The sequence below is a fragment of the Pseudoalteromonas rubra genome (assembly GCF_001482385.1).
Classification (GTDB): Bacteria; Pseudomonadota; Gammaproteobacteria; order Enterobacterales; family Alteromonadaceae; genus Pseudoalteromonas; species Pseudoalteromonas ardens.
The window spans coordinates 3,626,011-3,741,353 of sequence record NZ_CP013611.1; the positions used below are offsets into that span (position 1 = coordinate 3,626,011).

A 115,343-nucleotide genomic window follows, 5' to 3' on the forward strand; every position below is an offset into this window, starting at 1 on the left:
TTTTAATTTGTCCTGGTGGATTTATCTGGGCAATATGATTGAGCGTCGCCTGGGTAATTGGGTGCTCTGGACTGTCTTTGTGGCCGGTGCATTGCTGAGCAATTGGATGCAGTATCTGTTAGCCGACGCAAACTTTGGTGGCCTCAGTGGTGTGGTTTATGCCCTGCTTGGTTTTTGCTGGATCCACTCTGTTAAGCATCCACAGTCACCGCCTCTGATAGGAACCCCTGTCGTTGGTTTTATGTTGATCTGGATGGTGTTAGGCTTTACAGACGTACTATTTGTTAATATGGCGAACTGGGCGCACTTGTTTGGCTTATTGGCTGGTATGAGTGTCGCTATGCTGCTGCGTGTAGGCGGTTCGGAACAGGTTTAACGCGAGGCGATTGACCTTCGCGACATTAATGGTACAAATACTTGGTGAACAGCACTTCTCGGATGATTTCTTGTCCGGTTTCTTCTTTGAGGAGTGTTTTTAACTTTTCTGCACAGCGTTGGCGTATTTCTTCACGCCCTGTTAAAGATTTGATGGCTTCTTCTGGTTCTTTACTCAGGATTTGCACGATGGCATCCCGTAATAGGGGAGTGTGGTGCTCAACAACGGCGATGTTGCTGACATCATCAAGCATTAAATCTACCGTTACCCGGACGTAGCCGAGTTTTTTATTAGACTGCCCTATATAGTTGGTAATGATGTCAGGCTCAAATCCAAAGTAGCCGACGGTTGATTCAGCGCGTGAGTTTGTACTCACACAAACCAACAAAAACGCCATCAACGCGATACAGATCCGATTCATAATAGCCTGAAAATACTTAACTAAATACCAACAATAGGATTAGTTTATACGTAAAATCAGATTATGAACAGCAGTGAGTAAGGGAAAGGTAAACTTTTTTGCCGGAGTAAGCTTTGCTATTATGGCGCGGTTATTTCCTGAATTGAATTACTGACTTGTTTAATCTGCCAAATTTATTGCAATCAAGCTGGGAACCGCTTACCCGGCATAAGGACATCCCGGACGACCTGCGCACATTGTTATGCGAAACTGGCTCTCTGACAGCCTTACTGCGTTCACAGTGTCGTATACTACATGTCGAGGTACTCAGTGAGCAGATGCGTCAGCTTGATGGGGAAGTACAAGCGATTCTAAATTGCGATAGCGCCTTGTGTCGCGAAGTCGTGCTATATTGTGATGATATTCCCGTGGTTTACGGCCAGAGTTGGATACCTGATAGTGCCAATGCGCTGGGCTTAGATAACATTGGCAATACCCCGTTAGGTGAGCGTTTGTTTGACCAACAAGCATGGCAAAGAGGCAACATTGAGGTTGCGACAATGGAGCAACAGATGCTCCCCTCATTTTTCCCGGCCAAAGAGAAATTATACAGTGAGCCTTGTTTTGCAAGACGGAGCGTTTTTACGCGCCAAACTTGCAAGGTACTGGTGTGCGAAATCTTCCTGAATGGAGTTAAGGTATGAAGCTATCGCGGCTGCGAGCAGACCACATAAACGAATATAAGCAGCTAATGCGTGTCGAAAAGCCCATTGGTACTTTACTGCTGATGTGGCCGACACTTTGGAGTTTGTGGATAGCGTCGGGCGGTATACCTCAGTGGCATTTGTTGCTCATATTTGCACTGGGCACCTTTATGATGCGCAGTGCCGGTTGTGTGATTAATGATTTTGCTGATCGCAAGGTTGATGGTGCAGTAAAAAGAACGGCGCAACGGCCACTTGCCAGAGGCGCTGTCAGTGAAGGTGAAGCACTTTCTTTGTTCTTATTGTTGGTCGGTGCCTCTTTTGTGCTGGTATTGATGCTCAACTGGCAAACCATCTTATTGTCATTTGGCGCGCTTGCGCTGGCCAGTGTTTACCCCTTTATGAAGCGCTACACCAATTTGCCCCAGGTGGTTCTTGGGGCTGCGTTTAGCTGGGGAATACCCATGGCGTTTATGGCTGTTCAGGAAACGGTTCCAGCCATTGCCTGGGTGTTATTTATTGCTAACTTGCTCTGGACGGTTGCTTACGACACTAAATACGCCATGGTTGATAAGGACGATGACCTTGTCGTGGGTATTAAGTCCACCGCTATCTTATTCGGGCGTTGGGACCGACATGTCATTGCTGTCCTCAATCTGGCATTTTTAGGTTGTATGGCCTGGGTTGCAACGCAGGTTACCCTGTCTGTGTGGTTCTGGTGTGGTTTTGTGGTCGCCGGGATGTGGCTGGCTAAGCTGCAATGGCAGATCAATGACAGAAGCAGAGAGAAGTGTTTTCAGGCATTTTTGAGCAATAATTATGTTGGGCTAGCGATGTTTGTCGGAGTGGTTGTTGGTATCTGACGGGCATTCTCACTTACATTAACTCAGAGGCTTGTACGCTATTCGCCGTGGCTTTTTGACGGGAAAAGTGAGGGTGAGCGAATTTTTTTGACTCTATTACCGCGGGTTTATACTTAAAAAACCCGAACAGAATACCTAAAACTCGCTCTAAACTCCCATTTAAGCAAACAGGATAAAAACCTAGTTAGCTAACCATTAACTATTTACCGCTGTGGCAACGGCGTTTTTCTGTGCTGTTTGTTCAATTAATGACAACAAGTTACTGACGTGTGAACCGCTGCCTAGTTGGTGGCTGGTCTGCACGACAATTTGCTCATGACTAGCGTCCTTGTTAGTCTTCAGTAAGATCAGTTCCGGGTCTTGTGCGATAACCTTAGAATGTTCAATGCTTGCAATGGCAAAGCTCTGGCTATTCTTCAGTCCGTCAATCACCTGGCTGATATTACCTATTTTGACATTGGTTGATTTGTTAAGCCCTTCAACCGCCTCATTTAGCATGTTCTGTACCTGCTTAGACTGAGAGAAACAGCCGTACATTGGGTACTGAGCAAGCTCACTGCGACGAATACTGTCTTGTGTTGCCAGTGGGTGTTGTTTAGCAACAAACAAAACAAGTTGGTCGGGCAGATGGATATCACTCACTAAGCTGGTTGCAGACTCAAGATAAACACTGATATCTATTTCACCAAGCTGTAGCTTGCGAAGCAGATCGTGTTCATTCAAAAGTTGCATCTCAACTTTGACGTTAGGGAAATCCGCCAAAAACTGTCCACATGACGTTGGCACTATGCTACTGGCTTGCGCAGTGTAACCAACAACAACACGCTGTTGATCACGACCAAACAGGCTTTGTTTGATAGTGTTTCTGGTTATGTCTAATTCCGATAAGGTCGACTTACAATAATTCAGAAAAAGTTCGCCCTGTTCGGTCAGTTTGACGGAGCGGGTAGATCGTTTGACAAGTTCACAGCCAATTTCATCTTCCAGTGTCTGAATGCTTCTGGTGAGTGCGGAAGTACTGATATTGGTTTGTTCTGCGGCTTGCCTAAAGTGGCGTAAATTGCCTAAAGCAACGAATTGCTCGAGTTGTTCAAATCTCATGTGAAATTCCTTTTATTTCAACAAAAATGCAATGACAACGTTGATTCCCTAATACTAATACAGTTTAGAGAAACATCCAAGTGATTTTTTTACATTTCGCTTACAAAAATTAGTCTGGGTACTGATCGCGTATTGCGAGGAATTGTTCCAGATTTTCTACAAACAGATCAACCAGTTTGGGATCAAATTGTTGGCCACGCTGGGATTTTATCTCTGTCAGAATTTTTTCAAGTTTCCAAACCGGCTTGTAACAACGAACACTCCCCAATGCATCGAACACATCAGCAAGCGCTGTAATTCTTCCGGCTACGTCTATTTGTTCACCTTTGAGCCCTTGCGGGTATCCGCTACCGTCCCACTTTTCGTGGTGTTGGTGTGCGATAATTGCGCCGCATTGCAAAATATCATTTGTTGAGTTTTTTAGTATTTCATAACCCTGTTGGGCATGAGTCTTCATTATTGCCCATTCATCGTCATTCAGTTTTCCTGGTTTATTGAGAATGACATCTGGGATGCTAATTTTGCCAATGTCGTGCAATGGTGACGCCAGTTTAATAATTTCGGCTCTATAATCGTTCAATCCGTACAATTTAGCCAGTAATAAACTGTAATGTGCCACACGCTTAACATGTGATCCTGTTTCCTTAGAGCGTTTCTCTACGGCTTCGCCGAGTATATAAGACAGCTCTTTTTGTGACTCTTTCATTGTTTCTCTGAGATTCAGATTATCGTATGCCAGCGCGATGTTGTTAGCGAAGAAGGCGAGCAGCTGACAATCTGTGGGCTGTAACAGACCTTTTTTACTCACGTATAACATCGTTTCCAGACCAGCCTGGCTAGTAAAGTAACCGACGTACTCGTGGTCGGACTTACTGGATGTTTTACGATTGTGTGTTTCTATAAAGCGACTTTTCACTTTATCCGGTAAGGCGGTTTGTTCTGGCTCAATGCCAGCACCAGACGCGGCAAGCAATTGAAACTCGGCTCCTGCGCCATTTTGTTTATTCACCGCTGCTGCACAGTAGATATCGGAATCCGTGAGACCCATCACATCGGCAACATGCGATAGGATAGTCGAGGCAAAGTCCTGAACGTTATTACATTTTAGAAAACTTGAAGAGGCATCAATAATTCGCTCAAGTCCTCGTTTGTGGCGTTCGATTGTCTGAATATCTCGGTGGGAACGCAGAGCCGAGTAGAGTAAGGTTTTTAATTTGACTGCGGTGAGCTCGGTTTTATTTTTGTAATCATTGATATCATAATCACGAATAACCGATTCTTCGGGCGCTTCTCCGGGCTGCCCGGTGCGCAAGATCAGACGAATATCATGATTGGCCATATCGTTGCGAATGAACTTAATGAGATCGAGCCCTGCGTGGTTGCTTTCCATAACAACGTCAATTAGTCCAACAGATATGGATTCTTCGGAGTTTAGGATATCCATTGCTTGCTTTGCAGAGTAGGCATGATGAAAACGCAAAGGTTTTTGTTCAAACCTAAAATCAGATAACACCAATTTGGTTACCTGATGGATATCTTCCTCATCATCAACCACCAGGATATCCCAGTGGGCTTTATCTACTGTAATTTGCTCATCACCCTTAAGTGGCTCATTTGTAAAGAGAAAACCGCTCACATAGAACCTCTGCTTAATGCCTGTTCTCTGTTAGTATAGCCAGCAAAAAAGTGAGTTGCTTAATCTTGTATTGGCTTTTTTTCAATATTGTTGAGCTCAATCTCTATGGCATCACAAGAAATGTGTATCTCATAGAGTGAGAGCAGCAAAGAAAGTGTGAGGCAGCAGAGGCTGGCACCAAACAAAATGACCCCCAAAAGTGCTACTTCAATGAACAGAGCGAACATGGACATGGTACAGAGTAAAAAGGCGATGACGCCCCATACCTGCATCAGGCGGATGAGTTTGATACGCTTTTTGAGGTTATCGATTTGTGCAACCACCAGAGGTCTGAGTTGATCGCCTTCTCTGGCGTTTAACTCTCTGATCAGCTGTGCCAAAACTAAGAATCGATTGGTATAGGCCAGTAATAACAAAGAGATTGCGGGGAATAGTAGCCCGGGTGTGGTGAGCGTCATTTTTGTACTCCGTCTAAGCACGCTACAATAGTGATTATCATAGCAAAATTTTGGAGTCCAGCGATGAGTAATGCAATGTTTGACTGGACGTGCGTATATCGCACGGATAACCCGTTGGAAGCCCATATTGTACTTGGGTTATTGGCACAGGCGCGACTTAAAACGCATGTCGAAGGAGAGGCACTGGCAGCTGCCTTGGGAGAGATGCCGTTTGCGCACAATACAATAAAAATATTTGTCTGTGCGATAAAAGTACCCGAGGCAGAAGAAATCTTGGTAAACTATCAGCAAACTAATTTATCGGAAAACTGGCAGTGCAGCAGCTGCTCTGAACACAATGGTTCGGGGTTTCAATATTGCTGGCACTGTGGAAAAAGCTATGACGAAGGCAAATAACTTTCAGCGCATCAGAGAGCTAAATTATTTACAAAAAGCGGTGCTTGCGGCTGCGATTTTAGAACGTATGCTGCCAAATTATGGTTTGTTCAGTGAAGCGACCGGGTTTGGAGATGAGACCACCCTGCGCAGTGCATTGAATGTTTGCTGGGAAAAAGTGTTGCTGCCGAAAAGCAAAATCAGCTTAGAAAAACAAATTGAGAAAATTGAGCCTAATGTTCCGGAGCTAAAAGACTTCGACATGTTCGGCACCTATGCGGCAATTGACGTGGCTACGGCGTTACTCGGCTTTATCCAGGGTGTGATGAGCAAAGAGGAAAGTGAGTTTGTCAATGTGGCCAAAATCTCTCAGGCAACTGTGGCCAGGTACATTGAATTCTTACTGATGGCAGAAGACATTGAGCCCGATAATCAACATGTAAGAGAGCATCCATTGATGCAATACGAAATTGAGGTGCTTGGCGAGCTCATCGATTGTGTTGCACAAATGCCGAGGATTGATAACCAGTCGGTTAAAACGCTTAAGGCACTGGCATTGAGTGACGGCCAGACAAACATTGGTCTGGCAATCGACGCCTGAACTTTTTGTCCAAATTTTTAAGTAGTGGAGAAGCAACATTGCGAATTTTAGGTATCGAATCTTCTTGCGATGAGACGGGGATTGCCATCTATGATGACGAGCAGGGACTTTTGGCGCACCAGCTGTATAGTCAGGTAAAAGTTCATGCGGATTATGGGGGAGTAGTACCGGAGCTGGCGTCGAGAGATCACGTTCGCAAAACCATTCCTTTAATTGAAGCCGCTTTTAAACAGGCCGGTTGCGGCCCTGAGTCGCTCGATGGCATAGCTTACACCGCCGGCCCGGGCTTAGTGGGAGCCTTGCTTGTAGGGACTTCTATCGGTCGCTCTTTGGCATTTGGGTGGAATATTCCCGCAGTGGCTGTCCATCACATGGAAGGGCACTTGTTAGCACCTATGCTGGAAGATGAGATGCCTGAGTTCCCATTTGTCGCCTTACTGGTGTCTGGTGGTCATACTATGATGGTGAAAGTGGCTGGCATTGGGGAGTATGAGGTGCTCGGTGAGTCGGTGGATGATGCTGCCGGTGAGGCCTTTGATAAAACGGCGAAACTTCTTGGCTTAGATTATCCGGGTGGCCCAATGCTGGCTAAGTTAGCGACGCAAGGCGTGGCTGGCCGGTTTGTATTCCCAAGGCCTATGACAGATCGTCCTGGCCTGGATTTCAGCTTCAGTGGCTTGAAAACCGCTGCGGCAAATACCATCAAGTCAGCTGGGGATGATGAGCAAACCAAAGCGGACATTGCTCATGCATTTCAGACAGCCGTAGTAGATACGCTGGCGATTAAGTGTAAACGCGCCCTGAAAGAGGCAGGCATCAATCGCTTGATCATTGCCGGTGGTGTCAGTGCGAATACTGAGCTGCGTACTAAGCTGGAGCGCATGATGCAGGGGATGAAAGGCAAAGTGTACTATCCTCGCACAGAGTTTTGTACTGACAACGGGGCGATGATCGCTTATGCCGGTATGCAGCGTCTTAAAGCGGGTCAAACCGCCGAGTTAAGCATGAAAACCCAGCCACGCTGGCCACTGGATAGCTTACCACCTCTTTGATGGCCCGACGTTAGTCGACGTTTTTCTTACCGAGCTTAGGCTCGGTGCCACTCAGGAGCCGACGAATGTTGGCTCTGTGGCGAAATATGATCAGTAAAGTCAGAAAGCACACGGGCAATGTGTACATAGGTTTGATGAGCCAGGTGTAGGCCGGGGCGGCTAATACGGTGACGATCGCTGCGAGTGACGAGTAACGTGTCAGTGCCAACACGAGCAGCCAGGTGCCAATCAACATCCCACCAAGCGATAGTCCGATTGGCAACAGTGCCCCAAAGGCTGTTGCAACCGCTTTACCACCGTTAAAATGGAAAAATACCGGGTAAATATGGCCCAGGCAGGCGCACACTGCGACAACGCCCAGCCAGATGGGTTCAATGCCCAGAAAATAAGCTCCCCACACCGGGATTGTCCCTTTGAGAATATCAAAGACCAGGACCAGGGCTGCAGGGAGTTTACCGCCAAGCCGTAACACATTGGTTGCGCCAGGATTATTTGAACCGGAAAAGCGGGGATCAGGCAACGAAAATAGTCTGGAAATCAAAATCGCGGAAGAGATTGAACCAAATAAATAAGCACAAATACATATTAAACTGACTATCACAAGCTTCCTTATTTTTTCTTGCCGTTATTTGGGCTATCATCGTCGCTTTATTCTAAGGCGGCTGAGTACGTGAAAAAGCCGATCCGAATCAGTCATGTCAGGAGTTTACATGGACACGGTCTATATCTCGCAATTACACGTCGAGACCATAATAGGAGTTTACGACTTTGAAAAAGAAAGTAAACAAAGCCTTTTCTTTGATATAGCGATGAAGACTGATATCTCGGCTGCTGCGCGACAGGATGACATTACGCTGGCTGTGGATTATGCCAAAGTCAGTGAGCGGGTGATTGCCCATACTGAGGCCAGCCGGGTTGAGTTACTTGAGACACTGGTTGAACAACTAGCTGCCATTATTCTAGAAGAGTTTGCTATTGAGGCTGTCACGATTCGAGTCAGTAAGCCGGCTGCCGTTCCTCAGGCACAAACTGTTGGCCTGGAAATCACGCGGAATCGATAGTATGGCGCATGTGTTTATCAGTATAGGGTCCAATGTCGATCGCGACCGTCATTTCCGCCAGGGGCTGACAACGCTTATTCAGTATTTTCCTGATTATGTTCATTCGGACGTTTACGAAAGTGAGCCGGTGGGGTTCAACGGTAAGAACTTTTATAACTCTGTGTTTGCAACGCACACAGATATGTCGTTGCCTGATTTGTGCGTGTTGCTTAAGCAAATAGAGCACGATAATGGCAGGACACCCCAGGATAAGAAGTTCAGTCCCAGAACTCTGGATCTCGATATCCTGTTCTACGACGATGTGATCTGTGACTCCCCGGCGCAGCTACCGCGTGATGAGGTTACAAAGAACGCCTTTGTGCTCAGGCCTTTGGCTGAAATTGCCCCAGAATTTATTCATCCCGTGCAGGGCTGTAGCATGGCAGAGATCTGGCAAGCTTATGACAACCAAACCCAAAAACTATGGAAAGTGGAGTTTTCTTTACCATGAGTATCATTGAAATCATTGTCCTGGCATTGATCCAGGGGTTAACCGAGTTTCTGCCTATTTCCAGTTCAGCGCATCTGATTTTGCCGTCTCAGATCTTAGGCTGGCAAGATCAGGGGTTGGCATTTGATGTTGCTGTGCACGTAGGCTCATTGGCTGCTGTATTGATTTATTTTCGCAAGGAAGTCGCCGACATACTGGGTGCCTGGTTTAAATCCTTCGGCAAACAAGGTTCAACGGATGACAGCCGCCTTGGCTGGTGGATTATCGTGGCAACGATCCCGGGCTTGGTGATTGGGTTTTTAGCCAAAGATCTGGTTGAGGACTTTTCCCGCAGCGCTTGGGTTATTGCGGCAACGACGGTCATTTTTGGCTTATTGCTTTGGTATGCCGATGCCACTGCAAAACAAACCAAAACCATATATCAATTGAACTGGCGCAGCGCGCTGATCATTGGTTTTGCCCAGGTCGTAGCGGCTTTACTTCCTGGCACGTCGCGTTCAGGGATCACCATGACGGCAGGTATGATGTTGGGGCTAAACAAGCAAAGTGCGGCCCGGTTTTCTTTTTTAATGTCTATTCCAATCATTGCTGCTGCGGGTGGATATTACACATTGAAGCTGGCCACGGGAGATGAGCTGATCGACTGGAGCGCCATAATCACCGGGGCTGTGTTGTCGTTTATCTCCGCCTACACGTGTATTCATTTCTTTTTGAAAGTGATAGAGCGGATGGGGATGTTGCCATTTGTGATCTACCGTTTGCTGTTAGGTCTGTTCCTGGTGATTTTCCTGATGGTGTAAGCTGACATAAAGCGGGTATGTTTACCCGCTTTATCGTTATACCGCTTTTCGATAATACACCACATCCATTGGTCCCGCAGGGCCTTCATGAATACCATCTCGTAAGAAGGTCATGGAGAGCTTTTTCATGATATTAATTGAACCCTGGTTCTCTTTGAGTGCTTCTGCGCTGAGATAATCCATTTTATCCTGCTCAGCTAGGTGCGTGGCAATGTGTCTGGCGGCTTCGGTTGCATAGCCTTTGCCCCAGGCGATTTGTTTGAAGCGCCAGCCGATTTCCAGATCCCGCTCGTCCATTTCACCATTAAAGAAACCCATGGGACGGATCAACACCCAGCCCAGAAAAGTCTCGTCATCAATCAAGCTGCAATGCCACAGGCCCCAGCCCTGTTGTGGGTTCGTAAACTTAGCCAGGCGTGGCAGATAGAACTGCTCAATTTGTTCACGAGAAGTCGGTTTGCCATTGGTTAAGTAGCGCATTACCGCCGGGTCACTGTCCAGTTCGGTGAGTAAATCACCATCATTCTGAGTCATGAGGCGGTATTTCAAACGTGCTGAATGGGAAATGATCATGCTATTTCTCTTTATTGACACCACATGGTATCGCACAGGTAAACCTGCGTAACTTTCGGGTATTTGCTATCCGCATTTTGGCTGAAACAGCCGCGCAGTTCCAGGAACATTTTTTGTTTAGCAAGCTTGGCAGCAAGTAAAGAAGAATAGATATGCTGCGCACCGTCAGTACGCAGATCTAAATGGTACCATTTAGCACTGGTTGGTGATGATGAACACTCAGTCAGTTTGTTCATTGTAGATAGTTTAATACGCACGGTGTTATGACTAACGGTCATATCTTTAATTGTTGCAATTTGTGTGTAAGCTGTCGCATTTGCGAATACAGGTAATAATAAAAGCGCGGTTGCAATGAGTTTTTTCATATTGTTTTCGATTCCATTTCGAGATTATTGAGGCGCTAAATTATAGTTAAGTCTGTCACTAAAAAATAGACTAAGGCTATGAGTAGTTCTATTGAGATGTACTTTTTGCTAAAATTGGCATTTTTATGCAAAATGGGAGCTGCGTGGGCGTGGAAAACTGCGTGGAAAACTCGGTACTGGCATTACGAGCCCAACAAATCGCATCTGCGCGGCGGGAATTTAAGGCCCGGGGGTCAAAGCTGCCTCGTTGTGAGCGGTGTTTACTGGCACAGCCGCTGTGTATTTGTGCTGGGATTCAGGTTGCTGAGTGCGATAGTGCTGTGTGCCTGCTTATGTACCATAACGAGAGCTTTAAGCCGTCTAATACGGGGCGACTCATTGCTGATATTGTGCCGGATAACTATGCATTTCGCTGGGACCGCACTGATCCTGAGCCCGGCTTGCTGACTTTACTCGAAGATCCGGCTTATCAACCTGTCGTAGTCTTTCCAGCCGAAAATGTGGAGCCGGAACGCGTAATGCAACGTGTCACTCGGCAAAGTGGTAAAAAACCGCTCTTTATTTTCCTTGATGGCACCTGGCGTGAAGCGAAAAAGATGTTTCGTAAAAGCCCTTATCTGGATCAATTTCCGGTGTTGTCGGTAACGCCAGAAAGTTTGTCTGATTACAAACTGAGAGTGGCTCCGCACGCCCATCAACTCGGCACCGCAGAAGTCGCTTGTGTGGTGTTGGCTGAAAATGGCGAGACGCAGGCAGCAGAGTATCTGACTCAGCATTTCGTAGATTTTCGGGATGCCTATCTGAAAGGGAAAAAAAGTAAGCTTTCTTGAGAGAATAAAGCGCGCGAAGTGACGGCCCGCCAAAATAAGAAGAGCGCGACCCTTGCGGGCCGCGCTTGACGGAATCTTCTAAATAGCATCCTGCTATGTTGATGAGATCAACTCCTTACATGCTCGTCCATGTCTCGCCTTGCGTTGTCATTCTGCGAGATGTACATCCTGTACTGTCCTTAAAGCAATCAGCAGTCCCAGTTGCTGAATGAGTCCATGCTAACCATCCTTTGTGTCGTCATCCTGACTTGTTCCTATCTCCCTGTATTCCAATACACCATCCACCTGTGTATCAACATCCTTACTTAATCGGCATTTCCTGTTGTCCGAAGCCTAATCCTAGTTCCTGACACTCCTACCGCACAAACTCCCTGATAAGCAACTCAATCCATTTCCATGTTGCTTTGTGCTCTCCCCTTGAGATGACTAAAGTATATGGGAGTCTGGGTGAGATAACAGCACGAAAAAACGCTTTGAATTTCGATTAAATAAATTGGCTGTAAAAAAACTTGTTATCTAACAAAGACCTTTTTATATTTTGCTGATAAAGTCAGCATTATCTTCATAGATTGCGACAGGCTTAGTGAGAGATCTCTCACAACTAAATGTCCGGATGTCGCTATTTAATAAAATTGCAATATGTTGAACTATCGGCTGTATTTTGTCGGGATCCGGGTTACCATAGCCTGAGAATAGTTATTGTTATTATTTGGAGCTTATATGAAAAGTGCAATCGCAACATTGCTTGCTGCTGTAACCAGTTTATCTGCTGTCGCTGCGGATGAAGTGAACATCTATTCCTATCGTCAGCCTTTCCTGATCCAACCGATCCTGGATGACTTTACTAAACAGACCGGCATTAAGACCAATGTTGTGTTTGCGAAAAAAGGTTTGATTGAGCGGGTTAAACGCGAAGGTAAACACGGTCGCGCCGATCTGGTTTTGACTTCAAACTTCAGTGCTATGATCCAGCTAGAAGAAATGGGGCTGACTAACCCCATCGACAGCGATAAAGTCGATAAAAATATCCCGGCCAGCTTTCGTGATCCGGATGGTCATTGGGTCGCACTGACTAAACGCGTGCGCAATGTATACTCTTCAAAAGACAGAGCAGGCAAGTTAACCAGTCTGAGCTATGAAGAGCTGGCTAGCCCTAAATACAAAGGCAAGATCTGCACACGTTCGGGCAAACACCCATACAATTTAGGCCTGGTCGCTTCTATGATTGCGCACCATGGCGAGGCCGAAACCAAAACCTGGCTGCAAGGGGTGAAAGCAAACCTGGCACGTAAGCCACAAGGTAATGATCGCGCTCAGGTCAAAGCCGTAAAAGAAGGCTTGTGCGACTTGGCGCTGGGCAACAGCTATTACTTTGGCAAAATGCTTGAAGACAATAAGCAAAGAGCCTGGGCTGATGCCGTCTATATTAACTTTCCAAACCAGAGTGATCGGGGTTCACATTTGAACGTTTCGGGTGTCGTGATGACCAAGTACTCGAAAAACAAAGAAAATGCCTTGAAACTGATCGAGTTTATGACCGACAATAAAGCACAGAACATGTACGCCTCGATGAATATGGAATATCCGGTTAAACCGGGCGTCGAATTGTCGAAATTAGTGGCATCTTGGGGCACTTTTAAGGAAGATAGCCTACCATTGTCCGAGATCAGTAAATACCGTCCGATGGCGCTTAAGCTCATCGATGAGGTAAAATTTGACCTTTAAATGCAATTAAAACAAAGTCTGTCCTCGTGGCAGAGCATAGCGTGGTTGATAGGCATTGCACTGTCAATCCCGCTGGCATTTTTGATTTTCGAGGCGCTGCAAGGCGAATCGGAAGTATTCAGCCATCTGTGGCAGAGCGTGTTATGGGACTACACTCGTAACACCCTGGTGCTGATCGCCGGTGTTGTGGCGCTCAGCGCGTTAATTGCCCTGCCTCTGGGGTGGTTAACGGCCTATTGTCGCTTTCCCGGTAAGCGAGTGTTTGAATGGGCGTTGATGTTACCCCTGGCACTGCCTGCTTATATTATTGCGTACGTCTATACTGACCTGTTGGATTATGCGGGCCCGGTTCAAATCTGGTTACGGCAGCAATTTGGCTGGCAGGGACCGGATGATTACTGGTTCATCGATCTGCGCACTTTGCCTGGCGCGATTGTGATGATAGCACTGGTGCTTTACCCCTATCTCTATTTGATTTTTAAAACCGCATTGCGAGAACAGTCTTTTAAATTGGTTCAGGCAAGCCAGCTCATGGGCATGAGCCCGGCGCAAAGTTTCTTTAAAGTCAGCCTGCCTCTGTCTCGTGGCGCGATTGTCGCGGCACTTGCGTTGATCAGTATGGAAACCATGGCAGACTTTGCCACAGTCCATTATTTTGCGGTCAGTACCCTGACGACGGCAGTGTATGACACCTGGCTGGGGTATTACTCCCTGACTGCGGCAGCCAAAATCTCGGGTATTATGCTGCTGTTTTTATTTGTTGCCCTGTTACTTGAACGAATGAGCCGTAAAACTCAGGTGGTTCACGAGCGTCAATCCGGGGTTAATGACACCCACTTATATGACTTAACGGGTTATCAGGGGTGGCTGGCCTGGGGGTTTTGCATGTTGATCCTTGGCGTTGCGTTTTTTGTTCCGGTCGGCATATTACTCAATTATGCATTTCATTATTTCGAACAAGCCTGGAATGCCGAGTTCTTTACCTATGCGCTGCAAAGCTTACAGATCAGTCTGTATGTGAGCGTGATTGCCATGTTTATCAGTTTACTGGTGGTGTACTATCAGCGCATCGAGCCAGGTAAGTTCACCAATCTGCCAGGGCGCTTTGCCAGTACAGGTTATGCCCTGCCAGGTACTGTATTGGCTATTGCGGTCTTGCTGCCGCTGACGTTAATGGATAGCAAGCTTAATGACTGGCTGGATGGCAGTGGTTTTGAGCCAGGGCTGTTATTAAGCGGTACCTTGTTCGCGATGATTTTTGCTTATGTGGTGCGCTTTTATGCCATCGCACATGGCGCGGTTGAGTCCAGCTTTGTACGGATAAGCCCAAGTATCGACATGGCCAGTCTGTCACTCGGTAAAGGGCGCTTTCAGACCCTGACTCAGGTTCATATGCCCCTGCTCAAGCGAGGCTTGCTGACGGCTGGCTTACTGGTTTTTATCGAATGCATGAAAGAACTGCCCGCGGCGCTGTTATTGCGTCCCTTTAATTTTGAGACCCTGGCCACTCATGTTTATCAGTACGTCAGTGATGAGCAGTTGGAGCTGGCTTCGATTTCAGCGCTGTTTATCGTCCTGGTCGGACTTATCCCGTTATATTGGGTCAACCGCTCAATGGAGCAACACAACTAATGCCAAGTTTAGAAATTCAATCGTTAAACTATCACTATGACGGCCATCCTGTGATCCAGCAGCTTGATTTAACCGTGGCTGAAAATGAAATAGTGTGTTTGCTTGGCGCCAGTGGCTGCGGCAAAACCACGACCCTAAAAGCGATTGCTGGCCTGTTGCACCCTCAACAGGGTGAAATCCGCATTAATGGTAAAAGTGTCAGCAGTGAGCGGCACTTTGTTGCTCCTCAACATCGAAATATCGGTATGATGTTTCAGGACTATGCATTATTTCCTCACCTGACAGTGGCACAGAATATTGCCTTTGGCCTGAATAAATTGAGTAAGGCAGAACGCCAGAAGCGTGTGGCTCACATGTTAGAGCTGGTGCACCTTGAAGGCTATGCAGAGCGTTTTCCTCATGAGTTGTCTGGTGGTCAGCAGCAGCGTGTGGCCATTGCCAGAGCGCTGGCATATCACCCTAACTTGTTACTGCTGGATGAACCCTTTTCTAATATTGACGCCCAGGTGCGCTTTCAGCTGATCAAAGATATTCGCGATATTATTAAGGACCAGCAGGTATCCGCTATCTTCGTCAGCCACTCTAAAGATGAAGCGTTTGCTTTTGCCGATCGGCTTGCCATCATGCACCAGGGGCAGATCGCCCAGTTGGGCACACCTAAAGAACTCTTTCAGCATCCGAGCAGTCGCCAGGTTGCTGAGTTTTTAGGGCAGGGAGCATACGTTTCGGCACAGCGTCACAACGGTGCGCAGGTCGAAACCGCGTTTGGTTCGGTAGAGTCTCTGATTGATATTGAGAGCCCGGCCCGGGAGGGGCAGATTTACCTGAGGCCTAGCCATATTGAGTTGTTTAATACCGAGCAGGGACAAGTTGATGTGGCGCAACACCGCTTTGTCGGCACCGAGTATTTATATGCCATCGAGCTGGAAGGTCAGATGCTGGAGGTCGCTATGCCGTCAGATAAACCGCTGGATCTGAGCCGGCCGGTAAGTTTGAAAATTAAGCCCCATGCGATAAACTTCTTTTCTTAATGCATAACAATTCGTTACATTAGCTTATAGCAATTTAGGTAAGTGCGAAGGGTTGGGCGGTGAAAGGAAGTGGCCAAGAAGCTACGGATACAACCGCACCGTTCAGGTTCAGTATGGTTGGCGAACATAGCAATCAGCACTTATACACAACCACTATGAGGGGTTAAATCAGCCGCGGACTATGTAAAAAATTTCTCATTCAGAGCAATAATGACAATTTTTTGCCTGGTTATCACCGAGGTTTTTCCGTCTCAAGACGAGCTACTTAACTATGCGGATTGATATTATGTCAGATTTTCGCGTGTTGATATAATGATAGGATGGGGTGATGGCGCAAGCACAATCAGGGGTATGTGCTGAGGCAAACCTGCATGGTTTGCACTTATTTTTTAATGTACTGGATGGTCAGGATGAGGTCGTGCGCTCGGCACTCAGTCAGGCAGGCAGACTACAGGACGAACTCAGCGACCGCTTTTCAGAGGCCATGCTCAGCAGCTTTGTGGCTGTGGGGGCGCAATATTGGCCACATATTTATCCCGAGTTCATTCCCCCTCAATTGAAAGGTTTTCCTCTGATAAAAAGCAGTGAGCATTTGTGCCACAGCCAGCCTTTTGATTTGCTTTATGTGATCCGCTCAGATCGGGAAGATGTGAATCATCTGTTTGCCCAGAGTGTGTTGCACATGCTGTCCGGGTGCGTTGAACTGGTTGCACAGGTACGCGCTTTTCGTTTTCTCGATGGACGTGACTTCAATGGATTTGTTTATGGCGCCGATATACCTCATGGTCGTTTTAAACGTCAGGTGGCCTTAGTCAGCAACTCTGGGGGGCTGGATGATCAGGGCAGTTATATCCATATTCTGCGGACTCAGTTCGACCTGGCACGCTGGCAGGCGTTACCTTTGTTAGATCAGGAACAACTGATGGGGCGCACCCGGCTGGACAACGAGTTGATTGACGATGCACCGCCCTACAATCACGCTCGCCTCAATGAGATTAAAGACAACGAAGGAAAGCCTTTGTTGTTGAATCAGAGTATGCCCTATGGGGATGTTTATGAGCAGGGGAGCCTGTGGCTCAGTTGCGCTGCGAAAGGTAATGCGTTTGAGCAGCTGTTACATAGTCGCTTTGGCTTGTCTGGTGATGGGGATTATGATCCGTTACTGGACTATTCACAAGGCGATATGGGGGCTGCATTTTTTGCGCCATCGCTGCAGTTCTTGCAACAAATGGCGCAGTCGTAATCGCTATCAGACGTTATCAAACAGCGTTTTGACCCGTTCCAGTGTCGCGTCGATCTCAGACACTTTGGCGGGGGCAATAAAAATGGTGTCATCACCGGCGATGGTCCCTAACACACCATCCGCAGATCCTAAAGAATCCAGTAAGCGCGCAATCAGCTGAGCGGCGCCCGGGCTGGTGCGTATGATGATCATCATCTCGTTGTGCACTATGTCAATGACCAGCTGACGTAACGGGCTTTTTGCTGTTGGTACACCCATCTCAGCAGGCAAACAATATACCATTTCCTGTTTGGCATTACGGGTCCGGACGGCACCGAACTTACTAAGCATACGAGAGACTTTACTTTGGCTGATATTGTCAAACCCCTGATCTTTTAGGGCATCGACGATTTCACCTTGAGAACCAAAATTTTCTTCTTTTAACAGGGCCTTAAAGGCTTTAACGAGGGCTTCTTGTTTTTCCTGCGGCTGCATATTCAATACTTCTTTGTGACTCGACTGTTAGGATTTTACACAAAACCAGTCTGTTACCCAAATTTCAGGACAAGAAGATTCTTCAAGCGGTGAAGATTATCTTTATTAGAAACGCATGGCATGCGTAAACCATTAGTAGCAGAATTTGTCGCGAACTTTACAACTATAGTCGAAAAAAAGACGAAAATTGCGCGTATAAATTTGTTTTTGGCGGCGCTTTTCATTATCTTTACAGCACATTTAATTCCACCTTCAAATTATGGAGAATTCCAATGAAAGTTGCTGTATTAGGTGCCGCTGGCGGTATCGGTCAAGCATTGTCTCTTTTGCTTAAAAACGGTTTGCCTGCTGGTTCTGAGCTTGCGCTATACGACGTAGCGCCAGTAGTACCTGGCGTAGCGGTTGATCTGTCTCACATCCCAACAGCGGTAAAAGTCGCTGGTTTTGGTAAAGACGACCTGGATGCAGCGCTGGTTGATGCAGACATCGTATTGATCCCTGCAGGTATGCCACGTAAGCCAGGTATGGATCGTGCTGATCTGTTCAATGTAAACGCGGGCATCATCAAGACTCTGTCTGAAGGCATCGTTAAAAACTGTCCTAAAGCCCTGGTTGGTGTGATCACTAACCCTGTGAATGGCACTGTGCCAATCGTTGCTGAAGTATTCAAAAAAGCGGGTACTTACGATCCAGCTCGCGTTTTCGGTGTAACAACACTGGACGTGATCCGTGCAGAGACTTTCATCGCTGAGCTGAAAGGCCTGAACGTAAACGACGTTAAAGTACCTGTGATCGGTGGTCACTCAGGTACAACTATCTTGCCTCTGCTTTCTCAGGTTGAGGGTGTTGAGTTCTCTGATGAAGAAGTCGCTGCGCTGACTAAACGTATCCAGAATGCGGGTACTGAAGTGGTTGAAGCGAAGGCGGGTGGCGGCTCTGCAACTCTGTCTATGGGCGCAGCGGCAGCGCGTTTCTGCTTCTCACTGGTTAAAGGTCTGCAAGATGAGAACGTGGTTGAATACGCTTACGTTGAAGGCAACACTGGCGATGCGACTTTCTTCGCACAACCAGTTCGTCTTGGTAAAAATGGCGTAGAAGAGCTACTTCCTTACGGCGAGCTGAGCGCGTTTGAGCAACAAGCAAAAGACGACATGCTTGCGACTCTTGAAAAAGACATCAAAGAAGGTGTTGATTTCATGGCATAATTGCCACATTGCAGTGCAATAAATACTAAAAAAGCCTGTCTTGTGACAGGCTTTTTTGTGTCTGCGGTAGTTGCAGTTTATTAGTGCAGGATCCGGGCGCGGATAGTACCTTCTACAGCGCTTAGCTCTTTTAATGCCACTTCAGAGTGGTCGCTGTCAACATCGATGACCACGTAGCCAATGCTGTCATCCGTTTGCAGATATTGCGCAGCAATGTTGATGCCATGTTGTGCAAACGCCTGGTTAATTTGTGTCAGGACGCCAGGGCGGTTCTCATGCACATGGAGCAGACGACTGCGGTTTGATAGCTCAGGCAGTGACACTTCCGGGAAGTTGACTGCGGTGACGGTAGAGCCATTGTCTGAGTACTTAGTGAGTTTACCCGCGACTTCAATACCAATGTTTTCCTGTGCTTCCTGAGTAGAGCCACCGACATGCGGCGTTAAGATCACGTTGTCAAATTGACGCAGTGGAGAGATAAACTCTTCATCATTAGACTTGGGCTCGACCGGGAATACGTCGATAGCAGCACCAGACAGTTTACCGGCGCTGAGTGCTTCGGCCAGAGCATCGATGTCTACCACTGTGCCGCGAGATGCATTGATCAAAATTGCGCCTTGCTTCATCACTTCCAGCTCGGCCATGCCAATCAGGTTTTTAGTTTGTGGCGTTTCAGGGACATGCAGGCTAACTACATCGGCACGTTGAAGTAGCTGAGTTAAGCTCTGCACCTGTTGTGCATTACCTAACGTCAGTTTATCTTCAATGTCATAAAATTCGACCTTCATGCCGATATTCTCAGCCATGATCCCCAACTGAGTACCTATGTGACCATATCCTATGATCCCCAGCGTTTTTCCGCGGGCTTCAAAAGAGCCGATAGCCGACTTGTACCATTCACCTCGGTGTGCCATGGCGTTGCGTTTTGGAATGCCACGTAATAGAAGTAATATCTCACCCAGAACCAGTTCCGCCACTGAACGAGTATTTGAAAATGGGGCATTAAAGACGGCAATGCCACGCTTTTTGGCTGCGCTTAGATCGACCTGATTAGTGCCAATACAAAAGCAGCCAATCGCGACCAGCTTTTCAGCTGCTTCCAGCACCGTCTCATTAAGGTGAGTGCGTGAGCGGATCCCCACAAAGTGGACATTCTTGATCCGCTCAATCAGTTCATTTTCAGGCAGCGATGTCTTCACGTACTCGATATTGCTATAACCGTTGCGTTTGAGCGTTTCAACGGCGCTCTGATGTACGCCTTCCAACAATAAAATGCGAATTTTGTCCTTAGACAGGGATACCTTACTCATGACTCATTCCTGTTACTTAATTTGTGGCCCCTCTGGGGTACCAGTGATGACGATGTTGGCACCGCGCTGAGCAAACAGGCCATTGGTGACAACACCGACGATTTGATTTATTTTCTCTTCTAGTTCAGCAGCTTGTGTGATGGAAAGCCCATGGACATCCAAAATCACATTGCCGTTATCTGTGACCACACCCTGGCGATAGACGGGATCGCCACCGAGCTTAAGTAGTTCGCGGGCAACGTAGCTGCGCGCCATCGGGATCACTTCTACTGGCAAAGGGAACTGTCCCAGTACGTCTACGTGCTTGGTGTTGTCGACGATACAGACAAACTTGCGGGCAACCGCAGCGACAATCTTTTCGCGTGTCAGAGCTGCACCACCACCTTTGATCATCTGATTGAGGGCATTAATTTCATCTGCGCCATCCACATAAATATCCAATTCAGAGACGTCGTTGAGTTCGAACACGTCGATACCCAGTGCTTTGAGCTTTTCTGTAGAGGCTTCTGAACTTGAAACGGCCCCTTTGATGGTGTCTTTAACACTCCCCAGTGCGTCTATAAAGTGGTTAACGGTGGAACCTGTACCTACACCGACAACTGTACCAGCTTCTACATATTGTAATGCCGCCCAGGCAGCTGCTTTTTTCATTTCATCTTGAGTCATAACGCGATCACTGTATTAGTTAATTATTGGTTCGCAATTATACGCTCAAAGCACAAAAAAAATATGTCATATGCCATCAATGACGGAAATTATGATCAGATACTCCAGGCTTATTTTTAGTGGTAACGCGTGATTGCACGCATTACCGTATATGTCACCACTGATAGCAGTGCTGTGGCGTGATTATGGTTGGTAAAGGCACATCCCAGGCTTCGGTTGGTAGTGCTGAAACTTTCTGACATTCATGAGCCAGACCAATCAATTTAGGCTGTTGCCAGTTCTCACGATAATAACGCGCCAGCGTACGATCATAATAGCCACCGCCCATACCAAGGCGGTTTCCTGAATCGTCAAATGCCACCAATGGGAGCAGCAAGTAGTCTAGCTGCACCAGTGGACAAATTTGGCTACAATTCAATTCTGGCTCTAAGATAGCATAGCGATTCTGCTTCATGGGTGAGTTTTTTTCATACTTCTGAAAGAGCAAAGTAACGCCGCTAAAGGGGTGTATTACAGGCAGGTAAAGGTCCACACCTTCGGACCAAAGTGATTGAATTAAAAGGTTAGTTCTTAGTTCGCCATCGTTCTCAAGGTAGACCCCGATACGGGCGTTTTTAGTGGGTTTTATGTATTGAAAAAAATTAATAGTTAGATTTTTCTCTGCCGCTGATTGTTGCTCATCAGTGAGACTGTTGCGCAATTTTCTAATGCTTTTTCTAATATCCTTTCTTGAAGATGCATTTTTTTCATTTTTCGGTGAGGGTGTTTTCATTACATAGGTACCAATTCGGGGAAAGCAAGACTGATCCCTAACACAATCAGTAACAACACTAATAATGACAGGAGAATATACAGCAGCTTCTTAGAGCGTTTGGGTGGCTCATTGTCGAGTTCCAGTTCGCTAAACAAAGCTTCATCTTCCCACTCATCTTCTTCATGTTGCTCATCCTGCGCCTGCTTGCCATCGATGCGTTGTTCCAGTTCATCAAGCTTTTCCTCGATGCGGATGAGGCTGCTGGTGATGTAATCCAGGGCATCAAACACACGTTCATTGGCTGCATTTTGCATGGTTTCTGCGGGGTCAGAGGCCTGTGATTGCAGTTTACTCTGGATCCCATACACGGCGAGTAATTTGGCCTGCTTTAGACATTTTTGCTTATCACCAGGGCCAAATAAGGGTTTGCCAGCGGTGAAGTCGACGACCTTCTGCGTCGGTACTTTTAACTTGGCTGCGAGTTGCTCTGTGGCTGCCTGGCTGTCAGTGTCGGGCTTAAAGCCGGAAAACACGACGCGAAAATGTTCGCTCATGAGGTTTCCTCAAAATTGTTACTTCGGGTCCATTATATACCCCGCGGCCCTGTGAATTGTCGTTAACTTATTGCTGGGTAAGCGGAATAAAAAATATGGACATCGTCAATTGTTGTTTTGAGTATACCTAACTTTTAAGCATAGTGTGTGAAGTAATCACTATGGTCAGTACCAGATAAGAAACGGCGCTGCATTGCAGCGCCGTGAGAGAGGTCAGGGAGATCAGTATTTAGCAGGTTGATTGTACTTTAATGCGTCAGTAATGAACGCTCGCAGATCCTGATTGGCCTGGGTGAGATCCGGGCGACGCAGATACATCATGTGGCCAGAGCGGTAGCCTTTAAAACGCAACCGGTCCTGCATTTTACCACTGGGGTCGAGGTGCCAGAGGTTATACTTGCCATCAAAGTAGTTGGTAGCACCGTCATAGTAACCTGATTGCACCATCACGTTCAGGTAAGGGTTTTTCGCCATCGATAAGCGAAGTTGTTCACCCACCTCGTTTTTGCTGCGATCCCAGGGGCGTACATCGCCAAACATGTTGTATTTGATGTCCGTTTTATAGTTCAGCTCGTGGCGGAAGTAATGATTAATTGCCGGCGTAAAGGCATGCAGCCAGGCATCCAGTTCAGGCCAATAGTCGGGGCCTTCACCGGCGTCTCGTTTATCAATACCCAGATAGCGGGAGTCAAGACGGCCGACGGTATAACCACGCTCGCGTAACAACTCTTTCCAGAAACTGCGGTTGGGAATGTCGAGGTTATTCTGCAGTACGAACTGCTCTGATAGCCCGCTGAAGTGTGCGACTTGCTTTGCTACTGCCAGGCGTTCTTGCTCACTTAACATGGCCCCTTTGGCCAATGCGGGCAGATAATGATCTAAGGTGTAGGCTTCTACCTGCTCAAGTACATTCAGTAGATCTTGATTTTGCAAGGCATCGGGGAGCGCCTTGTGATACCAGGCGGTTGCTGCGAAATACGGTAGGCGATTGGCACTTTTTACCGGCCCCTGGCGTTTAATGCCAATATCTGTCGGAGAAACCAGTACCACGCCATTTAAAAATAACCACTGCTTGTTTTGTAGTTCATGGGCCAGGCCTGAAACACGAGTTGTACCATAGCTTTCACCAATCAAAAACTTCGGTGACAGTGCACGACCATGTCGATTGATAAAGGTATTGAGCCACTCTGCCAGATATTTGATATCTGCATTTACGCCGAAAAAGCGTGATTGCAGGGTTTGTTTGTCAGCCATTGAACCGTCTTGCTCTGGTAGCACACGGGAGTAACCGGTGTTGACTGGGTTGACGAACAGAATGTCGGCGACATCCAGTACCGAATCCGGGTTATCTTTTAAGCCGTAAGGCTGCATCGGATAACCTTCATCGTCAATCTTCAGCACCCGAGGCCCGGTGTACGCAATATGCATCCATACTGACGCGGAGCCCGGGCCACCGTTAAATGAGATCAGCAGCGGACGAGTGGCGGGATCTTTGACTTTATTCTTTTTATAGTAGGTATAGTGAAGAGTCGCTATCGGGTGGCCTGTTTTATCCCATACAGGCTGAGTACCTGTGGTGGCGGTGTAGGCGATCCGCTCCCCGTTAAAGGTTCCTTTGTGTTCGGTGATGACCTGAGCATCAATTTGCTGGGTTAACTGACCTTGAGTATCAGCTTGTGCCGATGCGGTGTGAGAGAGTGTGGTAATAAAAGTCGCAGAAAGAGCGAACAGTAGTGGCTTCAACAACATGTTTTTATTTTTTGGGTGACATCGATCTGCTTATTTAAGACGCATCCAGGTCAGAATTCAAAAAACTTGAGACTAATTGCCAAAAAATAGGCTATGCGCAATGCGTGTTAATTTTTATGGTTTTCTTGGTTTGTTTTTTGTGTCTCAAATTGCCCTAGGCATCCGAGGTAAAGCGGGCTTTTGTTGCGGCCTGTTTACAATTTTATTGGCCGGTGAGTTTTTTTTGTCACGTAAATCGCGTATATTTAATCCTTATGTCTGTAGTATGAAAGTATTTAGCGCTGTTAAATTCTTGTATCTCTTCCCTTTTCTCGTAGTTTTAGTAGAGCATCGTAATGCAAAGAGTATTAGTCGTCGAAGACAGTAAGGTAGTGCAACAGATCCTTCGCCACCTTGCATCACAACACCTGGATGTGGAAATTGATTATGCCTGGTCACTGAAAGAGACCCAGGCATTACTCGAGAGCCAACATTACACTCTGGCTTTGGTTGACCTGACCTTACCAGACGCCCCTGACGGAGAGGTTGTGCAGCTTACACTGAGCCGCAATGTGCCTACTGTGGTATTAACCTCTAAAATTGATGAGTATAGCCGTCAGCAAATGCTCGAGATGGGCGTCGTTGATTATGTGATTAAGGACAATCGGGACTCTTACCTCTATGCCATTAAACTGGTATCACGCTTATTGCGCAACGAAGGGTGCCAGGCACTGATCGCAGATGATTCGATGATCAGCCGGGCTGTGATGAGACAGATGCTGGAAAAGCAGTTGTTTACGGTCTTTGAGGCGCAAGATGGTGAGCAGGCTTTGAATATGCTCAATGCCAAATCGGACATTAAATTATTGCTGACGGATTATGCGATGCCGACCATGGACGGTTTTGAACTGGTAAAAGCGGTGCGTAATAGTCGGGGCCGTGATGATCTCGCTATTATTGGTCTATCTGGTGCTGGCAGTCATGGTTTGTCTGCCAAGTTCATCAAATATGGTGCGAATGACTTTTTGACCAAACCCTTTATGAATGAAGAGTTTCATTGCCGGGTGATGCAAACCATGGAGCAGTTGAATCTGATCGCCGATATTAAAGAGTACGCACACAGAGATTTCCTGACTGGTCTCTATAATCGTCGTTATTTTTGCCAGCACATGGATAAAGTACTCAAGAATAAGCCGGATCAGTTCACGCTGGCGTTACTGGATCTGGATCATTTTAAGGCAATCAATGACCAGTACGGTCATCTGGGGGGGGACAAAGTTTTGTCTCAGGTCGCTGAGCTGCTTAATTGCTCTTTCAACCACTGCCTGGTGGCACGTGTCGGTGGGGAGGAGTTTGCCGTGCTAATGCCGGGTAATGACTTAGTTGTGGCTAAAAATAGCTGCCAGGATTTCAAAGAGCGCTTTGCCAACACGCAGTTTATGATCCAGGAGAAGGCATTACACTGCACACTCAGTGTGGGTATTGCCCGGTGCGACAAAGCGACTCTCAGTGACGTTATGCGTGCGGCAGACAGCGCTTTGTATCGTGCCAAAGAAGCTCAGCGTAATTGCGTAATGGTCAGTGAAAGCTAACCCTCAGTTCACCCCTCTCTGCATTGCACCATTTCAAGTCAGACAATAAACAGGCGCACCAGTACGGTGCGTTTGATGTTCATTCCATATCTGTGATTCAACCTAACCACCTGTAAAATAATTACTTTTATTATTGGCATAAAGGTTGGATTACCTCCCCCGACAGGATCATCTGCCCTGGGGGGGCAAATAATGAAAATGATAAGCGCAATAATTAAACCGTTTAAGCTGGATGAAGTCCGCGAAGCCTTGGCTGAGCTGGGTATCGAGGGCATGACTGTGGTCGATGTGAAGGGTTTTGGTCGTCAGAGGGGCCATACCGAGCTATATCGAGGAGCTGAATATCAGGTCGACTTTATTCCCAAAATTAAGCTTGAAATAGCGACCCGCAGTGAAAATACCCAGCGTGTCGTGGAGGCGATTACTGAGATTGCCAGTACTGGCAAAATTGGCGACGGAAAAATATTTGTCTACGACCTTGAGCAAATTGTCCGGATCCGTACCGGTGAACTCGACGAAGAAGCGATTTAAGGGGTGAAATAATGGAAAACACGGTAATTGAATTACAATTCTCTCTGAACACCTTTTACTTTCTGGTGTCTGGTATTCTGGTGATGTGGATGGCCGCTGGCTTCGCGATGCTTGAAGCCGGGCTGGTACGCTCAAAGAACACCACCGAAATTCTCACTAAAAATGTCGCCCTGTATGCCATCGCCTGTACGATGTTTCTATTGGTTGGGTATAACATCATGTATGTGGATAACGTTGAGGGCGGGGTAGTGCCTAACTTTGGTGCACTCATTGGTAGTGCTGCCGACGATGCCGACCATGCGCTGGAATCGGACTTCTTTTTTCAGGTTGTATTTGTGGCAACTGCAATGTCTATTGTCTCCGGGGCAGTCGCTGAGCGAATGAAACTTTGGGCGTTCTTGTTGTTTACTGTGGTCCTCACTGGGTTGATTTATCCTATTGAAGGATACTGGACTTGGGGGGCTGGATTCTTGTCTGAAATGGGCTTTGTTGACTTTGCAGGCTCTGCGATTGTACATGGTGCGGGTGCCGCAGCCGCTTTGGCAGGCGTTTTGTTACTCGGGGCACGTAAGGGCAAGTATGGAAGAAACGGTGAAATCTATCCTATTCCCGGTTCAAACCTGCCTCTGGCGACACTGGGAACCTTTATTTTGTGGATGGGATGGTTTGGGTTTAACGGTGGCTCTCAGCTATTTCTCGCAGACAAAAGCAATGCTATCGCCGTCAGTCAGATCATGGTAAACACCAATGCTGCGGCGGCAGCAGGTGCGATTGCAGCACTGGTGGTGTGTAAGCTGATGTGGAAAAAAGCCGACCTGACTATGATCCTGAACGGTGCATTGGCTGGTTTGGTGACCATCACCGCTGAGCCTGCGTCACCGACACCTATGCTGGCCTGTATTTTGGGGATGTTGGGTGGTTCTTTGGTGGTATTCAGCATCGTTGCACTGGATAAACTGCGTATTGATGATCCGGTTGGTGCTATTTCCGTGCATGGTGTGTGTGGGGCGCTGGGCATTATGATGGTACCTTTCTCGAACAGTGATGCCAACTTTATGACTCAGGCCATCGGGCTGGTGACCATACTGGGCTTTGTGTTTATCGCGTCTTACATCGTCTGGGGGATCATTAAAACCTTGATGGGGATCCGGGTGGGTGAAGAAGAAGAGCTCAGTGGTATGGACCAGCATGATTGTGGCATAGATGCGTACCCTGAATTTGTGACCATTCGCAATAAGTAAGCAAGAAATCACCAAAAAGCGCGGCTTATCGCGCTTTTTGGTTTAAGCGGCAGTTAATCTGAGATAATCTAGCATCTATTCACTCTCAGTAAGCATTCCACGGTCAATGGCAGACAACAAAAAAGTAGCAGGCAAACCTCGCAAGTCCACCCGTAAATCACCGGCCAAATCAGGCAAGAAAAAGACCGCTAACTCCACTTCCTCATTTAAGCAACGCTTACGGGCATTGCGTAACCGGACACTGAGCACGTTGTGGTCGTTGTGCTGGAAGCTGAGTCTGGCCATGGTATTTGCGGTTGCAGGGTATATGGTTTATCTCGATGCCAAAGTGAGCCGTCAGTTTGAAGGGAACAAGTGGCAGTTACCTGTACAGGTGTATGCCCGCGCTATGTCGTTTTATCCGGATCAATATCTGGCTGAGGAGGAAGTGATCTGGGAACTGGAGCGGCTCAATTACTCCCAGGTAAACCGTATTAAACATACGGGCCAGTTTGTGGTGCAGGGTCGTACGATTACCGTGTATCGGCGCTCCTTTGAGTTTTATGACGGGGTTGAGCAGGCGCGTATCTTTACCCTCAATTTTGCTGGCAAAAAACTGGCCAGTATTGTGAATGATCAGGGCCGGCGAGTTGAGAGTGCCAGACTTGAGCCGGTACAAATTGCCCGGATAGGCAATGAAAGTCGTCAGGATCGGGAATTTGTGCCACTGGACAAAATACCCGATATTCTAAAAAACACCTTGCTAGTGGTTGAAGATCGGGCGTTTTACGAACATCACGGGGTGTCTGTGTGGTCGATTATGCGCGCCTTGTACCACAATATTCGCGCGGGACGCACTGTACAGGGGGGAAGTACCCTGACCCAGCAGCTGGCAAAGAACTTTTATTTAACCCGGGAGCGCTCTTTGCTGCGCAAGATCAATGAAGCCTTTATCGCCCTCATTCTTGATTTCCGTTACAGCAAAGATGAAATTCTTGAAGCTTATATCAACGAAGTTTACCTCGGCCAGGCTTACAACCAGGGCGTCCATGGCATGGGTCTGGCAGCGGAGTTCTACTTTGCTAAGCCCATCGATGAGCTGGAGTTTGATCAGATAGCCATGCTGGTTGCTATGGTGAAAGGTCCGTCTTATTACAACCCGCGGCGATATCCGGAACGAACCATGGAACGACGCGATCTGGTGCTCAGGTTGATGGCGGAAAATGGTCTCATCACCACCAATGAGTATCGCCAGGCGTTGGAGCGGCCTGTTGCAATTCAGCCTCTGAAAGAAAGTCTGATGCAAACTTACCCAGGTTATCTGGAGCTGGTGAATCGTGAACTTCAGCAATTATTGCCAGATGAAAACGTCGTGAATGCGGGGATCAGGATATTTACTTATTTTGACTTGCAAAAGCAATCCGCCATGGAAGAGGCGGTCAGTGAAGGTTTGCCCTATCTGGAACGGCGTTTTTCGACCGCTCAGTTGGAAGTGGGGATGATTTCTGTGAACACCGAAAAAAGCGGCGTATCAGCTTTGGTGGCGGGGCGTCAGCTTCGTTATTCCGGGTTTAATCGGGTGCTGGACACACGTCGTAATGTGGGCTCTCTGGTAAAGCCCGCGATATACTTATCAGCACTTGAGCAGCCAGGCTATAACTTGGGAACCTTGCTGGAGGATGCCCCATTACAAGTGACTAACGCGGCGGGAAAAACCTGGCAACCGGAAAACTTCGATCATCGATTCCGGGGGGCGGTACCTTTGTATCGGGCGTTCAGTGAGAGTATCAATATTCCAGCGGTTAACTTGGGTCTGGATGTCGGCATCGACTCTGTTGCTCAAACCATAGGACAGCTTGGTGTCGACAGTGATATTCCTTTGTATCCCTCTATGCTGTTGGGGGCTGTGGAGTTATCGAGTTTTGATGTGGCTCAGATGTACACCACATTGGCTGCCAATGGCCAATATGCGCCATTGACGAGTATTTCGGCTATTACGAATACCACAGGCAAGCGTCTGTATCAGCACCGTGTAGCAAAGCAACCCAAGTTTTCTCAGGAAGCCATGTACATGACTCGCTATGGGCTGAAGCGAGTCACCAAAAGTGGCACCGCCAAGCGGTTAAATCAGCATTTTCCTTCTATTCAGCTGGCAGGTAAAACGGGCACGAGTAATGAATTGAGAGACAGCTGGTTTGCTGGGTTTGATCATAATACGGTGACGGTTACCTGGATTGGCCGGGACGACAATAAACCTGCCAAATTGACTGGCGGGCGCGGTGCGCTTGAGCTCTATATCCGTTATTTAAAACCTCTGAATCCGCAGGCGATTGCGGATCAGCGACCTGCGGGCGTCCGCTGGGCATTTGTCAACGAAAAAACGGGTGAGCAGGCTGCGCCGCATTGTGGGCCAACTATCCAGCTGCCTGTTCGCATTGAGGAGTTTAACCCCCGGCCGGGATGCGGTTGAGCCACACCCCGGGGGCAGTCAGTTAAGTTCTGAACTTAGCGATGAGTTGCTTTAAGGTTGCAGCCATATCGCTGAGCTGCTGAGCATCGCCCCGTGTGGCCTCTGCTGAACTCAGTGTATGGTCGGCCAAGTGACTGATTTCACTCGATTCTACCAGTGCCTGTTGGGTGGCGACAGCCTGACGTTTTACCTGATCACTGATGACATGACCTTGCTGGTCGATGTCAGCCATACTTTGCTCTGCGGCACTCAGCACCTGGTTAGTCTCAGTGGCTGCACTGACGCCTTGCTCCATTTTTTCAACACTGCTGAGCATTTTCTTCTGGGTGTCGTTGGAGGCTTGTTGCAGTGAGTGGATAATAGAGTGGATCTCTTCGGTTTGTTGCTGCGTTCTTTGTGCCAGTGTACGGACTTCATCCGCGACAACCGCAAAGCCTCGACCCTGCTCTCCTGCCCTGGCAGCTTCAATGGCAGCATTGAGCGCCAGCAAATTGGTTTGTTCGGCAATTTCACTGATCCCCAGACTGACTTTACTGATGTCCTGGCTGTCTTGCGCAAGCTTATCCAGCGCAATGCGACTTTCTTCGAATTCACGTTGTAACACCATCATGTGTTCGGCCAGTCGGGTGGTATTTTCACTCCCTTGTTTGACTTGTTGTGCTGCGGTTGCTGCAAGTTCAGTAGCATGGAGTGCCGAGGTTTCAACGGCATCGGCGGCATTGGCCATTTCACTGAGTGCCTGATGCACGGTCTGGATCTTGGCTTGCTGTTGTGCCACATCTTCTCGGGTGTCCTGGCTTATCTGGCGCAGTTTATCGGTGGCGCCATATAAATCAGTTGAAGTAGTTCTGACATTGCCTAGTAAATGGACGAAGGCGTCCAGCACGGCGTTGTACTGGCGCAGAATGTCGCTGAGCTCATCTTTGCCACGCGGCTGTGCCCGTGCCGTTAAATCACCACCAGATGCCTGCTGCGCTGAAGTCGAAAATTCCGCAATGGTGTCTACAACTGCAAAATAGAAACCTAACATCAGATACAAGGCGAGCAGCAAGCTGAGTATGGATGCCAGTGCGACCAAATTTCGGATTCGACGCTCATTGGTGAGCTTTTCATCGAGCAAGGTTTTCAGAGTGGGTGTAGCTGCATTGATCAGGCCAGTCAGCTGGGTAAGTACCTCGCGATGCACGCTGCTAAAGGCCCCACTGGTCAGTTCGATGTCGTCGGGCTCCAGCAGTTTATCGTTTATGGTGCGGTGATAGTTATCCAGCGCACGGTTTAACGCCGTAATCTTATCCTGAAGTCGCTTGGTAACTTGTTTGTTGTTGGCTGTAGCGACTTCCAGCTTGTTGTTCAATTGCATTTTTACCAGCGGGAGTACTTTATTCAGGTTTGACAGCGCGATGAAGGTATCGGGCGTGAAACGGCCGCTGCTGATGATCTTATTTGCCTGTTCAGCGATGCCATTCACCTGAGTGATCACATTAGGCAGTGATTCCACCAAAGAGCGGTTGAGGTAAGAGCGGCTCAGATCATTGTCTATCGCCAGCTTAGAAGCAATGGATAAATGCTCTAACTCGTCACCTGGCTTAACGTCTTTAGCAAATGGGCTACGTGCCAAAACCTGAGCATTGCGCTGGGCTTGCTGGTTTAACAGGTTTTCTAAAATGGGCGGATAAAATTGTAAGCCAGCACGCTGTTGCTGACTCACCTGAATTGACTGAGTCAGGGTTGAATTAAGAAAAAATAAGCTTAGGCTGAGTGGTACTAAAAGAATACCAAATACCAGGCTGATTTTGGTTTTGTATTTTAGCTGTGCCATAAAGGCAATTGCGGGGCTAGCGGCTGATCTGAGTCCTGTCATAATTTTATCTTTGTTTATAAGTCATTTGTAATAGACCGGGTATAAACAAAGAATAGTTCAAAGCCCTGAAAGTTTTTACTGCCAAAAACAAAAAAAGCCCCGCAGGGCTTTTTAATATCACTAAACTGAGCGAGTTTGTTTAAGCTACTAGCTTAGCAAATGCGCGCTCAGCCGCTTTGATTGTTTCAGCAATGTCTGCATCACTGTGCATGGTGCTGACAAATCCGGCTTCGAATGCGGATGGTGCCAGATACACGCCTTCTTCCAGCATCAGGTGGAAAAAGCGTTTGAAGCGTTCCAGATCGCACTCAGTTGCTTGCTGATAGGTATCAACACGCTCGGCATTGGTGAAGAAGAAACCGAACATGCCACCGGCATAGTTGGTAGTCAGGGCAATGCCTGCGGCATCTGCAGCACGCTGGAATCCATCACACAGTTGCTTACTCTTACTTTCAAGTGCATCGTGCAGACCAGGTTCTGACAGTAGCTCAAGTGCCTTGAGGCCAGCTGCCATAGCGATTGGGTTACCAGACAGGGTGCCTGCCTGATAAACCGGGCCTACCGGTGCAATGTGGTCCATAATGGCACGTTTACCACCAAAGGCACCTACTGGCATACCGCCACCAATAACCTTACCCAGGCAGGTCAGGTCTGGCTCGATATTGTAATAGGCCTGAGCACCACCCAGTGCCACTCGGAAGCCTGTCATGACTTCATCGAAAATAAGCACAGACTGATGTGTATCGCAGATCTCGCGCAGACCTTCCAGGAAGCCTTCAACTGGTGGAATACAGTTCATGTTACCAGCCACTGGCTCGACGATAATACAGGCAATCTGGTCCGGGTATTGGGCAAAAATGGCTTTCACTTCGTCCAGGTTATTGAATGACACGGTGAGCGTGTGTTTCGCAAAGTCTGCCGGAATGCCCGGTGAGTTTGGTACACCCATAGTCAGCGCACCAGAACCGGCTTTAACCAGCAGTGAATCGGCATGACCATGGTAGCAGCCTTCAAACTTCAGGATTTTATCTCTGCCTGTGTAGCCACGTGCCAGGCGGATCGCACTCATGGTGGCTTCGGTCCCTGAGCTGACCATACGCACTTTGTCGATAGAGGGAACCAACGCTTTGACTTTTTCAGCCATCAGGATTTCGCTTTCAGTCGGTGCACCATAGCTCAGACCATTTTCTACCGCATCCAGCACAGCCTGCTTAATTTGCGGGTGGTTATGGCCGAGGATCATCGGACCCCAGGAGCCAACATAATCGATGTAGCGTTTACCATCGGCATCAAACGTGTGTGGGCCTTCTGCTTTGTTAATGAATAGCGGTGTGCCACCGACGCCATTAAACGCGCGGACCGGTGAGTTGACACCACCCGGGATAGATTCCTGGGCACGAGAGAAAAGGTCTTGACTGATTGTCATAATGTGTCCTTTGTTATGTACATAAGGTATCTGTAATGAACTCAGATACCTCAGGTCATGAAACGAATTTAGTAGATTAGGCTTCGCGTTTGCGGCTGAACCAGGGCACGTCTACTTCGTATTGCTCAACCTTGTCGGCAACGCCCAGTGTCAATGCAAACAACGCCATGCGGATCAACACGCCATTTTGAACCTGACGGAAGATGGCTAAGTTGTCATTATTATTTAAGTCGTTATCCAGTTCATTGGCATCGCCACGGCTATCACGGGGCAGAGGGTGCATCAATACGGACTCTGGCTTACAGTGCGCATCGTAAATGGCCTGGCTGATACGAAAACCACCACGATATTTATTGGCTTCTTCTTGTGATGGGAAGCGTTCTTCCTGAATGCGGGTTTGATAGACGATGTCCGCAGCCAGGTTGCCTTCCATTTTTGAGACCAGTTCAATGCGGTGGCCAGCGTTGCTAACGGCATCCAGAATATAGTCCGGCATTTGTAAGCCGTCCGGGGCGACCATAGAAAAGCGAACATTTTTATAGTGGCATAGCAGCTTAGACAGTGAGTGAACGGTACGGCCATATTTCAGGTCGCCAACCAGGGCGATGTGCATCCCGTCAATGCCGCGTTCGAAGCGATCCAGTTCACGTTCAATGGTTAACAGATCCAGCAATGCCTGGGTTGGGTGTTCATTTGGACCATCTCCACCGTTGATCACCGGGACGTCTGAGCCTGTGGCAAATTCCGCAACTGAGCCAGCATCCGGATGGCGCATTGCGACAGCATCGGCATAAGCGGAGATCACGCGGGCGGTGTCATACAGGGATTCCCCTTTTGCTAAAGCGGAACTTTGCATACCTGTGGTCTCACGGACCGTACCACCCAGCAGGTTAAAAGCGGTCCCGAAACTGACACGCGTTCGGGTACTGGGTTCAAAAAACAGATTGGCTAAGACAGCACCTTCCAGCACATTGGTGCGCTTGTACTTTTTAGCGTAGGGTTCCATTTTCTTAGCAACATTGAAAATCAGCTCAATGGCTTCTCTGTCGAGTTCGTTGACGGAGAGGATGTTTTCACCTTGGAAACTTAACATGCGGCGATTCCTAATCACAGATTGACAACAGGAGGCGGGGAGCACTCCTAACCGAGCTCGCAAAACAGGGCGCATCAGGCACGCTGCGTTGAGTAACTGGAGCGACATAATAGCACAATTCTGTTTTTTAGGCGTGGAAAATGACGGCTAAGTCGCCGTCATAGTCTGATATCAGAAAACCGGTTTCAAGATGGCGAGCAGGATGATGATCAGCAGTAATATCACCGGAAACTCGTTAAAGATGCGATAGAATCGGTCACTACGTTGATTACGGTCATGTTTAAAATCTGCCAGCAGTTTGAAGCAATAAGCGTGATACAAATAGAGCATAATGACCGGTATCAGTTTGTAGTGCAGCCACAGGTTGGCGCGAAACCACTCCCGGCCATAACTGGTGATGAGCAATATGCCAAATACTGCGGTGAGTATCGCAAAGGGCGTGACAAAATAGAGCAGGCGTCGCTCCATGATTTTAAGCATCGCAGAGCAGGGTTTTTCGTCTGTCATTGCATGATAAACAAACAGCCTCGGCAGATAGAATATACCAGCAAACCAGGCAACCATAAAAAAGATGTGTAGCGCTTTGTACACAAGTATCGTCGTCATAAAACCTCTAGGTTGTCTAAAGTAGCAATTACAGCAGGCTGTTTCTCATAGTGAGAATATGGCGGATCTGATCCCACCTGAGCAAGCCCATAATTTGTTCGTTATTTTTCTGATTATACACATAGACGGCGCCAGAGCGCTTGTCTTTGAGGATATCAAATGCATCTGCCAGCGTGGCTTGTGTGCTCAGCCCTTGCAGCTCGATATAAGTGATGGTCATGCTCTGCTCTGAGATCAGGCTGAGGTCATACTCGGCCAGCCGATATCCATGCTCCTCGTCGTACACTATCAGTGGCGTCTGACTGTCGATGGCCGACAAGGTTTCTTTGATTTGCTCTTTGTCGTCCGAGTAGAGGAGTTTAAAGCCCTCGTCCATTTCTTCCATAATCCCAACCTTTTGCAGCGCTTCTTTGGCTGGAGAAACCTGATAGGGCAGCGCCTGAAAATCCAGCTGCTGTAAGAAAATAGAACGATTTCCAAAGACTTGCAATGCAGTAACATAGGCGCAGGAAATCACAATCATAGCGGGTACGACAATCTGAGGACTGGAGGTCAGTTCCATTACTGCGGTGAGGGCCGCCAGGGGAGCATGCAGTGTTGCTGCCAGCAACCCGGCCATGCCCAGAACGCCGTAGGTCCCTGCGACGCTGACATCAGGAGAAATATACTGAGCAAAATACGCCATTAAGGTACCAATCAAGACTCCCAGTCCGATGACCGGGCCAATGATCCCGCCGGGGATCCCCAGGCCAATGGCAAAGATGGTTGCCAGCAGTTTGGCAATCAATATGGTGGTTAGCAGTTGCAGCTCGCCGGGCGTTTCAACGGCAATTTTAATTGCGCTCATACCTGAGCCCATGGCTTCCGGAACCAGGTAGCCTATCAGTCCGGCCAGTAATCCGGCCAGCATCAGGCGTGGAAACATGCTGATAGGCTTAAAGGTTTTAATGATCATCATCAGGTTCTGATTAAATGCAAAAGCAATGGCACCCAGCACAAAACCACACAGAATCAAAAACGGATAATGCCAGAACGACAATGCCGAGACGCTGATGAGTGATAACTCCAGGTCGTGGCCAAACACGTATTGCGTTGCCAGGGCGCCTGTCACCGCTGCCAGCATGATTGGCACGAAAATGTGAATTTTGTATTCCCGCAGTACCACTTCCATAACAAAGATGACGGCGGCCAGAGGGGTATTAAACGAAGCTGCAATGCCCGCTGCAACACCACATCCGGCCAGTGTCCGGGCTGCGTTCATGGGCAAATGCAGGCGCTCGGCCAGAATGCTGGCACCTGTCGCGCCCATGTGTACAGATGGACCCTCGCGTCCGACTGAAAAGCCACTGATGAGTGCCACAGCGCCACCGAAAAATTGATTGACCGAGTTCCAGATGGGCATTTGTCCATAATGCTGTTTGATACGATAGATCACAAACGGGATGCCGAGGCGATAGTGTTTAAACCCGGTCAGACTGGCAAACAGGGCGATCAGTAAAGCGGCACCGACAGGCAGCAGTACCCGCTGGTGTTCCGGCAAGGTGGTGAAATCATCTGGACTGTCTAAAAATGTGCTTTGCACCAGCATGATGGTGAGACGAAACAAGATGATCAATATTGCTGCAATTAAGCCGGCACCAATTCCCAGTAAGCAAAGCTGGATGGAAGTTTTGGGTTTCGCTAAGCGACGGCGTACATTATCGAACGACATACAATATTGGCCTGTTGAGAATCTGATTTGTTGCGAGTGCAGTTGTCCTGCCTAGCTGCCTGTACTAGCTCAATCCTGAGGTTTTTCATAATGCCCGAACACTCGCCAAAGTCAGCGCTGTGGTACTTGATTTCCGGGAAGACAGCAGAAGTAGCATAGTACACTTGGTGGATAAGTGTATCAAATAATCTAAGTCCTTGTAATTAAGTAAATCAAACGACTAGGTAACGCAGAGGAGGGAATATGGAGATCGTTGCTGGATGAGTGCCAGTCTATACTTGATTAAAATAGTCAGGTATTAGATAATTCCGCTATTAAATGTACAGGGGTCGAATACACATGTCTGATCAGATACCAATTAAATTTTCCGATGCGGCGGCTAGCCGTGTGAAAGAACTTATCTCTGAAGAAGAAAACCCTAACCTTAAACTGCGAGTGTATGTGACTGGCGGTGGGTGCTCTGGGTTCCAGTACGGATTTACCTTTGACGAAAAAACCAATCCGGGTGACCTGGAAATTGAGAAAAACGGAGTGTCCATGGTGGTTGATCCAATGAGCATTCAGTATCTGGTCGATGGTGAGGTTGATTACACTGAAGGTCTCGAAGGTGCGCGCTTTTTTGTCAGCAACCCTAACGCAACCACCACCTGTGGTTGCGGTGCGAGCTTCAGCGTATAAAGTCATCCTGATGTAGCATATTTACTCTCAAAGGCCATGCATAAGCATGGCCTTTTTGTATCTAAAATTAGACCAAAAGCGACCATCTTTTTTCTGTACAGTTTGCTAAAGTACCTGTACATGACCAAAACACGGGTGTGTGAGTCAGCACGGTGCTGGCTATCCCGGGTTGGTAAGGTGGATCATCAGAACAAAAAATCCCAGCACCAGAGTGGAAAAAGCGAGAATATAGATGAATCCGCGTTTGCCTTGTTTGAGTGGTACGCCATTTACACGTAAAAAGTAATACCAACCCAGACAGAGCAAAATGGGTAGCAAAAATATGAGCCGGATCATCAAAAATTCTCCCAAAATTTGTTACTTTATGACAGGTTAGCGCTAAACCACTATTTTTTAAAGAAAAAATAAATTATTTCGTATACTGGTACAAGATATAAAATTTTTGTTAAAGTGTCACAGTAATCTTACCTCTCTATTTTAGGTAAGAAAGTTGCAAATTTAATTAGGTGTTAGAGAAAAGATCGTCTATACCTAATTTGGTACATAGGAACAGGGCAGGCAAATTGGGTGTTTTATGCCCAGCTTATGTGTCCTGTTATAAAACAAGCTGCCGGTCGAGACGGGCAAATTTCGTAAGGCAGCATTAATTAATCATCGAGTAGGAGATGTTTTATTATGATGGGGAAAACGGTTTCTTCTGAGGAAAACAGTAAGTTGACTAAGTGGCTAAAATCAAAGCGTCACGAGAAAGGTCATACAATGCGCAGTCTGGCCCAGGTGTTAGGTACACCACATTCTTTCATTGGCAAAATTGAGAATCAGGAACGTCGTTTAGACGTGATTGAATTTCTGCGTTACTGTGAAGCGCTGGAAGTCGACCCATATGAAGGTCTGGCTCTGATCAAAGAAGAGCAGATGTAAACCACTGGCGTTGCCAGTATGAATGAAGGTGCAAGGAGCTGCACCTCTATCCTTTTAACATGGACCAAATACGCCACGCTTTGTTCTAGCGTTTTTCTCCCTGATTGTGATAGTTCTGCTCTATTTGATAGAGTTTATGACGGATTGCGTACAAGAATATCAAAGAAGGCACGACCATCAGTGCCGTCAGCGCGAAGAATACCGCCCAGTTTCCCCCCAACCAGTCATCTATTACGACACCACTGTAGCTGGAGAGCACGGTACGACCGAGACTGCCGAGCGAGGCTAGCAGTGCATAATGGGTTGCGCTGAAAGCGCGATCACATAACATCGAAATGAAGGCCACCATGGCGACCAGCGACCAGGCCTGGGTAAATCCATCTATGACGATAGCGAGGGCATACAGATGTTCCTTGGGGCCTGCAACGGCTATCCAGGAAAACATCAGGTTAGACGCCGCCATGGCAACACCACTGATAAACAGGCCTTTTACAATGCCGTATTTGTGATTAAAGATGCTGCCCAGAAACGCAAAAATAATCGTGATAAGACCGGTTCCCAGTTTTGAATACTGAGCTATCTGACTGTTGCTAAAGCCAATCTCTTTGTAAAACACGATAGACATGCGTGCCAGAAAGGCCTCACCAATTTTAAACAGAAAAATAAAGGCCAACAGGGCCAGGGCCGTTTTGACGCCATTGCGGTTAAAGAAGCTGCGAAACGGCTCAACCAAGGTGACAGCCAGCCAGGCCAGAATGCGCTGCAGTCGATTGTGTTCCAGCCCACCAAGCTGGGACTGATATTGCGCTTGTAGTTGTTGTTGTGTGTGCTCCCGGTGAGACTGGGGTTCATGGGCACAGAGCGTGACCAGAAATAGTGCCAGCATGATCGCTGCGAGCAGTGTATATATCTCGGGCCAGCTGACACCCGGTAAGTCTGCCGCAAAAAACGGTATGGCACCAAGCAGGGCATAGCCACTCCACCATCCTGATGTTGCCATAGCGGCAGCAGCGGTGGATTTTTCACTTTCTTCTGGTGGCAGGATGTCAATCCGATAGGCGTCTATTGCAATATCATGGGTAGCTGCACTCAGAGCAATAATGAAACACAATAATGCAGCCTGATAAAGATCGGCTTTGAGGTCAACTTGACTTAAAGCCAGTGCTGACAGCGCAACAATCAGTTGTCCGGCTGCGATCCAGCTGCGTCTTTGCCCTAGCCAATTCGTCAGCAATGGCAAGCGAACCCGGTCCAGCAGCGGGGACCACAAAAAGTTGATAGTGTAGGCACTGAATACAATGCCAAATAACCCTATCATGCTGCGGCTAAGCCCTTCGTCTTTAAGCCAGGCAGACATCACTGAGCCAATTAAAACCCAGGGAAAGCCCTGACTGACCCCAAAGGCAAAGACCGTGAGCAGACGTTTATCGCGATAGTAGCTGGCATAGTCACGCAGGCTGGATGAAATGATCATAGTGTTTTCCAATCCAGTATCGCCCTGTTATGAGGCAAGGCGATACTGGCTAAGCGATTACTCGAAGGTCTCTTCCGGCAGCATTTCTATGCTGTGGATGATCACAGGTGTTTTGGGGATAAAGGTATATCCCAGCTTTTTGTTGTAGTCTGTTTCGACTTGCATGATTTTGTCGAGTGTATCGAAGCCGTCCGCGACGCTACCAAATACAGCAAAGCCCCATCCGCGTCCGGGGTTAAGGTGGTCATTGTCATCCATATTGAAAAAGAACTGACGGGTTCCTGAATGTGGCTTATTGTCCTGATAAGCCATGGCAATGGTGTACATATTATTTTTCAGGCCGTTACCGCTCTCGTTAAAGATTGCGGGGCGCTCGAACATGCCATCATAGTCTTTGTCATAGCCACCGCCCTGGATCACGAAATCACGCTCGTTGGCCTCGTCCCGCTCTACCCGGTGAAAGACAGAACCTTTATAGTCACCGTTGATCACGTAAGTGAGAAAGTTGTTGACTGTGATCGGTGCACGGGAGCGATCCAGTTCTACGATCACTTTGCCCAGTGAGGTATTGAGCTGAACTTTAGGAAACAGGTTATCTTTTTGGACAAAGCGCCCTTCTTTATTGTTCGCAAATGAGAAATTACTTGTCAGTAGTAATGTCAACAGGATCAGGATACGGAGCATAGCTTAGCCTTTTATTGTTGCAAAAAATTAATCAATTCTTTATCCGACAGCATGCGAGTGACCACCTGCTCAGCAAGGCGGTTTAATTGCCCTTCTACCTGAGATTGGTCATGTTTTAGTGGTTTACTGAATGTTGCTTCACCAGTGAAGGGCTTGGTAAATGTGCGTTGCCCTTTGCTTGCTTCTATAACAAATTCGGCATGCGCTATACTTTCGTGGCGACTGAGCGTTTCATCAACTTTGGCAATAAAGGTGCGAATGCGCAGTGTCAGCTGAGTATCGCTTTGTGGCGACAGTGTCACCCCGTTGGCCTCAAGTGCCTGAGCCAATAGTTTGTTTAAGGTGACAGGCAGCTCTGCATTTGGCAGATAAACCGCAGGCTCTTGCTCCAGTACTTTAATGGTGAACTTGGTTGTTCGATTGTCGATCACCTTAATTGCCAGGGTTTGCGACAACTGGCTGATATTTCCACCTTGATAGCTGGGGTTGAGGATCACTGTTTTAGGTGCACTGCTGCACCCTGCGAGTAAACTGAGAGCTGCACCAAAGAGAGATGCAGAGAATGCTAAGCGCATGATTAGCTCCTTTTAATAGAACTCAATACGGTAAACTTCTTATTATTGCCTATCACCTTACAATTCCCGAACAGGCGCTGCAACTTATCTAGGTAATCAAGGTGGCGATTGCCAATGATCCTTAATTCCCCGCCATTTCTCAGCGTGTGTTTAGCTTGTAAGAACATTTGCCAGGCAATGTGATCGGTAATGGCCTGTGCCTGATGAAACGGCGGGTTGCATAACACCAGATCGGTGGAGTTAGGCGAAAAGTTACTGAGACAATCATTTTGCATAAACTGGCAGTCATCTACTCTGTCCGGAAGGTTATGAGTGACGTTTTCGCGAGCACTGGCAACGGCCATGGCGGATTCATCGACAAATATAACCTGTGCATTTGGCATCCGCGCCAGAGTTTGCAAGCCAATCACGCCGTTTCCACAGCCCAGATCTATCACCCGTAGTGGTTTTTTACCTGCCGGCAGATAGTTCATAAAGAACCGGGCGCCGATATCCAGAGAGTCACGGGAGAATACATTGGCATGGTTATGTATTGTGAAAGGGGTGTTCTCCAGCGCCCAGCTGACCGGAAACTTATCTGTCACGGGTTTGCCGGTGGTGGTACAAAAGATTAATCGGGACTTTTTAACCGCCAGGCTGGTGGTAGGCGGTTGTATAAAGTGACTGAAACTCTTTAGCGTCGAGGTATGAATTTCTTTGGCTTTACCCGCTGCTACAATAGGGGTACCCGCAGCGAGGTGGCTTAGTTGGGATAACTGATGTTGCAGCAGCCCGGCATTTTTTGGCACCTTTATGAGGACCAGGTCGCACTGTTCCGGCAAGGCTGCGAGACTATCTAGCTGAGTGAGTTTGGTTTCATCCAGCGCCCAATCCAGCTGGTTTTCTACCAGATTGTGGCGGGTTGCCTGTTGTGTCACAAAAGAATCACTGACCTGAGTAATATGCCACTGCGCGTGATCTTTTAGCCGTGCAGCCAGCGTACAGCTTAATGCGCCAAAGGCATCATTCAGGATTAGGATATCGCGTGCATCCGGATAGGCTGTGGTAATATGATCCAGTAGATATTCGTCGGCCGCATCCCAGGCTTGCAGACTACGGTTTTTTTGCTCAAGGGGAAAACGATGCAGGGTCAGAGCCGTGCCAGCCAATACAGCGTCGGTGATCATGATGGGGTGAATCTCACTCAAGGTTGGTGCTATCACCTTGCACACTAGCAAAGCGCAGCAGAACTAACAGAACACGTAATATAGCATGTCGAGACTGAACAAAGAATGTTTGCCCGGGCAAACACCACAATTGCCGCCGGGTTTTGAATATCAGCCAGCCTGTCTGAGCTTTGAAAAAAGCCTTGCGCTTTATACCCACCTGGCATCCTCCTTGGATTGGCAACAGCCCACCATCACCTTGTTTGGTCGAACTACACCGATCCCTAGATTACAGTGTTTTATTGCCGATAAGTCTGTGTCATATGGTTATTCCGGCACTCTGCTTGAGAACACCCCCTGGCCTGATGTACTCAGCGCAATGCGCTCACGCCTGAGTCGCCAGTTTGGGCACGACTTTAATGCACTGCTTGTTAACTGGTATCGGGATGGGCAGGACAGCATGGGCTGGCATAGTGACGATGAAGCTGAGCTTGGACTGAATCCGACGATTTTTTCTATGTCGCTGGGGGCGACGCGCAATTTCAAAATTCGCCATAAGCAGACACAGGAAACCCTGACTCTGCCTTTGCCGACGGGAAGTGGGTTACTGATGACGGGGCGCAGCCAGCATGACTATCAGCATGCACTGCCGAAACAAGCGCGCGTCACCCAGGGACGGATCAACCTGACATTCAGAACAGTTGGTTAATGGTGCATAAGTGCGTATAGTATGCGCTAAATTTTCTCCGCATCGGGAGTGAGTTATGTCAATGCAACAACAAATCTACAATAAGCTTGCAGACGCCATCGCGTGCAAACATCTCAATGTTATTAACGAAAGTCATATGCACAGCCGGGGTAGCGAGTCACATTTCAAAGTGATTGCTGTCAGCGAAAAATTCGCGGGACAGCGTTTATTACAACGCCACCGCTTGATTAATGAGGTATTAAAGGAGGAGTTGGCACATCATATTCATGCGCTAGCCATTCACACTTATACCCCGGAAGAATATGCTGAACAGCATGGCGAAGTCCCTGATTCACCGAGCTGTCTGGGCGGCTCGAAATTTGATAGTGAGTGATCAGACCTGTGTTTGCAGGATCTGCATTTAAACTAACGCAGTTTTCATAATACAGAATATGTAGGAATAGACATGGTCATCAAACCTAAGATCCGTGGTTTTATCTGTACCAATGCTCACCCGGTGGGCTGTGCTGAGCACGTAAAAGAACAAATTGCTTATGTTAAGGCTCAGGGTCCAATCAATAACGGCCCTAAAAATGTCCTGGTGATCGGTGCCTCTACCGGTTATGGCCTGGCTTCTCGTATCACCGCTGCTTTTGGCGCTGGTGCAAAAACACTGGGTATCTTCTTCGAAAAAGAAGGTACAGAGAAAAAGCCGGCGTCAGCGGGTTGGTATAATACCGCTGCATTTCAGCAAGCCGCCGATGAGGCTGGCCTGTGGTCAAAGAACATCAATGGTGATGCATTCTCAGATGAGCTTAAAGCCAAAGCGATTGAGACCATCAAGGCTGAAATGGGCAAAGTTGATTTGATCATCTACAGTCTGGCATCACCGCGTCGTACTGATCCTAAATCGGGCGAGACCTTTTCATCGGTGCTTAAGCCAATTGGTCAAACCATCACAACCAAGAATCTAAATACGTCTAAGCGGATCATTGATGAAGTGACCGTTGAAGCGGCCAATGAAGAAGAAATCGCTAATACCGTGAAAGTGATGGGCGGTGAAGATTGGGAGTTGTGGCTGGAGGCACTGAAAGAAGCCGATGTGCTTGCTGAAGGGTTCAAAACGACGGCATACACTTATATCGGTAAAGAGCTGACCTGGCCTATCTATGGCCATGCGACCATAGGCAAAGCCAAAGAAGACCTGGATCGCGCGACAGATGCAATTAAAGCATCAACTGCGCACTTAAACGGTGAAGCCTATGTTGCCTCATTGAATGCGGTAGTGACTCAGGCAAGCTCTGCTATCCCAATTATGCCTCTGTATATCTCTACTTTGTTCAAAGTGACCAAAGAAGAGGGCACCTACGAAGGGACAATTGAGCAGATCCAAGGGTTGTTCAGTGAAAACCTGTACGGAGAGACTCCACGTTTTGATGACGGAGGTCACCTGTTCCAGAACTACAAAGAGCTGGAAGACGGAGTCCAGGCGCGCATTAAAGCTATTTGGGATAAAGTCGACACGGACAGTATCGATGAGCTGACTGATTACGCCGGTTATCACAATGAATTCCTGAAGCTATTTGGTTTTGGCATCGAGTCAGTTGACTATGATGCAGACGTGGATACGGCGGTTGAGATTAACCACCTAATCTAGTCGTTAGACGGGCGAAATCACTGATTTCGCCCGTTTCATTGCGTACCCTTCATTAAGAATATTCCCCTCAGCAGTACTGTCAATTTCTCATCAATACCACTTTGGTCTATATTTAGATTCTTGCAGTGACACCTGATGAACTAAATCCATTGTTAAGTCGTATTATTTTCATATTTCCACTCGCATAGTCAGTACGATTAATGTTAAAATTGCGGAAATATGTAAGGACTATATACCACGGTGCTGGTTCCCGTTGCGGACAGGTTGGCCCGACTTTGTGTATGTTGTGCCAGCTCTTTGACTCCAATACAACTCAGAGAATAGTGCCGTGGTAAGTAAAGATTTATCAATTTCTTTCCGTTAATGTAATGCAAGTGCGTATGATCAACATAAAAAAAGGTCTGGACTTACCCATAGAGGGCGCACCACAGCAAGTTATTCATGATGGTTCTGCTGTCAAACGAGTAGCTGTGTTGGGTGAAGAGTTTATTGGTATGCGTCCAACCATGCGAGTGCGTGTGGATGACCAAGTCAAGAAAGGCCAAGTTCTTTTTGAAGACAAAAAGAATCCTGGCGTCAAGTTTACTGCGCCAGCCTCTGGTGTAGTTAAAGAAATCAACCGTGGAGCCAAGCGTGTTCTTCAGTCCGTTGTGATTGAAGTACAGGGCGATGAGCAAATCACTTTTGAAAAGTTCCCGGCTGCTGAACTCGGCAACCTAGATCGCGAGAAAGTGAAAGAAGTGCTGATCGAATCGGGTCAATGGCCAGCGTTGCGTGCACGTCCTTTCAGTCGTGTAGCAGTACCTAGCGCGTCGCCAAGCTCGATCTTTGTTACCGCAATTGACACTAACCCTCTAGCTGCGGATCCTGCTGTTGTGATCGCTGAAAACGTGGAAGCGTTTGAGGCTGGTCTGGCTGTGGTTTCGCGTCTGACTGACGGCAAAGTGTTTGTTTGTAAGCAATCTGGCAGTAAGGTGCCGAGCTCTTCGCTTTCTCAGGTAGAAGTACATGAGTTTGCGGGTGTTCACCCTGCTGGTCTGGTTGGTACACACATCCACAACCTCGACGCTGTCGGTCCAAACAAGCAAGTATGGCACCTGGGTTACCAGGACGTAATTGCTTTCGGTAAGCTATTCCTAAGTGGTGAAATCTACTCAGACCGTGTTGTTGCTTTGGCCGGTCCGAGCGTGAAGAACCCACGTCTTGTTAAAACTCAAGTTGGTGCGTCGTTAACCGATTTAGTTGCAGGTGAAACTGAAGATGGTGAAAACCGGGTCATTTCTGGCTCTGTGTTAGCTGGTAAAACAGCCGCTGGTCCTCATGCTTACCTGGGTCGTTATCATGTACAGGTTTCTGTGCTGTCTGAAGGTCGTGAGAAAGAGCTGTTTGGCTGGATCGCACCTGGTAGTACTAAATTCTCTGTAACCCGTACTTTCATCTCTCACTTTGCGCCAAGTCGTCTGTTCAAGATGACCACCTCTACCGGTGGCTCAAAGCGTGCGATGGTGCCAATTGGTAACTATGAGCGTGTAATGCCGCTTGATATCCTGCCAACTCTGTTGTTGCGTGACCTGATCTCTGGCGATTTGGACAGCGCGATTTCACTGGGTGCGCTAGAGCTGGATGAAGAAGATCTGGCGTTGTGTACCTTCGTTTGTCCGGGCAAATACGACTATGGAACAATCTTACGTGATTGCCTGACTACAATCGAGAAGGAAGGTTAAAATGGCCTTAAAGAAATTTTTAGAAGACATTGAACCTCACTTTGAACCTGGTGGTAAACACGAGAAGTGGTATGCCCTGTACGAAGCAGTTGCAACTGTTTTCTACACGCCAGGTTATGTCAACAAAGGCGGCACTCACGTACGTGATAATATCGACCTGAAACGTATCATGATCTTAGTTTGGATGGCGACATTCCCAGCTATGTTCTTTGGTATGTTCAACATTGGTCACCAGGCAGCGATTGCGATTGGCAATGGTTTTGAAATTGCAAACACTTGGCAGGCGGCATTATTCCAGCTGTTTGGCGGTGAGCTAACAGCCGATTCTGGCTGGGGCGCAAAGATGTTCTACGGGGCCTGTTTCTTCCTACCGATTTACGCGACAGTATTTATTGTCGGTGGTTTCTGGGAAGTATTATTTGCTTCAGTGCGTAAGCACGAAGTAAATGAAGGTTTCTTCGTAACATCAGTACTGTTCGCCCTGATCCTGCCCGCAACGATCCCGTTATGGCAAGTTGCGTTGGGTATCACCTTCGGTGTTGTGGTAGCAAAAGAAGTCTTCGGTGGTACAGGCCGTAACTTCCTGAACCCGGCACTGGCTGGTCGTGCATTCCTGTTCTTCGCATACCCAGGTGACATCTCAGGTGACACAGTGTGGACAGCGGTAGACTCTTTCTCAGGTGCAACTTACCTGGGTCAGGCTGCAACAGGCGCGCTGGATTATGACAACATGGTACTGTGGTGGAACGCATTCTACGGCTTTATTCAAGGTTCAGTAGGTGAAACCTCTACACTGGCTATCATGATTGGTGGTTTGTTCCTGATTTATGTTCGTATCGCATCGTGGCGCATCGTACTGGGTACTTTCCTGGGTATGGTCGTGATGTCTATGCTGCTGAACATGATCGGTTCTGACACTAACACAGTATTCGCTATGCCTTGGCACTGGCACTTAGTACTGGGTGGTTTTGCATTCGGTATGTTCTTCATGGCAACCGACCCGGTATCTGCGTCTTTCACAGACAAAGGTAAGTGGGCATATGGTGCATTGATTGGTGTAATGGTTGTACTTATCCGTGTTGTTAACCCGGCATACCCAGAGGGTATGATGTTAGCAATTCTGTTCGCAAACCTGTTCGCACCACTTTTCGACCACATGGTTGTGCAGTCTAATGTGAAGAGGAGATTAGCACGTGTCTAGTAACAATGAATCTATCGGCAAAACGCTAGGCGTTGTTGTTGGCTTATGTTTAGTGTGTGCGGTTGTCGTATCTTTTGCGGCAGTACAGCTTCGCCCACTGCAACAGGCAAACAAAATCGAAGACGTGCAGCGCAACATTTTGGCGGCTGCTGGCGTTGAGAACGTTGAAAACGTGTCAGAAACCTACAACCAAGTGATTGACGCACGCGTTGTAGATATGAAGACCGGTGAGTTTGTAGACACAGATCCTAACTCATTCGATTTCACTATGACTAAGTTCGATGCAGCGCGCAGTATTGCTTTGCCAAAAGCAAAAGACGTTGCGGGCGTTCAGCGTATGACGACTGAGTCTCCGGTTTACCTTGCTAAGAACAGCAATGGTAAATTTGAGTCTGTTATCCTGCCAATTCAGGGTTACGGTCTTTGGGGTATTATGTACGGCTTCGTAGCATTGGACCTGGACGGTGAAACCATTCAGGCAATCAAATTCTACCAGCACACTGAAACTGCGGGTCTGGGTGGCGAAATCCAAAACCCAACATGGACTGCAACCTGGCAGGGCAAAAAGCTACCAATCGACGTAGTAAAAGGCACTGCAGGTAGTGATGTGCATAAAGTAGATGGTCTGTCTGGTGCAACGTTAACGTCTAACGGTGTTGAAAATACATTTACGTTCTGGACAGGCGACGATGCGTTTGGTCCATTCCTTGCGAAAGTACGTGAAGGGGCATTGAACTAATGGCTAACTCAAAAGAAATGAAGCAAGTCCTGTTTGGACCTGTCTTTGCAAATAACCCAATTGCACTGCAAGTACTGGGTATCTGTTCTGCGCTGGCAGTAACTTCAAGCCTGAAAAACGCATTGATCATGTCAATTGCATTGACTGTGGTAACTGCGTTCTCAAGCTTGTTCATCTCTATGATCCGTAATCACATTCCGTCAAGCGTACGGATCATTGTTCAGATGACCATCATCGCGTCTCTGGTTATCGTTGTAGACCAGGTGCTGCAGGCATTTGTTTATGCCACGGCAAAAGAGCTGACGGTATTCGTTGGTCTGATCATTACCAACTGTATCGTAATGGGTCGTGCCGAAGCATACGCAATGAAGTCGCCACCTCTGATGTCATTCCTGGATGGTATCGGTAACGGCCTGGGCTACTCAGTTGTACTGATCGCAATTGGCTTCGTACGTGAACTGTTCGGTGCCGGTGCTCTGTTCGGTGTTGAAATTCTGCCGCTAATCTCTAACGGTGGTTGGTACCAGCCTATGGGTCTGTTGGTTATGCCATTTAGCTCGTTCTTCTTAGTAGGTATCTTCATCTGGGTACTGCGTACTTGGAAGAAAGACCAAGTAGAAGCTAAGGCATAAGGGGAGAGAGATGGAACATTATCTGAGTTTATTTGTAAAAGCGGTTTTCGTTGAAAACTTAGCGCTATCTTTCTTCCTGGGGATGTGTACTTTCCTGGCTGTATCTAAGAAAGTCACTACCTCATTCGGTCTGGGTGTTGCGGTAATCTTCGTACTGGGCGTTGCTGTACCAGTAAACAACGTGGTTTATCACGCTATTCTGGCACCAGGCGCACTTGAGTGGTTAGGTTTCCCTGAAGCTGACTTAAGCTTCCTGAAGTTCCTGACATTTATCGGTGTAATTGCGGCACTTGTACAGATCCTTGAGATGACTCTGGACAAGTTCTTCCCGGCACTATACAACGCTCTGGGTATCTTCCTGCCTCTGATCACAGTTAACTGTGCAATCTTTGGTGCGGTATCCTTCATGGTTGAGCGTAACCTGAACTTCGGTGAGTCAGTGATCTTTGGCTTAGGTTCTGGTGTGGGCTGGGCACTTGCTATCGTATTGCTAGCAGGTCTTCGCGAGAAAATGAAGTATGCTGATATTCCTGATGGTCTGCGTGGTCTGGGTATTACCTTTATCACGGTTGGTCTGATGGGCTTCGGCTTCCTGTCATTCTCTGGTATTTCACTTTAAGGTAGCGAGGAAACTATACGATGGAAACTATTGTATTAGGTGTAAGTATGTTCATCGCTATCGTTGTGGTGTTGGTACTTATCATCATTGCAGCGAAATCGAAGCTGGTACCTAGCGGTGACATCATGATCGGCATCAATGGCGATCCTGAAAAAGCAATTAAATCTGCACCAGGCGGTAAGCTGTTAGGCTCACTGGCTGATGCTGGCATCTTCATTTCATCTGCCTGTGGTGGTGGTGGTTCATGCGGCCAGTGTCGTGTCCACGTACACTCTGGTGGTGGTGATATTTTGCCAACTGAACTTGATCACATCACCAAAGGTGAAGCTCGTGAAGGCTGTCGTCTGGCGTGTCAGGTTGCAGTGAAAACAGACATGGAGATTGAAGTTGAAGACTCAATCTTCGGTGTGAAGAAGTGGGAATGTACTGTTATCTCTAATGATAACAAAGCAACCTTCATTAAGGAACTTAAACTGGGTATCCCTGACGGTGAGGTAGTACCTTTCCGCGCGGGTGGTTACATCCAGATTGAAGCACCTGCACACCATGTTAAGTACGCAGACTTTGATATTCCTGATGAATATCGTCCGGACTGGGAGCGCTTTGGCTTCTTTAACCTGGAGTCTAAAGTTGACGACGAAACAATCCGTGCATACTCAATGGCGAACTACCCAGAAGAGTACGGCATCATCATGCTGAACGTACGTATTGCAACGCCGCCGCCTAATAACCTGAGCCTGCCTTGTGGTAAGATGTCATCGTACATCTGGTCTCTGAAAGAAGGCGATAAAGTCACAATTTCTGGTCCGTTTGGTGAGTTCTTCGCCAAAGACACAGATGCAGAAATGGTCTTCGTTGGTGGTGGTGCGGGTATGGCGCCAATGCGTTCACACATTTTCGACCAGCTTAAGCGTCTTAACTCTGATCGTAAGATGTCATTCTGGTACGGTGCACGTTCTAAGCGTGAAATGTTCTACGTGGAAGACTTTGATGGCCTGCAGGCTGAAAATGATAACTTCCAGTGGCATGTTGCACTTTCTGATCCTCAGCCAGAGGACAACTGGGAAGGCTACACAGGCTTCATCCACAACGTACTTTATGAAAACTATCTGAAAGATCATGAAGCACCGGAAGACTGTGAATTCTACATGTGTGGACCTCCGATGATGAACGCGGCGGTTATCAACATGCTGAAAGACCTGGGTGTTGAAGATGAAAACATCCTGCTTGATGACTTCGGTGGTTAAGCTGAAATACATATGATCTTAAAGTGGTTTTTAAGATAAAATAGAAGCCCCTTAGCAGTCATGCTGAGGGGCTTTTTTTATGGGTAATGCTCCGTACAGATCGGGGGTTACTGGCAAATGATACCAATTTGCTTAATTAAGTGTTCTATTTTGAGGCGAGAAAATATGTTCGATAACCAGGCAAAAATTTTGCTATTTAGTTGTTCTAAATAAGAAATTTTTAACACAGTTAGCGTCATATTTGCTCCGTTAAATTGAACAGGTATTAAGTGAATTGGTATGAAATACAAGGGATGACACTGATGCTAAGACAGAGCCAGTTCTGTTTCATTTTCTTATTAAGTATGCTGCTTGTGGCATGTGGCCAGGCAAACAAATCAGCTGAACCTATTGTGCTACAGGGTAGTACGATGGGCACAACCTATAACATTAAGGCTTTTCCACAGCAAAGCACATTGACTAAAGAGCAGTTACATACTGAGGTTGAGGCCGCGCTTAAAGCGGTGAATCAATCGATGTCGACCTATATTCCAGATTCAGAGATAAACCAGTTCAATCGTCTGGCTGCCAACCAGGTCATGCCGATAAGCGATGATTTCAGGAAGGTGGTTGCTGAGTCTATCCGACTGGGATTGTCTACTCAGACACTGGATGTGACCATGGGACCTTTAATTGATTTGTGGGGGTTTGGCCCTGACAAGCGTCCGACCAAGCGGCCTTCTGAGCAGCAGCTGGCGCAAATGCGTGAGGAAATTGGTCTCGACAAGCTGGCCCTGACAGAGAATGGTTTGGCAAAAACGTTGGATCATCTGGAGCTGTCCTTCTCTGCCACGGCAAAAGGTTATGGCATAGATAAAGTAGCGGAGCTGATTGAGTCGCACGGCATCAATAACTATATGGTTGAAATTGGTGGTGAGCTGAGGTTGTCGGGCACTAAACCTGATGATGAGCCCTGGCGTATTGCCATTGAAAAACCGGATGCACCGGTTGGGCAACGACAAATCCACAAAGTGATTGAGCCGGGTAAGAACAGTGTTGCGACTTCAGGCGACTATCGTATTTTCTATGAAATGGATGGTGAGACCTTTACCCATCTGATTGACCCAGGCACGGGTAAGCCAGTTAAACACGACCTGGTATCGGTAACGGTATTACACCCATCTGCGATGACCGCCGATGGCCTCGCTACGGCCCTAACAGTGATGGGGACTGAACGGGCGAGAGCGTACGCTGAGTTACACAACTTGCCAGTCTATTTGATAAGCAAAAGTGATGAAGGTCTAAAGGTTTACGCCAGCAGTGCGTTCAAACCGTATTTATAACGAGATCTGCATCGCGAACGTTTTAACTTAGGTGCGTTTAGTTATATAATGAGCACAATTAACCGTCACCAGTCCGCGATTGCGGATGGATATGCAAAAGAGGCCTGAGATGTCACTATTTTTACTTACCTTTGGGTTGTTGTTATTGATCGCCGTTGCGATGGCTGTCGGGGTCATAGTACAAAAGAAATCAATGGCCAGTAGTTGTGGCGGTCTGGGCTCTATGGGTATCGACAAGATCTGTGATTGTGACGACCCGTGCGACAAACGTAAGAAGCGTCTCGCAAAAGAGCAAATGTGGAAAGAAAACCAAATCCTCTAATCCACTGACATCATCGAAAACGCAAGCCCAGGCTTGCGTTTTTACGTTTCAGACCCCGAATAACAGTGCCATAGCCTAATGCAACGAACCCTGTATTTTATTCGCCACGGTGAACCCCGGGAAACCGGCCGTTTGCTCGGAAGTACTGATATGCCCGCAAGCTCGTCGGGCAATGAACAAGTATATGCCCAACTTGAGGCGTGTGATGGGATTGCACAGGTGATTGTCTCTCCATTGCAGCGGTGCCAGGCGGTCGCTCGTATGTTTTGTGAAACCACTGGTTTGCCACTGCAGATAGAACCCCGACTCAGTGAAATGCATTTTGGCGACTGGGATGGAGAACGCTACGACGTGCTCTGGCAGTCAGCACGAGCACCTGGCATCGGCGACTTTTGGCAAAGTCCCTGGCAGCACACCCCGCCAAATGGGGAGTCAATGTCGGCATTCCACCTACGTTTATATGATTGGTGGCAGCAGTTCACTGCAACTCCCTCTCCCCTAAACGCAGCGGTTGTAACACATGCCGGGGTCATTAAGCAGTTACTGGCTATCTGGCTGGCTTTGCCTGAGGGCTATGATACGCATTTATCGCGCCTCGAGATTGGCTATGGCGGGATGATCCAGGTCTCCGTGCACTTTGATGAGCATGGTCAGGTTTGGCCTAAAGTTGTGTTTTAGACGTCTGGACTTCATAATAAGGCCTAAATTTAGCATCGTATTGTATTGGCAGTCATTGGGAATGAGGTGTAAATCCTCAGCTGTCCCCGCAACTGTAATAGACTGAGAGTCTGAAGCCAGATACCAAGGCCAATACCTACACTTAAGCGGGCGCACTTAAGTCAGTACAGAAAACCAGTCGTGACAACTCGAATAGCTGGCTCTGCGCTGCTGCCTGCATTTGAGGCGGTATGACTTCACCACAAATCTCCGTGCATAACCTGAGCCTGACTCTGGGTGACAAACCTATTTTGACTGCACTCAATTTTACCGTTCAACGCGGGCAGTTTATTGGTCTGATTGGACCTAACGGGGCAGGAAAGTCCAGCTTGTTACGTTGCCTGTATCGTTACTGGCATCCCGGTGTAGGGGAAATACGCTATGCCGGTAAACCTTTATCTGATTATCCTCGCCGTGCTTATGCACGCCAGGTGGCGGTGGTATTGCAGGAGATCCCCAGTCAGTTTAATCTGGCGCTGTTCGAGGTGGTTGCCATGGGCGTAACGCCGCATAAAACCCTGTTTTCAGCTGTTAATACAACGGATAAAAAACTGATCCTGGAAGCCCTTGAGCGGGTGGGTCTGAGCCACAAAGCACAACAGCAATTTGATGCTCTGTCGGGCGGTGAAAAGCAGCGGGCAATGATCGCCAGAGCCATGGTACAGCAGCCTGAACTGCTGATCATGGATGAGCCCACCAGTCATCTGGATGTGAAGTATCAGATCCAGATCATGGAGTTGGCTAAAGCCATGGGGGTGACCGTGATTGCCTCATTTCATGATCTCAATCTTGCTGCGGCACTCAGCGATGAGCTGCTGGTTCTGGAGCAAGGTCACCTAATTGCTCAGGGAGCCCCGTTAGAGATCATAACGCCGGGTTTACTGAGTGATGTTTTTGGTGTCTGTGCTGACGTTGAGACAGTCCCCGGGCCTCGTCGCAATACGTCGGGTGTGCCACACATTCGTTATCACTACGGGTATCAACAATGAAGGCCTTACTAATACCCGGGTTGCTCTGTGCCTGTTTAGCCAGCATGCTCACTGCACTGTCTGTCGGGGCGGTTTCACTCAGTTGGGGCGAGGTCTGGCAGGCTTTGAGCAACTACGACAGTGGTATATTGAATCAAAAGATTGTGGTTGAGCTGCGATTGCCACGTACTTTGCTGGCTTTTTTTGCGGGGGCCGGGCTGGCTATTGCCGGGCTTATTTTGCAAACCGTTACCCGCAACCCGCTCGCCGATCCGTATTTATTTGGCATTTCCTCAGGGGCGTCATTTGGTGTGGTGTTGTTGGTTGCATTATTTGGGGTGCAAAGCGCACTGGCCTTATCTGGCGCGGCGTTTGCCGGCAGCGCAGTGGCCATGAGCCTGTTGTTGCTCATTGCGTTTCACAAAGGCACGGCACTGGTCGAGAACATGTTGTTATCAGGTGTTGCGCTGACCTTTTTATTTTCTGCCTTTACCAGCTTATTACTCTATTGGAGCGACCCACAGGCCATTAGTGCCATTATATTCTGGAGCCTGGGCAGTTTCAGCCGTGCAGACTGGCAATGGCTGTGGTTACCCGCTTTGGTCGTTTCGGTAGGCTGTACTGTGATGCTATTGATGCGCCGCAGTCTGAATGCGTTGTTAATCGGCGACGAGAGCGCGGTGACCTTAGGTGTGAATGTACACAGGTTAAGATTGGGCATGTTGATCCTGGCATCTATGTTGACAGCCGTTATTGTCGCTGCCTGCGGTGGGGTCGGGTTTGTTGGCTTGATGATCCCTCATATTGTGCGCTTTTTTATTTCGCAGGTTCGTACATTGGGTATGTTGGCGACCGCTTTATCAGGTGGGCTCATGATGCTGTGGGTCGATGTGCTGGCCCGTACTCTGATAGACAATCAGGAGCTTCCGATTGGGGTGATCACCTCCGCCATCGGCAGTGTGTTTTTCTTATCGCTGTTAATCGCCAAAAAGCGCGCAGCCAGCATCTGATCTAACAGGAGACTTTATGATCCCACCACTCAATCGCCAGCATGACGCTTATATTCAGCACACCATAGATATGAAGACCAAGCCTCAGGGCGCGCTGGGTAAGCTTGAGACATTGGCACATCAGCTGGTGAGCATTTTGAGTCAGGGCATGAGTCGCGCCCAACTTGAAGCCGAAAAACCCGCCATCGCGCAGCCGCAGATGATGATATTTGCCGGAGATCATGGCATTGCTGCCGAGGGGGTGTCTATTGCACCCAGCGAGGTGACCGGCCAGATGGTGGCTAACTTTGCCACTGGTGGTGCAGCCATTAATGTCTTGTGTGCTCAGCTTGGCTGGCAACTGAGTGTAATTGACTGTGGTATTTTAACACCGCCAGCTCCAGAGTTGGGTATTGTGTCACAACGCCTTGGTCATATCACCCGGCCATTGCATATTGAACCAGCCCTGAGCGAAGCACAGCTTGATCAAGGCCTGTTATATGGTCAAGAAGCTGTACAGACAGCATTGGACTCGGGGTCAAACTTGTTTGCGTTGGGCGAAATGGGGATCGGCAACACCACGGCCGCTGCGGCCATTTTCTCGGCTCTAAGTGGGTTGACTGGCGCTGAAACGGTTGGACGTGGCACCGGCGTGAGTGCAGAAGTAGTGGAGAAAAAACAACAACTGATCGATCAGGCTTTGCTGTTACATGGTGATGCCCTTGATGATCCACGAGAGGTGTTGCGTCGTCTCGGCGGGTTTGAGATCTGTCAGATGGTCGGTGCCATGCTGGAAATTGCCCGTGCACAAAAGGTCATTCTGGTTGATGGCTTTATTGCAACAGCCGCAGCTATGCTGGCGTGTCGGATTGAACCTGCAAGTCAGGATTATATGGTGTTTGCCCATTGCTCGGGTGAGCAGGGACATCGGCGCATGCTGAATGAGCTAAATGCCGAGCCATTATTGGATCTGAATATGCGTCTGGGTGAGGGCTCAGGTGCGGCAATGGCATTGCCCCTGTGCCAAAGTGCGCTGGCGTTTTATTATCAGATGGCCAGCTTCGAGTCGGCGGCTGTCACTCAGGTGGTAGGCACTCATGAGTGAGCTGAGGCAATTCAAGCTGGCGGTGATCTTTCTGACGCGCATTCCCGTTAAAGTGCCGGGCGAGGTCAGCGATCAGGACATTAATCAGGCCAGCGGTTACTTTGCCTGGGTTGGTGTGCTCTTGGGTACTCTGTTAGCACTGGTTTACTGTGCGCTGGCTAGTGTGTTGACTGCTGGCATTGCGGTAATAATAACGCTGAGTGCCGGGCTGATCATAACAGGTGCATTTCATGAAGATGGCTTTGCAGATGTCTGGGATGGTTTTGGCGGTGGCTGGAGTGTGGCCGATAAGCTGACCATCATGAAAGACAGCCGACTGGGCACCTATGGTGCGGCGGCATTGGTTCTGCTATTGCTTACCAAGTATCAGGCTCTACTCTCCTTGAGTGAGCAACTTGCTTACGTATGTGCGGCTATCCTGCTTGGCCATGGCCTGAGCCGGGTTATGGCCACCAGTATAATTGGTAAACTGAACTATGTTCAGGCGGATGCGCAAAGTAAAGTTAAGCCCATTGCCCAGTTTCTTTCTACAAAAAGTAAACGGTTACTTTATCTCTGTGGCTTGGTTTTACTAATAGTGAGCTGGTTTACGGGACTATTTACCTTGTGGCAATGCGTTGCGCTGGTTGTCGTACTGTGGTTATGCCGTACAGGTTGCGCTTACTGGTTTAAACGCCAGCTCGGCGGATATACGGGAGACTGTCTGGGGGCGGCACAGCAACTGGCGGAAGTCACAGTGTATTTATTTTGTCTGGTGGTCTGGTTATGACGGGCCGGGTTGAATTTATCCTGGGTGGCGCGCGCTGTGGAAAGAGTCGGTTAGGTGAGCAAAGAGCCGAGCGCTGGCTCAACGATGGTAAAGTGGCCAGGTTAATTTATCTCGCGACTGCACGACCCGGGGATGAGGAGATGGTCGCGCGGATCGCACATCATCAGGCATCGCGCCCGGCATACTGGCAGCTTATAGAAGAGACCTGGGCGCTGGATCAAGTGTTAGCCAGTCTCGCGTCCGATGATTGTGTGGTGATTGATTGTCTCACGTTGTGGTTAACCACGGCATTATGTGACTACTCTGACTCAGCATTTCAGCACAAGCGTGCGGCGCTGCTGAGTGCTCTGCGTGCCACTCGTGCCCGGGTGATTCTGATCAGTAATGAGGTAGGCCACGGCATAGTGCCGCTTGGCGAACTCAGTCGCCGCTTTGTTGACGAATCGGGCTGGCTGCATCAGGACATCGCCGCTTTGGCAGACCGAGTCGATTTTGTGATGGCGGGTTTGCCACTGACGCTTAAAGGAGACAATTGAGTATGAATACGTTAATGGTGCAGGGCACAACGTCAGATGCCGGAAAAAGCACGTTAGTGGCGGGCTTGTGTCGGGCATTGCGGCGCCGTGGTATCGAGGTCGTACCGTTCAAACCGCAGAATATGGCACTTAATAGTGCAGTTACGCCAGATGGCGGAGAAATAGGCCGGGCCCAGGCATTGCAGGCCATGGCTGCCAAAGTACCGCTAAGCACAGATCTAAACCCGATTTTACTCAAGCCTAATTCAGATACGGGTGCCCAGGTTATTGTGCATGGCCGTGCACTCAGTAATATGGAAGCCGCGGGGTATCATGACTACAAAAAAGTCGCGATGCAGGCGGTATTGACCTCACATCAAAGGCTCAGTGAACAGTATGACCTTTGCATGGTAGAAGGGGCCGGCAGTCCGGCGGAAATTAATCTGCGAGAGAACGACATTGCTAACATGGGGTTTGCCTGTGAGGTCGATTGCCCGGTGATCATCATTGCTGACATTGACAAAGGCGGTGTGTTTGCTCATCTGGTTGGGACCCTGGCGCTGCTGAGCGACTACGAGCAATCTTTAGTGAAAGGGTTCGTGATCAACCGCTTTAGAGGCGATATCGCGTTATTACAGAGTGGACTGGACTGGCTGGAGCAGCATACCGATAAACCTGTGCTGGGTGTATTGCCTTATTTGCATGACCTGGCACTGGATGCGGAAGATGCCGTGACGATAGCAAATCGCATGAACAACCCCGAAATTAAAGTGGCTGTACTGCTGCTGCCGCATATTAGCAATCACACCGATTTTGATACCTTGCGATTAGACCCCAAAGTTGATCTGCGTTATGTGCGCCACACCGAAATCATAGGTGCAGCCGACTTGGTGATCATCCCGGGCAGTAAAAATGTGCTTAACGATCTGGCTTTTTTACGCGCAGAGGGGTGGGACAGTGAGCTGCGGCGCCATGTACGCTACGGCGGTAAAGTACTGGGGATCTGTGGGGGGTATCAGATGCTGGGGAATACCATTTGTGACCCTCTGCAGGTCGAATCAACACAGGGCAGTATTCAAGGTCTGGCAATGGCAGATTTTGAGACCCAACTGACAACAAATAAAACCCTGACTCAGGTGCAGGCAAGTTGTTTGTTAAACGGTCAGCAGACCCATTTGAGCGGTTATGAGATCCATTGTGGGATCACTCAGGGGGCTGCATTAGTGCGACCCTTTTTACAGTTTGACGCGCACCCATCAGGGTGGCAAGTTGATGGTTTTATCAGTGAGGATAACCAGCTGGCTGGCACCTATCTGCACGGACTGTTTGATAGTCCCGAGGGGTTGACCTGTGTGCTGAGCTGGGCCAGCGATGGCTGCTATAGTGGTAGTGGATTCAACCTGGCAGAACACCGTGAGCAGCAACTGGAACGGCTGGCAGAGGTGTGCGAAACCCATTTAGACATAGATAAAATTCTGGCAATCAGTGAACAGAGGACAGCATGAGCGAACACAATCAGGATAAACATAAGGCAAGACAGCAAAAAGTGAAAGAGCAGGTCGATGCCAAAATTGAACAGGCACAGGAAGAAAAAGGCATCTTGCAGGTGATCACAGGCAATGGCAAAGGCAAGTCTACTTCTGGCTTTGGCACGGTTGCACGGTGTGTGGGCCATGGCATGAATGCTGCTGTAGTACAGTTTATTAAAGGCATGTGGGAATGCGGTGAGCGTAATTTGTTGGAACGTGCAGGTGTGCCGTTTGCTGTCATGAAAACGGGCTTCACCTGGGAGACACAAAACCGCGACTCGGATACCCTGGCGGCGCAGGCCACCTGGCAACAGGCAAAGCAGTGGTTGCAGGATGACAGTATCGATCTGGTCCTGCTGGATGAACTCACTTATATGGTCAGCTACGACTATCTTGATCTGGATGAAGTGATTGAGGCGCTAGAAAATCGCCCTGCGATGCAGTCGGTAATCATTACGGGTCGTGGGGCACATCGTCGCCTGACAGAGTTGGCCGATACGGTCAGTGAAGTGCGCAACGTAAAGCATGCTTTCGAAGCGGGGATCAAAGCGCAAAAAGGGTTCGATTTCTGATGAAAGCAGTCCTGAATATCTGGCTGGGTATGCTGGTTTGTCTGATTACAAGTCAGGTCTGTGCAGCCCAGGCCTCTGAACAGCCGGCTAAACGGATCGTGGCCCTGGCGCCGCATATTGTTGAGAACTTATATGCTATAGGGGCAGGCGAGCGGATTGTCGGAACAGTTGAGTATGCGGACTTCCCGGCTGAGGCCAACCAAATCCCCCGTATTGGTGGCTTTCATGGCATTGCGCTGGAAAAGTTACTGGCTCTATCCCCCGATCTGGTGATTGCCTGGCAGGGCGGCAATCAACAGACCGAGCTGGATAAGCTTGAGCAGCTCGGTGTGAACGTGGTGTATAGCGAAACCAAAGCTTTGCAACAGATCCCGCATTCTCTGCGTTGGCTGGGCCAGTTAACCGGGCTGGAAGAGAACGCTGAACAAGTAGCCCGGCAGTTTGAACAAGGTATGGCTGAACTGCACGATGAGTATCGTTCTGCAACGCCTTTGTCCGTATTTTATCAGTTATGGCCAGCTCCGATGATGACGGTCAATGGCACCACCTGGATCCATCAGACGCTCGAGGTGTGTGGGGCCAGCAATGTGTTTGCTGATGCAGCGACATCCTATCCGCAGATCAGTATTGAAAATGTGCTCCTGAAACACCCGCAGGTGATAGTGATCCCGCAGGAAAAATCTAAACAAGTCCAGCCCACCATAGACTGGCATAAGTGGCCAGAAATTCCGGCGGCCAAACACGAGCAATATATTGAGGTGAATGCGGATCTGCTACATCGTTATACGACCCGTGTGCTGGAAGGGTTAACTCAGTTATGTGGTAAACTGGATGCTTCGCGGACTTACTATCAGCAACTTAAACTAGCTGGGAAATAAATATGACAACCTGGAATGACGTGCTCGGGCACGAAAAACAACAAACGTATTTTCAGGACACCCTGGACTATGTCGCCGAGCGTCGGGCGCAGGACGTCACCGTCTATCCTCCTGAGGAGTTGGTGTTTGAGGCGTTCAAAGCCACACCGTTCGATCAGGTCAAGGTTGTGATCCTGGGGCAGGATCCCTACCACGGGCCAAACCAGGCACATGGGTTGTGTTTCTCTGTACTGCCAGGTGTTAAGGTGCCCCCGTCATTGGCCAACATGTATAAAGAATTGGCACAGAACATCGCGGGTTTCCAGATCCCCAATCATGGCTATCTGCTACCCTGGGCTGAGCAAGGCGTATTGCTGCTCAATACCGTGTTAACGGTCGAGCAGGGACAGGCGCACTCCCACAAACACCTCGGTTGGGAGCGCTTTACCGATGCCGTGATCGAACAGCTCAATCAGCGCACAGAGGGCGTGATCTTCCTACTCTGGGGTGCACATGCACAAAAAAAGGGCAAAGCGATCGACACACAACGTCATCACGTATTGCACGCACCACACCCTTCTCCGCTTTCAGCACACCGCGGCTTTTTCGGTTGTCAGCACTTTTCGCAAACCAACATGCTATTGCAAAGCATGGACAAAACGCCTATCAACTGGCAAGTCTGAGTTTAGATTTAAAAAACAAAAAAGGCGCTCAATGCGCCTTTTTAGTTAGATAAAGTCAAGCTCGTCCAGATCGATGCTGTCTGCGAATATGTCCAGTTCTTCCAATTCCTTACGCAGGCGTTGTTTGTCCTTCAGCGCTTCAATTTCGCGCCACTTTCTTTTTTTGCCTTTAGATGAGGTTCTTTTCTTTGGTGCAGGACTTTCTAGTGTTGAAATAAAATCGTCTAGGCTATCCATGAATTTCTCCTATTGATGTACTAACCTCAAAGATTTGTGTTTACGCATTACTCAATTTGAATGAAAAACACACTTCAAGTAATGCTGGTATACCACAGACAGGAGAAAAGTAAAATAAAAATGTGTCCGTTAGGTTAAAAGCAGGTGACAGTTTGATGAAGCTCAAATTTGCTTCAAGTTTCGCCGAAGCCAGAGGAACTGAGCGCTGCGAGCGGGGAGGTGGATGCATTGAGTCATCAATTTCAGGGCATAAAAAAACGCCACTTCAAGTGGCGTTTTTCAATCGATATGCTTAGTGCTTAGTGCTTATTGCAGTGTCTGATTATAGCGCCTTAAAGCGTGTTTCCAGCGTTTCCTGGGCAGCTGCAAATGCACGAATACCTTCAGCCAGCTTTTCGGTGGCCATGGCATCCTGGTTGTGTAACCAGCGGAATTCGCTTTCGCTCAGCGGAGCAGGTTTAGCCACAACTTCATAGTTATTGTCCAACAGGTACGCTTCAGTGGCTGGCAATTCACCCAGTTCCTCTAGCAAAGCAGGGCTGATAGTCAGCTTGTCACACCCTGTCAGGGCAACGATTTCGCCGGTGTTACGGAAGCTGGCACCCATCACAACAGTGTTATAACCGTGACGTTTGTAGAATTCGTAAATGCTGCGTACTGACTGCACACCCGGGTCTTGCAGTGGATCAGTCGGCTTTTCCAGACCATTGGCCACGTGCCAGTCGAGGATCCGACCTACAAAGGGTGAGATCAGGAATACATTTGCGTCGGCACATGCGCGTGCCTGAGCCTGGCTGAATAGCAAAGTCAGGTTACATTTAACGCCTTGCTTTTCCAAAGTTTCTGCGGCTTTAATGCCTTCCCAGGTAGAGGCGATTTTGATTAAAATTTTGTCTTTGCTGACACCCAGCTGCTCATACAGCGCCAGTAATTGCTGTGCTTTAGCAATGGTCGCTTCGGTATCGAACGATAAGCGTGCATCGACTTCGGTTGAGATATAACCCGGTACAATGTTAGCAATCTCTTTCCCAAGCAGGACGGCAAAGTAGTCACAAGCCAGTTCCAGTTGTTGTGCCGCATCGTCATGCTGGCTCTTAGCGTAGTTCCAGGCTGCTTTCAGGTAATCCTGATAAGCTGGCATCTCGGCTGCTTTTAAAAGCAGAGACGGGTTAGTGGTGGCATCTTCCGGTTGGTGTTTACGGATTGCCTCGATATCTCCGGTGTCGGCGACGATAGATGAATGCTGTTTTAGCCTATCTAATGCTGAAGTCATGCTGTCCTCATTCCAATTCATTGCAGCGTGTCAAAAAGTCTACTGTCCCTATGTTGCATTACCGTGACCTGTGTGAATAGGTCATATGTCCTTATCTGCGAGGTCGTGCCACGAGAAAGTCCGAATGCGTGATGCGGGGGCGCACTTCGTCAGTCGGGGGGTCTGCGTGACGAACTGCAAACAGGCTGGTCTGCCAGCAACTGGGCAAGCAGTGTCGAGCCCCCGAAAAATATTGCGCTTGCGCTCACCGGGGGATAGTGTTGAAATTGACATTTATCAATAGTTAAGTCAATAGGCAGGCCATGATCACTCTCGTTTCCCCGGCAAAAAATCTCGATTATGATACTCCGGCGCACACCGCGCGTTTTACCCAGCCCGAGTTGCTCACGCACAGTGAAGAATTGATCCGCGTGTGCCGTGACTTGTCGCCGCAACAGATTGGCACCTTAATGAAGATCAGTGATAAACTGGCGGGCCTTAATGCCGCGCGCTTCGCTGAATGGTCACAACCTTTCACCTCAGATAATGCCAAACAGGCTGTGCTGGCCTTTAATGGTGATGTGTACACAGGTCTGGATGCATCGAGTATGGACGACGCCACATTGGACTACGCGCAGCAACATTTACGTATTTTGTCTGGCCTTTATGGGGTACTGAAGCCACTGGACCTGATGCAGGCGTATCGTCTGGAAATGGGCACTAAGCTGGATAATCCGCGCGGTAAAAACCTCTATGAATTCTGGGGCAGTATCATTGCCGACAAGCTCAACGAAGCGCTGGAAGCGGCTGATAGTCAGGTACTGATTAATCTGGCATCCAATGAGTATTTCAAAGCAGTAGATAAAAAGGCACTCAAAGCTGAGATTATTTCGCCTGTGTTCAAAGATTGCAAAAATGGTCAGTTCAAGGTCATTAGTTTCTACGCCAAAAAAGCCCGTGGCATGATGGCACGGTATATTCTGGACAATCAGGTAGAATCACCCGAGGCACTGAAGGCGTTTGATGTCGCTGGTTATTATTACAGCGAAGAAGCGACGCAAAAAGCCAGTGAGCCGGTATTTCTGCGCGCAGAGCAAAACTAATTCGGAGCCTGTTGCGATGAGCAGGATAAGGATAATCAGAGGCTTAGGTATGCTTGTCGCAGTAGGGATGTTGGCAGGTTGCCTGGGCCAGATCAATACGCGTGTTGGTAGTGTCCAGGTTGAGTGTGAGCACAATGAACGCGTCTGCTTACAACATTGCCAGGAAGATTATATCAGTGCGGATCCATTGCAAACACAGTGTATTCAACGCTGTTATGATCAGGCGAATCAATGTCGTTTAAGTAAGCCTGCTGAACCCAGAACAAACACGCCTGAGTGGGAGTGAGCCCATCTGCTTTGGCGTCTAAACACCCTGTCTCTCATCTTTGGAGTATGTCTCATTGAATAAAAATGTATTGCTGCTGGCCTGTTGTCAGGGTCTGATTACCACAGGCAACATCTTGCTTGTGACCATTTCTGCGCTGGTGGGTCAGTTGTTGAGCCCGTCGGCGGCGCTGACCACTTTGCCGGTGGCAATGCAGATGGCTGGGCTATTAATGGCGACCATTCCGGCGTCGCTGATCATGGCGAAAACTGGTCGCAGATTGGGCTTCTCATTAGGTAATCTGATTGGTATCAGTGGTACTTTGCTGGGGGTCTGGGCGCTCAGAGAAAGCGACTTTGCACTTTTTTGTGTGGCGACCACTTTGATAGGGATTGGGATCGGCTTTGCCACCTTGTATCGATTTGCGGCCATAGAAGCCAGTGATAAGCCCGCCACGGCCATTTCGATCATCATGGCCAGTGGAGTTGTTGCAGCAGTTTTGGGGCCGAACCTGGCCGTTTGGGTGAACGAGGTGTACCCGGCATTGAATTATGCCAATTCCTTTGTAGCACTCAGTGGGTTGTATATTCTGGCTTTGTTATTGTTGCAGGGCGTACGCTTCACGGAGGTCGACACTCACACCTCCCAGGCGCCGGCCCGGACATTGAAAGAAATCATGGCACAGAAGCAGTTTCAGCTGGCGGTGCTGGTGGCCATGATCAGTTATTCCGTCATGAACTTTTTGATGACCGCAACGCCATTGGCCATGCATCGCCATGGATTTGACCTGGCAGACTCCGCGCTGGTCATTGAATGGCATGTACTGGGGATGTTTTTGCCGTCTTTTTTTACCGGCAAGCTCATTGAGCGCTTCGGGGCGCGTGTCATGATCCTTGCCGGCTGTGTGCTGTATCTGATCTGTGCCGGGATTAATCTGCTGGGGTTGACGCATTGGCACTTTTTGCTGGCTTTATTCGCCCTAGGCGTGGGCTGGAATTTTATGTTTATCAGCGCCACACAACTGGTGAGTCAGACTTATGCGCCGCAGGAACGCGCCAAAACACAAGCCTGCAACGAGTTTCTGGTCTTCAGCATGGTAGTGGCATCATCACTCAGCGCCGGGTTTTTGGAAGCCACCGCAGGCTGGCAGGCGTTAAATGTGTGGAGTATGCCAGTGGTGTTGGTCGCTTTGATTGCGACCGTTTTGTTATCCAGAGGAGCCAGGCCATTGACACGTTCACCGGCAGGTTGAGGGTGTGTGGCGCATGCTGGTGGTGTTGGTCGCCCTGGTTATGAGCAAATTTGATATCCAGAGGGGCGTCGCCGCTTACACGTTCACTGGCAGACTGAGATAAGCAAGCACCACTTCATCGCGAAAGCCGATGTCCTGATGCTTACCCTCGTTGCGATAATGTCGGCACATGGCTGTTGCATCCCGTGTCTGTGCTTTCAATAACGGGCTGGGCATATCAACGCGAAGTGCTGCACGGTGCCATTTCTCCGTTAATTCGCAAGGAGGAGAGGACAAAGAGGGCAGCACTTGCTCTACCAGCTCAAAGGCACTGTCTAGGGCAACAAGTATCATGTCGTCGTTGGCGGCGGCAAACCAGCTAACTCCCGCTTTGTTCACACATACTAAAGGGATAAAAGGGGCCAGCGCCGGAAAAATATCATTGCGATAGATATCGACCTCCCAGTAGCTGCGGGCAATTTTGATAAACTGCTCAAAACTGGTGATGGCACCGAACCCAGACTCTGCGAGTAAGCGGATCTCCGCCCGGGGCTTATTGGGGTTAACGGTGTCATTGGCTGCATCTATATACCAGGGCCCAACCAATAGCGCATTCTGAAAGTATTCATCGCGCAGAGATCCCCATACCGGTTCGAGCGTCAGGCCGGTGTCCAGCAGTGCTTTAAGCGGTTGCAGTGCCACGTCGACCTGCGGTTTGGCCAGCGCCGCTTTGAGTGCATGATGAATGGCATTACGGACTTCTTTACACCGTCCCAGTGGGTAGGGTTTGCCTGCAAAGGTGGGGTATTTCTGTGCTAACATGGGATCGATATTAAGGCGTAAATGGGCCAGATAGATTTCCAGGGCGGTAACTTGGTCGGGTGTGAGCATTGAGCTTCCTGCAATAGAGCATGTTTATACGCAAGTGTAACTGCTTGCTCCATGTGAGAAAAGTGGCCTGAATATAAAGGGTGAGACCAGAGCAAAAAGAAAAAGGACGTCTCAGACGTCCTTTTTCTTATGGGTTACTTTTTCTTTTTTGTTTTGGCTTTAGCTGCTTTCTTTTTCGCTTTGATTTTAACCGGATCTTTTTTCTTTTTTGGTAACTTGGCTTCTTTGTGTTTCGGCTCCAGCCCTTCAACCACACGGCGTTTCAGCTTCTGTTCCGTGTAGCGCTCAACCTTACCCAGGATCTCGGCATCATGGGCTTCAACCAGTGAAATGGCGGTGCCTTTTTTACCCGCACGACCGGTACGGCCAATACGGTGAACATAAATGTCAGCAGTGCGCGGCATATCAAAGTTAATCACATGGCTGATATCCGCAACGTCGATACCACGCGCCGCCACGTCGGTGGCGACCAAAATGCGGGTGCGACCACTGTGGAAGCTGGCCATGGCGGCCATGCGCTTGTCCTGCGGCATTTCACCACGCAGCCAGGTGGTTTTGATGTCCTGGGTGTATAACTCGCCAACCAGTTTTTCGAGACGCTCACGGGTCTTTACAAATACGATGGCCTTGGTCACTTCCTCGCTTTGTAGCAGGCTAGCCAGGATGGCCAGCTTGTGCTGATAGTCATCTGCCAGGTGGATCCACTGGTGGATTTTGCCTTTTTCTTTACGTGAAGACTCTGCCTCAAGTAGTGCCGGATCTTTTAAAATACGCTCCGCAAACAGCTCGACGCTGTCGCCTTCCAGTGTGGCAGAAAAAAGGAAACACTGGCGACGGTTTTTTGCTTCATTACAGATTTTGAGCATTTCTTTTTTAAAGCCCAAATCCAGCATGCGGTCGGCTTCATCGAGGATGAGCAGCTCAACATTGTCGGCATGAAAGTTCTCGGTCTCAAGGTATTCCATCAGACGACCTGGTGTGGCTATCAGAATATCGTTGTTCTTTTCGAAGATTTCTTTGTGGCTGCCATAGTTAATACCACCGGTTACCACGCCGATTTTCAGGTGCGTGCCTGCCGCCAGTGCTTCGCATTGCTCAAACACCTGATAGGCCAGCTCACGGGTGGGTGTCATGATCAGCACACGGGCAAAACCTGGGTCGCGACGCGGGAAATCCATCAAATACTGAATTGCCGGGATCAGGAAGGCGGCTGTTTTACCTGTGCCCGTTGGCGCGGAAGCAAGGATGTCTCGGCCTAACAAAGCCTCTGGAATGGCCAGCTGTTGTATGCTGGTGGCCTGCTCAAAGCCCATTTTTTTTATGGCAGTCAGTAGCGTGCCGTCGAGATCGAATTCAGTAAATTGCATAATGCATCACAAATAAAGGACAATAGCGGAATTATACTTGGCAATCCGGGTTTCTCAAAGGAGCAAAATGACTGGCTTTGCATTTAAGCAATTTACGGTGGCGCAATCTCGCAGTGCAATGAAGGTCTCGACCGACGGGGTGTTATTTGGCGCCTGGGTTTGCGTGACGGGCGCACAACGCATGCTCGACATTGGCACAGGCACGGGGTTACTGAGTTTGATGTGCAAGCAGCGCGCCCCAAGGATTGTAATCGATGCGGTTGAAATTGATGCGCAGGCTTGTCTGGATGCTAAAGACAATATTAGCCGTAGTCCCTGGCAGGATATCTATGTACATCAGACACCCATTCAGACATTCACCGCAGACCAGCATTATGATTTGGTGATCAGCAATCCGCCGTATTTTAATCACAGCTTAAAAGGGCCTAATGAAGCCCGTAATACCGCTCGGCACACAGATAGTCTTAGTTTTGAACAACTAATAGAGGCATTTCTGCGCCATACTCAGGAGCATGGTAGGTTGGCGGTGATTCTGCCTGTTCACGAAGCAAATACGTTTATTGTACAGGCTGAGTTACGAGGGTTGCAGCTGGCGCGACGCTGTGACGTATCGATGACGCCTGATAAGCCTGTAAGCCGAGTTATGTTGGAATGGCATCGCATATATAATATGCCAAGTTATGATCAGCTTTGTTTACGAAATCAAAAGGGCGAGTACAGTGATGCTTTTGTTGATCTGTGTCGCGACTTTTATCTGAAAATGTAGGGCGATTGCCAACATAGCGTATGTAAATGAAGTAATTTAATGTAATATTTTCGGTGTTTTAAAAAAGTTATACTAGCAAATAACGAAATAATACAAAGCTGAGTTCATCAAAGCTCGGTGCAAAGAGCTGATAATGGATCAAGATACCCGAATCATTTGTGACTTTCTGAGCAATATTAACTTGCCCTATAAGCTCTGCCCCATAGCGGGGAAGTGTTTCTTACCTGGACTACAAATTAACTACGGTGTGTTGCATATAGACATTGATAAACTGGTTTGTGCTGGGGACATTTTGCATGAAGCCGGTCATATTGCGGTCTGTGAACCGATATATCGAGATCAATTACATCAAGACGTTTACAAAAATGGACTCAAAAATGGTCGTGAAAAACAAGCCATGGAGGGCGAGGAAATGGCCGCGACCGCTTGGTCTGTTGCTGCGATTTGGCACATTGGATTACCTATCGATCTGATCTTTCCGGAAAATACCTATCAGGGGATGCAACAATCACTGAAGGAAAACTTCGAAAATGGTGGTGTGTTTGGCGATCCGCTGCTCACAGCATGGGATATGACTTGCCCGGAGAAGGGGTTCCCTAAGATGACGAATTGGGTGAGAGAAATACGCTGGGTAACAGAATTGCCACAGCAGCTTGCAGAAGCTTAGATGCGGCTGAGAATTTGCCCTCAGAGTAAGGTTTAAACATGCTCTGAGGGGTTGAAATTAAGCCTGACCGTGCTGGCGTATCTTGGTCAAAAAGTCAGATACATCTACAGAGCAAAAAGTCACCATGGCAAAAAATTGATTGAGCTTTGGCTGGCCCACATCGCGCTCCCAGTTTTCATACGTTTTACGACACACGCCAAGCTGAGTTGCCATTGCCTGTGTTGTCACGCCTTTATTTTTTCTTAATTTCCTGAGGTCATCACCGGTAATGTAGCGGGAAAAAAATTCCATATTGTTAGTTCCTTTGATTATTGTTTTAAAGGTAAAGCCGGGTGTGTTTGATGCTGCTTTGCGAAGGTTCTGAAAGACACCTGCCCGGACGCCTATTGCTATTTCCTGCAATGGGTAATTTGTAACTCAGATTGCAATGAAAAAAATAATAATGTGCAACTTTTTTTCAGGTTATGAAATCATTCATCATCGGGTCTCTTTGATGCGCCGAAAGAGTGTTTTTCATTATCTACCGGATGACCCAATGTATTAGATGAAACCTGAGTGGATGTACACCGTGATGAGATAAATCAAGTTGCTGAGTGCATTGCATCATTGAATTGATGACAAAGGTTAGGAAGGCGACTGAGTTTGAGAAGCCGTTATTATCTTGTGTGTTTTCCTGCATGGATCTGAAGATTAGTTGAGAGGGTAGCTGTGCTGTCTAATGCGTTATTAAACAGCACCTGTTGCGTTATTTAATATAGTACTTCAGCACATCCTGTTCAGTGTGAGAATACAGAGTTGAGTACGGCCAGATGGTAAATTGTCGTTCCGGGTTGCCATTAAAAATAGCCGCTCCGGCAATATCCCATTGATAATATCCGGTATTATCGGCCAGAGCAGCCATGGTAAATGTGCCGCTATCGACATAACTACAGGGCACGCCCGTGGGTTCAGATCTGAAAATATTCAGACCCTCTATATGAGGGGTATTGTCGAAAGTGGCCGTTAAGTCTGCGGCGGTGTCGTCCAGTAGCCCCTGACATTCTACGCCAGTTGGATTGGTGACATTGAAAGCAGAGATCATTGATACTTTGTTGTGCTCATCAACAAACATCAGGCCTTCCGTCATAGCGGCACGTAGTGCCTGCCACCTTGAAGACTCAAGCACACCATATTGATCGACTCTGACCGGCTCACGGATCAGTTTTCTGTCAATACCATCGGCATGGTTGGCAAACAGTGTCCAGCCACCGCCCAGGGTTTCCATATCACAATACGCCACAAACGGGGCGACACTGCCAGCGCCATCCGGGTCTATGGTGTAATAGCCTGACTGGCTGGTTGGGTTGGTTTGTTGAATATCATGGCAGGTTTTACCCTGTGCCTGCGAGCTGTTATCGGCAAATTCGTCGATAAAAAAGCCGTAATATTCCATTTCATCGATTTGAGTATAGTCGCCAGAGCCATGGGTGCTCAGCACTAGCAGCCGGAAGCTGCTACCTAAAGCTGCTTTAGAGAGCTTAATCTGACTGGTTCCTTTTTCCATCGTAATGGTTTCATGATCGGTGAAAGTGATGCCATCGTCTGACACCTGAAAAATGACTTCTTTGGGTGTCCGGGGTGAAAACTCTGCGTGTTTCATTGACACCTGAGTGCTAAAACCGGTGATCACGGCTTTTCTGGCAAAGGAGACTTGCAACCACTCGTTGCTGTTGGTTGGACCAAGCCAGATCCCGTGCGTCAGCAGTTCACCTGCCTGAGGGTTAATTTTCGGGTTTGGATCTGTGTAGTAAAGATGGCCATCAAATGCGCCAGCCGGACTGAACTGGTTAACAGTGCCACTGGCTGTGTAATTACCCGGTGAGAGTGAATTTGTGTAGACCAGCGCAATGTTATTATTGGCACCAGTGGTATCACCATCGGTGACAACCGGACGGGAGAGTGTTAGATCTTCAAAGTGACAGAAGTACTGGATAGCGGGTGCGCCACCAGGGCCGTCAGCATCAATCAGATATAAGTTGGACGTTGCAGTTGGATCACTAAGCGCAATACTTTCACAGCTGATCCCGTCGCTTGGGTACACTTCCTGATTGAGGACATTGACCATATCGAGTAAACGGGCGTACTTGGCTTCCAGAGACTGGCTGGCATTATCGACATAGCGCTTAGTGACCAGATGGTTTGGCGCGATAGGATCGTTGGCGATGGCATTACCAATGACTTCCAGTGCTGCACTGGGCGATTGGGTGCCAACCCCAACTGAAACGGTGGTTGATACGGTTGCCGTACCATCTCGCCAGTGTGTGGTGCCAGGCAGACCCTGCTCTCCTTTGGGCCCCTGCAGGCCTTGTTCGCCTTGTGGCCCCTGTATGCCCGGTTCTCCTTGTTGTCCGCGCTCACCTTGTGGTCCTTGCAAACCTTGTTCACCTTGTGGTCCCTGAAGCCCTTGCTCACCCTGTAAACCCTGTTCACCTTGTAATTCGCGCCAGAGTGCGCCATCACAGCTAAAAATCTGCTTATCTACACTGCTGTAGTATATCGAGCCTGTGTGCTCTGGCTTGCAAGGGACTGGTGCACTGGCATTGGGCGTTAATCTCAGGGCGCCTGGTACTTCCAGGTTGGCCTGCGTCAGTGGTTCAAATAATGCCGGGTAACTGCTGGAGTCGGTTGGATCGGTATTAGCCAGAAACTCAGCTAGATTACTGGCGCTATCCTGATCTACATCTGTACCTGCATCAGTTGCATCTGCCGGATTGAATCCATAGCGAATTTCCCACTCATTGGTCATGCCGTCGCCGTCATCATCCAGTGGTTTAGCCAGGCTAACTACGGAGACGGCGTCTACCTCAAGGGTATTGGCATCAATGCTGGTATTGTGTATTTCCAGTGCCATCGTATCAGTTAACTCAGCAAGCGCACGATGCGCCTCGGTCGGTTCAAATGTTACATCAAGCTGGACAAATGCCCCTTCGATTAATGTGAGATCAGGAGTTACATCAATAAAGAGCTCTGCAATGCGAAAGCCAATTCTAAAGTTGGCCGGGTTAACACTGGCGCGCATACCTAATTTAGCCTGGATCCGGTAATTGCTGGTTAAACTCAATGGCACAGGCAGAGCCTGACTCAGAGATGCACCCTGACCAATGAAGGCGACGTTATTTACAGCCAGATGATCGGCATAATGAGCTGCGGAAAGGTTAATGATCCCGGCCTGGCTATCGGAAAATGTCCAGACATCAGAGGTGTGGCTTAACTGTGCTTCAGCCAGTGTTTGTTGCTCGAACTGGCCATCCCGTACCAGTTCGGTGCCCGATGCCTGTCAGCATAATGTGGCGAGCATGGCAGGTAGCACTTGTTTTTTCATATTTTTTCCTTTGTAAGAGTAGAGTTGGATTAATGTAAGATGAATATTGTACAGGGTCGTGATTTAAGGGTTGCTATAAAAATTTTTTATCATTCTTTGATATGGTTTTTATGGCGAAAATGGAGTCATTGCACCCGGTTGAAATTGATTAAGCGCGTCTAGGGTAGGCACCCAGGATACAGATCTGCCAGTCAATGGCTAACACAGGTCTACATCATCAGTTACATACACCCATTCTAAAGACCGATTAACAGGTAAGTCATATGACCATGGAAGAGACTGGGTAGAGGAAAAATTACAGGCTCTGGCCAAGGTATTTTGCATTGAGGTATGTGGCTATGCGGTGATGAGCAGAGCGAGTCAGAGCGCAGTATGCTGGATGCAGATATTAGTGAATTCAGAATACGCCTTGCGAGTATCAGCTGGTTTACGCGGGTATTGAATGAAGGCATAGCCCGCAGAGCCAATAAAGAAGGTTGGAGCACCGGTCATTTGATTATCTTACCTATGACTGTAAAATCATGGTTGCACAAGATATTGCAAGTGAAGTAAAAGAACCGGATAGGACATACCCGGCTCTTTTCACTGTACGATTAATCCGCGCGTGACGGATAAGTACCATAAATACAAACTTGCCAGCTGACAGCCTGGACCGGGCTACGGATATCAATAGCACTGTTGTTACCCGCAGGTAAAACGTGTACTTCGGCTGCAGCATTAGAGGTGACCTCTACTTCGGGACCTGCGATCTGAACCGGGCTCAGGGGAGAGAATGCGGAGGGCGAAAAATAAGTTTGATCTTGAGGCTTACCTAAATAGCTGTCTGCAACAGGGCCTGGCAGGTTAGCCGCATTCTCGGCGACTGTCATGGTTGCTGTCGCAGCGCTCTGCACCGTTACGGCAGCTTGCGCAACATGCGTGTGCGAGGGCATTTGGTTAACCGTGAGCGTTGTTTGCTCAAGCCCCGTTTTCTGGCCTGGTACATAGGTGGATAAACCGGGCCCGGTGCCAAAACTGACAGGGCTGCGACCACGCAGATCTGCTACACCAAAAGAGGTGCGTCCATCGCCACCATAATAAGTGCCCATTATAGAAAATACAGCCTGAAACTGAGCGATAGAAAGCAACTGCCCGTGACAAGATGTGAAATTACGTACTGCAAAAGTACCTGAAAATGGCATTAACTCACCAATAAATGCGTCTACAGCCATACTCTTCACTCCCTAATATATTGTTGTTAAAAAGATTATAGTAAGAAGGACACTACCTTATCTTTGTCTGTAAGTACATTACTTTCTATTACACCATACTCGGATATTGATATGAAGAGCTGTGGCTTGTTCTTATAGAGCATCTAGCTAGCGGGTCCTAATTTGTCGGCTTGTTGTCTCATTGTACTTAAAGTTGGTGTGCTTTTCTGTCCAGGTGGGCAATTTTATAGGCAGCCCTGAGCATGACAATGAGCGCAACACAATTGAAGACTAAACTAAATATTGCTTCAAACGCCATAATATCCACATTGAAAGTACGCAAATACCTTGTGATTTGATCAACAATCTCGATAGCAATGCCTATCACAATCAGCATAAAGCCATAGTACTCAGAGGTGGCGTTCAGGATACTGTGTTGTTCAAGAGTTGGATCATTTTTACTTTCGAGCATACGTTTTGAAAAAATTTTCCGGCCATCCATGATGGCCCCAAAGCCAATTAGCAAAATAGTGATGGTCGACTCGTTGTCTATGACTTTCTGATAGCCATGCTGATCCAAGTGCCCTAGCAAATAGCGAATGTCTTCTGCGGTAATACTGCCAACCAGCAGGCTGATCAGGATCAGTGGAAACAGTAAAAATCCTCGGTTGAGTACAACCGCATAAATGATCTGTCGGGTTTTGGTCATAATTTTAAAAGTATGTAATTAAGGAAAAAACGGGCTCTTAACCGTTATGCTAGCGCGGTGCATGTTAGATATCAGCGCTAAAGTCCCGATTCAGGGGGAGAGTATAAAACAGGTCGGGGTAAAAAGTATCATGAACTGGTTATCAAACACCCCAAAATTTGCAGTTTTTAGCCAAAGAAGCTTGCGCTAGCAGGCTTCCTGAAGTGCATCGTAACTTACCTAGTCAGAATAGACGGCGGCAACTTTTGCCCAGGCTCCACCCGCTGTGCATCCCGATATTGAGAGTGTGATATTCGTTTTAGCTGCATGTGCGGCAAGCAAGGTGGACTTAAGAATTGGATCTGCCGATACATTACCTGCCCAGCCATTAAATCCAGGGCATTCCTGTTTGGCAGAATCATTGTAGTTTTTGTCTAGTCTTACGGCAATGCTGCCTGTTTCACTGGCAAAAAGTTTGATGATTTTGCCGCTCATTTCGAAACTAGCCAATGCTGAGCCTGAGAAGAGTAAAGCGGCAATGGGTAAAAGTGTTCTCATGGTAATACTCCCAAATTGTGGTTGTGTTTGTTCCTTACACGGGGATAGTAACAGCGCGAGTATTAGTACGCAATGGATGGTGTCTGGGTCGCAGACTCGTTTAGCGTTACACAAAAAGTTATGGCAACGAGAAGGCTGTCAGGGTGTGCCTTTGGCACACCAGGTAATGGAAGGGGGCTACATTGTTTTTGCTGTCAGAAGTGCCAGTTGGATCATCTCTTCGAAAGAAGATTGCCTGGCGTCACTGCTCAGATGCGTGTCCAGAGTGATGTGGTCAGCAACCGTTAAAATGGTCAGTGCCCTGGCACCATATTGTGCAGCAACACCATATAACCCGGCTGCTTCCATTTCTACTCCCAGGATCCCCATGTTATCCATCAGCTCAAACATCTCTGGCTGTGGCGTATAAAACAGGTCGGATGAAAAAACATTGCCAATCTGTACTTTTAGCGCGAGTGCCGAGGCAGTGTGAACACAGGCGTTGAGCAGGCTGAAGTCGGCAATGGCCGCAAAGTCATGATCTTTAAAGCGCATTCGGTTTACTTTTGAGTCGGTGCAGGCACCCATGGCAATAATAATATCGCGCAGTTGCACGTGTTTGGAAACCGCCCCACAGCTGCCCACACGGATCAGGTTTTTCACTTTGTACTCTGTGATTAACTCTTTGGCATAAATGGAGCAGCTGGGGATCCCCATGCCAGTGCCCATCACCGAGAGTCTGCGGCCCTGGAAAAAGCCGGTGTAACCCAGCATATTGCGCACCGTATTGACGACAGTCACATCATCCAGAAAGTGCTCCGCAATGAACTTGGCGCGCAGTGGGTCGCCCGGCAGTAATACGGTATCGGCGAAGGCATCGTCAGGCGCATTGATGTGGACTGTACCATGATGGTTGGCCTGCATTCTCAGTACCCTCCCTGAGCGTCACAGGCAGAGCCTGTTAGGGTTGCGAGTACATCACTGAGCAAACCAGACGCACCAAATCTGAAGTGCTGCTTGTTCACCCAGTCCGGACCCATTATTTGCCTGGCTTGCACCAGGTAGGCTTGGGCATCGGCAACTGTGCGCACACCCCCCGCAGCTTTAAAACCAACCTGTTTGCCACTGCTTTTGATGGCATTGAGCATCACCTGTGCGGCTTCTAAGGTGGCATTGACGCTGACCTTGCCGGTACTGGTTTTGATAAAGTCCGCACCAGCGTTGATTGCGATGCGCGACGCCTGCTCAATTAATTTTGGGGTTGCCAGTACACCGGATTCAATGATCACTTTGAGTTGTACGTGTGCACCACAAGCCTGCTTGCATTGTTCAATAAGCTGCTGGCCGATGTCAGGGGTACCAGCCATCAGGGCGTTATAGGGAAAGACCACATCCACTTCATCGGCGCCAAGTGCAACAGCTGTGCGGGTTTGTTCAACCGCTCTGGCTATATTGTCGTTGCCGTGTGGAAAGTTTGTAACTGTCGCAATGCGGATCCCAGCCGCCAGATGTTGCCTGGCTAGTGGAATATACCGGGGGTAAATACAAATCGCAGCCACATTGCCTACCGCTGAGCTGGCCTGCTGGCAAAGCTGGATGATATTTTGGTCGCATTCTGCGCCGCTCAGGCTGGTTAAATCCATGCAACTCAGTGCCAGCTGTGCGGCACGTTTGGGTGTTATTGAAGACATAGGAAGCTCCTGTTGTGCTGCCGATATGGTGTGGTCAGGCAGCAAAGAACCACTAACCCGAAAAACGAAGTGAGGACTTTGATCGAGCTGTGTTCACTCTCGTTTTGGGTACTCGAGTGGACTTGGTTCCGTGAAGACTCGACCCGGCGGGGCAAGCTAATTCCATTTAATCACCCCTGTATTGTCCGTGAGTTGATGGTGGTTTACCAGTACAAAAGCGCTGTCTCTTGATATAGCGCAAGGCGCGGTGGCAATCAGAATAGTGTGAAATAAAAAAGCCACTGTGGTCACAGTGGCTCAATATTAGGTGGTTGAGCGGTTACAGGGCGGCTTGTATCCGATTTTGGAGCCCATCTGCATCCAGGCCCATTTCAGTGTGCATCTGGTCTTGTGTACCATGCTTAATGAATTCATCTGGAATACCCAGATGCAATATTGGTTTAAGGATCTGTTTTGAGGCCAGATACTCGCTGACTGCACTACCAGCACCGCCTGCAATGGCATTGTCTTCCAATGTCACCAGCAGGTCATGCTCAGCTGCCAGCTTTGTAACCATGTCGCTATCAAGTGGCTTCACAAAGCGCATATCAACTAAAGTTGCATCCAGCGCCTCTGCGACCGGCTTTGCATTGTGCAGCAAGGTACCAAAGTTAAGAATGGCGACTTTTTTACCGGTACGTAGCAAGTTAGCTTTGCCCACTTTCAGCTCAGTCATCTGTGCTTCAATCTCTGCCTCACCTGCTGAGCCTCGCGGGTAGCGCACGGCGGCAGGTTGTTGCAGACGATGACCTGTGTAGAGCATCTGACGGCATTCATTCAGGTCGCTCGGCGCCATAATCACCATGTTGGGAATACAGCGCATAAAGCTTAGATCGTATGCCCCCTGATGCGTTTCGCCATCAGCCCCGACAATGCCTGCGCGGTCTATGGCAAACAAAACAGGCAGATTCTGTAATGCGACGTCGTGGATCAGTTGATCATAACCACGCTGCAAAAAGCTAGAATAAATGGCGACAACGGGGTTGAGCCCTTCACAGGCAAAACCGGCACCTAAAGTGACGGCATGCTGTTCAGCAATCGCTACATCAAAATACTGATTTGGGTGCTCTTTGGAAAAGCGCACCATGCCTGACCCTTCTCGCATCGCTGGGGTAATGGCCATCAGCTTACTGTCTTGCTCTGCCATGTCACATAACCAGTCACCGAACACTTTAGAAAAAGTCGGCGCAGCGGGTTTGGATTTTGGCAGACTGTGAACGCTCGGATCGAACTTAGGCACGCCATGATAGCCAATTGGATCGGCTTCAGCTGGTTGGTAACCTTTACCTTTTTGGGTCTTAACATGCAGCAACTGCGGACCTTTGAGGTTGCGCATGTTTCTGAGCGTGTCTACCAGCATATTGACATCGTGGCCGTCAATTGGGCCAATGTAATTAAAGCCTAACTCTTCAAAGAAGGTCCCGGGAATTACCATGCCTTTAAGGTGTTCTTCAACCTTACTGGCCAGCTCTTTAACAGGCGGTACGCCGGAAAGGAGTTTTTTACCGCCTTCGCGGATATTGGTATAAAAGCTCCCTGATAAGATACGTGCAAAGTGGTTGTTCAGTGCGCCCACGTTCTCGGAAATAGACATTTCATTGTCGTTGAGGATCACCAGCATATCTGATTTTACATCACCCGCATGGTTCATGGCTTCAAAAGCCATACCTGCGGTCATTGCGCCATCTCCAATCACAGCGACGACTTTGCGCCCTTGCTGTTCTTTTTCAGCGGCAATCGCCATGGCCAGTGCGGCGGAGATAGAGGTACTGGAATGGCCAACGCTGAATGTATCGTACTCGCTCTCTTCACGGAATGGGAAAGGGTGCAGGCCATCTTTTTGTCGTATGGTATGCATTTGATCGCGGCGACCCGTGAGTATTTTATGCGGATAGGCCTGATGGCCTACATCCCACACCAGGCGATCGGCTGGCGTATTGTACACATAATGCAGCGCCACCGTCAGTTCAACAGTGCCTAGGCCGGAGGCAAGGTGACCGCTACTTTGCGAGACCGAATTGAGCAGATAGTCACGAAGCTCATCGCTGAACTCGGTCAGTTTATGTTGTGGCAAAGTGCGCAGCTGCTCAGGCTGCTCTATTAATGCCAAAAGGGGATATTTGCTGTTATCAAGACTCATATTGATTACGTTATCCTGGGCAGAGTTCGCTGACTTGGTTGTCATTGTTATCCGCCATTAAATTTATAAATTCTGTGCTGGGTGCTCGGCGCTTTGTTCGGCGTGCAGTGTGCAATGCACCACAGTATAACTTAACTAGTAATTAATTTAGCGACTTATCAGTTGATTGCTAGTCGGTTTACAGCCATTAATGATCTCTGGCAATAATATAATCAGCCAGCAAAGCCAGGGTTTGTGTGTCTGCATCAATATCCTGTAGTGCCCGCTTTGCTTCTTCTACGAGTGCCTGTGCTTTTTGCTTTGCACCTGATAACCCTAATAGTGCTGGATACGTAGATTTATTGTGTTCCAGATCAGATCCCTGAGGTTTGCCCAGTACCTCAGTGTTACCTTCGATGTCGAGAATGTCATCCTGAACCTGGAATGCCAGGCCAATACTCTGACCATAGTCACGCAGTCGAGCAAGGGTATGTCCTGACACATCAGGAGCACACAGCGCGCCGAGCTCAATAGCACAAGTCAGCAGTGCGCCTGTTTTTAAGCGGTGGATCCGCTCCAGCTCAGCAAGGCTCACAGACTTATCCGTAGCTGCCAAATCCAGAGCCTGACCACCAACCATACCTTGTAAGCCAGATGCCTTTGCAAGGGTCTTGATCATCGCAATCTGATTTGCTGCCGAAACGGAAAACGTATGTGCCGATAATAGCTCAAAAGCCAGAGTTTGTAGCGCATCGCCAGCCAGGATTGCTTGTGCTTCATCAAATGCAATGTGGCACGTTGGTTTACCGCGACGCAGGTCATCATCGTCCATGGCCGGAAGGTCATCATGAACCAATGAATAACTGTGGATACATTCGACGGCCGCTGCAGCGATATCGAGATCGCGAGGCGCGGCACCAAAGATTTGTCCGGTTGCATAGACCAGAAATGGGCGTAATCGCTTACCACCATTACTAATGCTGTAACGCGCTGCAGCAATGGCTGTGTCGTCACTGTCCAGTTCTTGAGCGAAATACGCTGCTACAGTTTCTTCGACCTGCGCTCTGGCATGAGCAAGTTGTGCTTGTAAATCCAATGTTTATTCCAGCTCGTCCGTAAATTCATTTAGCGGGCTTTGCTCGTCATTACCGAGCAAAATCGCCACTTTCTGTTCTGCCTGTTGCAGCTTTTGCGAGGAAGCATTGGCCAGCTTTATCCCGCGTTCAAATTGCTTGAGCGACTGTTCCAGGGTGAGTTCGCCCCGTTCCATGCCCTGTACAATGCTTTCAAGCTCGTCAACAGCTTCTTCAAAGCTCATGTTTTCCGGTTTTTTTGTCGCCATGTTGCAGTATTCACTTTGAGCTAAATTAAAAAACGCCTAATTTTATGAGTATTACAGATTGAGGTCAAAGATCTCTCAGAATTTTTGCGTTATACAGTCAGGATGGCTTGCGGATTCGCAATTTCAAAGCAATTTAATATAATTGGGTTAAGTTATTGCAAAACTGGCCGATAACTCTGTCGATAATAATAACTGCGTGATAGATAGCGGGTAAATTCCTTTGGAGGGTGTGTGGATTTAGCAACCGTGATTGGGATCTTAGGGGCCATAGGCTTGATTGTGATGTCCATGGTACTTAGTAGTGATGGCCAGGTCGCCATGTTTTACAACACTCCATCAGTGGTTATTGTGTTTGGTGGCTCGATTTTTATCGTGCTGTCGAATTTTACCATGAGCCAGTTTTTTGGCATTGGTAAAGTGGCTGGTAAAGCCTTTATGTTTAAGCTGGAAACGCCGGAAGAGTTGATTGAAAAAGCGGTTGAGCTGGCAGATTCTGCGCGTAAAGGTGGCTTCCTGGCATTAGAAGAGGCTGAAATTCCCAATTCCTTTATGCGCAAAGGCGTAGACATGCTGGTAGATGGTCACGATGCGGATGTGGTCAGGGCAACCCTGCAAAAAGACATTGCGCTGACTTCGACGCGTCACGAAATGGGGGCTGGGTTGTTTAAGTCTCTGGCAGACATTGCCCCTGCAATGGGGATGATTGGTACCTTAATTGGTCTGGTAGCCATGCTATCAAACATGGATGACCCAAAAGCGATTGGACCTGCGATGGCCGTTGCGCTATTGACGACATTGTATGGTGCGTTTCTGGCCAATGTGGTGGCCATCCCAATTCAGGTAAAACTGGAGCTGCGTAAGGATGAAGAAGAACGCAACCAACGTTTGATTCTGGATGCCATTTTAGGAATTCAGGACGGTCAGAACCCGAAAGTGATAGAAGGTATCTTGAAAAACTATTTGCCTGAATCCAAACGGGGTGCTGATGCCGAGGAGTAATTATGTCTGACGAGAACGAATGCAAATGTCCCCCACCAGGCTTACCTGCCTGGATGGGGACTTTTGCCGATCTGATGTCTCTGCTGATGTGTTTCTTCGTATTGCTGCTGGCGTTTTCAGAAATGGATGTACTCAAATTTAAGCAGATCGCAGGCTCGATGAAGTTTGCATTCGGTGTGCAAAACAAGATTGAGGTAAAGGACATTCCCAAAGGCACCAGTGTAATTGCCATGGAGTTCACGCCGGGTAAACCTGAGCCTACCCCTATTGAAACGATACAACAGCAGACGGTTGAAATGACGCAGCAGATGCTGGAGTTTCAGGCGGGTGATGAGAGCTCTGCGGGTGGACGACAGGAACAGCGCGGTAATAAGCGTGGTGGTGAGTCTTCCAGTACAGCACAGGAGCAGTCGATGACGCAGGCCATTGCGGCTGCCGAGCAGGAACAGGTTAATGAGCTGGTGAAGAAAATCGCCCAGCAGCTCGAAAAGCAAATCATGGATGGTGCGATTGAACTGGAGTCATTGGGACAGCAAATTATTATACGGATCCAGGAGAATGGCTCATTCCCTTCTGGCAGCGCATTCTTACAACCTAAGTTTAAGCCCGTGATCCAGGATATTGCCCAGTTACTTAAAGATGTACCTGGCGAAATAACGGTGTCCGGGCATACGGATGACTTCCAGTTTTCGAATGAGCTGTATAGCAATAACTGGGATTTGTCAGCGACCCGGGCGGTTGCTGTCGCGTCAGAAATGCAAACTGTCACTGGATTTGACAAAAACCGTATGGTGGTGGTTGGGCATGCGGATACCCGCCCTCTGGTGCCTAATGAAACTGATGAAGACCGTCGTCGCAACCGGCGTGTCGAAATATCGATTATGCAAGGTAAGGCTAAGGAATCTGACCCAATTAATGTACGCGGAAACAACTAGAAGTATTGCGTGGTACCGATTCTTGGGCTAGGCTATTCAGCGGAATTTAATCTGATAATGTTAATGGAGAAAACAATGCTTAATAAATATGCTTATATGCCGGGTTCAAATGGTGGCGGTGACGATGGAAGCGAAGATCCGAAATAAGTTCTAACGGTTTCTGATAGCCATGTTGGCGAATATCGATATCAACGGTGACACGATAAGAGTACTTCTGAATACTATTTTTGATAGTCAGATGGTCCTTGTTTCAGTTGCCGTTGTTTTGTTTTATTTCCTGAAAGACAGGCAGGCATTACGGTATTCGCTATTGTGTTTTGCGTTTTTCGTTAATGGCTATTTGACTCACGATTTGGTCCTAGAGCTTGATAGCAACAAAGTCTATCGCTACATTTATTGGGCTGCTGCAGACATTCTCTTTATTGCCATAGTGGCTTACTGGGCATTGAAAGATAAAATGTATATGTGGCAGAGTATTATCTGTCAGTTGGTTGTTATCCCTGCTCCCTTACTTCAATTGTTCCGGTTGGTTGACCGACATTTGATGGATCTAAGCTATTCTGGCTATTTGTACAAAACAATTCTGCCATTGGTTAATTACGCGACCGTTTTTTTGTGCTTTGCTCCCTTAATTTACGTAATTGGCCGCAAAGCGAAAGGCAGTCCACCTTCGCAAACCAATCAAAATTTAGGGTAAAGAAACTTTCTTTGTTCTGGTCCCACCGCTGGCAGGACCCCTTTGCTAGCGAATATCAATCTGGGTGATCTTCAGTTCAGCGTCCCCTGTCACTATATTTAGCTCTCCTGCCACTTTGACTGATGTTTTGTTGCCTGTGTTGTCTGGTAACGCCACGCTGGTTGTGCCAAATGTACAGGATTCCAGTTTGTCTGTGGTGGTGAGTGCCACACTCAGGCATTGAGTAACAGCGTTCTCTCCGGTGCCTTGCGTTTCACAGAAGCTGGGGTTTAGGGTATCTACCTGGCTTTGCGCCACCTGAGACAAAGAGTAAGACAATGCAAATCCGTTTTGGTCACAACTCAGGGTGACCGGATTTTGATTGCTTTGTGCCGTTCCCAAAGTAAAGCGGTTTTCATCCCGGTTGCGATACCAAATGGTGATCTCGCTGCTTGGGGTCGTGATAGCGGTTTGTGTCGGGGCCCCCTGGCTGCGCCAGTCATCCAGTGACGTGAGCGATGGTAAAGCCCCTGTAAAGGTAATCGCGGGGCTGTAATAGTACAGCTCACCTGGTTTTACCGAGCCATTGTCTTCCCCTTGCCAGGTCTGTGCACCACTGGAACCAAAAATATTTGCGGCTAGCAGGCACAAGGTGTCATCTGAGCTGAGTTCATGGGACGCAGAGAGAGAGAACTTGTCGGCCAATATCGTGAGTTGGGGCTTAGATTGCAAGCGGGCTCCTTCAATCTGCCAAAAGACCGCGGTGCTTTCAAACTTGTTTAGCGACCGTTGTGCGTTGAAATCATTGCCACAGCTAGGTGTGAGGTTGCTGGTATCCTGGGTATTGTTATCTGTGGAAGAGTCCGGGTTTGCTTTTAATGGTTCACTATTCTCTCCGCCACAGGCGATAAGTAAAGTGGCTGGAAGAATAAGGGGGATCAGGTGCTTCATACGGTCCTTCTTAACTACGGCTGATAATGTCTTTATACGGGCATTATATCGCCAGCCGTAGTTAAATCGAGGCAAAAAGTGTGGTGATTTGTTAAAGTGGCGGGATCACTCCGAGCATCTGCAAACATTGTGCTGAAATGATGAGCATGCCGCAAAGCCCTGCGCACACTAGACCCAGGTTACCACCGACGACCTGGTAGCCGTTCGTTTGTTGCGTTTTACGCTGCTGCCAAACCATAGTGACAGGCAGGAAAATGGCCAGCACGACGAGTGCAATAGCCGCATATCCCAGCGCCATAATAAACCCTTGCGGATAAAACAATGCAAACCCCAGCGGCGGTAAAAAGGTAATGAGTGCCGTGATTACCCGCTCTGACACGGTATTGCGCTTTTTAAAGGCATCAGCAAAAAAGTCAAACAGGCCCAGGCTGACACCTAAAAATGAGGTTGCCAGTGCCAGATCGGCAAACAGTGTCACAAAGGTACTTACCTGCGGGCTATGCGCAATACTGGAGATACTGGCCACAAACCCAGGCAGCCCTTCGCTATTTAGTAACGCACTTTGTGCCATCACACCCTGACTAAGCAACTGCCAACCTATGTATATCACTAAAGGCAGTGAAGCACCCACTATCATTACTTTTCTGAGCGTACGGATATCAAGACCAACGTACTTAACGATAGAAGGAATAGAGCCATGAAAGCCAAATGAGGTGAAGATGACCGGCAGTGCAGAGATGATGAGTCCTTGCTCGACGGGCATATCCAGCAAGTGTTGACCGCGTACATAGGGTGTAAGAACAAAGAACAAACTGGCCAATACCAGGATCTTGATCGTGAACAGAACGCGATTGAGCTTATCGACGGTGCTGGTACCCAAAGTCACAATGGTAGCGACCATGATGGCCAGCAGTACTGAGCCTGCCTGAGGGGCAATATCCATACTGGTTAAAGCTGTCAGCTTTTCCTGGAGTTGCGCACCGCCGCCTGCAATGTAGGCCGCACAGAGTGCATAAAACAAAAATACCATGGAAAAGTTTGCCACATACTGGCCTTTTTTACCTAATATGCGTTTAGCCAGCGTATTGAGTGTGGCTTCTTTGTTGGCGTATTGATGCAGTTCTAGCATCAGTAAGGCGGTATAGGTCATCAAGGCCCAGGTTGCCAGTATTAAGAGTAACGCGGTGGTGAATCCTAGTCCTGCAGAAGCAATCGGCAGCGCCAGCATACCTGCTCCGATGGTGGTGCCGGCGACAATTAACATGCTGCCGATAGTTTTGTTCTTTTGCACACATAGCCCCTAACTTTGTGAGAGAAGCAGGCACAATATAACGGTTCAATAAAAAATGAAATAGTTTTGCTACAAATCAAGGTACAGGCTTGTAATTTGTGCATTACAGCACTGTTTAAGGTGATTGAAATTGTATTAAAAAAGCCGGCGGATGCCGGCTTAGATAGAATGAGATTTAACGCATTCGTTTATTCGTCATCTTCTACCAGAGTCATCAGTGATGTATTACCGCCCGATGCGGTGGTATCTATACTGATTGTTTTCTCCGTGACGAGACGGCTGATCAGTGTGTCGTAGTATTCAGCACTGATCACTGGCAGGATCGCGCCTTTACGTGCAGCCAGCTGCTGACTGAAGTAGCCCAGACGTGACGAACGTGCAGCAACCACGGCTCCCGACAGGTGCGGGTGCGCCAGAATAGCTTGTAGCTGGTTTGGTTTAGCAACCTGGAATACGCCTTCGGCAACGCCAGTGGCGATGAACTTGTCACGGAATGCCTGTGCTTCTTCATAGAATAACTCAGACGCCACAGTGATCACGGTGTTACCTGCTGCCAATGCGGTGATGACCGACAGCGCCCAGAAGTTAAACGAGGTACTCTTGTCGGCATAGCACACAACACAACCACGCGCTTCCAGGTGTAGGGTGTTAGATTCACCCGTTGGCCCAGGTAAGACAATGTGTGAACGCATGCGCTTTTCAAGGCGGTTAAGCTGGGCACGGGCATCCGCCAGTGTCAGGGCTAAATCGTCCGCAAGGTCATCGATGATTTCAACCGTCGCCACTTTGGCAAGTAGCTGACGTACCGCAGACACACGGTCATTAAGCGGAGTTGCACGCCAAATTTTTTCATCGCGAAGCGAGTTTTGCATCAGGGCTTCAACTTGCTCAACCGCACCCGGGAAGTGGTGTGTTTCTAATTCATCTGGTGTCAGGTTAGTCATCTGAACGTTGTCCGGAGACGCTTTCTCTTTCACCAGGCGCAATAAGTAGTTTGGACCACCGGCTTTAGGACCTGTGCCTGATAAACCACGACCACCGAACGGTTGCACACCTACGATGGCACCAATCATATTACGGTTGACGTAGACGTTACCTGCGCGAGACATTTTTGCCAGATATTCACAACGTGCTTCGATACGAGAATGAACACCCATAGTCAGGCCATATCCCGTGCCATTGATTTGGTCAATGACATTGTCCAGGTCTTCGCCCTTGAAGCGGATGACGTGAACAACCGGGCCAAACACTTCGCGTTTCAGTACTGACAAGTCAGAGATCTCATACAAGCGCGGTGCAAAGAAGTAAGCACCATTTTCGCTGTTGTCCGGGATCTTAGCTTCAAACAACAATTTGCCATTGCCTTTCATAAACTCAACGTGTTTAGTCAGGGCATTGAGTGCTTTCTCATCGATCACTGGGCCTACGTCTGTAGACAGCAACGCCGGATCACCCACATGTAGTTCTTGCAGCGCGCCTTGCAGCATCTTGATAATGCCATCCGCGACGTCTTCTTGCAGGAACAGTACCCGCAGCGCTGAACAGCGCTGACCAGCACTTTGGAATCCAGACGAAATGACGTCGTCAACAACTTGCTCAGGCAGGGCTGTTGAGTCCACGACCATACAGTTTTGGCCACCTGTCTCAGCGATCAGCGGGACCTGGATGTCATTGCGCTCAGCCAGAATTTGTGAAATCAATGTGCCGGTTTCAGTTGAACCGGTGAACATCACGGCCTGAATACGCTCATCTGGAACAATGTGCTTGCCCACTTCACTACCGCGTGCAATAACCGGTTGAACAACGTGCTCAGGCAGACCAACGGTACGCATCAGTTCGATACACCGAACGGCAATCATACTTGTCTGCTCAGCTGGCTTAGCGATAACGGTATTGCCCGTCACAATGGCTGCGGCAACCTGACCCAGGAAGATCGCCAGTGGGAAGTTCCACGGACTGATACACAAAATCACACCACGGGCTTCAAAACGCTCGTCTTTAGACAGCTCTTCGGCGCGTGCAGCGTAGTAACGACAGAAATCTACGGCCTCGCGTACTTCATCAATACCATCTTGGGTGATTTTACCGGCTTCTTTAATACAGATTGCAACCAGTTCGTCGTGGTGGCGCTCTAGAATATCACCCACACGGCGCAGCAGGTCGGCACGCTCTTTAACCGGCGTTTGAGACCACTCGGCAAAGGCGTTTTCTGCGTTGCTCAGAATGCTTTGCATGTACGTTTCGTCATGCACAGGTACATGGCCCACAATCTCTGTGTGATTAGCCGGGTTGCGTACCGCCATGCGACCCTCAGGCACAGCGCTTTCTTCAATGCGATGTTCGTTGAACCAGTTATCCAGGTTCTCTTTGAACGGGGTGAGTACATTAATGTCAGTCAGGTCCATTCCTTTTGAGTTCGGACGTTCATCGCCGTATAACTCGATAGGCAGGCTGATCTGCTTGTTATATTTGTTACGCAGGCCTTGCAAGGTTTCGACCGGATCAGGCAGCAGAGATTCTACTGGCTTAGTGGTATCGACAATGGCATTAACGAACGATGAGTTGGCACCGTTTTCAAGCAGGCGACGCACCAGGTAGGCAAGTAAGTCTTCGTGATGACCAACCGGCGCGTAAACACGACACTGGATCCCTTCACTTTCTACGATTTGGTCAAACAGAGATTCACCCATCCCATGCAGACGCTGGAATTCGAACCCTGTGTTGTCGCCTTTAGCCACTTCGAGAATGGTCGCGGCGGTATAGGCATTGTGTGTTGCAAACTGCGGAAACAGCACATCACGTGCTTCAAGTAGTTTGATTGCACAGGCTTTGTAAGAGACGTCTGTGGTCGCTTTACGAGTAAATACCGGGAAGTGGTCTAAACCGTCTTGCTGTGTGGTTTTGATTTCGGTATCCCAGTAAGCACCTTTTACCAGGCGGACCATCAGCTTGCGACCTACGCGACGAGCCAGATCAGCAACCCATTCCACCACAAAAATAGCGCGTTTCTGATATGCTTGCACTGCCAGACCAAAGCCATTCCAACCATCCAGCTCTGGAGCTGAGAAGACCGCTTCAATCACGTCTAAAGAAATATCCAGGCGATCCGCTTCTTCAGCGTCCACCGTAAAGCCGATATCATACTGTTTTGCTGCTACCGCCAGCTCTTTCAGCTTAGGCACTAACTCTTCCATCACACGGTCGCTGTGAGAAAACTCGTAACGCGGGTGGATAGCAGAAAGCTTAACAGAAATACCAGGGCTCTTAACTGGACCACGACCTGCTGCAGCTTTACCAATGGCGTGGATTGCATTCATGTAGCTTTGATAGTAGCGCTCGGCATCCGCCATGGTACGGGCACCTTCGCCCAGCATATCGTACGAGTATACGTAGCCTTTTTGTTCTTTTTCTGCTGCGCGGGTAATCGCATCCTGAATGGTTTCACCCATGACGAACTGTTTACCCATGATCTTCATAGCGAAGTTAACAGACTTACGGATCACAGGCTCGCCTAAGCGACCAATGGTGCGCTTCAGGACACCAAATTGTTCTTCTTGTTGTTTGTCACTGTAGTTGACCATTTTACCAGTGACCAGCAAACCCCAGCTCGACGCGTTTACGAACAGAGAGTCGCTGCTACCTAAATGAGAGCTCCAGTCACCTTTGGCGAGTTTATCGCGGATCAGCTGGTCCTGAGTTTCTTTATCTGGCACACGCAGTAAGGCCTCTGCCAGACACATCAATACCACGCCTTCTTCTGATGACAGAGAGAACTCGTTAAGTAGCGCATCTACCCCATTTTGACCATCCTGATCGCGACGGATGTTCACGACTATCTGGCGGGCTCTTTCCCAGGCACGGCTACGCGCCGTTACGCCAACTTCTGCCAGAGGCAAAATATGGTCGATAACTTCGTTTTCATCAATGCGGTAAAAATCGCGGATCTTCTGTCTGATAGGACAGGTGGTTGTCAAATCGCCGTTATAAAGCATAACTCAGCCTCATAAAATAAGAGTCAAAAATGATTGTAAATTGAACAGCTTAGAGCAGAGATAGCAAGTGGTGTGTAAGTGCTTGCTATGTGGCTGGCCTTTTAATATCGGTAAGCCATTGCATAAAGCGTCAATTACGACAATATGATGCGGTCATAGTGCTAACCTTAACACACCTTTAGGGGTGTTCAACTTTTAGCCAATCTCGCGTTCTAAAAAATGGTTTGCCACGGTTAAGTCTTTGGTGTGGCGATTACGTCAAATTTCGGGGACATTCTATCGAAAAGACAGCAGAATATGCTGTCTTATTTTTTGGGATTACGGTAAATTTGCGGGTAATTGCCAAGCTGTGCAGAATTTTATGCTGAATGACCACTTCAATTAAAACGCGGGTGCTCGACAGGATTGATTTAGCTATCCTGGATATCCTGCAAAAGAATGCCCGTATTTCCAATGTAAACCTGGCCAAAGCGGTTAATCTGAGTCCCAGTCCGTGTCTCGATAGGGTGAAGAAACTGGAAGCCGAAGGTTATATTGAGGGCTATGTTGCCAGGTTAAATGCCGCCAAGCTGGGTCAGCACCTGGTGGCCCATGTCGAGATCACACTTAAAAGCTCGACAGAATCGGTCTTTGAAACGTTCAAAGAGCATGTACTGGAGCTCCCCAATGTGGTGGCCTGTGACATGGTGGCGGGTGGATTCGACTACCTATTAAAGATACGGGTACAGGATATGCGCCAGTATCGTGAAGTATTGGGGCAAATCGTTGAGATCCCCGGTGTTGGCACCAATCATACCTATATGGTGATTGAACATGTTAAAGAAGACATGGGCGTTGAGGTACTGAACTTTCAGTGATACTCGCTGAATTGGACCATATCATTGGGGTTTCATATTTTGTAACAAGCTTTTGGCCGCAAGGTAGCTGTATTTAGGAACAGAGTTGTTATTATGCGATAAAATAACAAAACTATCTTGTGAGGCTTATGAAACTCAAGCACCTAGTTGCCGCCATTGCGGCTGTGGCAGCGCCGCTGGCCGCTGCCTACCAGACAGAGGACACGCGTTTACTGCGTTTTCCTGATATCCACCAGGACAAAGTCACTTTCGTATATGGTGGCGATATCTACATTGCCGACACAAAATCGGGTAACAGCACGCGTCTGACCGACCACGTTGGCTTTGAAACGTTTCCCAAGTTCTCTCCCGATGGCAAGCGCATCGCCTTTGCCGCCGAGTACAATGGTAGCCGACAAATCTATGTGATTGATGCGGATGGTTCCAATCTTAAGCAGCTGACGTATTACAATGATGTGGGCCCAATGCCACCGCGCGGCGGTTTTGACTACCGGGTTTTTGACTGGACACCGGATGGCAAACACATCGTATTCCGTGCCAATCGTACTCCCTGGGGTAAACGTATGGGTCGCCCTTTCATGATCTCGGCGGATGGTGGCCTGGAGCAGCCGCTGGCAATCCCTGAAAGTGGTGGTGGTATGCTGTCTCCCGATGGCAAGCAGTTTGTTTATACTCCGATAGACCGTGAATTCAGAACCTGGAAACGCAGCCGGGGCGGTCGTGCGCAGGATGTCTGGGTGTATGATTTAGAGAATAATACTTCTAAGCAACTCACTGAGCACAGAGCAACAGATCAGCAGCCAACCTGGGTGAATGACAGCATTTACTTTGTGTCTGACCGTGATTACACGCTGAATTTGTACAAATATCGTGAAGGGAAAGCGCCGGTAAAAATGACCAACCACAGTGATTATGATGTGCTGTGGCCATCGGCTGGACCTGATGCCATCGTGTATGAAAATGGTGGTTACCTGTATCGTTTTGATGAGGCAACCAAAGCCACTGAAAAGCTGACCATTAATGTGCCCGGGGTACGCAAGTACGCCATGCCTTATACCAAAAATGTTAGCAAATTCATTGATTCAATGGATGTATCTCATGATGGTAAGCGCGCCTTATTTACTGCACGTGGTGAAGTTTTTTCAGTGCCAGTAGAGCAAGGTACGACCCGCAATCTGAGCATGACAGACAAGGGTCGTGAAATTGCAGCCAGCTGGTCGCCAAACGGCCGTTATATCGCTTACATGAGCGATGCGTCGGGCGAATATGAGATCTATCTTAAAGATCGCGCCAATAATAATGAGGTAACACAACTTACCAGTAACGGTACTATCTGGCGATTTGACCCAATCTGGTCTGCCGACAGTTCAAAGCTGTTATTTGCGGATAAAAACCACACTATGTGGTGGCTGGATGCCAAATCGGGTGAACTGCATAAAATCGATACCGGTAAATATGATGACGATGGCATCACCCAGTATACCTGGTCTCCAAACAGCGAAGATCTGATCTTTGTGAAGAACAATGCCAACCGGTATGCATCGCTGTGGCATTACAACACGCAGAATAAAAAACTCAGTCGCCTGACTGATGACATGACCAGCGAGCAGAACCCGGCATTCTCACCGGATGGTCAATACCTGTATTTCACGTCAGAGCGCGATTTCAATCTGACATTCAGCTCGTATGAATTTGCATATTTATATAACAATGCAACCCGTTTGTATGCCGTTGCGGTGAATGACCAGGTTGCGTCACTCAGTGCGTTTAACAGTGATGAAGCGGCAATTGTCAGCGAAGACAAAGAAGAGCAGGCCGATGACAGCAAGGCGGATAATCAACTGCAGGTTGAAGGCTTTATGTCACGGGTTGTTGCATTACCGGCGAAAGCGGGTAGCTATGCTGACCTGAGTGGCGTTAAGGACGGCGTATTGACACTGTCTGAAGGCACACTAAAGCTGATCCCTAACAAACAAGATGGCAAAGTACAAACGGTTGCTAAGGGTGTGCAGGCATACAAGCTGGCTGCTGGTGGTGAACACCTGATTGTCCGTGCTGGTGGCAAGTACAGTGTGATTAAGCCTAAAGCCAAGCAAGATCTGAAAGCGACACAACTTGACCTGAGCAACATGATGTTCAAGATTGATCCGAAAGTTGAGTGGCAACAAATGTATGTTGAGGGCTGGCGGACGCTTAGAGACTGGTTCTATGATGAAAATCACCATGGCCAGGATTGGGATGAGATCCTGAAACGTTATCAGCCAATGGCCGACGCCGTCGCGCATCGCAACGATCTGGACTACGTTTTGAGTGAAATCGCCGGTGAAATCAATGCGGGTCACATTTATGTTCAGTCTGGTGATGAGCCGAAAGCCAAACGTAAAAAGCATGGTTTGTTAGGGGCTCAGATCAGTGCCCACAGCTCAGGTTTTGTACGCATTGAAAAAATCTATCAGGGTGAGAACTGGCATGAAGAGTTCCGCTCGCCTTTAGATGAGCCGGGTGTGAACGCCAGCGTGGGCGATTACATTGTATCGGTGAATGGTCGCGCGGTTAATTCCGTGAGTAACTTCTACGAACTGCTTGAAAATACCCAAGGGACTCAGGTTGAGTTACGTCTTAACAACACACCAAGCTTGGATGGGGCCTGGCAGGTAACAGTGAAGCCAAGTGCCAGTGAAGGTGGCCTGCGTTACCTTGAGTGGGTTCACTCTCGTATGGCATATGTTGATAAACTGTCCGGCGGCCGTATCGGTTACGTTCATTTGCCAAATACTTTGTTTGAAGGTAACCGTGCCATGTTTAAGCACTTTATGCCACAAACTACCAAAGATGCCCTGATCATTGACGACCGTTACAATGGCGGTGGCTTTATACCTGAGCACATGATCACCTGGCTGGCTCGTAAGCCTCTCAACTATTGGAAACGCCGTGGTGTTGAGCCAACCAAAACACCACAGTTCGCCCATGATGGACCGAAAGCCATGCTGATCAACGGTTACTCGAGTTCGGGCGGGGACGCGTTACCTTACTACTTCCGTCAGGCGGGGTTAGGTAAACTCATTGGTACGCGTACCTGGGGTGGCCTGATCGGTATATCAGGTAATCCACGTTTGGTCGACGGTGGTCAGGTGATTGCTGCGACTTTCCGTATTCTGGACAATGAGGGTAACTGGATCATTGAAGATGTGGGTGTGAGCCCGGATATCGAAGTCATAGATCGTCCAGAACTGATCCATGCAGGTAAAGATCCGTCAGTAGAGCGTGCTGTTGAGGAATTGCTAAAAGAAATGAAAGCAAACCCGAAGAAGTCACTCACTGTGCCGCCAGCCCCAACTGAATTTGGTCAGTAACGGCTGCACTTACCAGGTCTGGACAACTGTCTAGGCCGTTAAAAATGAATTTAAAGGGGTGCAAAGCGCCCCTTTTTATATGGGAAATAATAACAATGAAAAAAGTCGTTTTAATCACGGGAGGCAGCCGGGGAATTGGCGCCGCAAGCGCAATTGAGCTTGCCAGGCTGGGCTATCAGGTAGCCGTTAATTATAAATCTAACCATGCTGCCGCTGCGCAAGTGGTTGCGCAGATCCGCGCACAAGGGGGGATTGCAGATAGCTTTGCCGCTGATATTTGCGACGAGGCACAGGTGGTTCAGCTGTGCGAAGACATCAAATCGCAATTGGGGCCTATCTCACATCTGGTCAACAATGCCGGGGTGCTGGCGAACCAAATGCGCGTAGAAGAGATGACCGCTGAGCGTATTAACCAGATGTTGTGCGCCAATGTAACGCCTTATTTTATCTGCGCCAGAGAGGTGCTTAAACAGATCCGTGCATATCATCAGGCAGACAAGTGTGCCATTGTGAATGTGTCATCGGCGGCTTCTTATCTTGGGAGCGCAAATGAGTATGTTGACTATGCGGCAGCCAAAGGCGCCATTGACAGCTTCACGCGTGGCTTATCTCTGGAGCTCGCGTCAGATGGGATCCGTGTGAACTGTGTTCGCCCGGGGTGTATTTACACCGATATTCATGCCGATGGCGGTGAACCAGGCAGAGTCGACAGGCTGGCTTCATATTTGCCACTGCAACGAGGGGGTAAACCTGAAGAAGTTGCGAATGCGATTACCTGGTTGCTGAGTGAACAGGCAAGCTATGCAACAGGTACTTTTATTGATTTAGCTGGTGGAAAGTAGCTTAAAGTGACAACCGGTGGAAGTGAGCAACATAATACCAGGGGGACAACGTGATAAAACGCATGCGCACATTGTCCTCCTGTTTGGTATGTTTGGTTGTTTTGGCTCTGAGCTGTTTACAAGTGGGCCTGGGGACACTATTAAATTGGAGAACAATACAGGTAAAAAAGACGTATCTTCCTGTTATTGACATGGGATCAATAAAGCTGCATTTTTACCTTCGGCAGGTGAGACCGCTGATAATGGTTATGCTGTCGCGCAGGTTATGAAGTAGATTATATTATCAACACCTGATTTCTATGGGGATGGAAAGACTTTGTGGGAGTTTAATGTCACAAAATTTAATAAAGCAGGAGCTGGAACATGTCCTTATTAGTCAAATTAACTTTCTGTATAGCATGCTTTGTGGCTTCATTTTCGGCACTATCTGAATCCAGTAGGGTCTCCTTGCTTAAGGTTATTGTTGACCCTGAACGCTACGATGGGAAGACCATTAAGGTTAAAGGGTTACTGTTGAGATCACAGCGCAGGAACCCTGTATTTATGTTTTATGGTGAAGACGCCGCGAGAAGTGGCCGACAGTTGGAAGCAATTTTACTTTACAACTTGACGGATAAGGATAACGCTAAGTTGGAAGATGGCAGGCACTATGAGGTGGAAGGTAAGTTTGATGCTGGTTGTCGTTCCAGGCTGGAGCCTGGTGCTAAGTTTATTGTTGAATACTTGGGCTGCATAGATCCTGTTTTAAGTATTATAAATAGTACGAATGGTGCCTATCGATATAAACGCGAAGTGTCTTTGTTTCCTCCACCTCCGCCACCATTAAAAAAGGACTGAGTCATTTTTGGTAGTGTTGTAGAGGTGGCTCAAGTTACTCCTACTGTACCTATAGAAATAGGTTTCGAAAATACTAGACGATTATATGCCTTGAGTACGGATATCGACAGCTTATTGAGTATACTTAACGAATTCAAGAATGCCCTAATTAACATGGGCATTCTTTATTATCCCGCCCAAAAGAACCATTCACCTGGCTGTATTTTAAACGCTTTCCTAGCCCGGAATTACCAACCTTTTACCCAGGTTAGCCAGCTGCTGTATGTGGCCTTTAGTTGATTAGAACTGGTTTCATCCAGTTTAAAAAGGAAGTCAGATCCACATTGCAGTGCCTTGTCGGAAACGGTGTGAAATCGACTGTATCGGAAAAATTCGGATACCCGGTTTTATTGAGTCACAACACGTTTACTCTAAATTGGTATGTGAATGAGTAGATTGTTTTAACTGGGGGTTGCAATCAAAGGGGCTAAATCGGTTTTGCTGTGGGTCGATTGGATCCTTTGGTTTTGCGGTTGTGGTTAAAGTGAACCGTGTGTCTCTCAGTCATTAAATATATTAATATTGTTTCTCAAATTAATCATTTGTTCATTTTCCTGGTTTAGGTATAATCTCGGATTGAATTTTGTTCAGTGAGATTGTCTTTTGTTGCTATAAGGTAAAAAAAAATCAATCAGGGATTTTGGAAAATATGAAAACAATAATACAAATAATAAGCTTGTTATTTCTGTTTTCCTCACTGGCACAGGCGAGTGTTGCACAGTCGCCCAGTGTCTATGAGGATAGCTCGGGAAATATCTATATTCAGTCGCCCAAGCAGTTTGTCTTAATTGCCGGTGACATTAATGTGCCTTTACACGTCTACCCCACCATGGGGTTGCTCAAACTAAGATACAGTAACGGCCAGTGGACCCGTGAAGTACTCTCTGAATCACAGTTTAGAGCCATAGAATCTCAGTTGCAGCTGAGCGCCTCGCTGACAGAGCGCCTGCGCTGGCAAGACATAGATGGTGATGGGACCAGAGATTATGTCCTCTTCACTGATGCATCCTCTTATCATGATGCGAGTCTCATTTCGATTGGCACTAAGTCGGGCGCGATCCGTGCACTTAAGTTGCCGTCGGGTACTAATCTGGCTAACAACTATCAACTTACAGATGTTAACGGTGACGGCCGACTAGATGTAAAGTCGGGCTCTGAGGTTTTCCTGGCATCGGCAAATGGTACTTTCTTATATACCGGGCAAGGTGTCGTAGAGCCGGCCAGCAAAATAGATACAACTTCCGGTGAGTTCAGAGTGGATGAAACGGGTCAGGCAACCTACACAGTACCTGTGACCTTACCTAAGGGACCTGGTGGCATTAAACCGTCGGTTTCTATCTCTTATAGCTCAGCTGCAGGCGTCGGCAACGCCGGGTATGGATGGAATGTCGCAGCCGCTTCAGCCATCACTCGATGTACAAAAAACATTGCCACAGACGGTAAACAGCAAGCAGTCAGAATGCAAAAGAGCGACGGTTATTGTTTAGATGGTAATCGCCTGATCCTGGTCAGTGGCAGCTATGGTGCCGCAAACAGTACCTATCGCACTGAGCTGTCTAACTTTATGACCATTAAAGCAATCGGTACAGATAGCAGTAACACCGGACCTAAAGGCTTTATTGTTGAATCCAAAGATGGTGATACAAAATATTACGGCGACACGTCGTTAAGCAATGACAGTGATGCGTTTGTCAAACCAGCTGGCAGCTCAGCGAAAGGGGCACACACCTGGGCACTGAAGCAGATCAGTGATATTTTCGGCAATAAAATTACCTATCACTACACCACCAATACCAGCCTTGGCTATCACCTGCTGAACTACATTTCTTACGGAAAGGTCAAAGTTGACTTTGATTACACCGACCGTAATACCCGCCAGTATGGTTACGCCCATGGGGGTAAGGTGGCGAATGTAAAACGCATCTCTGGGATTGAGGTCACACGCGGCGGTGAGGCATACCGTTACTACAATATCAACGGTGATGGCAGTAAGCATGACTATATTGACAGCATTCAGGAATGTACCTCGTTCAGTGCTGATAAATCATGTAAGTATGCGCTTACCTTTAACTATAAAAAAGACACCAGCGATGTTGGGTTTGCGGTGGCAGCAAACCAAACTTCAGGAATAAGAACAACGACCTTACTGACCGATTTTAACGGCGATGGTCGCTCGGACTTCTTATATACCAACAGTACGGGAAAAGTACTGAGTGTTAAGATCGCAGGTCATGATACAGATGTGATCACCTCAAACCTGAAGTCGGTTAATGATTTTAAACTGGCAGATGTGAACGGGGACGGGTATACCGATATTATCTATGCACAAACGTCGGGCTCGACAACCAAGTGGTATGCCAAGGCCTACCAGCCAGCGACACAAACGGTGTCGGATATGATCTGTGATGACGGCGTACAGCCTTATGGCGCAGAGCTGATGCACGCCGATTATTTAGAAGAAGTCCAGTCGGCAGAGACCGTAAGTAGCGAAGCGTTTTCCCAGCCAGCCAGCCTGAGCCGTACACAATTGCAAGGCAGAGGCATTTGTTACCCACATGAGTACGTTGAAAGACTTTCTTTCAGCTCGGCTGTGGCGCTCACCCCGGGGTATTCAAGTTCCACGATGTTTGTTGATATTGACGGTGATGGCTTGTCTGACTGGCTATCTAGTTCAGGTAGAAAACTGTCCTATCGTAAGAACATAGAATCTAATAACGCACTGGGCCGGGACTATGGTGCACTTGATTATTTCTATGAATTTAGTACCGCAGACTTTTCTCCTGATCGAAGCAGCCAGGGGTGCTATTCATCTCATTCCATAGAGCGTAAATTCACCAAAAGCGCAGACATTAACGCAGATGGTGTATCAGACTTCATTGTCAGGCTAAAAACCAGTTATGGCCCCATGCACAGTCAGGCTGGGTGTCCGGGCTCTCGTACGGCTTATAAATATAAGCTTCTGCTGAGTAAAGGCACGGATGAATACAGTAAATTCGACTATGACTTCAGTGGTGTGGAAGACATTCGGTTTGCAGACTTAAATGGCGATGGCTTGTCTGATCTGGTGTTTGCTAAAAACAGTGGCTGGCAGTATCGCCTGGGTACTGGCAATGCGACCGCACCACTACAGTCGGCAAAAAGCTTGTCGATCCTCTCAGCAAAAATGGGCACAGCGAGTTACCGTGGGAATGTCCACTTTGCTGATGTAAACCAGGATAATATTGCTGATATCATCGCGCTTAACCATGCTCAAGTGGTGGATCGTGAAGGATATTGTCGTTGGGTAGGGGATGGCCTTCCCCATGGCATTGAACCTGAAGTACCGGCGTTGGCCGAGGAAGTGGGAACCACTTCATGGCAAAATTGTGGTACGGGCTATGTCTGGGTCGATACAACCTATACCGATGGGGTGCAGGCCACCGTCTGGACAGGGAAAACAACCAGCGCCACGAGTATTGGCTACACTGCAATCAAACTGGGTGGTGAATTAAAAGGCACTGGCCATACGCTTAAAATTGGTGACATAGATGGTGATGGCCTGGTTGATGTGTTGCGCAGTAGTACAGCTGCCACGTCCAATGCAACCTTTGCGCACTATCGTAATACAATGCTGAGTGCCAGTGTCGCCTCGCATAAGTTGACTAAAGTCACCACAGGTTTCGGTGTTGAAACCGACATTAACTATAAGAAAATATCAGACGACGCGGTGTACACCCATTTACCGGCGTTTAATACCTTAGGTAAGGTGAATGCGAACTTCTTCTCACCAAAATTTGGTATGTGGCTGGTTAGCAGTGTCTATTCAGATTCTAATGGCAGTGGTTCATCGGCCCAGCAAGTGGGTGTTAAATACAAATACTCCGGGTTTAAGATTGATAAACTGGGGCGTGGGCCTCAGGGCTTCTATGAAATAGAAACCACCGATCCACAAACGAACATCAAAACGACGACGCGCTATCACCAGAGCTGGCCACTGACGGGTAAGCCTCAGTTCACCAAATCTTATGCCGGCGATAACCTGATCACGCATGCAACCTCTACTTTTAGACAGCATACCGATAAGCTGGGCTCACTCTTTGTTTATCTTCGTCACAGCGATGAAAAAGGCTGGCAGGTAGGCTCTGACGGTACCCGCCGTCCCATCAAGCGTATTATGGTGACCAACAGTTATGACTCAGGACTGACCGACAAGTGGGGTAACCTGACGAGCAATACTACGGCGACCTATATGCCAACGGGAAGTGGCCAGGATAGCTGGACTGTGGCGCACATCACCAGTTCAACCAACGCTTATTACACAGGTGCGGACTATCTGAGATATGGGCGCTTAAAGTCGAGCTCGGTGAGACAGTTGCAATATGCTAAGCAGGGTCTGTCTTATTCTAATTTGACTCGTAAAACGGAGTTTACCTATTACGATAACTTGATGCTGAAAAGCGAAACCGTCGCCCCAGAATGTGCCGGCAGTTCGACTAGTCGTAATAATGTGAATCACTGTGATGCCAGCAATAAGTACACAAAAACACTGCATTACGATGCGTTTGGTAATGTAAAGCAAACTGATGTCACTGCGGGCTCGGAGACACGCTCTAGTTATACTCAGTATGACAGCACGGGTGAGCTGGTTGTCAGAAAGACGAATGCGCTGAATCAGGCTGTCACGTATCTGTATAACGGCGTGAGCAACCCGGATGGACGCATTGAGTCTATCACAGAAACCAGCCCCAATGGCGTGTCAACAACGAAACTTCTGAATCAATGGGGAGAAGTGGTAGAGACGCGTTTTGCGAATGGTACTTATCAGAAGCGTGAAACCTTATCCTGTGGCAGCAGCTCGCTGTGTTCATCGGTGAGCGGACGCTACTATACTAAATCTACTCAATCTGGTGTAGCCGCGCAATATGAGGTGTTTGATATATATGGCCGCAATGTGCGCAATACCAAAGTGCTGGTTGATGGCAGTGTGGCGTATGAAGATATCACCTACGACAGGCACAACAACCCGATAACCAAGACACTGCCCTATAAATTGGGAGAGACTAAGTACACGACGCGCTTCGACTTTGATGGTTACAACCGGTTAGAAAAAACCACTATGCCCAGTGGCAAAGTGACAAGCATCCAGTATCTGGGTCATTTAACCCGTACCACGGATGTGGGGGGCAGTAATGATGGCTATAGTGCCAGCAGCTACAAACGCGATGAAATGCAGGATGTGCTGGATCGTACATTGTATAAGACAGATCCTTATACAGGCTCTAATCCGGATATTGTGAATCGTGTTAAATTTAATTATGACGCTTTCGGTAATACAGTCAGCACAATAAACGCGGTTTATAATAGTAGCTCAGGGCAATTCAAAAACACCGTAACCACAACGCACTACGACCGTTATGGCAGAAAAATTAAGGTGGAAGATCCCAGCCGGGGAACCTGGCAGCTCTATTACAATGGCTTTGGCAATATTGTTAAAGAGGTGAATGGTCGCTCTGAAACAAAAGTGAACTCTTTTACTAAGCTGGGTCAGGTATCACGTACTGTTCAGCTGGATAAAACCGTGCCTGGCCGTTCCCTGATCAGCTGTAATGTGTATGGCAACAGCAAATCTGCGCATAACATTGGTAAACTGACAGACTCTTATCAGTTCCGTGTGACAGGCTCAGCGCCAAGCTGCGAAAACTTAATTGCCAACAACACGGCGAGTATCAGTAAGCACTATACCTTTGATGACTTAGGTCGCTCTGAAAGCAGTGTGATTAAAAATGCCGGTGGTGAGTTTAAGACTGTTTCCAGCTATAACAGCCTGGGTCAGGTTAGTCAGATGGCATTGCCAAACGGCATGTTTGTGAAGTCGTATTACACGAACGGTCAGCTGCGCAGTAACTATGATGCCGCCACGAATAAGTTGTTGAGCAAAATTGAGCGCGTTGATGCACAAGGTCGGGTGACACAGCAGACGTTTGCCGGTGGGGTATCCCGGACTCAGTCGTTTGAAAAAGACAGTGCCTTCATTGACTCAATTTCTATTTCAAACGCCACTCAGACGTTGTATACGGTGAACTATAAGCATGATATCCGTGGCACCACGCGTCATCGTATCAGTCAGTATTATGAGCCGGGCGTCGGCAACGATTCGTTCAAATTTACCGAGTCTTTTGGTTATGAAAATAACGGTCTGCAACGCCTGGAAACCCGCACGGTAAGCCATGCCAGCACCCGTTATGGTGTTTCATTGCGCCTGGCCAATCAAACCTACAGCTATGATGCATATGGCAATATCAAAACCAACACCAATGTAGGCACTTACAACTATACGAATACCAATAATCCGTATCAGCTGACATCTGTTTCCGGGGCAAGTGGTAAGCGCAGCTACAGTATGTCTTATGATAGCCATGGCAACATTGTTAATGATGGTCAGCGTCGTTTTTACTACACCCAGTTTGATAAGCCTTATAAGATCACCAAGGACAATAATACCTTTACTGAATTCCGGTATGACGAAGCGGGTCATCGTTATTACCGTAAAGACGTACAACTGGTGAATGGCAGTTCACAAACGAAACAGGTGTACTATGTTGGTAAGGTCTATGAGCTGATCAAACAGTCAGGCGGTAAAAACAGCAGTGGTAGTGCTTTGCCATCACAAATTGAGCATCGCTGGTATGCTGGTGGCGTGGTGATCAGTCAGGTTGAGGGTCAGGCACAAAAAACTCAGGTTGCACACAGCGATATGTTGGGCTCAACCGTGCTGGTGACCAATGACAGCGGCAGTGCAATTGCGCAGTATATTTATGACCCCTGGGGTAAACAGCAGCGGGTGTATGCGGCTTCTGAAATGGGCAGCAGCCTGTTACCATTGACACAGATGCGCGCCTTTACCGGGCACGAGCAGGTAGATCAGCTCGAGGTCATACATATGAACGGGCGTATCTATGATGCCAATCTGGGTCGATTCTTACAGGCGGATCCGTTTGTTCAGTTCCCGGATTTAACGCAAAGCCATAACCGTTACAGCTATGTGCTGAATAACCCATTGACTTACAATGACCCGAGTGGTTACTTCCTGAAGAAGTTAATGAAGATCACGGGGCTGAGCTCACTACTTAAAGCCATCGCGAAAATCCCAATTCTGGATGCGGCGGTCAGTATTGCGTTGGGGATATATGCGCCCTGGGCATTGCCGTTATATCAGGGGCTGAAAACCTATGCTGTGACTGGCAGCTTTGGTGCAGCACTCAAGGCCTACGTTATTTCCAGTGTGACGATTGGTGTTTCTGAAGTGATTGGAGGTGCGTTACCTTTTGAAGCGGGTGGTTTAACTGCGGTTGCGAATGTTGCTTCTCATGCGATGGTTGGGGGGATCACCTCCGTTCTGCAAGGGGGTAAATTTGGTCATGGTTTTGTCAGCTCGATGGTGACGGCGAGCATGAAAGGGTTTATGAAACCACAAACGGGTGTGTTTGCAGATGCAGTTAAGAGAACCATTATAGCCGGTGTGGTAGGGGGTACTGTTTCTGAACTGACAGGTGGTAAGTTTGCGAATGGCGCGGTCACTTCAGCTATGCAGTGGTGGTATAATGCAGAGGGTAATCCCTCGTTTCCAGATGCTGATTTATTACCCAAATATGGCATAGATCCTTCATCGGGAGAACCAGTAACAGAAATTCGCTCTAGGTTTGCTAAAAGAGACAATGACCCTGAAGTATTTGAAGTTTCGGCTCATGGTGTAGTGGGTACAAAACATGGCAAGGAAGCAGGATTTATGCTGGTTGGAAGGGACTATAAGACGGGAGATAGTTACTCAGTTCAAATGAGCTTAGAAAATGCGGGGTGGACACCAGGCACACCAATAAAACTGTATGCTTGTTACACAGGTGCATTGGGATCAAATTCATTTGCTCAACACTTGTCTGATGCATTACAAGTAACGGTAACTGCCCCAACAAATATTGTCTATTTACATGGTGACGGCAGTTATACACATAGGGCGGACGGAAAGTTTGTAACATTTCAGCCACGTAAGGTAGAGGATTAAATATGCAGGTCATTGCACTTTTACTCTTGATATTGCCAGTCGGTATAGCGTTTTCTGCAAGCGACAGGGTCGTTTTGGAGAAGGAGTGCACTGTTTCTAACTTGGAACATATGACTGAAAATAACGTTAATAATTGCATAGAATTTATGCGTGTATTAAAAGAGGATGACTATAAGAAATTTACTAAAAAAGCGGTCGAACTGGGGTTTTTATCACCGCTAGTAGATTACTACATTAATCCTCTTTTTGATGACCCCATTGAGTATAAAGAAAGGTTAGTCTATAGAGGTGCTTATAAATGTTATCCACAACTTGAGAGTTTAGTGTATAGAATTGAAAAAAAGAAGGGCGGAAATGAGCACCTTTTATGGGAGCTCTTGGTGAAAATGAACAATAGTAAATATAAGTTTGAAAGTCGACAAACACCAAGCTTTAGTTTAGAAGAACTAAGGCAGTTTTTTAGTCGATTTGATTGCTAAACTTTAACTATGCTGTTGGTATTTATTCGTAAATGCACATATGTGTGGGTTTTGTAAGAATAAGCTTTTTCGCTACTTTTTATGTCTGGCTCTATCCACAATAACAGAGTTGCTTTAACTGACATCCGGGTTTAACTGATAACTCAGTGCCCGGATTATTCTTGTTTCTGCACATGTAACTCAACCCAGTCTAGTACAGCTCATTGTAAAAACTATATTTCCTTAAGGTAATCGACAGAAGTCATACCCTCTAGCGTATAGTGAGAAATATCTAACTATTCACCTTTAGCGTCGTGAATTTGCTATCGATGTAAATCTAACACTTCGTTTCGGTAGCTACGACTAAAGCGTTTCACAAATACATTTTGAAAAGGACTGTTAGTCTGAAAAATGCGAGTTTGATGTTCTGTTTCTGAGCTTAACGACTTCTTGAGTACCAGCTCTAAATTGACATGCGAATGAGCTGAGCGCTTTTAAAATGAGCGTTGTAATGTAAAGGTGCAATAGGTTCTGACTGTTGGTCAACAAGCGGCCTTTTGTTTTTCTGTCGTTGATAAAGTGAATCGTGTGTCTCTCAGTCATTAAATATATCAATATTGTTTCTCAAATTAATCATTTGTTCATTTTCCTGGTTTAGGTATAATCTCTGCCTGAATTTTGTTCAGAGAGATTGTCTTTTGTTGCGCTAAGGTAAATAAAACCAGTCAGGGATTTGGAAAATATGAAAACGATAATACAAATAATAAGTTTATTATTTCTGTTTTCCTCACTGGCACAGGCGAGTGTTGCACAGTCGCCCAGTGTCTATGAGGATAGCTCGGGAAATATCTATATTCAGTCGCCTAAGCAGTTTGTCTTAATTGCTGGTGACATTAATGTGCCTTTACACGTCTACCCCACCATGGGGTTGCTCAAACTAAGATACAGTAACGGCCAGTGGACCCGTGAAGTACTCTCTGAATCACAGTTTAGAGCCATAGAATCTCAGCTGCAGCTGAGTGCCTCGCTAACAGAGCGTCTGCGCTGGCAAGACATAGATGGTGATGGGACCAGAGATTATGTCCTCTTCACTGATGCATCCTCTTATCATGATGCGAGCCTCATTTCGATTGGCACCAAATCGGGCGCGATCCGTGCACTTAAGCTGCCGTCGGGTACTAATTTGGCTAACAACTATCAACTTACAGATGTTAACGGTGACGGCCGACTAGATGTAAAGTCGGGCTCTGAGGTTTTCCTGGCATCGGCAAATGGTACTTTCTTATATACCGGGCAAGGTGTAGTAGAACCGGCCAGCAAAATAGATACCACTGCGGGCAGCTTTAGAGTAGATGAAACGGGTCAGGCAACTTACACAGTACCCGTAACCTTACCTAAGGGACCTGGCGGCATTAAACCGTCGGTTTCTATCTCTTATAGCTCTGCTGCAGGCGTCGGTAATGCCGGGTATGGGTGGAATGTCGCAGCCGCTTCAGCCATCACTCGATGTACAAAAAACATTGCCACAGACGGTAAACAGCAAGCGGTCAGAATGCAAAAGAACGACGGTTATTGTTTAGATGGTAATCGCCTGATCCTGGTCAGTGGCAGCTATGGTGCCGCAAACAGTACCTATCGCACTGAGCTGTCTAATTTTATGACCATTAAAGCAATCGGTACAGATAGCAGTAACACCGGACCTAAAGGTTTTGTTGTTGAATCCAAAGATGGTGATACAAAATATTACGGCGACACGTCGTTAAGCAATGACAGTGATGCGTTTGTCAAACCAGCTGGCAGCTCAGCGAAAGGGGCACACACCTGGGCACTGAAGCAGGTCAGTGATATTTTCGGCAATAAAATTACCTATCACTACACCACCAATACCAGCCTTGGCTATCACTTGCTGAACTACATTGCTTACGGAAAGGTCAAAGTTGACTTTGATTACACCGACCGTAATACCCGCCAGTATGGTTACGCCCATGGGGGTAAGGTGGCGAATGTAAAACGCATTTCGGGGATTGAGGTCACACGCGGCGGTGAGGCATATCGTTACTACAATATCAACGGTGATGGCAGTAAGCATGACTATATTGACAGCATTCAGGAATGTACCTCAATCAGTTCAGATAAATCATGTAAGTACGCACTTACCTTCGACTATAAAAAAGACACCAGCGATGTTGGGTTTGCGGTGGCAGCAAATCAAACTTCAGGAATAAGAACAACGACCTTACTGACCGATTTTAATGGCGATGGTCGCTCAGATTTCTTATATACCAACAGTACGGGGAAAGTACTGAGCGTTAAGATCGCAGGTCATGATACAGACGTGATCACCTCAAACCTGAAGTCGGTTAATGATTTTAAACTGACGGATGTGAACGGGGACGGGTATACCGATATTATCTATGCACAAACGTCGGGCTCGACAACTAAGTGGTATGCAAAGGCCTATCAGCCTGCTACGCAAACGGTGTCGGATATGATCTGTGATGATGGGGTACAACCATACAGCGCAGAACTGATGCATGCCGATTATTTAGAAGAAGTCCAGTCGGCAGAGACCGTAAGTAGCGAAGCGTTTTCCCAGCCAGCCAGCCTGAGCCGCACGCAATTGCAGGGCAGAGGCATTTGTTATCCGCATGAGTATGTGGAAAGGCTTTCTTTCAGCTCGGCTGTGGCACTGGCTCCGGGATATTCAAGCTCCACGATGTTTGTTGATATTGACGGTGATGGCTTGTCTGACTGGCTATCTAGCTCCGGTAGAAAGCTGGCGTATCGCAAGAACATAGAGTCCAATAACGCCCTGGGCCGGGATTACGGTGCACTTGATTATTTCTATGAGTTTAGTACCGCAGACTTTTCTCCTGACCGAAGCAGCCAGGGGTGCTATTCATCTCATTCCATAGAGCGTAAATTCACCAAAAGCGCAGACATTAACGCAGATGGTGTATCAGACTTCATTGTCAGGCTAAAAACCAGTTATGGCCCCATGCACAGTCAGGCTGGGTGTCCGGGCTCTCGTACGGCTTATAAATATAAGCTGCTGCTGAGTAAAGGCACAGATGAATACAGTAAATTCGACTATGACTTCAGTGGTGTGGAAGACATTCGGTTTGCAGACTTAAATGGCGATGGCTTGTCTGATCTGGTGTTTGCTAAAAACAGTGGCTGGCAGTATCGCCTGGGTACTGGCAATGCGACCGCACCGTTACAATCAGCAAAAAGCTTGTCGATCCTCTCTGCAAAAATGGGCACAGCGAGTTACCGTGGGAATGTCCACTTTGCTGATGTCAACCAGGATAATATTGCTGATATCATCGCGCTTAACCATGCTCAAGTGGTGGATCGTGAAGGATATTGTCGTTGGGTAGGGGATGGCCTTCCTCATGGCATTGAACCTGAAGTACCGGCGTTGGCTGAGGAGGTGGGAACTGCTTCGTGGCAAAATTGTGGTACGGGCTATGTCTGGGTCGATACAACCTATACCGATGGGGTGCAGGCCACCGTCTGGACAGGGAAAACAACCAGCGCCACGAGTATTGGCTACACTGCAATCAAACTGGGTGGTGAATTAAAGGGCACCGGCCATACGCTTAAAATTGGTGACATAGATGGTGATGGCCTGGTTGATGTGTTGCGCAGTAGTACTGCTACAACGTCCAATGCAACCTTTGCGCATTATCGTAATACAATGCTGAGCGCCAGCGTTGCCTCGCATAAGTTGACTAAAGTCACCACTGGTTTCGGTGTTGAAACTGACATTAACTATAAGAAAATATCAGACGACGCGGTGTACACCCATTTACCGGCGTTTAATACCTTAGGTAAGGTGAATGCGAACTTCTTCTCACCAAAATTTGGTATGTGGCTGGTTAGCAGTGTCTATTCAGATTCTAATGGCAGTGGTTCATCGGCCCAGCAAGTGGGTGTTAAATACAAATACTCCGGGTTTAAGATTGATAAACTGGGGCGTGGGCCTCAGGGCTTCTATGAAATAGAAACCACCGATCCACAAACGAACATCAAAACGACGACGCGCTATCACCAGAGCTGGCCACTGACGGGTAAGCCTCAGTTCACCAAATCTTATGCCGGCGATAACCTGATCACGCATGCAACCTCTACTTTTAGACAGCATACCGATAAGCTGGGCTCACTCTTTGTTTATCTTCGTCACAGCGATGAAAAAGGCTGGCAGGTAGGCTCTGACGGTACCCGCCGTCCCATCAAGCGTATTATGGTGACCAACAGTTATGACTCAGGACTGACCGACAAGTGGGGTAACCTGACGAGCAATACTACGGCGACCTATATGCCAACGGGAAGTGGCCAGGATAGCTGGACTGTGGCGCACATCACCAGTTCAACCAACGCTTATTACACAGGTGCGGACTATCTGAGATATGGGCGCTTAAAGTCGAGCTCGGTGAGACAGTTGCAATATGCTAAGCAGGGTCTGTCTTATTCTAATTTGACTCGTAAAACGGAGTTTACTTACTACGATAACTTGATGCTGAAAAGCGAAACCGTCGCCCCAGAATGTGCCGGCAGTTCGACTAGCCGTAATAATGTAAACCACTGTGATGCCAGTAATAAGTACACCAAAACAAAGCACTACGATGCGTTTGGTAATGTGAAGCAAATTGATGTCACTGTGGGCTCAGAGACACGCTCTAGTTATACCCAGTATGACAGCACGGGCGAGCTGGTTATCAGAAAGGCGAATGCGCTGAATCAGGCTGTTACGTATCTGTATAACGGTGTCAGTAATCCGGATGGGCGCATTGAGTCTGTCACAGAAACCAGCGCTAACGGTGTATCTAAAACACAGCTTCTGAACCAGTGGGGAGAAGCGGCAGAGACCCGTTTTGCGAACGGGACTTATCAGAAGAGTGAAACCTTATCCTGTGGCAGCAGCTCGCTGTGCTCATCGGTGAGTGGACACTACTATACAAAATCAACTCAGTCTGGCATTGCTGCGCAGTATCAGGTGTTTGATAGATATGGCCGCAATGTACGTAATACCAAAGCACTGGTCGATGGCAGTGTGGCGTACGAGGATATCACCTACGACCGACATAACAACCCGATAACCAAGACATTACCATATAAATCGGGAGAGACTAAGTACACGATCAGATACGCATTTGATGGTTACAACCGGCTAGAAAAAACCACTATGCCCAGTGGTAAAGTAACAAATGTTGAATATCTGGGTCATTTAACTCGTACCACGGACGTGGGCGGTAGTAATGATGGCTACAGCGCAGTTAGCTATAAACGTGATGAGTTACAAGATGTATTAGGCAGAACGCTATATAATACAGATCCTTATACAGGTTCTAGCTCTGACAACGTAAATCGTGTCAAATTTGACTATAACGCGTTTGGCGATATCGTGAGCACGACGAATGCGGTCTACAATAGCAGCACTCGGCAGTTTAAAAACACCGTAACCACAACGCACTACGACCGTTATGGTAGAAAAATCAAGGTGGAAGATCCCAGCCGGGGGACCTGGCAGTTGTATTACAACGGCTTTGGAGAAGTGGTTAAAGAGGTCAATGGTCGCTCTGAAACAAAAGAGACTTTCTATACTAAGCTGGGTCAGGTATCACGTACCGTTCAGCTGGATAAAACCGTATCTGGCCGCTCATTGGTCAGCTGTAATGTGTATGGCAACAGCAAATCTGCGCATAACATTGGTAAACTGACAGACTCTTATCAGTTCCGTGTGACAGGCTCAGCGCCAAGCTGCGAAAACTTAATTGCCAACAACACAGCAAGTATCAGTAAGCACTATACCTTTGATGACTTAGGCCGTCCTGAAAGCAGTGTAACTAAAAATGCGGGTGGTGAGTTTAAGACTGTTTCCAGCTATAACAGCCTGGGTCAGGTTAGTCAGATGGCATTGCCAAACGGCATGTTTGTGAAGTCGTATTACACGAACGGTCAGTTGCGCAGTAACTATGATGTCGCCACGAATAAGTTGTTGAGCAAAATTGAGCGCGTTGATGCACAAGGTCGGGTGACACAGCAGACGTTTGCAGGTGGGGTATCCCGGACTCAGTCGTTTGAAAACGACAGTGCCTTTATTGACTCAATTTCTATTTCAAACGCGACTCAGACGCTGTATACGGTGAATTATAAGCATGATATCCGTGGCACCACGCGTCATCGTATCAGTCAGTATTATGAGCCGGGCGTCGGCAATGACTCGTTCAAATTTACCGAGTCTTTTGGTTATGAAAATAACGGTCTGCAGCGTCTCAAAACCCGTACAGTAAGCCATGCCAGCACCCGTTATGGTGTTTCATTGCGCCTGGCCAATCAAACCTACAGCTATGATGCCTATGGCAATATCAAAACCAACACCAATGTAGGCACTTACAACTATACGAATACCAATAATCCGTATCAGCTGACATCTGTTTCCGGGGCAAGTGGTAAGCGCAGCTACAGTATGTCTTATGATAGCCATGGCAACATTGTTAATGATGGTCAGCGTCGTTTTTACTACACCCAGTTTGATAAGCCTTATAAGATCACCAAGGACAATAATACCTTTACTGAATTCCGGTATGACGAAGCGGGTCATCGTTATTACCGTAAAGACGTACAACTGGTGAATGGCAGTTCACAAACGAAACAGGTGTACTATATTGGTAAGGTCTATGAGCTGATCAAACAGTCAGGCGGTAAAAACAGCAGTGGTAGTGCTTTGCCATCACAAATTGAGCATCGCTGGTATGCTGGTGGCGTGGTGATCAGTCAGGTTGAGGGTCAGGCACAAAAAACTCAGGTTGCACACAGCGATATGTTGGGCTCAACCGTGCTGGTGACCAATGACAGCGGCAGTGCAATTGCGCAGTATATTTATGACCCCTGGGGTAAACAGCAGCGGGTGTATGCGGCTTCTGAAATGGGCAGCAGCCTGTTACCATTGACACAGATGCGCGCCTTTACCGGGCACGAGCAGGTAGATCAGCTCGATATCATACATATGAACGGACGTATCTATGATGCCAATCTGGGTCGATTCCTGCAGGCCGATCCGTTTATTCAGTTTCCGGGCGTAACGCAAAGCCATAACCGTTACAGCTATGTGCTGAATAACCCATTGACTTACAACGACCCAAGCGGTTACTTCCTGAAGAAGTTAATGAAGATCACGGGGCTGAGCTCTCTACTTAAAGCCATCGCGAAGATCCCAATTCTGGATGCGGCAGTCAGTATTGCGTTGGGGATATATGCGCCCTGGGCATTGCCGTTATATCAGGGGCTGAAAACCTATGCAGTAACGGGGAGTTTTGGTGCAGCACTCAAGGCCTATGTTATCTCTAGTGTTACGATTGGGATTTCTGAGGCCATAGGTACTGCCCTGCCATTTGAGACGGGAGGGCTAACCTCATTGGCCAATGTGGCTTCCCATGCCATGGTTGGTGGGATCACCTCCGTTCTACAAGGTGGGAAATTTGGTCATGGTTTTGTCAGCTCAATGGTCACGGCGAGTATGAAAGGCTTTATGAACCCTAAGACCTCGAATTTTGGTAATGCTTATACCCGTACCATCATCGCAGGCTTGGTAGGGGGCACAGTGTCTGAACTAACCGGTGGTAAGTTTGCTAACGGTGCGGTCACTTCAGCTATGCAGTGGTGGTACAATGCTGAGAAAGGTGGCTTAATTGAAGAGGCCAAAAAGAATGCTCGGGCCCTCAGGGAGCATATAGGCAACCTCAATACTAAAGATCGAGTTGATAGAGCGCGCATTGCGGCACTTGCAAAAGAGTTTGGCTACATCAAAGGCGATGGTGCACAAACAATTCGTAGTGCAAGTACTGCAAACATTCACAAACTGGCTATGATGAAAGCGCTTGAACCTGGATTGATAAAGGAAATGATGCCGTACGCTACGAAAATCATCAGTGGAGGAACGACTATGACAGGAGACCCATTGGGTACCCTTGCAACGGCTGTTGGTCCGGTTGCCCCACAAGCGGGTTTCTTTGGACAGGCAAGAGGTATACTGGGTGTCTGGGATGCAACGTTGACTGCTGATCAATACTACAATAAGTCGAATGGTTTTATGCAGGTGATTCACGATATCGAAACCTCTTATATCAATGAAGTCGCACCGAAATGTGGGGAAACCATGCGATGCTGGTAAGAAGCATTACTTTTCTGATTGGCATGGCTGCGTTCCAAAGCGTAGCCTGTCAGGAAAAACTAAATCAACTGGAATATATTCGCTTTCATTATGTGAGCGAGCAGGCATTGCCCTATCAGCAACTTGGGATTGAGACTGTCAGAGCCAGGCTGTTTGGGAAAGAAGTCTTAATGGCGAAGGCAGACTTACAGGAATCAGAAGAGATCTCGGTTGCTGAGGAAGTCTATAAATCCAATATTTATGCACATCCGAAGTATGAGCTAAGCTATTCAGTGAGTCCGGCCCCTTTTTCCAGTAAGGGGAAGGGGAGCTTCAATGTTTTGCTTACAAGCATATCGGAAATTTACAAGCAGCCTTTGTGCGGTGACGAATTGAGCGATAAGTTAATGGAGATTACTGCCTTAGTTGACTCACCTGAGCCGCCGAACATACTGAATGTGTATATAGATAAGCATAACAAGCATATTCTGGCGGTGAATAAACAGTCATGGCGGAGTATCTATCCATCTGTTGATCAAGAGCGACTGATCATTGGCATGGGCATTCCTCTTGAGCACTAGGTACGCAAGTACACATACTTACCGCTGATTGAGTACACTTAGCGAAACTAAAAATGCCTCTGTTAACAGGGGCATTTTTTATTGGAACCTCGAAAGACGCCGGCTTTGCCTGAGCGACTGATAACCGTTACCTGGTTAGGCAAAACACCTAAGTGTCAAAACTCTATCGCACTAACACAGTTGCTTGTAATAGTAACTTGTAGCGAATTTTTCACCCTGCTGGTTGCTTACGTAAAACGGAATTTCCCCGGTTTTGTTGAATCCAGCTGCCTGATAAAACTGCTCCGACTTATCGCCACTTTGTGTATCCAGTACTAGTAGCGTAATACCCAGCTGGCTTGCGTATGCCTCAAGATATTGCATGAGTTGACGGGCAATCCCCTGACGCTGATAAGCCGGATGTACCAGTAACTTTTCTACTTCACCCCGGTGTCGGCCATTTTGTTTCTGACAAGGCACCAGTTGTACAGAAGCAACCAGCTGTTGATCTATATAAGCGGCCAGTAAGACGCGTGTGCTGGCGAACAGCTCAGTGTTCACCCGGGACCAGTAGTTGACCATTTGCGGTTCTGAGATTGGGTGATAGAACCCAAGCGATGCGCCCTCGGCAACACAGGCCTGTAGTTGACATGCAAGTGCTTGTTGCAGCTTGGGGGTGAGCTCGGCAAGGGGTTCAATTATGAGTGGCATGGTCACACTCCTTCATGCTTGCTAGCTCTTTACAGATCTGGCTTAGCTGAAATTCCAGATGTTGTTTTTGTTCTAAAAGCAGCGCATAGTGCGACTGATTTTGGGGATGTTTGCTTCGCAGTGCAGTATAGAGTGTTCGCTGCGACAAGGCAAACTGGCTAGCTGCTTCGTGAATGGTTAGCTGCTGACTCTGCACCATATGAACAGCCCGTTGGACACTGGGGTGAGTGGGGGAAAATTTAGTCGCCATGTCATCGCTCCGAACTGTGATTGAACACAGAGTCACTGGGTGGCCATACACTGTAGTCTATCCGCCAGATGAGGGTGAGTGTGTCTAACCAGGACTTCATTTCATATGCTCCTATTACGCTTGTTTGCACAGGGGTAAGAAAGTTACATGCCAAGAATTTAAAGCGTTATAAATTAGAGTGTTGGGCTTTTCATTGGGATGAAAAATTGTGATGTTGCACCGAAAAGATGCACACGCTTTCCTATATGGCGCAGATTTATCGAAAACGCCTCAATTGGTTTTTGTTGAGGTGCAGGCCCTTATCGCACTGAGTGATAGTGGCGTTTGTTCATGATATTCGAACCACATAGAGCTAATTGGCTTGCTTTATTTTTTGCCTCTCGATGCGTTTTCTGAGCTGAGTTTGTGTGGTGTCGCCTTGTCAGCAAGCAGAGTGTGTTTGTTTCCATAAAGGGTGTGGTAATATGAGTGCTGCTATTGTAGCAACCCTTAAAAATCAATAACAAGGAAATCATAGATGAAAAAAATAATAACAACGCTAGCGTTATGCGCTGCAAGCTTATCTGCTCAGGCATACGACTGTTGGGGAAAAGTTAAAGCGGTCGATATCACGCCTGGCGGATCGGTTTATCTGACTGTGACAGGCTTAGGTGAAGCGAACTATGTATGTAACGTGACACAAAAATCGGGCTCATTTACAGCTGAATCATGTCGTGTCATTTTTAGTCAAATGTTGGCGGCAAGCATGGCCGATAAAACAGTCACTCTGTGGTTTAAGAATGGTGAGTTTAATAGCTGTACCGCCACAAACTGGAGCAGTTTCCACAGACACGGGCTTTATCATTTACGTGTAAATCAGTAATCCCCTGGTCGTTGCCCGGAGCGTGCGCTAACTACAAGTAATCACGCTCCATTCTTAATTTTAGCCAGATGGTACTTCTTTTAAGCAATACCAGCCCCACCAAAGTGGCCACCAAGAGCCAGGCCCACTTATTGCCATGCTGACTATAAAAGCTGTCCCCACGCATCAGTTTCACGTCCAGTAACATTGTCTCCTCAACAAACTGAGGCAAGGTGTGCTGTGTCTGACTGAGTGGATCATAAATCCCACTGATCCCATTGTTGGTTACCCGAACCAGAGGGCGTTGTAGTTCCAGCGCACGCATGCGGGCTATTTGCATATGCTGATGCGGGCCGTGTGAATCCCCAAACCAGGCGTCATTGCTGACGGTAAAGAGAATGTCAGACTGACTGGTGTAGTTGTTTCTGACCAGTTCACTGAAGGCAATTTCGTAGCAGATAGCAGGCAGAACATGTAACCCATTGGCTATCAGGTTCGCTTGCTGTGCGTCACCCCGGGAGAAGGAAGACATGGCCAGATTGAACAGGGGGGCAACCGGCCGCAACCACTTTTCAAAAGGGACAAACTCTCCGATGGGGAGCAGCTGATGTTTTTGATAGCGGTTTGTGTGCAGGTACTGATAATGACCCTGTTCGTCATCTGCCTGTTGTTTACCCACGACAATCAGGGTGTTGTAAACATTGCGGGTGTCAAACTGATAATCAGGAATGCCCGTGATTAACGCGCTCTGATTGAAAGCAGCCGCTTTGTCCAGGTTGTGTAAAAAGTCGAAGGCTAAGTCTTCAAGCTCCGGAATAGCCGCTTCGGGCCAGACAACCAGATCGGCTTGTTGCCACAGTGGCCGGGTCATATCCTGGTATTTTGACATGGTCGGCCAGAATTGCTCTGGCTCCCAGCGCAGACTTTGTTGAATATTGCCCTGAACCAATAAGATGCGGGTTTGCTCGCCCGTATATTCAACCGGGTTGTTTGTCGTGCGAGTCACAACAGAGAGTACTAACAGAGGCATCAGGGCGAACACAGTAAATTGATAGCACTTATGTCGGAGCAGATAATATAGCAGCGCACCAAACAACACACACACCAGAGTCAGGCCAAACTCACCAATCCAGGGGGCAAGCATGTTCAGTGGTGAATCGGTCTGACTATAGCCAAAACTGAGCCAGGGGAACCCGGTCAGTAAAGTGCCACGTAAATATTCAAATATCGCAAACCCGCTGAGCAGCAATGCTACACGTTGCCAGGGTTTATCTGAGAAGCGTGTCGCCAGTGCGAAAGCCAGCGCAGGATAAATAGCCAGATAGGCACAGAGCAGGCCCATTAATAACAGCGAAGCAAGTAAGGGCAACCCACCGAACTGCGCAATGGACACATGTACCCAGCTTATCCCGGCTGCAAACCAGCCAAAGCCAAATAAAAAACCATATTTAGCGGATTGTTGAGTAGATGGTTGATCCGCGACAAAACACGCAACTGCAAGCGCAGCAAAGGTGATGGGCCAGAGCCCAAACGGGGCATAACTGAAAGTCAGTGAGGCACCGCTAAGCAGTGCCAGCCACGCAAACTTGTCAGTAAATAGGGTGGTGAGTTTATTCGAGAACGTCTTCAACATGTTCGGTTTTTGGCATCGTCACCTGTAACTGCAAAATGCGGCGATTGTCCGAATTGGTGACTTTAAACTGCAATGGCGCAATGTCAATGGTTTCGCCCCGGCTTGGCATATGGCCAAATGCATGTAAGATGATCCCGCCTATGGTGTCTGCTTCCTGCGTATCATACTCTGTTTTGAAGTACTCGTTAAACTCATCTAATGGCGTCAGAGCCTGAACGTTAAACACGTGCTTAGATAATTGACGAATAGCTTGCTGCTCGTCTTCATTATCGTGTTCATCTTCGATTTCACCGACAATGGTCTCAAGAATGTCTTCAATAGTCACCAGGC

Annotated in this window: 104 protein-coding genes and 1 riboswitch (2 of these 105 only partly in view); of the genes, 60 read left to right on the forward strand and 44 right to left on the reverse strand. The window is 48.0% G+C overall.

What is annotated here, in order from left to right:
* Window positions 1-376: the end of a rhomboid family intramembrane serine protease GlpG gene (gene glpG, locus AT705_RS15695; protein WP_058797293.1), read on the forward strand. It extends 446 nt beyond the left edge of the window; 376 of the gene's 822 nt are visible here — the last part of the coding sequence; its start codon lies beyond the left edge, outside the window; it ends in the stop codon at window positions 374-376.
* A 25-nt stretch (window positions 377-401) separates the two neighbouring features.
* Here glpG and AT705_RS15700 read toward each other — a convergent pair whose 3' ends face one another.
* A complete protein-coding gene (locus AT705_RS15700) occupies window positions 402-797 on the reverse strand; it encodes a flagellar basal body-associated protein FliL (RefSeq protein ID WP_058797294.1) in 396 nt (131 codons plus the stop codon).
* Between the two features lie 155 nt (window positions 798-952).
* Here AT705_RS15700 and AT705_RS15705 point away from each other — a divergent pair, with 155 nt between their 5' ends.
* Together AT705_RS15705 and ubiA are read left to right on the forward strand one after the other, a co-directional pair.
* The gene (locus AT705_RS15705; RefSeq protein WP_058797295.1) at window positions 953-1,480 is read left to right on the forward strand and encodes a chorismate--pyruvate lyase family protein; all 528 of its coding nucleotides are present in this window, start codon (window positions 953-955) and stop codon (window positions 1,478-1,480) included.
* On the forward strand, window positions 1,477-2,343 hold the full coding sequence (ubiA, locus tag AT705_RS15710; RefSeq protein WP_058797296.1) for a 4-hydroxybenzoate octaprenyltransferase: 867 nt from the start codon (window positions 1,477-1,479) through the stop codon (window positions 2,341-2,343). The genes AT705_RS15705 and ubiA overlap by 4 nt, the downstream gene beginning before the upstream one ends.
* 195 nt (window positions 2,344-2,538) lie before the next feature.
* On the opposite strand, the gene AT705_RS15715 is transcribed toward ubiA, so the two are convergent.
* The 3 genes from AT705_RS15715 to AT705_RS15725 form a co-directional block, all read right to left on the reverse strand.
* Window positions 2,539-3,444, reverse strand: coding sequence for a LysR family transcriptional regulator (locus tag AT705_RS15715; protein WP_010383012.1), 906 nt, complete (start codon window positions 3,442-3,444; stop codon window positions 2,539-2,541).
* 109 nt (window positions 3,445-3,553) lie between these two features.
* Window positions 3,554-5,080, reverse strand: a complete 1,527-nt coding sequence (locus AT705_RS15720) for a DUF3369 domain-containing protein (RefSeq protein WP_058797297.1) — start codon at window positions 5,078-5,080, stop codon at window positions 3,554-3,556.
* 59 nt (window positions 5,081-5,139) lie between these two features.
* Window positions 5,140-5,538 (reverse strand): DUF2721 domain-containing protein, encoded by a 399-nt coding sequence (locus AT705_RS15725; protein ID WP_058797298.1) that lies wholly within the window; start codon window positions 5,536-5,538, stop codon window positions 5,140-5,142.
* Between the two features lie 63 nt (window positions 5,539-5,601).
* On the opposite strand from AT705_RS15725, the gene AT705_RS15730 reads away from it, so the two are divergent.
* The 3 genes from AT705_RS15730 to tsaD are packed head-to-tail and all read left to right on the forward strand — an operon-like array spanning window position 5,602 to window position 7,566.
* Complete coding sequence (locus AT705_RS15730; RefSeq protein WP_058797299.1) at window positions 5,602-5,934, forward strand: putative signal transducing protein; 333 nt, start codon at window positions 5,602-5,604, stop codon at window positions 5,932-5,934.
* Window positions 5,918-6,514, forward strand: coding sequence for a YjaG family protein (locus AT705_RS15735; RefSeq protein ID WP_058797300.1), 597 nt, complete (start codon window positions 5,918-5,920; stop codon window positions 6,512-6,514). The genes AT705_RS15730 and AT705_RS15735 overlap by 17 nt, the downstream gene beginning before the upstream one ends.
* A 38-nt stretch (window positions 6,515-6,552) precedes the next feature.
* Window positions 6,553-7,566 carry a tRNA (adenosine(37)-N6)-threonylcarbamoyltransferase complex transferase subunit TsaD gene (gene tsaD / locus AT705_RS15740; RefSeq protein WP_058797301.1) on the forward strand — a complete coding sequence of 338 codons (1,014 nt, stop codon included), beginning with the start codon at window positions 6,553-6,555 and terminating at the stop codon, window positions 7,564-7,566.
* Window positions 7,567-7,576: 10 nt separating this feature from the next.
* Here the strand turns inward: tsaD and plsY are convergent, their stop codons facing one another.
* Window positions 7,577-8,167 carry a glycerol-3-phosphate 1-O-acyltransferase PlsY gene (gene plsY / locus AT705_RS15745; RefSeq protein ID WP_157576810.1) on the reverse strand — a complete coding sequence of 197 codons (591 nt, stop codon included), beginning with the start codon at window positions 8,165-8,167 and terminating at the stop codon, window positions 7,577-7,579.
* Between the two features lie 109 nt (window positions 8,168-8,276).
* On the opposite strand from plsY, the gene folB reads away from it, so the two are divergent.
* Genes folB through AT705_RS15760 form a run of 3 tightly spaced genes read left to right on the forward strand, consistent with a single transcriptional unit; the run spans window position 8,277 to window position 9,917 of the window.
* On the forward strand, window positions 8,277-8,627 hold the full coding sequence (gene folB, locus AT705_RS15750) for a dihydroneopterin aldolase (protein ID WP_058797302.1): 351 nt from the start codon (window positions 8,277-8,279) through the stop codon (window positions 8,625-8,627).
* Between the two features lies 1 nt (window position 8,628).
* Window positions 8,629-9,117 carry a 2-amino-4-hydroxy-6-hydroxymethyldihydropteridine diphosphokinase gene (folK, locus tag AT705_RS15755; protein ID WP_058797303.1) on the forward strand — a complete coding sequence of 163 codons (489 nt, stop codon included), beginning with the start codon at window positions 8,629-8,631 and terminating at the stop codon, window positions 9,115-9,117.
* Window positions 9,114-9,917 (forward strand): undecaprenyl-diphosphate phosphatase, encoded by an 804-nt coding sequence (locus tag AT705_RS15760; RefSeq protein ID WP_010382995.1) that lies wholly within the window; start codon window positions 9,114-9,116, stop codon window positions 9,915-9,917. The genes folK and AT705_RS15760 overlap by 4 nt, the downstream gene beginning before the upstream one ends.
* A 36-nt stretch (window positions 9,918-9,953) precedes the next feature.
* Here AT705_RS15760 and AT705_RS15765 read toward each other — a convergent pair whose 3' ends face one another.
* A complete protein-coding gene (locus tag AT705_RS15765) occupies window positions 9,954-10,490 on the reverse strand; it encodes a GNAT family N-acetyltransferase (protein WP_058797304.1) in 537 nt (178 codons plus the stop codon).
* An 11-nt stretch (window positions 10,491-10,501) separates the two neighbouring features.
* Window positions 10,502-10,855 carry a hypothetical protein gene (locus AT705_RS15770; RefSeq protein WP_058797305.1) on the reverse strand — a complete coding sequence of 118 codons (354 nt, stop codon included), beginning with the start codon at window positions 10,853-10,855 and terminating at the stop codon, window positions 10,502-10,504.
* Between the two features lie 161 nt (window positions 10,856-11,016).
* Here AT705_RS15770 and AT705_RS15775 point away from each other — a divergent pair, with 161 nt between their 5' ends.
* From AT705_RS15775 to AT705_RS15795, 5 genes are all read left to right on the forward strand, one after another.
* Window positions 11,017-11,685, forward strand: coding sequence for a tRNA-uridine aminocarboxypropyltransferase (locus AT705_RS15775; RefSeq protein WP_058798027.1), 669 nt, complete (start codon window positions 11,017-11,019; stop codon window positions 11,683-11,685).
* Window positions 11,686-12,405: 720 nt separating this feature from the next.
* Complete coding sequence (locus AT705_RS15780) at window positions 12,406-13,410, forward strand: Fe(3+) ABC transporter substrate-binding protein (RefSeq protein ID WP_010382992.1); 1,005 nt, start codon at window positions 12,406-12,408, stop codon at window positions 13,408-13,410.
* Window positions 13,411-15,042 (forward strand): ABC transporter permease, encoded by a 1,632-nt coding sequence (locus AT705_RS15785; RefSeq protein ID WP_058797306.1) that lies wholly within the window; start codon window positions 13,411-13,413, stop codon window positions 15,040-15,042.
* Complete coding sequence (locus AT705_RS15790) at window positions 15,042-16,073, forward strand: ABC transporter ATP-binding protein (RefSeq protein WP_058797307.1); 1,032 nt, start codon at window positions 15,042-15,044, stop codon at window positions 16,071-16,073. Before AT705_RS15785 ends, AT705_RS15790 begins: the two co-directional genes overlap by 1 nt.
* Window positions 16,074-16,401: 328 nt before the next feature.
* Complete coding sequence (locus tag AT705_RS15795; protein ID WP_058797308.1) at window positions 16,402-17,316, forward strand: Dyp-type peroxidase; 915 nt, start codon at window positions 16,402-16,404, stop codon at window positions 17,314-17,316.
* Between the two features lie 6 nt (window positions 17,317-17,322).
* Here AT705_RS15795 and argR read toward each other — a convergent pair whose 3' ends face one another.
* Entirely contained in the window at window positions 17,323-17,790 is a 468-nt protein-coding gene (gene argR, locus AT705_RS15800) for a transcriptional regulator ArgR (protein WP_010382986.1), read from the reverse strand.
* 272 nt (window positions 17,791-18,062) lie between these two features.
* On the opposite strand from argR, the gene mdh reads away from it, so the two are divergent.
* The gene (gene mdh, locus AT705_RS15805) at window positions 18,063-18,995 is read left to right on the forward strand and encodes a malate dehydrogenase (protein ID WP_058797309.1); all 933 of its coding nucleotides are present in this window, start codon (window positions 18,063-18,065) and stop codon (window positions 18,993-18,995) included.
* 80 nt (window positions 18,996-19,075) lie between these two features.
* Here the strand turns inward: mdh and serA are convergent, their stop codons facing one another.
* From serA to AT705_RS15830, 5 genes are all read right to left on the reverse strand, one after another.
* Complete coding sequence (gene serA / locus AT705_RS15810; RefSeq protein ID WP_058797310.1) at window positions 19,076-20,305, reverse strand: phosphoglycerate dehydrogenase; 1,230 nt, start codon at window positions 20,303-20,305, stop codon at window positions 19,076-19,078.
* 12 nt (window positions 20,306-20,317) lie between these two features.
* The gene (gene rpiA / locus AT705_RS15815; protein ID WP_058797311.1) at window positions 20,318-20,971 is read right to left on the reverse strand and encodes a ribose-5-phosphate isomerase RpiA; all 654 of its coding nucleotides are present in this window, start codon (window positions 20,969-20,971) and stop codon (window positions 20,318-20,320) included.
* 154 nt (window positions 20,972-21,125) lie between these two features.
* A complete protein-coding gene (locus tag AT705_RS15820) occupies window positions 21,126-21,743 on the reverse strand; it encodes a 5-formyltetrahydrofolate cyclo-ligase (protein WP_058797312.1) in 618 nt (205 codons plus the stop codon).
* The gene (locus AT705_RS15825) at window positions 21,743-22,279 is read right to left on the reverse strand and encodes a hypothetical protein (protein WP_058797313.1); all 537 of its coding nucleotides are present in this window, start codon (window positions 22,277-22,279) and stop codon (window positions 21,743-21,745) included. Before AT705_RS15825 ends, AT705_RS15820 begins: the two co-directional genes overlap by 1 nt.
* A 222-nt stretch (window positions 22,280-22,501) precedes the next feature.
* Window positions 22,502-24,028 carry a S10 family peptidase gene (locus tag AT705_RS15830; protein WP_058797314.1) on the reverse strand — a complete coding sequence of 509 codons (1,527 nt, stop codon included), beginning with the start codon at window positions 24,026-24,028 and terminating at the stop codon, window positions 22,502-22,504.
* A 335-nt stretch (window positions 24,029-24,363) separates the two neighbouring features.
* On the opposite strand from AT705_RS15830, the gene AT705_RS15835 reads away from it, so the two are divergent.
* The 4 genes from AT705_RS15835 (at window position 24,364) to mrcB (ending at window position 29,820) form a co-directional block, all read left to right on the forward strand.
* Complete coding sequence (locus AT705_RS15835; RefSeq protein WP_058797315.1) at window positions 24,364-25,599, forward strand: diguanylate cyclase; 1,236 nt, start codon at window positions 24,364-24,366, stop codon at window positions 25,597-25,599.
* Between the two features lie 192 nt (window positions 25,600-25,791).
* Window positions 25,792-26,130 (forward strand): P-II family nitrogen regulator, encoded by a 339-nt coding sequence (locus AT705_RS15840; protein WP_010382970.1) that lies wholly within the window; start codon window positions 25,792-25,794, stop codon window positions 26,128-26,130.
* Between the two features lie 11 nt (window positions 26,131-26,141).
* Window positions 26,142-27,371 carry an ammonium transporter gene (locus tag AT705_RS15845; protein WP_058797316.1) on the forward strand — a complete coding sequence of 410 codons (1,230 nt, stop codon included), beginning with the start codon at window positions 26,142-26,144 and terminating at the stop codon, window positions 27,369-27,371.
* A 106-nt stretch (window positions 27,372-27,477) separates the two neighbouring features.
* Window positions 27,478-29,820: a penicillin-binding protein 1B gene (gene mrcB / locus AT705_RS15850; RefSeq protein WP_058797317.1), complete on the forward strand. Its 2,343-nt coding sequence runs from the start codon at window positions 27,478-27,480 to the stop codon at window positions 29,818-29,820.
* 22 nt (window positions 29,821-29,842) lie between these two features.
* On the opposite strand, the gene AT705_RS15855 is transcribed toward mrcB, so the two are convergent.
* From AT705_RS15855 to AT705_RS15875, 5 genes are all read right to left on the reverse strand, one after another.
* Window positions 29,843-31,681 carry a methyl-accepting chemotaxis protein gene (locus AT705_RS15855; protein ID WP_058797318.1) on the reverse strand — a complete coding sequence of 613 codons (1,839 nt, stop codon included), beginning with the start codon at window positions 31,679-31,681 and terminating at the stop codon, window positions 29,843-29,845.
* Window positions 31,682-31,820: 139 nt separating this feature from the next.
* The gene (gene hemL / locus AT705_RS15860; RefSeq protein ID WP_058797319.1) at window positions 31,821-33,107 is read right to left on the reverse strand and encodes a glutamate-1-semialdehyde 2,1-aminomutase; all 1,287 of its coding nucleotides are present in this window, start codon (window positions 33,105-33,107) and stop codon (window positions 31,821-31,823) included.
* Window positions 33,108-33,183: 76 nt separating this feature from the next.
* Entirely contained in the window at window positions 33,184-34,200 is a 1,017-nt protein-coding gene (locus tag AT705_RS15865; RefSeq protein WP_058797320.1) for an aspartate carbamoyltransferase, read from the reverse strand.
* A gap of 171 nt (window positions 34,201-34,371) precedes the next feature.
* Window positions 34,372-34,806 carry a CopD family protein gene (locus AT705_RS15870; RefSeq protein ID WP_058797321.1) on the reverse strand — a complete coding sequence of 145 codons (435 nt, stop codon included), beginning with the start codon at window positions 34,804-34,806 and terminating at the stop codon, window positions 34,372-34,374.
* A gap of 28 nt (window positions 34,807-34,834) precedes the next feature.
* Window positions 34,835-36,517, reverse strand: coding sequence for a chloride channel protein (locus tag AT705_RS15875; protein WP_058797322.1), 1,683 nt, complete (start codon window positions 36,515-36,517; stop codon window positions 34,835-34,837).
* A 339-nt stretch (window positions 36,518-36,856) separates the two neighbouring features.
* On the opposite strand from AT705_RS15875, the gene erpA reads away from it, so the two are divergent.
* The gene (erpA, locus tag AT705_RS15880) at window positions 36,857-37,195 is read left to right on the forward strand and encodes an iron-sulfur cluster insertion protein ErpA (protein ID WP_010382953.1); all 339 of its coding nucleotides are present in this window, start codon (window positions 36,857-36,859) and stop codon (window positions 37,193-37,195) included.
* A gap of 159 nt (window positions 37,196-37,354) precedes the next feature.
* Here erpA and AT705_RS25505 read toward each other — a convergent pair whose 3' ends face one another.
* Complete coding sequence (locus AT705_RS25505; protein ID WP_010382951.1) at window positions 37,355-37,531, reverse strand: hypothetical protein; 177 nt, start codon at window positions 37,529-37,531, stop codon at window positions 37,355-37,357.
* A gap of 339 nt (window positions 37,532-37,870) precedes the next feature.
* Here AT705_RS25505 and AT705_RS15890 point away from each other — a divergent pair, with 339 nt between their 5' ends.
* Complete coding sequence (locus tag AT705_RS15890; RefSeq protein ID WP_010382949.1) at window positions 37,871-38,116, forward strand: helix-turn-helix domain-containing protein; 246 nt, start codon at window positions 37,871-37,873, stop codon at window positions 38,114-38,116.
* Between the two features lie 85 nt (window positions 38,117-38,201).
* Here AT705_RS15890 and AT705_RS15895 read toward each other — a convergent pair whose 3' ends face one another.
* Genes AT705_RS15895 through AT705_RS15910 form a run of 4 tightly spaced genes read right to left on the reverse strand, consistent with a single transcriptional unit; the run spans window position 38,202 to window position 42,015 of the window.
* On the reverse strand, window positions 38,202-39,590 hold the full coding sequence (locus tag AT705_RS15895; RefSeq protein ID WP_058797324.1) for an AmpG family muropeptide MFS transporter: 1,389 nt from the start codon (window positions 39,588-39,590) through the stop codon (window positions 38,202-38,204).
* Window positions 39,591-39,647: 57 nt separating this feature from the next.
* A complete protein-coding gene (locus AT705_RS15900; RefSeq protein WP_058797325.1) occupies window positions 39,648-40,274 on the reverse strand; it encodes a peptidylprolyl isomerase in 627 nt (208 codons plus the stop codon).
* Window positions 40,275-40,285: 11 nt separating this feature from the next.
* Window positions 40,286-40,849 (reverse strand): YajG family lipoprotein, encoded by a 564-nt coding sequence (locus AT705_RS15905; RefSeq protein ID WP_058797326.1) that lies wholly within the window; start codon window positions 40,847-40,849, stop codon window positions 40,286-40,288.
* A 2-nt stretch (window positions 40,850-40,851) separates the two neighbouring features.
* Entirely contained in the window at window positions 40,852-42,015 is a 1,164-nt protein-coding gene (locus AT705_RS15910; protein ID WP_058797327.1) for a methyltransferase, read from the reverse strand.
* Between the two features lie 85 nt (window positions 42,016-42,100).
* Between AT705_RS15910 and AT705_RS15915 the strand changes: the two genes are divergently transcribed.
* The 21 genes from AT705_RS15915 (at window position 42,101) to ung (ending at window position 60,849) form a co-directional block, all read left to right on the forward strand.
* Window positions 42,101-42,703 carry an alpha-ketoglutarate-dependent dioxygenase AlkB family protein gene (locus AT705_RS15915; protein ID WP_058797328.1) on the forward strand — a complete coding sequence of 201 codons (603 nt, stop codon included), beginning with the start codon at window positions 42,101-42,103 and terminating at the stop codon, window positions 42,701-42,703.
* Between the two features lie 55 nt (window positions 42,704-42,758).
* On the forward strand, window positions 42,759-43,076 hold the full coding sequence (locus AT705_RS15920) for a BolA family protein (RefSeq protein ID WP_058797329.1): 318 nt from the start codon (window positions 42,759-42,761) through the stop codon (window positions 43,074-43,076).
* A gap of 72 nt (window positions 43,077-43,148) precedes the next feature.
* A complete protein-coding gene (gene fabV / locus AT705_RS15925; protein WP_058797330.1) occupies window positions 43,149-44,339 on the forward strand; it encodes an enoyl-ACP reductase FabV in 1,191 nt (396 codons plus the stop codon).
* A 380-nt stretch (window positions 44,340-44,719) separates the two neighbouring features.
* Window positions 44,720-46,063, forward strand: a complete 1,344-nt coding sequence (locus AT705_RS15930) for a Na(+)-translocating NADH-quinone reductase subunit A (RefSeq protein ID WP_058798028.1) — start codon at window positions 44,720-44,722, stop codon at window positions 46,061-46,063.
* A 1-nt stretch (window position 46,064) separates the two neighbouring features.
* Entirely contained in the window at window positions 46,065-47,264 is a 1,200-nt protein-coding gene (locus AT705_RS15935; protein ID WP_049864591.1) for an NADH:ubiquinone reductase (Na(+)-transporting) subunit B, read from the forward strand.
* On the forward strand, window positions 47,257-48,003 hold the full coding sequence (locus AT705_RS15940; protein ID WP_058797331.1) for a Na(+)-translocating NADH-quinone reductase subunit C: 747 nt from the start codon (window positions 47,257-47,259) through the stop codon (window positions 48,001-48,003). Before AT705_RS15935 ends, AT705_RS15940 begins: the two co-directional genes overlap by 8 nt.
* Window positions 48,003-48,635, forward strand: coding sequence for an NADH:ubiquinone reductase (Na(+)-transporting) subunit D (locus AT705_RS15945; protein WP_010382928.1), 633 nt, complete (start codon window positions 48,003-48,005; stop codon window positions 48,633-48,635). The genes AT705_RS15940 and AT705_RS15945 overlap by 1 nt, the downstream gene beginning before the upstream one ends.
* 10 nt (window positions 48,636-48,645) lie before the next feature.
* Window positions 48,646-49,254 carry an NADH:ubiquinone reductase (Na(+)-transporting) subunit E gene (gene nqrE, locus AT705_RS15950; RefSeq protein ID WP_010382927.1) on the forward strand — a complete coding sequence of 203 codons (609 nt, stop codon included), beginning with the start codon at window positions 48,646-48,648 and terminating at the stop codon, window positions 49,252-49,254.
* A gap of 20 nt (window positions 49,255-49,274) precedes the next feature.
* Window positions 49,275-50,501 (forward strand): NADH:ubiquinone reductase (Na(+)-transporting) subunit F, encoded by a 1,227-nt coding sequence (gene nqrF, locus AT705_RS15955; protein WP_058797332.1) that lies wholly within the window; start codon window positions 49,275-49,277, stop codon window positions 50,499-50,501.
* Window positions 50,502-50,794: 293 nt separating this feature from the next.
* Window positions 50,795-51,823: an FAD:protein FMN transferase gene (locus AT705_RS15960; protein WP_058797333.1), complete on the forward strand. Its 1,029-nt coding sequence runs from the start codon at window positions 50,795-50,797 to the stop codon at window positions 51,821-51,823.
* A 109-nt stretch (window positions 51,824-51,932) separates the two neighbouring features.
* Entirely contained in the window at window positions 51,933-52,145 is a 213-nt protein-coding gene (gene nqrM, locus AT705_RS15965) for a (Na+)-NQR maturation NqrM (protein WP_010382924.1), read from the forward strand.
* Window positions 52,146-52,223: 78 nt separating this feature from the next.
* Window positions 52,224-52,823: a histidine phosphatase family protein gene (locus AT705_RS15970; protein ID WP_082669017.1), complete on the forward strand. Its 600-nt coding sequence runs from the start codon at window positions 52,224-52,226 to the stop codon at window positions 52,821-52,823.
* A 29-nt stretch (window positions 52,824-52,852) separates the two neighbouring features.
* Window positions 52,853-52,971: riboswitch (cobalamin riboswitch) on the forward strand.
* Between the two features lie 82 nt (window positions 52,972-53,053).
* Window positions 53,054-53,851 carry an ABC transporter ATP-binding protein gene (locus AT705_RS15975; protein WP_058797335.1) on the forward strand — a complete coding sequence of 266 codons (798 nt, stop codon included), beginning with the start codon at window positions 53,054-53,056 and terminating at the stop codon, window positions 53,849-53,851.
* Window positions 53,848-54,840 (forward strand): FecCD family ABC transporter permease, encoded by a 993-nt coding sequence (locus AT705_RS15980; protein WP_058797336.1) that lies wholly within the window; start codon window positions 53,848-53,850, stop codon window positions 54,838-54,840. Before AT705_RS15975 ends, AT705_RS15980 begins: the two co-directional genes overlap by 4 nt.
* Window positions 54,841-54,856: 16 nt before the next feature.
* Window positions 54,857-55,924: a nicotinate-nucleotide--dimethylbenzimidazole phosphoribosyltransferase gene (gene cobT, locus AT705_RS15985; protein WP_058797337.1), complete on the forward strand. Its 1,068-nt coding sequence runs from the start codon at window positions 54,857-54,859 to the stop codon at window positions 55,922-55,924.
* Window positions 55,917-56,693, forward strand: a complete 777-nt coding sequence (locus tag AT705_RS15990) for an adenosylcobinamide-GDP ribazoletransferase (protein WP_058797338.1) — start codon at window positions 55,917-55,919, stop codon at window positions 56,691-56,693. Before cobT ends, AT705_RS15990 begins: the two co-directional genes overlap by 8 nt.
* Entirely contained in the window at window positions 56,690-57,229 is a 540-nt protein-coding gene (gene cobU, locus AT705_RS15995; RefSeq protein ID WP_058797339.1) for a bifunctional adenosylcobinamide kinase/adenosylcobinamide-phosphate guanylyltransferase, read from the forward strand. Before AT705_RS15990 ends, cobU begins: the two co-directional genes overlap by 4 nt.
* A 2-nt stretch (window positions 57,230-57,231) precedes the next feature.
* Window positions 57,232-58,713 (forward strand): cobyric acid synthase, encoded by a 1,482-nt coding sequence (locus AT705_RS16000; protein WP_058797340.1) that lies wholly within the window; start codon window positions 57,232-57,234, stop codon window positions 58,711-58,713.
* On the forward strand, window positions 58,710-59,309 hold the full coding sequence (cobO, locus tag AT705_RS16005; RefSeq protein ID WP_058797341.1) for a cob(I)yrinic acid a,c-diamide adenosyltransferase: 600 nt from the start codon (window positions 58,710-58,712) through the stop codon (window positions 59,307-59,309). The genes AT705_RS16000 and cobO overlap by 4 nt, the downstream gene beginning before the upstream one ends.
* Window positions 59,309-60,187: a cobalamin-binding protein gene (locus AT705_RS16010; RefSeq protein ID WP_208856743.1), complete on the forward strand. Its 879-nt coding sequence runs from the start codon at window positions 59,309-59,311 to the stop codon at window positions 60,185-60,187. The genes cobO and AT705_RS16010 overlap by 1 nt, the downstream gene beginning before the upstream one ends.
* Before the next feature lie 2 nt (window positions 60,188-60,189).
* Complete coding sequence (gene ung / locus AT705_RS16015; RefSeq protein WP_058797342.1) at window positions 60,190-60,849, forward strand: uracil-DNA glycosylase; 660 nt, start codon at window positions 60,190-60,192, stop codon at window positions 60,847-60,849.
* 45 nt (window positions 60,850-60,894) lie between these two features.
* Here the strand turns inward: ung and AT705_RS16020 are convergent, their stop codons facing one another.
* Both AT705_RS16020 and tal read right to left on the reverse strand, forming a co-directional pair.
* Window positions 60,895-61,086, reverse strand: a complete 192-nt coding sequence (locus tag AT705_RS16020) for a DUF3545 family protein (protein WP_010382909.1) — start codon at window positions 61,084-61,086, stop codon at window positions 60,895-60,897.
* Window positions 61,087-61,408: 322 nt separating this feature from the next.
* Complete coding sequence (gene tal, locus AT705_RS16025) at window positions 61,409-62,359, reverse strand: transaldolase (protein ID WP_058798030.1); 951 nt, start codon at window positions 62,357-62,359, stop codon at window positions 61,409-61,411.
* Window positions 62,360-62,661: 302 nt separating this feature from the next.
* On the opposite strand from tal, the gene yaaA reads away from it, so the two are divergent.
* The 3 genes from yaaA to AT705_RS16040 are packed head-to-tail and all read left to right on the forward strand — an operon-like array spanning window position 62,662 to window position 64,958.
* Window positions 62,662-63,441 (forward strand): peroxide stress protein YaaA, encoded by a 780-nt coding sequence (yaaA, locus tag AT705_RS16030; protein ID WP_058797343.1) that lies wholly within the window; start codon window positions 62,662-62,664, stop codon window positions 63,439-63,441.
* 49 nt (window positions 63,442-63,490) lie between these two features.
* On the forward strand, window positions 63,491-63,727 hold the full coding sequence (locus tag AT705_RS16035) for a hypothetical protein (protein WP_157576812.1): 237 nt from the start codon (window positions 63,491-63,493) through the stop codon (window positions 63,725-63,727).
* A gap of 55 nt (window positions 63,728-63,782) precedes the next feature.
* Window positions 63,783-64,958: an MFS transporter gene (locus AT705_RS16040; RefSeq protein ID WP_058797345.1), complete on the forward strand. Its 1,176-nt coding sequence runs from the start codon at window positions 63,783-63,785 to the stop codon at window positions 64,956-64,958.
* A gap of 75 nt (window positions 64,959-65,033) precedes the next feature.
* On the opposite strand, the gene AT705_RS16045 is transcribed toward AT705_RS16040, so the two are convergent.
* Both AT705_RS16045 and srmB read right to left on the reverse strand, forming a co-directional pair.
* Entirely contained in the window at window positions 65,034-65,828 is a 795-nt protein-coding gene (locus AT705_RS16045; protein ID WP_058797346.1) for a hypothetical protein, read from the reverse strand.
* A gap of 134 nt (window positions 65,829-65,962) precedes the next feature.
* A complete protein-coding gene (srmB, locus tag AT705_RS16050; protein ID WP_058797347.1) occupies window positions 65,963-67,195 on the reverse strand; it encodes an ATP-dependent RNA helicase SrmB in 1,233 nt (410 codons plus the stop codon).
* Between the two features lie 67 nt (window positions 67,196-67,262).
* On the opposite strand from srmB, the gene AT705_RS16055 reads away from it, so the two are divergent.
* Window positions 67,263-67,961, forward strand: coding sequence for a tRNA1(Val) (adenine(37)-N6)-methyltransferase (locus tag AT705_RS16055; protein WP_058797348.1), 699 nt, complete (start codon window positions 67,263-67,265; stop codon window positions 67,959-67,961).
* 133 nt (window positions 67,962-68,094) lie between these two features.
* Window positions 68,095-68,628: a hypothetical protein gene (locus tag AT705_RS16060; protein WP_058797349.1), complete on the forward strand. Its 534-nt coding sequence runs from the start codon at window positions 68,095-68,097 to the stop codon at window positions 68,626-68,628.
* 57 nt (window positions 68,629-68,685) lie between these two features.
* Here the strand turns inward: AT705_RS16060 and AT705_RS16065 are convergent, their stop codons facing one another.
* Entirely contained in the window at window positions 68,686-68,919 is a 234-nt protein-coding gene (locus AT705_RS16065; protein ID WP_010382895.1) for a helix-turn-helix domain-containing protein, read from the reverse strand.
* 454 nt (window positions 68,920-69,373) lie between these two features.
* Window positions 69,374-71,926: a fibrinogen-like YCDxxxxGGGW domain-containing protein gene (locus tag AT705_RS26005; protein ID WP_420492123.1), complete on the reverse strand. Its 2,553-nt coding sequence runs from the start codon at window positions 71,924-71,926 to the stop codon at window positions 69,374-69,376.
* A gap of 393 nt (window positions 71,927-72,319) precedes the next feature.
* On the opposite strand from AT705_RS26005, the gene AT705_RS26090 reads away from it, so the two are divergent.
* Entirely contained in the window at window positions 72,320-72,541 is a 222-nt protein-coding gene (locus AT705_RS26090; RefSeq protein ID WP_058797351.1) for a hypothetical protein, read from the forward strand.
* Between the two features lie 41 nt (window positions 72,542-72,582).
* On the opposite strand, the gene AT705_RS16080 is transcribed toward AT705_RS26090, so the two are convergent.
* From AT705_RS16080 to xseB, 8 genes are all read right to left on the reverse strand, one after another.
* Window positions 72,583-73,200, reverse strand: a complete 618-nt coding sequence (locus tag AT705_RS16080; protein ID WP_058797352.1) for a phage tail protein — start codon at window positions 73,198-73,200, stop codon at window positions 72,583-72,585.
* 187 nt (window positions 73,201-73,387) lie between these two features.
* On the reverse strand, window positions 73,388-73,888 hold the full coding sequence (locus AT705_RS16085) for a hypothetical protein (protein ID WP_058797353.1): 501 nt from the start codon (window positions 73,886-73,888) through the stop codon (window positions 73,388-73,390).
* Window positions 73,889-74,107: 219 nt separating this feature from the next.
* Window positions 74,108-74,425, reverse strand: coding sequence for a hypothetical protein (locus tag AT705_RS16090; protein WP_058797354.1), 318 nt, complete (start codon window positions 74,423-74,425; stop codon window positions 74,108-74,110).
* A 177-nt stretch (window positions 74,426-74,602) separates the two neighbouring features.
* Entirely contained in the window at window positions 74,603-75,328 is a 726-nt protein-coding gene (gene deoD, locus AT705_RS16095; protein ID WP_049865738.1) for a purine-nucleoside phosphorylase, read from the reverse strand.
* 2 nt (window positions 75,329-75,330) lie between these two features.
* On the reverse strand, window positions 75,331-76,095 hold the full coding sequence (gene deoC / locus AT705_RS16100; protein ID WP_058797355.1) for a deoxyribose-phosphate aldolase: 765 nt from the start codon (window positions 76,093-76,095) through the stop codon (window positions 75,331-75,333).
* Between the two features lie 319 nt (window positions 76,096-76,414).
* Window positions 76,415-78,274, reverse strand: coding sequence for a 1-deoxy-D-xylulose-5-phosphate synthase (dxs, locus tag AT705_RS16105; protein ID WP_058798031.1), 1,860 nt, complete (start codon window positions 78,272-78,274; stop codon window positions 76,415-76,417).
* A 187-nt stretch (window positions 78,275-78,461) separates the two neighbouring features.
* A complete protein-coding gene (gene ispA / locus AT705_RS16110; RefSeq protein ID WP_058797356.1) occupies window positions 78,462-79,349 on the reverse strand; it encodes a (2E,6E)-farnesyl diphosphate synthase in 888 nt (295 codons plus the stop codon).
* 3 nt (window positions 79,350-79,352) lie between these two features.
* The gene (gene xseB / locus AT705_RS16115; RefSeq protein ID WP_058797357.1) at window positions 79,353-79,595 is read right to left on the reverse strand and encodes an exodeoxyribonuclease VII small subunit; all 243 of its coding nucleotides are present in this window, start codon (window positions 79,593-79,595) and stop codon (window positions 79,353-79,355) included.
* A gap of 231 nt (window positions 79,596-79,826) precedes the next feature.
* On the opposite strand from xseB, the gene pomA reads away from it, so the two are divergent.
* The 3 genes from pomA (at window position 79,827) to AT705_RS16130 (ending at window position 82,226) form a co-directional block, all read left to right on the forward strand.
* On the forward strand, window positions 79,827-80,594 hold the full coding sequence (gene pomA, locus AT705_RS16120; RefSeq protein ID WP_058797358.1) for a flagellar motor protein PomA: 768 nt from the start codon (window positions 79,827-79,829) through the stop codon (window positions 80,592-80,594).
* A gap of 2 nt (window positions 80,595-80,596) precedes the next feature.
* Window positions 80,597-81,529, forward strand: coding sequence for a flagellar motor protein MotB (locus AT705_RS16125; RefSeq protein ID WP_058797359.1), 933 nt, complete (start codon window positions 80,597-80,599; stop codon window positions 81,527-81,529).
* Window positions 81,530-81,698: 169 nt separating this feature from the next.
* On the forward strand, window positions 81,699-82,226 hold the full coding sequence (locus tag AT705_RS16130) for a hypothetical protein (protein ID WP_082669018.1): 528 nt from the start codon (window positions 81,699-81,701) through the stop codon (window positions 82,224-82,226).
* 45 nt (window positions 82,227-82,271) lie between these two features.
* Here AT705_RS16130 and AT705_RS16135 read toward each other — a convergent pair whose 3' ends face one another.
* From AT705_RS16135 to putA, 3 genes are all read right to left on the reverse strand, one after another.
* A complete protein-coding gene (locus AT705_RS16135) occupies window positions 82,272-83,156 on the reverse strand; it encodes a hypothetical protein (RefSeq protein WP_058797360.1) in 885 nt (294 codons plus the stop codon).
* Window positions 83,157-83,247: 91 nt separating this feature from the next.
* Window positions 83,248-84,447, reverse strand: a complete 1,200-nt coding sequence (locus tag AT705_RS16140; protein ID WP_058797361.1) for an aromatic amino acid transport family protein — start codon at window positions 84,445-84,447, stop codon at window positions 83,248-83,250.
* 188 nt (window positions 84,448-84,635) lie between these two features.
* Window positions 84,636-88,439, reverse strand: a complete 3,804-nt coding sequence (gene putA / locus AT705_RS16145; protein ID WP_058797362.1) for a bifunctional proline dehydrogenase/L-glutamate gamma-semialdehyde dehydrogenase PutA — start codon at window positions 88,437-88,439, stop codon at window positions 84,636-84,638.
* A gap of 368 nt (window positions 88,440-88,807) precedes the next feature.
* On the opposite strand from putA, the gene AT705_RS16150 reads away from it, so the two are divergent.
* The 8 genes from AT705_RS16150 (at window position 88,808) to AT705_RS16185 (ending at window position 111,599) form a co-directional block, all read left to right on the forward strand.
* A complete protein-coding gene (locus AT705_RS16150) occupies window positions 88,808-89,296 on the forward strand; it encodes a winged helix-turn-helix transcriptional regulator (RefSeq protein WP_010382851.1) in 489 nt (162 codons plus the stop codon).
* A gap of 128 nt (window positions 89,297-89,424) precedes the next feature.
* Entirely contained in the window at window positions 89,425-92,649 is a 3,225-nt protein-coding gene (locus AT705_RS16155) for a S41 family peptidase (protein ID WP_058797363.1), read from the forward strand.
* Between the two features lie 95 nt (window positions 92,650-92,744).
* Window positions 92,745-93,491, forward strand: a complete 747-nt coding sequence (locus AT705_RS16160) for an SDR family NAD(P)-dependent oxidoreductase (RefSeq protein ID WP_058797364.1) — start codon at window positions 92,745-92,747, stop codon at window positions 93,489-93,491.
* Window positions 93,492-93,854: 363 nt separating this feature from the next.
* A complete protein-coding gene (locus AT705_RS16165) occupies window positions 93,855-94,328 on the forward strand; it encodes a hypothetical protein (protein ID WP_058797365.1) in 474 nt (157 codons plus the stop codon).
* 688 nt (window positions 94,329-95,016) lie between these two features.
* A complete protein-coding gene (locus AT705_RS16170; RefSeq protein ID WP_058797366.1) occupies window positions 95,017-102,405 on the forward strand; it encodes an FG-GAP-like repeat-containing protein in 7,389 nt (2,462 codons plus the stop codon).
* A gap of 2 nt (window positions 102,406-102,407) precedes the next feature.
* The gene (locus AT705_RS16175; RefSeq protein WP_058797367.1) at window positions 102,408-102,884 is read left to right on the forward strand and encodes a hypothetical protein; all 477 of its coding nucleotides are present in this window, start codon (window positions 102,408-102,410) and stop codon (window positions 102,882-102,884) included.
* A gap of 721 nt (window positions 102,885-103,605) precedes the next feature.
* A complete protein-coding gene (locus tag AT705_RS16180; protein ID WP_058797368.1) occupies window positions 103,606-111,039 on the forward strand; it encodes an FG-GAP-like repeat-containing protein in 7,434 nt (2,477 codons plus the stop codon).
* Window positions 111,030-111,599 (forward strand): hypothetical protein, encoded by a 570-nt coding sequence (locus AT705_RS16185; protein WP_058797369.1) that lies wholly within the window; start codon window positions 111,030-111,032, stop codon window positions 111,597-111,599. The genes AT705_RS16180 and AT705_RS16185 overlap by 10 nt, the downstream gene beginning before the upstream one ends.
* 171 nt (window positions 111,600-111,770) lie before the next feature.
* Here AT705_RS16185 and AT705_RS16190 read toward each other — a convergent pair whose 3' ends face one another.
* Both AT705_RS16190 and AT705_RS16195 read right to left on the reverse strand, forming a co-directional pair.
* Window positions 111,771-112,289: a GNAT family N-acetyltransferase gene (locus AT705_RS16190; RefSeq protein WP_058797370.1), complete on the reverse strand. Its 519-nt coding sequence runs from the start codon at window positions 112,287-112,289 to the stop codon at window positions 111,771-111,773.
* Window positions 112,273-112,539, reverse strand: a complete 267-nt coding sequence (locus AT705_RS16195; RefSeq protein ID WP_058797371.1) for a helix-turn-helix domain-containing protein — start codon at window positions 112,537-112,539, stop codon at window positions 112,273-112,275. The genes AT705_RS16190 and AT705_RS16195 overlap by 17 nt, the downstream gene beginning before the upstream one ends.
* A gap of 517 nt (window positions 112,540-113,056) precedes the next feature.
* Here AT705_RS16195 and AT705_RS16200 point away from each other — a divergent pair.
* On the forward strand, window positions 113,057-113,401 hold the full coding sequence (locus AT705_RS16200) for a hypothetical protein (protein WP_058797372.1): 345 nt from the start codon (window positions 113,057-113,059) through the stop codon (window positions 113,399-113,401).
* Between the two features lie 31 nt (window positions 113,402-113,432).
* Here AT705_RS16200 and lnt read toward each other — a convergent pair whose 3' ends face one another.
* Both lnt and corC read right to left on the reverse strand, forming a co-directional pair.
* Window positions 113,433-115,013: an apolipoprotein N-acyltransferase gene (lnt, locus tag AT705_RS16205; RefSeq protein WP_058797373.1), complete on the reverse strand. Its 1,581-nt coding sequence runs from the start codon at window positions 115,011-115,013 to the stop codon at window positions 113,433-113,435.
* Window positions 114,991-115,343: the end of a CNNM family magnesium/cobalt transport protein CorC gene (gene corC / locus AT705_RS16210; protein WP_058797374.1), read on the reverse strand. The gene runs 526 nt beyond the window's last position; 353 of the gene's 879 nt are visible here — the last part of the coding sequence; its start codon lies off the right edge, out of view; its stop codon occupies window positions 114,991-114,993. Before corC ends, lnt begins: the two co-directional genes overlap by 23 nt.

Coding starts and splice junctions, on each gene's coding strand:
- AT705_RS15700 (WP_058797294.1), bottom strand. CDS start 797: ATGAATCGGATCTGTATCGCGTTGATGGCGTTTTTGTTGGTTTGTGTG.
- ubiA (WP_058797296.1), top strand. CDS start 1,477: ATGAAGCTATCGCGGCTGCGAGCAGACCACATAAACGAATATAAGCAG.
- AT705_RS15715 (WP_010383012.1), bottom strand. CDS start 3,444: ATGAGATTTGAACAACTCGAGCAATTCGTTGCTTTAGGCAATTTACGC.
- AT705_RS15725 (WP_058797298.1), bottom strand. CDS start 5,538: ATGACGCTCACCACACCCGGGCTACTATTCCCCGCAATCTCTTTGTTA.
- AT705_RS15730 (WP_058797299.1), top strand. CDS start 5,602: ATGAGTAATGCAATGTTTGACTGGACGTGCGTATATCGCACGGATAAC.
- AT705_RS15735 (WP_058797300.1), top strand. CDS start 5,918: ATGACGAAGGCAAATAACTTTCAGCGCATCAGAGAGCTAAATTATTTA.
- folB (WP_058797302.1), top strand. CDS start 8,277: ATGGACACGGTCTATATCTCGCAATTACACGTCGAGACCATAATAGGA.
- folK (WP_058797303.1), top strand. CDS start 8,629: ATGGCGCATGTGTTTATCAGTATAGGGTCCAATGTCGATCGCGACCGT.
- AT705_RS15760 (WP_010382995.1), top strand. CDS start 9,114: ATGAGTATCATTGAAATCATTGTCCTGGCATTGATCCAGGGGTTAACC.
- AT705_RS15765 (WP_058797304.1), bottom strand. CDS start 10,490: ATGATCATTTCCCATTCAGCACGTTTGAAATACCGCCTCATGACTCAG.
- AT705_RS15770 (WP_058797305.1), bottom strand. CDS start 10,855: ATGAAAAAACTCATTGCAACCGCGCTTTTATTATTACCTGTATTCGCA.
- AT705_RS15780 (WP_010382992.1), top strand. CDS start 12,406: ATGAAAAGTGCAATCGCAACATTGCTTGCTGCTGTAACCAGTTTATCT.
- AT705_RS15785 (WP_058797306.1), top strand. CDS start 13,411: ATGCAATTAAAACAAAGTCTGTCCTCGTGGCAGAGCATAGCGTGGTTG.
- AT705_RS15790 (WP_058797307.1), top strand. CDS start 15,042: ATGCCAAGTTTAGAAATTCAATCGTTAAACTATCACTATGACGGCCAT.
- AT705_RS15795 (WP_058797308.1), top strand. CDS start 16,402: ATGGCGCAAGCACAATCAGGGGTATGTGCTGAGGCAAACCTGCATGGT.
- argR (WP_010382986.1), bottom strand. CDS start 17,790: ATGCAGCCGCAGGAAAAACAAGAAGCCCTCGTTAAAGCCTTTAAGGCC.
- mdh (WP_058797309.1), top strand. CDS start 18,063: ATGAAAGTTGCTGTATTAGGTGCCGCTGGCGGTATCGGTCAAGCATTG.
- serA (WP_058797310.1), bottom strand. CDS start 20,305: ATGAGTAAGGTATCCCTGTCTAAGGACAAAATTCGCATTTTATTGTTG.
- rpiA (WP_058797311.1), bottom strand. CDS start 20,971: ATGACTCAAGATGAAATGAAAAAAGCAGCTGCCTGGGCGGCATTACAA.
- AT705_RS15820 (WP_058797312.1), bottom strand. CDS start 21,743: ATGAAAACACCCTCACCGAAAAATGAAAAAAATGCATCTTCAAGAAAG.
- AT705_RS15825 (WP_058797313.1), bottom strand. CDS start 22,279: ATGAGCGAACATTTTCGCGTCGTGTTTTCCGGCTTTAAGCCCGACACT.
- AT705_RS15830 (WP_058797314.1), bottom strand. CDS start 24,028: ATGTTGTTGAAGCCACTACTGTTCGCTCTTTCTGCGACTTTTATTACC.
- AT705_RS15835 (WP_058797315.1), top strand. CDS start 24,364: ATGCAAAGAGTATTAGTCGTCGAAGACAGTAAGGTAGTGCAACAGATC.
- AT705_RS15840 (WP_010382970.1), top strand. CDS start 25,792: ATGAAAATGATAAGCGCAATAATTAAACCGTTTAAGCTGGATGAAGTC.
- AT705_RS15845 (WP_058797316.1), top strand. CDS start 26,142: ATGGAAAACACGGTAATTGAATTACAATTCTCTCTGAACACCTTTTAC.
- mrcB (WP_058797317.1), top strand. CDS start 27,478: ATGGCAGACAACAAAAAAGTAGCAGGCAAACCTCGCAAGTCCACCCGT.
- AT705_RS15855 (WP_058797318.1), bottom strand. CDS start 31,681: ATGACAGGACTCAGATCAGCCGCTAGCCCCGCAATTGCCTTTATGGCA.
- hemL (WP_058797319.1), bottom strand. CDS start 33,107: ATGACAATCAGTCAAGACCTTTTCTCTCGTGCCCAGGAATCTATCCCG.
- AT705_RS15865 (WP_058797320.1), bottom strand. CDS start 34,200: ATGTTAAGTTTCCAAGGTGAAAACATCCTCTCCGTCAACGAACTCGAC.
- AT705_RS15870 (WP_058797321.1), bottom strand. CDS start 34,806: ATGACGACGATACTTGTGTACAAAGCGCTACACATCTTTTTTATGGTT.
- AT705_RS15875 (WP_058797322.1), bottom strand. CDS start 36,517: ATGTCGTTCGATAATGTACGCCGTCGCTTAGCGAAACCCAAAACTTCC.
- erpA (WP_010382953.1), top strand. CDS start 36,857: ATGTCTGATCAGATACCAATTAAATTTTCCGATGCGGCGGCTAGCCGT.
- AT705_RS25505 (WP_010382951.1), bottom strand. CDS start 37,531: ATGATCCGGCTCATATTTTTGCTACCCATTTTGCTCTGTCTGGGTTGG.
- AT705_RS15890 (WP_010382949.1), top strand. CDS start 37,871: ATGATGGGGAAAACGGTTTCTTCTGAGGAAAACAGTAAGTTGACTAAG.
- AT705_RS15895 (WP_058797324.1), bottom strand. CDS start 39,590: ATGATCATTTCATCCAGCCTGCGTGACTATGCCAGCTACTATCGCGAT.
- AT705_RS15900 (WP_058797325.1), bottom strand. CDS start 40,274: ATGCTCCGTATCCTGATCCTGTTGACATTACTACTGACAAGTAATTTC.
- AT705_RS15905 (WP_058797326.1), bottom strand. CDS start 40,849: ATGCGCTTAGCATTCTCTGCATCTCTCTTTGGTGCAGCTCTCAGTTTA.
- AT705_RS15910 (WP_058797327.1), bottom strand. CDS start 42,015: ATGATCACCGACGCTGTATTGGCTGGCACGGCTCTGACCCTGCATCGT.
- AT705_RS15915 (WP_058797328.1), top strand. CDS start 42,101: ATGTCGAGACTGAACAAAGAATGTTTGCCCGGGCAAACACCACAATTG.
- AT705_RS15920 (WP_058797329.1), top strand. CDS start 42,759: ATGTCAATGCAACAACAAATCTACAATAAGCTTGCAGACGCCATCGCG.
- fabV (WP_058797330.1), top strand. CDS start 43,149: ATGGTCATCAAACCTAAGATCCGTGGTTTTATCTGTACCAATGCTCAC.
- AT705_RS15930 (WP_058798028.1), top strand. CDS start 44,720: ATGATCAACATAAAAAAAGGTCTGGACTTACCCATAGAGGGCGCACCA.
- AT705_RS15935 (WP_049864591.1), top strand. CDS start 46,065: ATGGCCTTAAAGAAATTTTTAGAAGACATTGAACCTCACTTTGAACCT.
- AT705_RS15945 (WP_010382928.1), top strand. CDS start 48,003: ATGGCTAACTCAAAAGAAATGAAGCAAGTCCTGTTTGGACCTGTCTTT.
- nqrE (WP_010382927.1), top strand. CDS start 48,646: ATGGAACATTATCTGAGTTTATTTGTAAAAGCGGTTTTCGTTGAAAAC.
- nqrF (WP_058797332.1), top strand. CDS start 49,275: ATGGAAACTATTGTATTAGGTGTAAGTATGTTCATCGCTATCGTTGTG.
- AT705_RS15960 (WP_058797333.1), top strand. CDS start 50,795: ATGACACTGATGCTAAGACAGAGCCAGTTCTGTTTCATTTTCTTATTA.
- nqrM (WP_010382924.1), top strand. CDS start 51,933: ATGTCACTATTTTTACTTACCTTTGGGTTGTTGTTATTGATCGCCGTT.
- AT705_RS15970 (WP_082669017.1), top strand. CDS start 52,224: ATGCAACGAACCCTGTATTTTATTCGCCACGGTGAACCCCGGGAAACC.
- AT705_RS15975 (WP_058797335.1), top strand. CDS start 53,054: ATGACTTCACCACAAATCTCCGTGCATAACCTGAGCCTGACTCTGGGT.
- AT705_RS15980 (WP_058797336.1), top strand. CDS start 53,848: ATGAAGGCCTTACTAATACCCGGGTTGCTCTGTGCCTGTTTAGCCAGC.
- cobT (WP_058797337.1), top strand. CDS start 54,857: ATGATCCCACCACTCAATCGCCAGCATGACGCTTATATTCAGCACACC.
- AT705_RS15990 (WP_058797338.1), top strand. CDS start 55,917: ATGAGTGAGCTGAGGCAATTCAAGCTGGCGGTGATCTTTCTGACGCGC.
- cobU (WP_058797339.1), top strand. CDS start 56,690: ATGACGGGCCGGGTTGAATTTATCCTGGGTGGCGCGCGCTGTGGAAAG.
- AT705_RS16000 (WP_058797340.1), top strand. CDS start 57,232: ATGAATACGTTAATGGTGCAGGGCACAACGTCAGATGCCGGAAAAAGC.
- cobO (WP_058797341.1), top strand. CDS start 58,710: ATGAGCGAACACAATCAGGATAAACATAAGGCAAGACAGCAAAAAGTG.
- AT705_RS16010 (WP_208856743.1), top strand. CDS start 59,309: ATGAAAGCAGTCCTGAATATCTGGCTGGGTATGCTGGTTTGTCTGATT.
- ung (WP_058797342.1), top strand. CDS start 60,190: ATGACAACCTGGAATGACGTGCTCGGGCACGAAAAACAACAAACGTAT.
- AT705_RS16020 (WP_010382909.1), bottom strand. CDS start 61,086: ATGGATAGCCTAGACGATTTTATTTCAACACTAGAAAGTCCTGCACCA.
- tal (WP_058798030.1), bottom strand. CDS start 62,359: ATGACTTCAGCATTAGATAGGCTAAAACAGCATTCATCTATCGTCGCC.
- yaaA (WP_058797343.1), top strand. CDS start 62,662: ATGATCACTCTCGTTTCCCCGGCAAAAAATCTCGATTATGATACTCCG.
- AT705_RS16035 (WP_157576812.1), top strand. CDS start 63,491: ATGCTTGTCGCAGTAGGGATGTTGGCAGGTTGCCTGGGCCAGATCAAT.
- AT705_RS16045 (WP_058797346.1), bottom strand. CDS start 65,828: ATGCTCACACCCGACCAAGTTACCGCCCTGGAAATCTATCTGGCCCAT.
- srmB (WP_058797347.1), bottom strand. CDS start 67,195: ATGCAATTTACTGAATTCGATCTCGACGGCACGCTACTGACTGCCATA.
- AT705_RS16055 (WP_058797348.1), top strand. CDS start 67,263: ATGACTGGCTTTGCATTTAAGCAATTTACGGTGGCGCAATCTCGCAGT.
- AT705_RS16060 (WP_058797349.1), top strand. CDS start 68,095: ATGGATCAAGATACCCGAATCATTTGTGACTTTCTGAGCAATATTAAC.
- AT705_RS16065 (WP_010382895.1), bottom strand. CDS start 68,919: ATGGAATTTTTTTCCCGCTACATTACCGGTGATGACCTCAGGAAATTA.
- AT705_RS26090 (WP_058797351.1), top strand. CDS start 72,320: ATGTGGCTATGCGGTGATGAGCAGAGCGAGTCAGAGCGCAGTATGCTG.
- AT705_RS16080 (WP_058797352.1), bottom strand. CDS start 73,200: ATGGCTGTAGACGCATTTATTGGTGAGTTAATGCCATTTTCAGGTACT.
- AT705_RS16085 (WP_058797353.1), bottom strand. CDS start 73,888: ATGACCAAAACCCGACAGATCATTTATGCGGTTGTACTCAACCGAGGA.
- AT705_RS16090 (WP_058797354.1), bottom strand. CDS start 74,425: ATGAGAACACTTTTACCCATTGCCGCTTTACTCTTCTCAGGCTCAGCA.
- deoD (WP_049865738.1), bottom strand. CDS start 75,328: ATGCAGGCCAACCATCATGGTACAGTCCACATCAATGCGCCTGACGAT.
- deoC (WP_058797355.1), bottom strand. CDS start 76,095: ATGTCTTCAATAACACCCAAACGTGCCGCACAGCTGGCACTGAGTTGC.
- dxs (WP_058798031.1), bottom strand. CDS start 78,274: ATGAGTCTTGATAACAGCAAATATCCCCTTTTGGCATTAATAGAGCAG.
- xseB (WP_058797357.1), bottom strand. CDS start 79,595: ATGGCGACAAAAAAACCGGAAAACATGAGCTTTGAAGAAGCTGTTGAC.
- AT705_RS16125 (WP_058797359.1), top strand. CDS start 80,597: ATGTCTGACGAGAACGAATGCAAATGTCCCCCACCAGGCTTACCTGCC.
- AT705_RS16130 (WP_082669018.1), top strand. CDS start 81,699: ATGTTGGCGAATATCGATATCAACGGTGACACGATAAGAGTACTTCTG.
- AT705_RS16135 (WP_058797360.1), bottom strand. CDS start 83,156: ATGAAGCACCTGATCCCCCTTATTCTTCCAGCCACTTTACTTATCGCC.
- putA (WP_058797362.1), bottom strand. CDS start 88,439: ATGCTTTATAACGGCGATTTGACAACCACCTGTCCTATCAGACAGAAG.
- AT705_RS16150 (WP_010382851.1), top strand. CDS start 88,808: ATGACCACTTCAATTAAAACGCGGGTGCTCGACAGGATTGATTTAGCT.
- AT705_RS16155 (WP_058797363.1), top strand. CDS start 89,425: ATGAAACTCAAGCACCTAGTTGCCGCCATTGCGGCTGTGGCAGCGCCG.
- AT705_RS16160 (WP_058797364.1), top strand. CDS start 92,745: ATGAAAAAAGTCGTTTTAATCACGGGAGGCAGCCGGGGAATTGGCGCC.
- AT705_RS16165 (WP_058797365.1), top strand. CDS start 93,855: ATGTCCTTATTAGTCAAATTAACTTTCTGTATAGCATGCTTTGTGGCT.
- AT705_RS16170 (WP_058797366.1), top strand. CDS start 95,017: ATGAAAACAATAATACAAATAATAAGCTTGTTATTTCTGTTTTCCTCA.
- AT705_RS16175 (WP_058797367.1), top strand. CDS start 102,408: ATGCAGGTCATTGCACTTTTACTCTTGATATTGCCAGTCGGTATAGCG.
- AT705_RS16180 (WP_058797368.1), top strand. CDS start 103,606: ATGAAAACGATAATACAAATAATAAGTTTATTATTTCTGTTTTCCTCA.
- AT705_RS16185 (WP_058797369.1), top strand. CDS start 111,030: ATGCTGGTAAGAAGCATTACTTTTCTGATTGGCATGGCTGCGTTCCAA.
- AT705_RS16190 (WP_058797370.1), bottom strand. CDS start 112,289: ATGCCACTCATAATTGAACCCCTTGCCGAGCTCACCCCCAAGCTGCAA.
- AT705_RS16195 (WP_058797371.1), bottom strand. CDS start 112,539: ATGGCGACTAAATTTTCCCCCACTCACCCCAGTGTCCAACGGGCTGTT.
- AT705_RS16200 (WP_058797372.1), top strand. CDS start 113,057: ATGAAAAAAATAATAACAACGCTAGCGTTATGCGCTGCAAGCTTATCT.
- lnt (WP_058797373.1), bottom strand. CDS start 115,013: ATGTTGAAGACGTTCTCGAATAAACTCACCACCCTATTTACTGACAAG.